General features: G+C 57.8%; 109 protein-coding genes and 15 pseudogenes (1 of these 124 cut by a window edge). 61 read left to right on the forward strand and 63 right to left on the reverse strand.

Going from position 1 to position 109,270, the window contains the following annotated elements; all coding sequences use genetic code 11:
* The 5 genes from MRBLRC7O_RS23445 to MRBLRC7O_RS23465 all read left to right on the forward strand — a co-directional run.
* Positions 1 to 810, forward strand: an 810-nt coding sequence (locus MRBLRC7O_RS23445) for a transketolase (RefSeq protein WP_087744380.1), incomplete at its 5' end; no start/stop codon positions are given.
* Positions 810 to 1,766: a transketolase family protein gene (locus tag MRBLRC7O_RS23450; RefSeq protein WP_060726649.1), complete on the forward strand. Its 957-nt coding sequence runs from the start codon at positions 810 to 812 to the stop codon at positions 1,764 to 1,766. The genes MRBLRC7O_RS23445 and MRBLRC7O_RS23450, both read left to right, overlap by 1 nt.
* A gap of 115 nt (positions 1,767 to 1,881) precedes the next feature.
* On the forward strand, positions 1,882 to 3,351 hold the full coding sequence (locus tag MRBLRC7O_RS23455) for an FGGY family carbohydrate kinase (protein ID WP_060726674.1): 1,470 nt from the start codon (positions 1,882 to 1,884) through the stop codon (positions 3,349 to 3,351).
* A 20-nt stretch (positions 3,352 to 3,371) separates the two neighbouring features.
* Positions 3,372 to 4,331: a sugar-binding transcriptional regulator gene (locus MRBLRC7O_RS23460; RefSeq protein WP_060726648.1), complete on the forward strand. Its 960-nt coding sequence runs from the start codon at positions 3,372 to 3,374 to the stop codon at positions 4,329 to 4,331.
* Positions 4,332 to 4,355: 24 nt separating this feature from the next.
* The gene (locus tag MRBLRC7O_RS23465) at positions 4,356 to 5,141 is read left to right on the forward strand and encodes an SDR family oxidoreductase (RefSeq protein WP_060726647.1); all 786 of its coding nucleotides are present in this window, start codon (positions 4,356 to 4,358) and stop codon (positions 5,139 to 5,141) included.
* A 444-nt stretch (positions 5,142 to 5,585) separates the two neighbouring features.
* Here MRBLRC7O_RS23465 and MRBLRC7O_RS23470 read toward each other — a convergent pair whose 3' ends face one another.
* Positions 5,586 to 6,689, reverse strand: coding sequence for a nucleotidyltransferase family protein (locus MRBLRC7O_RS23470; RefSeq protein ID WP_060726646.1), 1,104 nt, complete (start codon positions 6,687 to 6,689; stop codon positions 5,586 to 5,588).
* Positions 6,690 to 6,745: 56 nt separating this feature from the next.
* On the opposite strand from MRBLRC7O_RS23470, the pseudogene MRBLRC7O_RS23475 reads away from it, so the two are divergent.
* Positions 6,746 to 7,289, forward strand: a pseudogene (locus MRBLRC7O_RS23475) (gamma-glutamyltransferase); the annotation flags it as partial.
* 475 nt (positions 7,290 to 7,764) lie between these two features.
* Here MRBLRC7O_RS23475 and MRBLRC7O_RS23485 read toward each other — a convergent pair.
* Both MRBLRC7O_RS23485 and MRBLRC7O_RS23490 read right to left on the reverse strand, forming a co-directional pair.
* Positions 7,765 to 8,694 carry a prohibitin family protein gene (locus tag MRBLRC7O_RS23485; protein WP_077998846.1) on the reverse strand — a complete coding sequence of 310 codons (930 nt, stop codon included), beginning with the start codon at positions 8,692 to 8,694 and terminating at the stop codon, positions 7,765 to 7,767.
* 1,146 nt (positions 8,695 to 9,840) lie between these two features.
* Entirely contained in the window at positions 9,841 to 11,097 is a 1,257-nt protein-coding gene (locus tag MRBLRC7O_RS23490) for an amidohydrolase family protein (protein ID WP_060726643.1), read from the reverse strand.
* Positions 11,098 to 11,178: 81 nt separating this feature from the next.
* On the opposite strand from MRBLRC7O_RS23490, the gene MRBLRC7O_RS23495 reads away from it, so the two are divergent.
* Positions 11,179 to 11,577, forward strand: a complete 399-nt coding sequence (locus MRBLRC7O_RS23495) for a nuclear transport factor 2-like protein (protein WP_112540240.1) — start codon at positions 11,179 to 11,181, stop codon at positions 11,575 to 11,577.
* A gap of 29 nt (positions 11,578 to 11,606) precedes the next feature.
* Here MRBLRC7O_RS23495 and MRBLRC7O_RS23500 read toward each other — a convergent pair whose 3' ends face one another.
* A complete protein-coding gene (locus MRBLRC7O_RS23500; protein ID WP_111796990.1) occupies positions 11,607 to 12,311 on the reverse strand; it encodes a GntR family transcriptional regulator in 705 nt (234 codons plus the stop codon).
* 232 nt (positions 12,312 to 12,543) lie between these two features.
* Between MRBLRC7O_RS23500 and MRBLRC7O_RS23505 the strand changes: the two genes are divergently transcribed.
* The 5 genes and pseudogenes from MRBLRC7O_RS23505 to MRBLRC7O_RS23525 all read left to right on the forward strand — a co-directional run.
* The gene (locus MRBLRC7O_RS23505) at positions 12,544 to 13,383 is read left to right on the forward strand and encodes an ABC transporter ATP-binding protein (protein ID WP_111797047.1); all 840 of its coding nucleotides are present in this window, start codon (positions 12,544 to 12,546) and stop codon (positions 13,381 to 13,383) included.
* A 3-nt stretch (positions 13,384 to 13,386) separates the two neighbouring features.
* Entirely contained in the window at positions 13,387 to 14,160 is a 774-nt protein-coding gene (locus MRBLRC7O_RS23510; RefSeq protein WP_111796991.1) for an ABC transporter permease, read from the forward strand.
* Between the two features lie 29 nt (positions 14,161 to 14,189).
* Complete coding sequence (locus tag MRBLRC7O_RS23515) at positions 14,190 to 15,212, forward strand: ABC transporter substrate-binding protein (protein WP_112540251.1); 1,023 nt, start codon at positions 14,190 to 14,192, stop codon at positions 15,210 to 15,212.
* A gap of 98 nt (positions 15,213 to 15,310) precedes the next feature.
* Complete coding sequence (locus tag MRBLRC7O_RS23520) at positions 15,311 to 16,855, forward strand: gamma-glutamyltransferase family protein (protein ID WP_210303542.1); 1,545 nt, start codon at positions 15,311 to 15,313, stop codon at positions 16,853 to 16,855.
* A gap of 424 nt (positions 16,856 to 17,279) precedes the next feature.
* A pseudogene (locus MRBLRC7O_RS23525) lies at positions 17,280 to 17,450 on the forward strand (DapH/DapD/GlmU-related protein); the annotation flags it as partial.
* Between the two features lie 312 nt (positions 17,451 to 17,762).
* Here MRBLRC7O_RS23525 and MRBLRC7O_RS23530 read toward each other — a convergent pair.
* From MRBLRC7O_RS23530 to MRBLRC7O_RS23540, 3 genes are read right to left on the reverse strand one after another with little or no spacing between them, the layout of a single operon-like run.
* Positions 17,763 to 18,347, reverse strand: a complete 585-nt coding sequence (locus tag MRBLRC7O_RS23530) for a dioxygenase family protein (protein ID WP_111796993.1) — start codon at positions 18,345 to 18,347, stop codon at positions 17,763 to 17,765.
* A gap of 49 nt (positions 18,348 to 18,396) precedes the next feature.
* Positions 18,397 to 19,479, reverse strand: coding sequence for an aldo/keto reductase (locus MRBLRC7O_RS23535; RefSeq protein ID WP_060726638.1), 1,083 nt, complete (start codon positions 19,477 to 19,479; stop codon positions 18,397 to 18,399).
* A gap of 30 nt (positions 19,480 to 19,509) precedes the next feature.
* A complete protein-coding gene (locus tag MRBLRC7O_RS23540) occupies positions 19,510 to 20,502 on the reverse strand; it encodes an MBL fold metallo-hydrolase (RefSeq protein WP_060726669.1) in 993 nt (330 codons plus the stop codon).
* Between the two features lie 164 nt (positions 20,503 to 20,666).
* Here MRBLRC7O_RS23540 and MRBLRC7O_RS23545 point away from each other — a divergent pair, with 164 nt between their 5' ends.
* Positions 20,667 to 21,587: a LysR family transcriptional regulator gene (locus tag MRBLRC7O_RS23545; RefSeq protein WP_060726637.1), complete on the forward strand. Its 921-nt coding sequence runs from the start codon at positions 20,667 to 20,669 to the stop codon at positions 21,585 to 21,587.
* 694 nt (positions 21,588 to 22,281) lie between these two features.
* Here the strand turns inward: MRBLRC7O_RS23545 and MRBLRC7O_RS23550 are convergent.
* Together MRBLRC7O_RS23550 and MRBLRC7O_RS23555 are read right to left on the reverse strand one after the other, a co-directional pair.
* Complete coding sequence (locus MRBLRC7O_RS23550) at positions 22,282 to 22,773, reverse strand: lipocalin-like domain-containing protein (protein WP_060726636.1); 492 nt, start codon at positions 22,771 to 22,773, stop codon at positions 22,282 to 22,284.
* A 49-nt stretch (positions 22,774 to 22,822) separates the two neighbouring features.
* Positions 22,823 to 23,656, reverse strand: a complete 834-nt coding sequence (locus tag MRBLRC7O_RS23555) for an SDR family oxidoreductase (RefSeq protein WP_060726635.1) — start codon at positions 23,654 to 23,656, stop codon at positions 22,823 to 22,825.
* Positions 23,657 to 23,751: 95 nt separating this feature from the next.
* Between MRBLRC7O_RS23555 and MRBLRC7O_RS23560 the strand changes: the two genes are divergently transcribed.
* Positions 23,752 to 24,651 carry a LysR family transcriptional regulator gene (locus tag MRBLRC7O_RS23560; RefSeq protein ID WP_060726634.1) on the forward strand — a complete coding sequence of 300 codons (900 nt, stop codon included), beginning with the start codon at positions 23,752 to 23,754 and terminating at the stop codon, positions 24,649 to 24,651.
* 67 nt (positions 24,652 to 24,718) lie between these two features.
* Here the strand turns inward: MRBLRC7O_RS23560 and MRBLRC7O_RS23565 are convergent, their stop codons facing one another.
* Positions 24,719 to 25,009 (reverse strand): Atu4866 domain-containing protein, encoded by a 291-nt coding sequence (locus MRBLRC7O_RS23565; protein ID WP_236731821.1) that lies wholly within the window; start codon positions 25,007 to 25,009, stop codon positions 24,719 to 24,721.
* Positions 25,010 to 25,079: 70 nt separating this feature from the next.
* On the reverse strand, positions 25,080 to 25,868 hold the full coding sequence (locus MRBLRC7O_RS23570; protein ID WP_111796994.1) for an alpha/beta fold hydrolase: 789 nt from the start codon (positions 25,866 to 25,868) through the stop codon (positions 25,080 to 25,082).
* A 143-nt stretch (positions 25,869 to 26,011) separates the two neighbouring features.
* Between MRBLRC7O_RS23570 and MRBLRC7O_RS23575 the strand changes: the two genes are divergently transcribed.
* Positions 26,012 to 26,479: a MarR family winged helix-turn-helix transcriptional regulator gene (locus MRBLRC7O_RS23575; RefSeq protein WP_060726632.1), complete on the forward strand. Its 468-nt coding sequence runs from the start codon at positions 26,012 to 26,014 to the stop codon at positions 26,477 to 26,479.
* Between the two features lie 50 nt (positions 26,480 to 26,529).
* Here the strand turns inward: MRBLRC7O_RS23575 and MRBLRC7O_RS23580 are convergent, their stop codons facing one another.
* Together MRBLRC7O_RS23580 and MRBLRC7O_RS23585 are read right to left on the reverse strand one after the other, a co-directional pair.
* Positions 26,530 to 27,309, reverse strand: a complete 780-nt coding sequence (locus tag MRBLRC7O_RS23580) for an SDR family oxidoreductase (RefSeq protein WP_060726631.1) — start codon at positions 27,307 to 27,309, stop codon at positions 26,530 to 26,532.
* A complete protein-coding gene (locus tag MRBLRC7O_RS23585; RefSeq protein WP_060726630.1) occupies positions 27,306 to 27,635 on the reverse strand; it encodes a nuclear transport factor 2 family protein in 330 nt (109 codons plus the stop codon). Before MRBLRC7O_RS23585 ends, MRBLRC7O_RS23580 begins: the two co-directional genes overlap by 4 nt.
* A gap of 151 nt (positions 27,636 to 27,786) precedes the next feature.
* Between MRBLRC7O_RS23585 and MRBLRC7O_RS23590 the strand changes: the two genes are divergently transcribed.
* Positions 27,787 to 28,686: a LysR family transcriptional regulator gene (locus MRBLRC7O_RS23590; protein WP_111796995.1), complete on the forward strand. Its 900-nt coding sequence runs from the start codon at positions 27,787 to 27,789 to the stop codon at positions 28,684 to 28,686.
* A gap of 801 nt (positions 28,687 to 29,487) precedes the next feature.
* Here the strand turns inward: MRBLRC7O_RS23590 and MRBLRC7O_RS23595 are convergent.
* Together MRBLRC7O_RS23595 and MRBLRC7O_RS23600 are read right to left on the reverse strand one after the other, a co-directional pair.
* Entirely contained in the window at positions 29,488 to 30,873 is a 1,386-nt protein-coding gene (locus tag MRBLRC7O_RS23595; protein WP_367727720.1) for an MFS transporter, read from the reverse strand.
* A 180-nt stretch (positions 30,874 to 31,053) separates the two neighbouring features.
* Complete coding sequence (locus MRBLRC7O_RS23600; protein ID WP_162691073.1) at positions 31,054 to 32,001, reverse strand: dihydrodipicolinate synthase family protein; 948 nt, start codon at positions 31,999 to 32,001, stop codon at positions 31,054 to 31,056.
* 164 nt (positions 32,002 to 32,165) lie between these two features.
* On the opposite strand from MRBLRC7O_RS23600, the gene MRBLRC7O_RS23605 reads away from it, so the two are divergent.
* Positions 32,166 to 33,191 carry a LacI family DNA-binding transcriptional regulator gene (locus MRBLRC7O_RS23605; RefSeq protein WP_111796996.1) on the forward strand — a complete coding sequence of 342 codons (1,026 nt, stop codon included), beginning with the start codon at positions 32,166 to 32,168 and terminating at the stop codon, positions 33,189 to 33,191.
* A gap of 337 nt (positions 33,192 to 33,528) precedes the next feature.
* Here MRBLRC7O_RS23605 and MRBLRC7O_RS23610 read toward each other — a convergent pair whose 3' ends face one another.
* A complete protein-coding gene (locus tag MRBLRC7O_RS23610; RefSeq protein ID WP_077998842.1) occupies positions 33,529 to 34,233 on the reverse strand; it encodes an ABC transporter ATP-binding protein in 705 nt (234 codons plus the stop codon).
* 46 nt (positions 34,234 to 34,279) lie between these two features.
* Complete coding sequence (locus tag MRBLRC7O_RS23615; RefSeq protein ID WP_060726617.1) at positions 34,280 to 35,179, reverse strand: LysR family transcriptional regulator; 900 nt, start codon at positions 35,177 to 35,179, stop codon at positions 34,280 to 34,282.
* A gap of 191 nt (positions 35,180 to 35,370) precedes the next feature.
* Between MRBLRC7O_RS23615 and MRBLRC7O_RS23620 the strand changes: the two genes are divergently transcribed.
* The 3 genes from MRBLRC7O_RS23620 (at position 35,371) to MRBLRC7O_RS23630 (ending at position 38,474) form a co-directional block, all read left to right on the forward strand.
* Complete coding sequence (locus MRBLRC7O_RS23620) at positions 35,371 to 36,654, forward strand: serine hydrolase domain-containing protein (RefSeq protein ID WP_060726616.1); 1,284 nt, start codon at positions 35,371 to 35,373, stop codon at positions 36,652 to 36,654.
* A 33-nt stretch (positions 36,655 to 36,687) separates the two neighbouring features.
* Positions 36,688 to 37,569 (forward strand): NmrA family NAD(P)-binding protein, encoded by an 882-nt coding sequence (locus tag MRBLRC7O_RS23625; protein ID WP_080865179.1) that lies wholly within the window; start codon positions 36,688 to 36,690, stop codon positions 37,567 to 37,569.
* Between the two features lie 74 nt (positions 37,570 to 37,643).
* Positions 37,644 to 38,474 (forward strand): aldo/keto reductase, encoded by an 831-nt coding sequence (locus MRBLRC7O_RS23630; RefSeq protein ID WP_111797051.1) that lies wholly within the window; start codon positions 37,644 to 37,646, stop codon positions 38,472 to 38,474.
* Positions 38,475 to 38,739: 265 nt separating this feature from the next.
* On the opposite strand, the pseudogene MRBLRC7O_RS23635 reads toward MRBLRC7O_RS23630, so the two are convergent.
* Both MRBLRC7O_RS23635 and MRBLRC7O_RS23640 read right to left on the reverse strand, forming a co-directional pair.
* Positions 38,740 to 38,924: pseudogene (locus MRBLRC7O_RS23635) on the reverse strand (type II toxin-antitoxin system RelE/ParE family toxin); the annotation flags it as partial.
* Entirely contained in the window at positions 38,888 to 39,277 is a 390-nt protein-coding gene (locus MRBLRC7O_RS23640) for a hypothetical protein (RefSeq protein WP_162706260.1), read from the reverse strand. The gene MRBLRC7O_RS23640 and the pseudogene MRBLRC7O_RS23635, both read right to left, overlap by 37 nt.
* Before the next feature lie 145 nt (positions 39,278 to 39,422).
* Here MRBLRC7O_RS23640 and MRBLRC7O_RS23645 point away from each other — a divergent pair, with 145 nt between their 5' ends.
* Together MRBLRC7O_RS23645 and MRBLRC7O_RS23650 are read left to right on the forward strand one after the other, a co-directional pair.
* On the forward strand, positions 39,423 to 39,719 hold the full coding sequence (locus MRBLRC7O_RS23645; protein WP_060726613.1) for a type II toxin-antitoxin system HigB family toxin: 297 nt from the start codon (positions 39,423 to 39,425) through the stop codon (positions 39,717 to 39,719).
* Positions 39,719 to 40,114, forward strand: a complete 396-nt coding sequence (locus MRBLRC7O_RS23650) for a helix-turn-helix domain-containing protein (protein ID WP_060726612.1) — start codon at positions 39,719 to 39,721, stop codon at positions 40,112 to 40,114. The genes MRBLRC7O_RS23645 and MRBLRC7O_RS23650 overlap by 1 nt, the downstream gene beginning before the upstream one ends.
* A gap of 630 nt (positions 40,115 to 40,744) precedes the next feature.
* Here MRBLRC7O_RS23650 and MRBLRC7O_RS23655 read toward each other — a convergent pair.
* The 4 genes and pseudogenes from MRBLRC7O_RS23655 to MRBLRC7O_RS23670 all read right to left on the reverse strand — a co-directional run.
* Positions 40,745 to 41,011 (reverse strand): DUF982 domain-containing protein, encoded by a 267-nt coding sequence (locus MRBLRC7O_RS23655; RefSeq protein WP_060726611.1) that lies wholly within the window; start codon positions 41,009 to 41,011, stop codon positions 40,745 to 40,747.
* Between the two features lie 206 nt (positions 41,012 to 41,217).
* Positions 41,218 to 41,484: a DUF1488 family protein gene (locus MRBLRC7O_RS23660; protein ID WP_060726610.1), complete on the reverse strand. Its 267-nt coding sequence runs from the start codon at positions 41,482 to 41,484 to the stop codon at positions 41,218 to 41,220.
* A gap of 634 nt (positions 41,485 to 42,118) precedes the next feature.
* Positions 42,119 to 43,192 carry an AI-2E family transporter gene (locus MRBLRC7O_RS23665; protein WP_111796998.1) on the reverse strand — a complete coding sequence of 358 codons (1,074 nt, stop codon included), beginning with the start codon at positions 43,190 to 43,192 and terminating at the stop codon, positions 42,119 to 42,121.
* A 109-nt stretch (positions 43,193 to 43,301) separates the two neighbouring features.
* Positions 43,302 to 43,457: pseudogene (locus MRBLRC7O_RS23670) on the reverse strand (transglutaminase family protein); the annotation flags it as partial.
* Between the two features lie 182 nt (positions 43,458 to 43,639).
* Between MRBLRC7O_RS23670 and MRBLRC7O_RS25530 the strand changes: the two are divergent.
* The 3 genes and pseudogenes from MRBLRC7O_RS25530 to MRBLRC7O_RS23680 form a co-directional block, all read left to right on the forward strand.
* Positions 43,640 to 43,813, forward strand: a pseudogene (locus MRBLRC7O_RS25530) (autotransporter outer membrane beta-barrel domain-containing protein); the annotation flags it as partial.
* Positions 43,814 to 44,078: 265 nt separating this feature from the next.
* On the forward strand, positions 44,079 to 44,279 hold the full coding sequence (locus tag MRBLRC7O_RS23675) for a hypothetical protein (RefSeq protein WP_223569110.1): 201 nt from the start codon (positions 44,079 to 44,081) through the stop codon (positions 44,277 to 44,279).
* Between the two features lie 958 nt (positions 44,280 to 45,237).
* Complete coding sequence (locus MRBLRC7O_RS23680; protein WP_111797000.1) at positions 45,238 to 45,498, forward strand: hypothetical protein; 261 nt, start codon at positions 45,238 to 45,240, stop codon at positions 45,496 to 45,498.
* A gap of 370 nt (positions 45,499 to 45,868) precedes the next feature.
* Here the strand turns inward: MRBLRC7O_RS23680 and MRBLRC7O_RS23685 are convergent, their stop codons facing one another.
* Positions 45,869 to 46,114, reverse strand: coding sequence for a hypothetical protein (locus MRBLRC7O_RS23685; RefSeq protein ID WP_223569108.1), 246 nt, complete (start codon positions 46,112 to 46,114; stop codon positions 45,869 to 45,871).
* Positions 46,114 to 46,401: an MFS transporter gene (locus tag MRBLRC7O_RS23690; RefSeq protein WP_323131599.1), complete on the reverse strand. Its 288-nt coding sequence runs from the start codon at positions 46,399 to 46,401 to the stop codon at positions 46,114 to 46,116. Before MRBLRC7O_RS23690 ends, MRBLRC7O_RS23685 begins: the two co-directional genes overlap by 1 nt.
* Before the next feature lie 172 nt (positions 46,402 to 46,573).
* Here MRBLRC7O_RS23690 and MRBLRC7O_RS23695 point away from each other — a divergent pair, with 172 nt between their 5' ends.
* The 3 genes from MRBLRC7O_RS23695 to MRBLRC7O_RS23705 all read left to right on the forward strand — a co-directional run bounded on the left by MRBLRC7O_RS23695 (position 46,574) and on the right by MRBLRC7O_RS23705 (position 50,436).
* Positions 46,574 to 48,223, forward strand: coding sequence for a tannase/feruloyl esterase family alpha/beta hydrolase (locus MRBLRC7O_RS23695; RefSeq protein WP_111797053.1), 1,650 nt, complete (start codon positions 46,574 to 46,576; stop codon positions 48,221 to 48,223).
* 49 nt (positions 48,224 to 48,272) lie between these two features.
* Entirely contained in the window at positions 48,273 to 49,394 is a 1,122-nt protein-coding gene (locus tag MRBLRC7O_RS23700) for a serine hydrolase domain-containing protein (protein WP_111797001.1), read from the forward strand.
* A 91-nt stretch (positions 49,395 to 49,485) separates the two neighbouring features.
* On the forward strand, positions 49,486 to 50,436 hold the full coding sequence (locus MRBLRC7O_RS23705; RefSeq protein WP_111797002.1) for a LysR family transcriptional regulator: 951 nt from the start codon (positions 49,486 to 49,488) through the stop codon (positions 50,434 to 50,436).
* A gap of 13 nt (positions 50,437 to 50,449) precedes the next feature.
* Here the strand turns inward: MRBLRC7O_RS23705 and MRBLRC7O_RS23710 are convergent, their stop codons facing one another.
* From MRBLRC7O_RS23710 to MRBLRC7O_RS23745, 8 genes and pseudogenes are all read right to left on the reverse strand, one after another.
* The gene (locus MRBLRC7O_RS23710; RefSeq protein ID WP_323131598.1) at positions 50,450 to 51,466 is read right to left on the reverse strand and encodes a serine hydrolase domain-containing protein; all 1,017 of its coding nucleotides are present in this window, start codon (positions 51,464 to 51,466) and stop codon (positions 50,450 to 50,452) included.
* Between the two features lie 115 nt (positions 51,467 to 51,581).
* The gene (locus tag MRBLRC7O_RS23715) at positions 51,582 to 52,571 is read right to left on the reverse strand and encodes an ABC transporter ATP-binding protein (protein WP_111797004.1); all 990 of its coding nucleotides are present in this window, start codon (positions 52,569 to 52,571) and stop codon (positions 51,582 to 51,584) included.
* A complete protein-coding gene (locus MRBLRC7O_RS23720; RefSeq protein ID WP_111797005.1) occupies positions 52,568 to 53,542 on the reverse strand; it encodes an ABC transporter ATP-binding protein in 975 nt (324 codons plus the stop codon). Before MRBLRC7O_RS23720 ends, MRBLRC7O_RS23715 begins: the two co-directional genes overlap by 4 nt.
* Entirely contained in the window at positions 53,539 to 54,438 is a 900-nt protein-coding gene (locus MRBLRC7O_RS23725; protein WP_060726597.1) for an ABC transporter permease, read from the reverse strand. Before MRBLRC7O_RS23725 ends, MRBLRC7O_RS23720 begins: the two co-directional genes overlap by 4 nt.
* Position 54,439: 1 nt before the next feature.
* Positions 54,440 to 55,411: an ABC transporter permease gene (locus MRBLRC7O_RS23730; RefSeq protein WP_060726596.1), complete on the reverse strand. Its 972-nt coding sequence runs from the start codon at positions 55,409 to 55,411 to the stop codon at positions 54,440 to 54,442.
* A 166-nt stretch (positions 55,412 to 55,577) separates the two neighbouring features.
* Positions 55,578 to 57,053: an ABC transporter substrate-binding protein gene (locus MRBLRC7O_RS23735; RefSeq protein ID WP_236772960.1), complete on the reverse strand. Its 1,476-nt coding sequence runs from the start codon at positions 57,051 to 57,053 to the stop codon at positions 55,578 to 55,580.
* 247 nt (positions 57,054 to 57,300) lie between these two features.
* Positions 57,301 to 57,667 (reverse strand): annotated as a pseudogene (locus MRBLRC7O_RS23740) (helix-turn-helix domain-containing protein); the annotation flags it as partial.
* Between the two features lie 253 nt (positions 57,668 to 57,920).
* Positions 57,921 to 58,880 (reverse strand): quinone oxidoreductase family protein, encoded by a 960-nt coding sequence (locus MRBLRC7O_RS23745; protein ID WP_060726594.1) that lies wholly within the window; start codon positions 58,878 to 58,880, stop codon positions 57,921 to 57,923.
* A gap of 130 nt (positions 58,881 to 59,010) precedes the next feature.
* Between MRBLRC7O_RS23745 and MRBLRC7O_RS23750 the strand changes: the two genes are divergently transcribed.
* Positions 59,011 to 59,967 (forward strand): LysR family transcriptional regulator, encoded by a 957-nt coding sequence (locus MRBLRC7O_RS23750; RefSeq protein ID WP_111797007.1) that lies wholly within the window; start codon positions 59,011 to 59,013, stop codon positions 59,965 to 59,967.
* 917 nt (positions 59,968 to 60,884) lie between these two features.
* On the opposite strand, the gene MRBLRC7O_RS23755 is transcribed toward MRBLRC7O_RS23750, so the two are convergent.
* Positions 60,885 to 61,175 carry a hypothetical protein gene (locus MRBLRC7O_RS23755; RefSeq protein WP_111797008.1) on the reverse strand — a complete coding sequence of 97 codons (291 nt, stop codon included), beginning with the start codon at positions 61,173 to 61,175 and terminating at the stop codon, positions 60,885 to 60,887.
* A 93-nt stretch (positions 61,176 to 61,268) separates the two neighbouring features.
* Positions 61,269 to 61,541 carry an usg protein gene (locus tag MRBLRC7O_RS23760; protein WP_111797009.1) on the reverse strand — a complete coding sequence of 91 codons (273 nt, stop codon included), beginning with the start codon at positions 61,539 to 61,541 and terminating at the stop codon, positions 61,269 to 61,271.
* A 275-nt stretch (positions 61,542 to 61,816) separates the two neighbouring features.
* On the opposite strand from MRBLRC7O_RS23760, the gene groES reads away from it, so the two are divergent.
* The 3 genes from groES (at position 61,817) to MRBLRC7O_RS23775 (ending at position 64,672) form a co-directional block, all read left to right on the forward strand.
* Complete coding sequence (gene groES / locus MRBLRC7O_RS23765; RefSeq protein WP_060726590.1) at positions 61,817 to 62,131, forward strand: co-chaperone GroES; 315 nt, start codon at positions 61,817 to 61,819, stop codon at positions 62,129 to 62,131.
* 52 nt (positions 62,132 to 62,183) lie between these two features.
* A complete protein-coding gene (groL, locus tag MRBLRC7O_RS23770) occupies positions 62,184 to 63,812 on the forward strand; it encodes a chaperonin GroEL (protein ID WP_111797010.1) in 1,629 nt (542 codons plus the stop codon).
* Between the two features lie 269 nt (positions 63,813 to 64,081).
* On the forward strand, positions 64,082 to 64,672 hold the full coding sequence (locus MRBLRC7O_RS23775) for a hypothetical protein (protein WP_087744407.1): 591 nt from the start codon (positions 64,082 to 64,084) through the stop codon (positions 64,670 to 64,672).
* Between the two features lie 31 nt (positions 64,673 to 64,703).
* Here the strand turns inward: MRBLRC7O_RS23775 and MRBLRC7O_RS23780 are convergent, their stop codons facing one another.
* A complete protein-coding gene (locus MRBLRC7O_RS23780; RefSeq protein ID WP_060726587.1) occupies positions 64,704 to 65,588 on the reverse strand; it encodes a LysR family transcriptional regulator in 885 nt (294 codons plus the stop codon).
* Between the two features lie 117 nt (positions 65,589 to 65,705).
* Here MRBLRC7O_RS23780 and MRBLRC7O_RS23785 point away from each other — a divergent pair, with 117 nt between their 5' ends.
* The 4 genes from MRBLRC7O_RS23785 (at position 65,706) to MRBLRC7O_RS23800 (ending at position 68,082) form a co-directional block, all read left to right on the forward strand.
* Positions 65,706 to 66,167 carry a VOC family protein gene (locus tag MRBLRC7O_RS23785; RefSeq protein WP_060726586.1) on the forward strand — a complete coding sequence of 154 codons (462 nt, stop codon included), beginning with the start codon at positions 65,706 to 65,708 and terminating at the stop codon, positions 66,165 to 66,167.
* A gap of 61 nt (positions 66,168 to 66,228) precedes the next feature.
* Entirely contained in the window at positions 66,229 to 66,894 is a 666-nt protein-coding gene (locus MRBLRC7O_RS23790; RefSeq protein WP_060726585.1) for an SDR family NAD(P)-dependent oxidoreductase, read from the forward strand.
* 1 nt (position 66,895) lies between these two features.
* The gene (locus MRBLRC7O_RS23795) at positions 66,896 to 67,201 is read left to right on the forward strand and encodes a putative quinol monooxygenase (protein WP_087744410.1); all 306 of its coding nucleotides are present in this window, start codon (positions 66,896 to 66,898) and stop codon (positions 67,199 to 67,201) included.
* Positions 67,202 to 67,248: 47 nt separating this feature from the next.
* Positions 67,249 to 68,082, forward strand: a complete 834-nt coding sequence (locus tag MRBLRC7O_RS23800; protein ID WP_087744412.1) for an oxidoreductase — start codon at positions 67,249 to 67,251, stop codon at positions 68,080 to 68,082.
* Positions 68,083 to 68,235: 153 nt separating this feature from the next.
* Here the strand turns inward: MRBLRC7O_RS23800 and MRBLRC7O_RS23805 are convergent, their stop codons facing one another.
* Positions 68,236 to 69,150, reverse strand: coding sequence for a LysR family transcriptional regulator (locus MRBLRC7O_RS23805; protein WP_060726582.1), 915 nt, complete (start codon positions 69,148 to 69,150; stop codon positions 68,236 to 68,238).
* Between the two features lie 118 nt (positions 69,151 to 69,268).
* Between MRBLRC7O_RS23805 and MRBLRC7O_RS23810 the strand changes: the two genes are divergently transcribed.
* Complete coding sequence (locus MRBLRC7O_RS23810; RefSeq protein ID WP_087744414.1) at positions 69,269 to 69,805, forward strand: hypothetical protein; 537 nt, start codon at positions 69,269 to 69,271, stop codon at positions 69,803 to 69,805.
* Positions 69,806 to 69,819: 14 nt separating this feature from the next.
* Complete coding sequence (locus MRBLRC7O_RS23815) at positions 69,820 to 70,806, forward strand: NAD(P)H-quinone oxidoreductase (protein WP_060726580.1); 987 nt, start codon at positions 69,820 to 69,822, stop codon at positions 70,804 to 70,806.
* Between the two features lie 14 nt (positions 70,807 to 70,820).
* Here MRBLRC7O_RS23815 and MRBLRC7O_RS23820 read toward each other — a convergent pair.
* Positions 70,821 to 71,033, reverse strand: a pseudogene (locus MRBLRC7O_RS23820) (damage-inducible mutagenesis protein); the annotation flags it as partial.
* Positions 71,034 to 71,083: 50 nt separating this feature from the next.
* Here MRBLRC7O_RS23820 and MRBLRC7O_RS23825 point away from each other — a divergent pair.
* From MRBLRC7O_RS23825 to MRBLRC7O_RS23835, 3 genes and pseudogenes are all read left to right on the forward strand, one after another.
* Entirely contained in the window at positions 71,084 to 71,335 is a 252-nt protein-coding gene (locus MRBLRC7O_RS23825; RefSeq protein WP_113138249.1) for a hypothetical protein, read from the forward strand.
* A complete protein-coding gene (gene ligD / locus MRBLRC7O_RS23830; protein WP_111785321.1) occupies positions 71,298 to 72,347 on the forward strand; it encodes a non-homologous end-joining DNA ligase in 1,050 nt (349 codons plus the stop codon). The genes MRBLRC7O_RS23825 and ligD overlap by 38 nt, the downstream gene beginning before the upstream one ends.
* A gap of 59 nt (positions 72,348 to 72,406) precedes the next feature.
* Positions 72,407 to 73,179, forward strand: a pseudogene (locus tag MRBLRC7O_RS23835) (SOS response-associated peptidase family protein).
* A 284-nt stretch (positions 73,180 to 73,463) separates the two neighbouring features.
* Here the strand turns inward: MRBLRC7O_RS23835 and MRBLRC7O_RS23840 are convergent.
* Positions 73,464 to 73,805, reverse strand: a complete 342-nt coding sequence (locus tag MRBLRC7O_RS23840; protein WP_060726578.1) for a hypothetical protein — start codon at positions 73,803 to 73,805, stop codon at positions 73,464 to 73,466.
* A gap of 290 nt (positions 73,806 to 74,095) precedes the next feature.
* Here MRBLRC7O_RS23840 and MRBLRC7O_RS23845 point away from each other — a divergent pair.
* Positions 74,096 to 74,314, forward strand: a pseudogene (locus MRBLRC7O_RS23845) (IS1096 element passenger TnpR family protein); the annotation flags it as partial.
* Positions 74,315 to 74,326: 12 nt separating this feature from the next.
* On the opposite strand, the gene vapC reads toward MRBLRC7O_RS23845, so the two are convergent.
* The 3 genes from vapC to MRBLRC7O_RS23860 all read right to left on the reverse strand — a co-directional run bounded on the left by vapC (position 74,327) and on the right by MRBLRC7O_RS23860 (position 75,585).
* Positions 74,327 to 74,728: a type II toxin-antitoxin system tRNA(fMet)-specific endonuclease VapC gene (vapC, locus tag MRBLRC7O_RS23850; protein WP_077998840.1), complete on the reverse strand. Its 402-nt coding sequence runs from the start codon at positions 74,726 to 74,728 to the stop codon at positions 74,327 to 74,329.
* Positions 74,728 to 74,958, reverse strand: coding sequence for a type II toxin-antitoxin system VapB family antitoxin (gene vapB, locus MRBLRC7O_RS23855; RefSeq protein ID WP_087744463.1), 231 nt, complete (start codon positions 74,956 to 74,958; stop codon positions 74,728 to 74,730). Before vapB ends, vapC begins: the two co-directional genes overlap by 1 nt.
* Before the next feature lie 360 nt (positions 74,959 to 75,318).
* A complete protein-coding gene (locus MRBLRC7O_RS23860) occupies positions 75,319 to 75,585 on the reverse strand; it encodes a hypothetical protein (protein WP_111785318.1) in 267 nt (88 codons plus the stop codon).
* 147 nt (positions 75,586 to 75,732) lie between these two features.
* Between MRBLRC7O_RS23860 and MRBLRC7O_RS23865 the strand changes: the two genes are divergently transcribed.
* Together MRBLRC7O_RS23865 and MRBLRC7O_RS23870 are read left to right on the forward strand one after the other, a co-directional pair.
* On the forward strand, positions 75,733 to 76,344 hold the full coding sequence (locus MRBLRC7O_RS23865; RefSeq protein ID WP_060726575.1) for a TetR/AcrR family transcriptional regulator: 612 nt from the start codon (positions 75,733 to 75,735) through the stop codon (positions 76,342 to 76,344).
* A gap of 254 nt (positions 76,345 to 76,598) precedes the next feature.
* Positions 76,599 to 76,829, forward strand: a complete 231-nt coding sequence (locus tag MRBLRC7O_RS23870) for a BrnA antitoxin family protein (protein WP_087744421.1) — start codon at positions 76,599 to 76,601, stop codon at positions 76,827 to 76,829.
* A gap of 223 nt (positions 76,830 to 77,052) precedes the next feature.
* Here MRBLRC7O_RS23870 and MRBLRC7O_RS23875 read toward each other — a convergent pair whose 3' ends face one another.
* From MRBLRC7O_RS23875 to MRBLRC7O_RS23885, 3 genes are read right to left on the reverse strand one after another with little or no spacing between them, the layout of a single operon-like run.
* On the reverse strand, positions 77,053 to 77,895 hold the full coding sequence (locus tag MRBLRC7O_RS23875) for a type 1 glutamine amidotransferase domain-containing protein (RefSeq protein WP_060726553.1): 843 nt from the start codon (positions 77,893 to 77,895) through the stop codon (positions 77,053 to 77,055).
* 54 nt (positions 77,896 to 77,949) lie between these two features.
* Entirely contained in the window at positions 77,950 to 78,252 is a 303-nt protein-coding gene (locus MRBLRC7O_RS23880) for a putative quinol monooxygenase (RefSeq protein ID WP_060726552.1), read from the reverse strand.
* A gap of 14 nt (positions 78,253 to 78,266) precedes the next feature.
* Positions 78,267 to 79,058 carry an SDR family NAD(P)-dependent oxidoreductase gene (locus tag MRBLRC7O_RS23885; protein ID WP_087744440.1) on the reverse strand — a complete coding sequence of 264 codons (792 nt, stop codon included), beginning with the start codon at positions 79,056 to 79,058 and terminating at the stop codon, positions 78,267 to 78,269.
* 97 nt (positions 79,059 to 79,155) lie between these two features.
* On the opposite strand from MRBLRC7O_RS23885, the gene MRBLRC7O_RS23890 reads away from it, so the two are divergent.
* Entirely contained in the window at positions 79,156 to 80,076 is a 921-nt protein-coding gene (locus tag MRBLRC7O_RS23890) for a LysR family transcriptional regulator (RefSeq protein ID WP_060726550.1), read from the forward strand.
* 54 nt (positions 80,077 to 80,130) lie between these two features.
* Here the strand turns inward: MRBLRC7O_RS23890 and MRBLRC7O_RS23895 are convergent.
* Positions 80,131 to 80,409 (reverse strand): annotated as a pseudogene (locus MRBLRC7O_RS23895) (class II aldolase/adducin family protein); the annotation flags it as partial.
* A gap of 1 nt (position 80,410) precedes the next feature.
* On the opposite strand from MRBLRC7O_RS23895, the pseudogene MRBLRC7O_RS25535 reads away from it, so the two are divergent.
* The 3 genes and pseudogenes from MRBLRC7O_RS25535 to MRBLRC7O_RS23910 form a co-directional block, all read left to right on the forward strand.
* A pseudogene (locus MRBLRC7O_RS25535) lies at positions 80,411 to 80,650 on the forward strand (DDE-type integrase/transposase/recombinase); the annotation flags it as partial.
* A gap of 431 nt (positions 80,651 to 81,081) precedes the next feature.
* Entirely contained in the window at positions 81,082 to 82,182 is a 1,101-nt protein-coding gene (gene dinB / locus MRBLRC7O_RS23905) for a DNA polymerase IV (protein ID WP_060726549.1), read from the forward strand.
* 120 nt (positions 82,183 to 82,302) lie between these two features.
* A complete protein-coding gene (locus MRBLRC7O_RS23910; protein ID WP_236772959.1) occupies positions 82,303 to 82,848 on the forward strand; it encodes a hypothetical protein in 546 nt (181 codons plus the stop codon).
* Between the two features lie 89 nt (positions 82,849 to 82,937).
* Here MRBLRC7O_RS23910 and MRBLRC7O_RS23915 read toward each other — a convergent pair whose 3' ends face one another.
* From MRBLRC7O_RS23915 to MRBLRC7O_RS23940, 6 genes and pseudogenes are all read right to left on the reverse strand, one after another.
* Positions 82,938 to 83,990, reverse strand: coding sequence for a sensor histidine kinase (locus tag MRBLRC7O_RS23915; RefSeq protein WP_060726548.1), 1,053 nt, complete (start codon positions 83,988 to 83,990; stop codon positions 82,938 to 82,940).
* Positions 83,987 to 85,429, reverse strand: coding sequence for a DUF7125 family protein (locus MRBLRC7O_RS23920; RefSeq protein ID WP_111797011.1), 1,443 nt, complete (start codon positions 85,427 to 85,429; stop codon positions 83,987 to 83,989). Before MRBLRC7O_RS23920 ends, MRBLRC7O_RS23915 begins: the two co-directional genes overlap by 4 nt.
* A gap of 202 nt (positions 85,430 to 85,631) precedes the next feature.
* The gene (locus tag MRBLRC7O_RS23925; protein ID WP_060726546.1) at positions 85,632 to 85,880 is read right to left on the reverse strand and encodes a hypothetical protein; all 249 of its coding nucleotides are present in this window, start codon (positions 85,878 to 85,880) and stop codon (positions 85,632 to 85,634) included.
* A gap of 82 nt (positions 85,881 to 85,962) precedes the next feature.
* Positions 85,963 to 86,238, reverse strand: a complete 276-nt coding sequence (locus MRBLRC7O_RS23930) for a hypothetical protein (RefSeq protein WP_060726545.1) — start codon at positions 86,236 to 86,238, stop codon at positions 85,963 to 85,965.
* Positions 86,239 to 86,695: 457 nt separating this feature from the next.
* Positions 86,696 to 86,905 carry a cold-shock protein gene (locus MRBLRC7O_RS23935; protein WP_034806062.1) on the reverse strand — a complete coding sequence of 70 codons (210 nt, stop codon included), beginning with the start codon at positions 86,903 to 86,905 and terminating at the stop codon, positions 86,696 to 86,698.
* 594 nt (positions 86,906 to 87,499) lie between these two features.
* Positions 87,500 to 88,036, reverse strand: a pseudogene (locus tag MRBLRC7O_RS23940) (type II toxin-antitoxin system HipA family toxin); the annotation flags it as partial.
* Positions 88,037 to 88,199: 163 nt separating this feature from the next.
* Here MRBLRC7O_RS23940 and MRBLRC7O_RS23945 point away from each other — a divergent pair.
* Positions 88,200 to 88,574, forward strand: a complete 375-nt coding sequence (locus MRBLRC7O_RS23945) for a hypothetical protein (RefSeq protein WP_162266703.1) — start codon at positions 88,200 to 88,202, stop codon at positions 88,572 to 88,574.
* On the opposite strand, the gene MRBLRC7O_RS23950 is transcribed toward MRBLRC7O_RS23945, so the two are convergent.
* The 3 genes and pseudogenes from MRBLRC7O_RS23950 to MRBLRC7O_RS23960 all read right to left on the reverse strand — a co-directional run bounded on the left by MRBLRC7O_RS23950 (position 88,571) and on the right by MRBLRC7O_RS23960 (position 90,004).
* A complete protein-coding gene (locus MRBLRC7O_RS23950) occupies positions 88,571 to 88,867 on the reverse strand; it encodes a hypothetical protein (protein WP_060726543.1) in 297 nt (98 codons plus the stop codon). The genes MRBLRC7O_RS23945 and MRBLRC7O_RS23950 overlap by 4 nt on opposite strands.
* Positions 88,868 to 89,135: 268 nt before the next feature.
* A pseudogene (locus tag MRBLRC7O_RS23955) lies at positions 89,136 to 89,308 on the reverse strand (MFS transporter); the annotation flags it as partial.
* Positions 89,309 to 89,386: 78 nt separating this feature from the next.
* Complete coding sequence (locus tag MRBLRC7O_RS23960; protein ID WP_111797012.1) at positions 89,387 to 90,004, reverse strand: TetR/AcrR family transcriptional regulator; 618 nt, start codon at positions 90,002 to 90,004, stop codon at positions 89,387 to 89,389.
* A 54-nt stretch (positions 90,005 to 90,058) separates the two neighbouring features.
* Here MRBLRC7O_RS23960 and MRBLRC7O_RS23965 point away from each other — a divergent pair, with 54 nt between their 5' ends.
* From MRBLRC7O_RS23965 to MRBLRC7O_RS23975, 3 genes are read left to right on the forward strand one after another with little or no spacing between them, the layout of a single operon-like run.
* Positions 90,059 to 91,111 (forward strand): saccharopine dehydrogenase, encoded by a 1,053-nt coding sequence (locus MRBLRC7O_RS23965; RefSeq protein WP_080865235.1) that lies wholly within the window; start codon positions 90,059 to 90,061, stop codon positions 91,109 to 91,111.
* Between the two features lie 13 nt (positions 91,112 to 91,124).
* Complete coding sequence (locus tag MRBLRC7O_RS23970; protein ID WP_111797013.1) at positions 91,125 to 92,132, forward strand: alpha/beta fold hydrolase; 1,008 nt, start codon at positions 91,125 to 91,127, stop codon at positions 92,130 to 92,132.
* A 21-nt stretch (positions 92,133 to 92,153) separates the two neighbouring features.
* On the forward strand, positions 92,154 to 93,185 hold the full coding sequence (locus MRBLRC7O_RS23975; protein ID WP_111785315.1) for an ankyrin repeat domain-containing protein: 1,032 nt from the start codon (positions 92,154 to 92,156) through the stop codon (positions 93,183 to 93,185).
* 273 nt (positions 93,186 to 93,458) lie between these two features.
* On the opposite strand, the pseudogene MRBLRC7O_RS23980 reads toward MRBLRC7O_RS23975, so the two are convergent.
* Positions 93,459 to 94,638 (reverse strand): annotated as a pseudogene (locus tag MRBLRC7O_RS23980) (Fic family protein).
* Positions 94,639 to 94,781: 143 nt separating this feature from the next.
* On the opposite strand from MRBLRC7O_RS23980, the gene MRBLRC7O_RS23985 reads away from it, so the two are divergent.
* The 5 genes from MRBLRC7O_RS23985 (at position 94,782) to MRBLRC7O_RS24005 (ending at position 97,748) form a co-directional block, all read left to right on the forward strand.
* Positions 94,782 to 95,012 (forward strand): hypothetical protein, encoded by a 231-nt coding sequence (locus MRBLRC7O_RS23985; protein ID WP_162691074.1) that lies wholly within the window; start codon positions 94,782 to 94,784, stop codon positions 95,010 to 95,012.
* A gap of 139 nt (positions 95,013 to 95,151) precedes the next feature.
* Positions 95,152 to 95,613: a mobile mystery protein A gene (locus MRBLRC7O_RS23990; RefSeq protein ID WP_060726536.1), complete on the forward strand. Its 462-nt coding sequence runs from the start codon at positions 95,152 to 95,154 to the stop codon at positions 95,611 to 95,613.
* Complete coding sequence (locus MRBLRC7O_RS23995) at positions 95,610 to 96,206, forward strand: mobile mystery protein B (RefSeq protein ID WP_060726535.1); 597 nt, start codon at positions 95,610 to 95,612, stop codon at positions 96,204 to 96,206. The genes MRBLRC7O_RS23990 and MRBLRC7O_RS23995 overlap by 4 nt, the downstream gene beginning before the upstream one ends.
* A gap of 859 nt (positions 96,207 to 97,065) precedes the next feature.
* On the forward strand, positions 97,066 to 97,272 hold the full coding sequence (locus tag MRBLRC7O_RS24000; RefSeq protein WP_223569090.1) for a GntR family transcriptional regulator: 207 nt from the start codon (positions 97,066 to 97,068) through the stop codon (positions 97,270 to 97,272).
* Between the two features lie 35 nt (positions 97,273 to 97,307).
* Positions 97,308 to 97,748 carry a GntR family transcriptional regulator gene (locus MRBLRC7O_RS24005; RefSeq protein WP_236772958.1) on the forward strand — a complete coding sequence of 147 codons (441 nt, stop codon included), beginning with the start codon at positions 97,308 to 97,310 and terminating at the stop codon, positions 97,746 to 97,748.
* Between the two features lie 64 nt (positions 97,749 to 97,812).
* Here the strand turns inward: MRBLRC7O_RS24005 and MRBLRC7O_RS24010 are convergent.
* Positions 97,813 to 97,938, reverse strand: a pseudogene (locus tag MRBLRC7O_RS24010) (transposase domain-containing protein); the annotation flags it as partial.
* A 9-nt stretch (positions 97,939 to 97,947) separates the two neighbouring features.
* Positions 97,948 to 98,541 carry a nitroreductase family protein gene (locus tag MRBLRC7O_RS24015; RefSeq protein WP_060726661.1) on the reverse strand — a complete coding sequence of 198 codons (594 nt, stop codon included), beginning with the start codon at positions 98,539 to 98,541 and terminating at the stop codon, positions 97,948 to 97,950.
* Positions 98,542 to 98,904: 363 nt separating this feature from the next.
* On the opposite strand from MRBLRC7O_RS24015, the gene MRBLRC7O_RS24020 reads away from it, so the two are divergent.
* Entirely contained in the window at positions 98,905 to 99,804 is a 900-nt protein-coding gene (locus tag MRBLRC7O_RS24020) for a LysR family transcriptional regulator (protein WP_060726534.1), read from the forward strand.
* Positions 99,805 to 99,978: 174 nt separating this feature from the next.
* Here MRBLRC7O_RS24020 and MRBLRC7O_RS24025 read toward each other — a convergent pair whose 3' ends face one another.
* The 5 genes from MRBLRC7O_RS24025 to MRBLRC7O_RS24045 form a co-directional block, all read right to left on the reverse strand.
* Positions 99,979 to 100,539, reverse strand: coding sequence for a hypothetical protein (locus MRBLRC7O_RS24025; protein ID WP_236772957.1), 561 nt, complete (start codon positions 100,537 to 100,539; stop codon positions 99,979 to 99,981).
* 199 nt (positions 100,540 to 100,738) lie between these two features.
* Entirely contained in the window at positions 100,739 to 102,193 is a 1,455-nt protein-coding gene (locus MRBLRC7O_RS24030) for an aldehyde dehydrogenase family protein (RefSeq protein WP_111785313.1), read from the reverse strand.
* 125 nt (positions 102,194 to 102,318) lie between these two features.
* Entirely contained in the window at positions 102,319 to 103,398 is a 1,080-nt protein-coding gene (locus tag MRBLRC7O_RS24035; RefSeq protein ID WP_077998836.1) for an MBL fold metallo-hydrolase, read from the reverse strand.
* A 48-nt stretch (positions 103,399 to 103,446) separates the two neighbouring features.
* Positions 103,447 to 104,565, reverse strand: a complete 1,119-nt coding sequence (locus tag MRBLRC7O_RS24040) for an NAD(P)-dependent alcohol dehydrogenase (RefSeq protein WP_111785330.1) — start codon at positions 104,563 to 104,565, stop codon at positions 103,447 to 103,449.
* A gap of 264 nt (positions 104,566 to 104,829) precedes the next feature.
* Positions 104,830 to 105,684: a pirin family protein gene (locus MRBLRC7O_RS24045; protein ID WP_111785312.1), complete on the reverse strand. Its 855-nt coding sequence runs from the start codon at positions 105,682 to 105,684 to the stop codon at positions 104,830 to 104,832.
* A gap of 197 nt (positions 105,685 to 105,881) precedes the next feature.
* On the opposite strand from MRBLRC7O_RS24045, the gene MRBLRC7O_RS24050 reads away from it, so the two are divergent.
* The 3 genes from MRBLRC7O_RS24050 to MRBLRC7O_RS24060 form a co-directional block, all read left to right on the forward strand.
* The gene (locus MRBLRC7O_RS24050; protein WP_162691075.1) at positions 105,882 to 107,561 is read left to right on the forward strand and encodes an MFS transporter; all 1,680 of its coding nucleotides are present in this window, start codon (positions 105,882 to 105,884) and stop codon (positions 107,559 to 107,561) included.
* A gap of 123 nt (positions 107,562 to 107,684) precedes the next feature.
* The gene (locus tag MRBLRC7O_RS24055) at positions 107,685 to 108,785 is read left to right on the forward strand and encodes a Gfo/Idh/MocA family protein (RefSeq protein ID WP_060726529.1); all 1,101 of its coding nucleotides are present in this window, start codon (positions 107,685 to 107,687) and stop codon (positions 108,783 to 108,785) included.
* Between the two features lie 131 nt (positions 108,786 to 108,916).
* Positions 108,917 to 109,270: the beginning of an aldo/keto reductase gene (locus tag MRBLRC7O_RS24060; RefSeq protein WP_111797014.1), read on the forward strand. The gene runs 663 nt beyond the window's last position; the window shows 354 of its 1,017 coding nt (coding positions 1-354); its start codon is at positions 108,917 to 108,919; the stop codon falls past the right edge of the window.

The following is a 109,270-nucleotide window of genomic DNA, read 5'->3' on the forward strand; positions in this document are numbered from 1 at the left end:
ATGCAGTCCCAGGAGCTAGAGCGCATTGCGCGCCAGATTCGCCTTCGCGACGTACAGGCTGTTTTTGAAGCGGGTGCGGGCCACGTCGGCGGCGAAATGTCCGCCATCGACATCATGACGGCCCTTTATTTCCGCGTCCTGCGCATCTGGCCGGATGATCCGAAGAACCCTGCCCGCGACCGTTTCGTGCTGTCGAAAGGCCATACGGCCTGCGCGCTTTATGTGACGCTCGCCAAGCGCGGCTTCATCCCGGAAGAGGAAATCTCGACCTTTCTGCAGCCGAATTCGCGTCTCAACGGCCATCCGAACTGTAACAAGGTGCCGGGCGTCGAAACCAATACCGGCCCGCTCGGTCACGGGCTGCCGGTTGCCGTCGGCATGGCCAAGGCGGCCAAGCTTTCCGGTGCAGACTACCACACCTATGTGATGACCGGTGACGGCGAGATGCAGGAAGGCTCCAACTGGGAAGCCATCATGTCCGCCGCACAATTCGGCCTGAACAACCTGACGCTGGTCATCGACCACAACCGCTTCCAGCAGGGCGCAGCACTCTCGGATACCAATGATGTCGCGCCGCTTCGCCCGAAGCTCGAGGCTTTCGGCTGGGAAGTGAGTGAAATCAACGGCAACGCCATGGCGGAAGTCGTGCCGGCGCTGGAGCATCGCGGCAATCGCCCGCATTGCATCGTCGCCCACACCAACAAGGGTCACGGCATTTCCTTCATGCAGGACCGCGTCGACTGGCACCATAAGGTTCCGAGTAGGGAACAATATGAAATCGCCGTCAAAGAACTTTCGGAGGCATTGTGATGAACGCGCCCGTAACCGCCGCCAAGCTTTATGACTGCCGCGATGCCTTCGCCGAAACGCTGGAGGCGCTGGCCGCCGCAAACGACAAAGTCGTCGCCGTCTGCAACGATTCGGTCGGCTCTTCAAAGCTCGGCGGCTTCAAGTCCAAATTCCCCGAACGCCTCGTCAATGTCGGCATCGCCGAACAGAACATGGTCGGCGTCGGCGCCGGTCTCGCCAATGGCGGGCAATTGCCCTTCGTCTGCGGCGCATCATGCTTCCTCACTGGCCGCGCTCTGGAACAGATCAAGGCCGACCTTGCCTATTCCAACGCCAATGTGAAGCTCATCGGCATATCCTCCGGCATGGCCTATGGCGAACTGGGCCCGACGCACCACTCCATTGAGGATTTTGCCTGGACCCGCGTTCTGCCGAACCTGCCTGTCATCGCCCCCTGCGACCGCATCGAGACGGCCGCAGCCGTCAAATGGGCGGCGGACTATGCCGGTCCCTGCTTCCTGCGCCTGTCGCGTGTCGGCGTGCCGGATCTTCTGCCGGAAGGCCATGTCTTCGAACTCGGCCGCGCCAACCTGCTGCGCGAGGGTTCCGACCTGACGTTGATCGCCAATGGCACGCTGACCCACCGCATGGTAAAGGCCGCCGACATCCTGTTGACCCGTGGCATCAAGGCGCGGGTACTGAACATGGCGACCGTGCGCCCTATCGACGAGGCGGCTATCGTCACTGCCGCGAAGGAAACCGGCGCGATCCTGACGGCCGAGGAACATTCGATCTTCGGCGGCCTCGGCTCCGCCATCGCCGAAGTCGTGGTCGATCAGGCCCCCGTGCCCATGAAACGCCTCGGCGTTCCCGGCGTCTTTGCCCATACCGGTTCCGCCGAATGGCTGCTCGATGAATTCGGCATGGCACCCGTGGCAATAGCTGATGCGGCTGAAGCGTTGATCAAGAGAAAGTAAGTCTCCTCCCAGGGTCGTCGCGTGTCTTCGGATGCGCGGCGACACCCTTTTTGCAATATCGTCGTTTAATCACCGCAAGGCCGAAACGAAAAACTGCCGACGAAAGACTCCCATGATGCGCGCTATTCTTTCCATCGATCAGGGCACCACCAATTCCAAGGCCATTCTCGTCTCGGAAAGCGGAGAGTTGCTGGCGCGCGGCTCATCACCGGTCGGCATCGCCTATCCGCAGCCCGGCTGGGTGGAACAGGAGCCAAACCGCATCTGGGCCTCGGTCCGTGCGGCAATCTCGGCCTGCCTTGCCGCCTCGCCCTCTGACGTCAATGTCGCGGCCATCGCGATTTCCAACCAGCGCGAATCCGTGACCATCTGGGACGGCGAAACCGGCGAACCGCTCGGCCCGGTGCTCAGCTGGCAATGCCGCCGCACCGCACAGGATTGCGCCGAACTGATCGAAAATGGCCATTCCGGGCGCGTCATGGCGCTGACCGGCCTGCCGATCGATCCGATGTTCCCGGGCGCAAAAATGCGCTGGCTTCTGGAGCGCGCACCGAAGGGCCGCAGGCTTCGCCTCGGGACAATCGATAGCTGGCTCATCCATTGCTTCACCGGCGGCAAGGTGCATGCCTGCGACGCCTCCAATGCCGCCCGCAGCCAGCTGCTCGATCTCAACCGCCAGCTCTGGAGCGAGGAGCTTTGCGACCTCTTCCGCATCGATATCAACGCCCTGCCCGACCTGCGCGACAGCAGCGGCGAATTCGGCGTAACGCTCGGCGTTCCCGGCATCAAGGACGGCACGCCGATCCTCGCGGCAATAGGCGACAGCCACGCCGCCCTCTTCGGCCATGGCGCCTTCAACCCCGGCGACGGCAAGGTGACCTTCGGCACCGGCTCATCGGTCATGACGACCCTGCCGCATTTCATCGCGCCCGAACGTGGCATCACCACCACCGTTGCATGGCGACTAGGTGGCAAACCGACCTTCGCCTTTGAAGGCAATATTCTCGTTTCGGCCGCCTCCCTGCCCTGGATGACGGAGATTCTCGGCCTGCCCGATGTCGCCGCGCTGGTGGAACTTGCTGCCACCGCCGAGCCAAATGGCCCCGGTTTCGTACCGGCCTTCGTCGGCCTCGGCGCGCCCTATTGGGATACGAATGCGCGAGCGCTTTTCTCCCAGATCAATTTCAGCACCACCCGTGCCCAGATGGCCCGCGCCGTCACCGATTCCATCGCCTTTCAGGTCCATGACGTCTTCGCCGCCATGCGCGCGCAGTCGCCTTCCGGCTTCGGGCGGCTGTTCGTGGATGGCGGGCCGAGCCAGAACCGTTTCCTGATGCAATGCGTCGCAGACATGCTGGAACAACCGGTCATCCAGCGCGATGCGCCGGAAGCTTCCGCACTGGGTGCGGCCTATCTCGCCGGCCTCTCCCTCGGTTTTTGGAACGATCTCAAGACCGTCGCTGACCTTGCAAGCCAAGGCAACACCATCGCGCCTGCCAACAGCGAAAGCCGGCAGCAGCTCGGCATCTGGCGCGACGCGATTGCCCGCTCGACCTTGCCTGTAACCTCGCGTAATGGTGAATAAAAATTCACTCTGGAGGGCTTATGGGCAGGTTAAACGAACTTCGAATGATTTCCCGCGTAGCGCAGATGTATTTCAGCGAACAAAAGCGTCAGGCGGAAATCGCCCAGCATCTCAATCTTTCGCAGGCGACCGTCTCGCGTATGCTGAAGCGCGCCGAGGCAGAAGGCATCGTGCGCACCAGCATCATTCCACCGCCCGGCACCTATGGCGATCTGGAAGAACAGCTTCGCGACCGTTTCGACCTGCCGGAAGCCATCGTCGTCGATTGCAGCGAGGATCGTGACGGCGCCATCATGGCCCGTATTGGCGAGGCGGCGGCGCATTTCCTCGAGGTGACACTATCGCAGAACGAGATCATCGGCGTTTCCAGCTGGAGCCAGACGATCTTCAAGATGGTGGAAAACATCCACCCTCTTAAGGGCGCCAAGGCGCGTTATATCGTCCAGACGCTGGGCGGCATGGGCGACCCATCGGTACAGACGCACGCGACCCAGATCACCACGCGTCTGGCGCGGCTGACGGAGGCCGAACCGAAACTGCTGCCAGTGCCGGGGGTCGCAACCTCACGGGAAGCAAAGCTTCTGATGCTTGCCGATCCCTTCGTGCGCGAGACCATCGATCTCTTCGGGTCGATCACGCTCGCCGTCGTCGGTATTGGTGCAGTCGAGCCGTCTGAGCTTCTTGCGCGTTCCGGCAACATTTTTTCCGCCAAGGAACTTGCCGATCTCGCCCAGGCGGGTGCCGTGGGCGACATATCGCTCCGGTTCTTCGACAAGGAGGGAAAGCCGGTGAAGACGCCGCTCGACGACCGGGTCATCGGCCTGCCGCTCGAAAACCTCTCCAATGTCGACCGTGTCATTGCGCTGGCCGGCGGTTCGAAAAAGACCGAGGCAATTGCCGGAGCACTCAGAACCGGTGTGATTGACGTGCTCGTCACCGACAAATTCACCGCCGAACGACTGGTCGGCAAGGAAACATAGCCAAAATCCCATAAAGGAGGAGACATGAGGCGCTTTGAAGGTCAATCCGTATTCGTGACCGGAGGCAACAAGGGGATCGGTTACGGCATCGCCCGCCGTTTTGCTGAGGAAGGCGCAAAAGTCGCCATCGCCTCTGTCGACAAGGACACGCAGGATGCCGCCAAAAAACTTGCTGACGAGACCGGCGTCGCCACCCATGGCGTGATCCTCGATGTTCGGGACGCGGCAGCGGTACGCGAGGCCTATGGCGCCGCCGAAGAGGCGATCGGCCCGCTTTCCATCTCCGTCCAGAACGCCGGCGTCATCACCATTTCGAAGATCGAAGAGCTGACGCAGGAACAGTGGGATTTCAATCTCGACGTCAATACCAAGGGCGCGTTCCTCTGCTGCCAGGAGGCGATCCGCCGCTTCCGCGCAAGCGGCACCAGGGGCCGCCTCGTCAATACTGCGTCCGGTCAGGCGCGTCAGGGCTTCATTTACACCCCGCATTACGCCGCCTCGAAGTTCGGCGTCGTCGGCCTGACGCAAAGCCTTGCCAAGGAACTGGCACCGGAGGGCATCACCGTCAACGCCATTTGCCCCGGCATCATCCACACCGAAATGTGGGACTATAATGACCGTGTGTGGGGCCAGATGCTCGGCGATTACAAGCCCGGCGAACTGATGGCCGAATGGGTGCGCAACATTCCCATGCGCCGCGCCGGAACGCCTGCCGAAGTGGCGGCACTGGTCGCGTTTCTGACTTCCGAAGATGCGGCCTACATCACGGGCCAGACAATCAACGTCGATGGCGGGTTGATCATGTCGTAAGAGGCCTTGGTGAGTGCCAGTTTCGGAAACCTGGACATTCAACCGACTTCGCGCAATTCGAATTTCTTGCACGGACTTTCGGATGGCCGTGATCGCCGGCTGGTCGACATCTGGCCGCGCGATCGTCAGCGTTTCACGTGCGTGATACAACAGTCTCGACCCATCGTACTTCAAGGCGCGCTTTCCGAAGAAGCCCTGCCTGGCTTCAAGAGCGCGGCAGAATTCCATACTCTAATCGACACGCTCTACCGGGGGTATATCTAAAAGCTGTAGCAGGCAACGAGGTCTTAACGACGTTGGGGCCGCGAGGTGTCCGCTGTCACGTGATCGTACGAATGGGCAAATTTCAAGTCGTCCACCTTGACGAGATTCGAACCCAAGCACCCGGCAGAATAACCATATCCAATTGATTTCCTTTGTTAGACTGGATATCCACGCTTCTTATTAAGCGTTCTTTTCCCGCAAGAGGACTCGGGACTTTTCTATTTCATCAGCCGGTAGAATGCCGAACGTGCGATGGACGGAAGGTTGATATTGCCTCTGGACGGCATCAACGCCCGCTGTGATCGCACTTCTCCAGGATGCGCCTCTGCCCCATGCTTCGCGAAGAGCATCTGCCAGATCGCGGCCAGCTCCGGTTTCCTGCAACGCCTCAAACAGCATTCCGGCCTGACGCAAGTCCTTTTCTTTCTTTGCCCTTCCACCGGCGTCATCTTGACGCCGACCGGCCACGATCAGTTTGTGAACGGCGAACCGTGATGGATCGGGCACCACGACCGAGACACCGGCACCATGCAGCAAGATCGTTCGCACCGGATCACGGATGAGGAAGTCCATATATCGCAGAGGTTCGGCAGACGCGCCGCCGAGAGCCGGCATTTGCGCCGGTTGATCCGCGTAATCTTCCGATCCCCGGTTTGTCGTCAGGAACTCTACTCGGTAACCGGTCGAGTTGCGGAAAGCATTGGAGCGAGGGGAACCAGAAACATGAGGTACGGCCCGGAATGACGGATCGATGGACTGAAGGAGAGCGACAATCGGCGGAATTGAATCTTCGACCTCGCTCGAGATCGCGTAATCTTGAGCCAGATCCGCGTCACCTGTCAGGATCGCAGCCATAGGCAGGCGGATACCGAGATGGGCCGCATAACATTGGAACGCGACTGTGCCGACGAGGACACCACGGAGCCGGAATAACCCAGCCGATGCCAACGTCTCAACAACTGTGCCTGTGAAGCGATCCGGAGCAATCAGACCCGCTTCGCGCGTCAGTGCCGCCACCATCTTTCGACGGTTCTGGTAATCATCCTTTTCGCCCCTGAAGGCTTGAACCCGGGTTGTGATTTCGTCATCATCAGCAGGGCCGACATAGCGCCGCTTTTGACCACCTTTGCCATCCGGTTGGTCGAAGTACCAGTATGAGCGATTGTCGACCTTGACCGAAACAAAGCGACCAGTGGGTGGGAAATCGGCCGACCACTGCGCATCAAAAGTCCGTTGCTGCAACTCCGCGACCATCGTTCGGAACATGAGGTCGATTTGCTTCATTTGAGGCGCCTTATAACATTTCCTCAAATCTAGTATAGTCAATCGATTTACGCAACTCCACAAGCCATTTTATCATTGTCGACAAGGATGGCAACGTGGTCTCGATGACGACGACGATCGAAAACGGGTTCGGTTCGCGTCTGATGACGAACGGTTTCCTGCTCAATAACGAGTTGACGGACTTCTCTTTCAAGACCCATGACGGCGGCCTGCCGGTCGCCAACCGCGTTGAGCCCGGCAAACGCCCACCCTCCTCGATGGCTCCGACTATCGTGATGAAGGATGGAAAGCCGCTGCTTGCAATTGGTTCACCCGGTGGCAGTCAGATCATTGGTTACGTGGTGCAGGCACTGATCGCCTATATTGACTGGCGCGTGCCGGTTGAAGCGATTGTCGCCCAGCCGCATCTCGTCAACCGGTTCGGCATTTATGACATAGAGGCCGGCACCAGTGCGGACGAACTGGTCGCCCCCTGAAGGCGATGGGTTACGAGGTAAAGGCGGGTGAGATGAACTCCGGTTTGCATGCTATCGAGATGACCCCCAGGGTTTGGCTGGCAGCGCCGATCCACGACGGGAAGGCGTAGCTGTAGGGGACTGAGCCTTTACGAAAATTGAAACTTCGCCAGTCCACACCCCCGAAGCATGGGGCAGAGTTCACCAACCTGTTCGGGTCGATACCCGTCCGCATACGGTGGCACCCGGACGCGTTGGACCATCGTAGTTGTCATCAAGGCCGTGCAAATTATCCTGGGCGGCACGATGCCATTACTGCTTCTTCGCACAGACGTCTGCGGCGCGACGACGGCCTACATCACATACCTGCACCGGGCGCGGGTCCCTAACGATCTTTGCCGGTAGGCGCAGAAGCGGGATCGGTGGCCTTTCAACGGCTCGGACCGTCTCACCGGGGGAACGATGATCGCACGGGCGCAGGAATATGCCGCACCCCAGCTGTCGGCGGCTGCCGCACGCGCGCCCGACTTCTTTGCCGGGAATCTTGTCGCCATTGGTAGCTCGCAGACCAGCGGGTGGTCGGCGCCCTCGGTAGACAGCGCCTCATGCTTGCGGTGCGGTCATTGGCCCTCGCTCTGCTCAACGTCCGGCAAACCGGGATTGCGCAGGTCGATCATCGGAAGCGCGCCATTCGGCAGCATCGTGGTCGGGAGCCGACCGTCCCATCTCTCGGCCTGGGTCAGGGAAACGAGTCCCGGGTTGTTGCGCAGGGCGTCGCCGCGCGCTTTGATGGCCAAAGCTTCAGCATCACCACGTAACCTGATTGCTTCAGCATCCGCCTGGGCCTGCAAACGTACCGCATCGGCTTGTGCCTGAGCGTCTGCACGGCGTGCATCGGCACTGGCATTGGCCTGGGTAACGGTGATCTCGGCCTGCACCTTTTCCCGCTCCGCATTCTGCCGCAGTTTCTGGACTTCCACCTCAGCCAGCATGCGCTGCTCAATGCTGGCCTCGTAGGAATCGGAGAAGTCGATATTCTCGATCTGTACGCTCTCGATGGTGACGGGCCCCTGAACACCCTCTTGAATCGCCATAGCAATTTCCTGATTGAGCCTGCCACGCTCCTGGATGGCGGTAACTGCGTTGAACCGTCCGAACACCGTCTTCGTCTCTTCGAACACCCGACGCTCAATCAGCCGCCCCAGCAGACCTGCCTCCGACCCGTACTGCTCGTAAACTGCAGCGACCCGATCAACTGGAATGCGGTAGTTCACTGACAGCTTAACGGTCGCCGGCTGCTGATCGCGACTATACGCTTCCATCGCGTCGTATACCGCTGCTTTCGACTGGACCGATATCCGTACGACGGTATCGATGACCGGCAGCTTGAATCCGAGCCCTGGCTCCGCGGTTCCGGCAATGGCCCCGTATCTCAAGATGACGCCGCGCTCCCCCTGGTCGATCGTATACCACGAACCGAAGACAATGCTCAGAATTGCGATCGCCACAATCCCGAAGATGATCGATGGAATGACGGGAAGTACTCGCACGTGAAACCTCAAATATTGGTGTGCCCGTCTTGCAAGAAAGTCGCCGGATCGCTTAGTGACGACCAATGGTGAACCTTGCCTCGTGGGCGGCACTTGTTGTCATGACGGGCCATCTCTGGCCTTTTACCTCTTGTGCGCCTTGTGCTGAATGATTGTGGTGTATGGGCATCCCCGAGGACCACAAGGCGAGTGTTTTGGATCGAGTTGACCCGCAGTGACGGCGATACCCGTTGCCGTTGTCGCGGTTAGATGGAAGATAACCAGGCAAGACAGACATTAAGTGTTTTTGTCAAGTTTTTCAGACTATAAATTCACTATCGTCTCATGCGGTGGGATTATGCGTAAAAAGGCCTACCGAAAAGCCAACCTGACCCATGCTGTAAAAACCTATCTCCTGATCTCGTCTTGATCATGAGCCTCGCCCACGCATGAGCGCCAATCTCCACGACTGTGCAGCGTTCCGTGAGAACAAAAGCCGGGTGCGTTCGGGAATGGGTGATGGAGCATTGTCAACCAATCGAATTGCTCTCGCCAAAATGAGGGCAGAGGTAATGAGCCGTCCTCTTCGTTCAGCTCTCGAGCCGAGTCAAACCTTCGACCTAAATAAACGTCAAGTATTTCGGGGACAAAATCAGCGGTATAGATTGCGCCAGCATGATCCGCGCCCCGACCGGCATTCGCGTGGCCGTCGGTCCAGACTTCTGCTTGATGCTGGCATTCGTCGCGACACAGACATCCTCAAGGCGATCGGTGTGGGAGCGAGGGCGTAATGCTGGGCCGCGCGCTGCGGGAGAGTACGGCGTCGCAAGCGTGATCACCATTCTCGAAAAGGAAGTCTCCATCAGCTTGGCGCTCGTGGGGAAGCTCTGCGAGAATTGAATTCTCTCGGCGCACCACCGGACAGCGGGAAGGCGGTCTTGGAAGACAGGTCCCGGAACCGTTCTCCCTGGTCAACACGAGGACGGTAGTAGCGGTGGGCCAGCAACACATGTCTAGAGGGCCCCCGCCCCTCCGAGCCGGCATCGGCCTCCAGGTACTGCAGCCCTCTGGTTTGTTTGCGATCTGCGGTCGCAACGATGTTTGAGTGGAGGTTTCTAAGGCTACCATGAGCACCTGCACAGGTGCCCGCTACTCTATCTTCAATTGTTACCGACTATGGTTCTGTCGAGGCCGGAGCAACGTCGCGGCCGGCCTTATAAAACTCTTACGCCCGCGCTTGAAACCCATAGCAGGTTCGCGCAGCCCGCCGAAGACCTCGGTCTCGTCCTCACCTTCCATGACGACGATATCGGCTACCGCCCCGACAGCCAGCCCGTAACCTTCGATCCGCATCAACCGGGCTGCATCCTCCGAGACAAGATCCAGACAGGCTGCAAAATCCTCCGGCCCGAGATGCATGACATTGGCGTAGAGATTGGCCATGCGCAGCAGCGAACAGTCGCCGAAGGGCGTGAACGGGTTGAGAATATTGTTGCTGGCGATGGATGCGGTGACGCCCCGATCCCTCAGTATATGCACGGGTGCAATACCTCGAACGGCGCGAAAGCCGGCTTCCCGGCCGTTCAGATAGAGATCGGTCGACGGCAGCGCCGTCACCCCGACGCCCGCCTGGCGCAACCGCGAAACCCGACGTTCGAATGCTGCCTCGTCCATCGCCGCAAGCTTGGTAGCGTGGCCGACAGTCACCCTGCCCCGCCAATCGGCCCCCTCCGTCCGCTCGCAAATCTCCTCCAGATGCCCCCTGCTCGGATCAAGGTCGAAATCCAGATGAAAATCCAGATCCACGTCATGCCGCTTGGCCATGGCGAAAAGCCGTTCCATTTGGCCGGACGGATCACTGTCGGTATAGGGGCAGCCACCGAGAAGGTCCGCGCCCTCCCCAAGCGCCTGCTCCAGCAGGTCCTCCGTGCCAGGATCGTTGGTCAGCCCTTCTTGAGGGAAGACGCAGATGGAAAGATCGAGCGCGAAGGCATAATCCTGTCTCAACCGCTTTATCGCCTCGAAGCTGCGCAGACCCGCCCGCGGATCGACCTCAACATGGGTGCGCATATGCATCGTACCTTTGGCAATCGCCATCTCTATCGTCCGCGCCCCGCGGGCATAGACGTCCTCGACCGTATAGTACCGCTTCAGATGGGCAACCGCGGCAATCGCCCCCTTCAGCCCACCTCCGGCGTTGCCGCAACGGCAGAGCAGACAGGACTTGTCGAGATGCACATGAGTGTCGACGAAGCCCGGCAGCACCAGCCGCCCGCCAATCGGCTCATCCTCGCGGCCCGCCCCGGCGGCGATCCGGCCGATGGCGGCGATGCGGCCATCGATGATGCCTATATCCTGCAGCACGGCACACCCCCTCAGGCGCACGTCACGCAGCACGAGATCGAAGGATTCTTGAAATGACATATTGCGACCCGAGGGGAAATTTTTGTAACACTTACTGTATGCACTTTTGATACAGAATTCGCAACACCACTGGAGATATCGATGCACGAGACAACAGAACGCGACCTGCAGGCAGTAAAGGACTATCTTGCTGCCTCCATGGCGCCCGATCCGGTTCGCGCCGCGACCTATGTCGCTCCCGGCTTCACCTGCCGCTTCACCGGCAACCGGCTTTTTGACACGCCAAGCGGCCCGACCAGCTTCAATGCCGCCCGCTACAAACGGGTGAAAAAACGCATAGAGCGCTATGACGTCGTGCCGGGCGAAACCGAAACCATCATCTACAGCCTGGGCTATCTCCACGGCGAATGGCCGGACGGCACCCCTTTCAACAACAACCGCTATATCGACCGGTTCACGGTACGCGACGGCCTGATCATCGACACCGACGTCTGGAACGACAGCGCCGAATGGATACTCGACCCGTCCATCGCCCGCTGAATGACCGTTCAAGGGGCCATCAGGCCTTTTCAGTCTGCATAGGGCGCCAGGATATCCATCAAGTCGCGTGGCTTGGCGCCCGAGCTTTGCAGCAATGCCCGCGAGGCAACCGCCTCCAGATGCTCACCCATCATCGCCTCCGCCTTTTCCGCCGGCCCGGTGCGGATCGCCTCGATCAATTCGAGATGTTCGCTGACTGCGCAGTCGGAGGAATGCGGTCGTCCGAAGACGGCAAGCGACAGGCCTGCGCGATAGCAGATTTCCGTGACATAACGGATCAGGATCGGCTTGCCGGTCATCTCCGCCAGAAGCACATGAAACTCGGTGGCGAGCCGGATCGAAGCACCTTCAGGCCCGTGCCGCGCGCCGTGCTCGGCCTCGACGATTGCTTTCAGCTGCTTTGCCTGCGCATCCGTCAGCTTGCCCGCGAGACGCCTCACCACCTGCTTTTCCAGATCAAGACGGATGTCGAAAATATCCCGAGCATCCTCGAAGGACGGCGTGGCGACCACAGCGATGCGGTTGCGCCGCAGATCGACAAGACCTTCCGCCGCAAGCTGGCCGAGCGCATGGCGGGCAATAGTGCGGCTGACACCGAACCGCTCACCGAGCGAATCCTCCGGTAGCCGGTCACCCGGGTGCAGCGCCCGCTCGATGATGGCACGGCGCAAGCCCGTACAGATCGCCGCAACGCGATCCCCTTCACTTCTTGCCGAACCCTTGCTGCCCGTCATCACGAACCCTCTTCTTCTGTCAATCGATAAGCGAGGCGACGGCAAAGATCAACTCGGCACACTGCCGCATTTAAATGCAAATCAAATCGAAAATGCGCAAAATAAATGCATACAATTAGTGCATCCACTTTCACGGCCAATTAATCCATGCTGGAACGCAATGATTCCGAATTCATGGAATCTGGCACGCTCATTGCATGCACTTTTTCGAAACGCTTTCAATGGTGATCTGATGCTGACTGTTCCTCAACCGACGACATACGCCCCTCCCGCTGTGGAGCTCTCCCAGGCCGCGGTCTCCTTCGGCCGACAGGAAAAAGCCGTCGTTGCGCTGCAGGAGACCAGCCTGCGCATTGCCGATGGGGAATTCGTGGCACTCGTCGGCCCGTCCGGCTGTGGCAAGTCCACGATTATGCGGCTCGCCGCCGGCCTGCTGCAGCCGACCAGGGGCGCGGTCATCGTCGGTGGCCGCGAAGTCGGCGCCAAGGCGCTGCGCATCGGCATGGCCTTCCAGAACCCGACCATGCTCCCCTGGCTGACGATCGAGCGCAATGTCATGTTGCCGCTCAAGATCGTGAAGCCGTTCCGTTCCGAATACCGGGCGAAGAAGAACGACGAGTTCCGCGACCGGGTGCGTGCACTGCTTGCGGATGTCGGGCTCGACAAATTTGCCAACCACTATCCGTGGCAGCTTTCCGGCGGCATGCTCCAGCGCGCCAATCTGTGCCGCGCGCTCGTCCACGAACCGAGCCTGCTCCTGCTCGACGAACCTTTTGGCGCGCTTGATCAATTTACCCGCGAAGAATTATGGGGCACGATGCAGTCGCTCTGGATGAAACGCAAGCCGACCGTCCTGCTCATCACTCATGACCTGAAGGAAGCGGGCTTCCTCGCTTCACGTATCTGCGTCATGAGCGCAAGGCCGGGTCGCATCATTGATGACAGTACGGTCGATTTCCATCGCCCCCGCACCATTGAGATCACCTTCGAGCACGATTTCGTCGCGCTCAACCAGCGTCTGCGCGAACTCATCATCGATGCCCGCTCCGACACCGCAATCCAGGGAGCCTGATCCATGAGCTATGCATTACGCCGCCGCTTCTGGGCCGCCGCCCTCATCGTCGCCTTCTTTGGCCTGTGGGAGATCCTCTGCCTCGTACTGCAGGTGTCCGATCTCGTCCTGCCTCGTCCGAGTCAGGTCTTCGAGACGCTCATCGACCGCTTGCCCATCCTCATGCCGCATATCATCCAGACGCTCTGGACAACGATGGTCGGCTTTGTCCTCGGCGTAGTCGTCGGCGTCGTCATCGGTGCTGCGATCGGCGTGTCGCGCACGGCCTATGATACGGCCTATCCGCTGCTGATCGGTTTCTCGTCGATCCCCAAGGTCGCGGTCGTGCCGGTCTTCGTTCTGTGGTTCGGCTCCGGGTCGGTGCCTGCAATCCTGACCGCGCTCGCCATGTGTTTCTTCCCGATAGTCGTCAACATCGCCACCGGCCTTGCGACAACCGAGCCGGAACTGGAGGACGTCCTGAAATCGCTCGGCGCCAGCAAGCTCGACATCCTGTGGAATGTCGGCCTGCCACGCACCATGCCCTTCTTTTTCGCCTCGCTGAAGATTGCCGTCACCTTCGCTTTCGTCGGTTCCGTCCTGTCGGAAACCGTCGCCTCGAACCGCGGCATCGGCAATGTCATGATGTCGGCCTCGTCCAATTTCGATGTGCCGCTGGTCTTTGCCGGCCTTTTCATCCTCGCCCTTCTGGGTGTGCTTCTCTACGTCGCCTTCTCGCTCATCGAGGTACGCGTCACGGGCTGGGCCGTCCGCGGCCAGGATTTCACTGCCGCCTGAATATCTACTCAAAACAAATGGAGCCAGACATGCTGAAGAAACTGATCTCGACTCTTGCGCTTGGCCTTTGCCTCGGCGGTGTCGCCCGGGCTGACACGGATATCAAGTTCACTCTCGGCTGGAAGACGCAAGGCTCGGACGCCCCCTTCCTGCTCGCCATGCAGAAGGGCTACTTCAAGGAAGAAGGCCTCAATGTCACGATCGACCAGGGCGAGGGTTCGGCCGCCACGGTCACCCGCATCATGTCGGGCGTCTACGATGCCGGTTTCGGCGATATCAACGCCATCATCCAGAATGCCGCCACCCGGCCGAACGAAGTGCCGGTCATGGTCTACCAGCTCTGGAGCAAGCCGCCCTTCGCCATCGTCAGCAAGAAGGAAAGCAACATCACCAAGCCGGCCGATCTGGAAGGCAAGAAGCTCGGCGGCGCACAGGGCACGCCCACCACCCGCCTCGTCAACGTGCTCGGTTCGATCAACAAGGTCGACATGACCAAGGTCGCAATCGAGAACATGGGCCCCAACCTGCAGGAGCCGATGCTGATCAAGGGCGATATTGACGGCGCGCTCGTCTTCAATATCACCAGCTGGTTCAACCTCATCAACAACCGCCAGGACCCGGCAAAGGACTATAACTGGCTATCCTTCGGCGATTATGGCCTGGATCTCTATGCCAACGGCATGATGGTGTCGCAGAAACTCGTCAAGGAAAACCCGAAGGCCGTGGAAGGACTGGTGCGCGCGGTCAACAAGGCCACCAGGGAAATCGCCGGCAATTCCAGGGCGGGCATCGAGGCCATCATGACTTATGACAGTCTCGCCAAGGAAGAACTCGAATTGGCGCGCATGAAATTCTCCTACGAGAACCTGATCATCTCGCCTGAAGTCGACAAGCTCGGCCTTGGCGATGTCGATGACGCCCGCCTGGCCCGCTCGATCGATATCGTTGCCGAAGGCTACCAGCTACCGTCGAAGCCGAAGCCGGAGAATGTCTTCTCGCGTCAGTTCCTGCCGTCGTTGGCCGAGCGCAAGCTCGTCTACAAGATCGACTGATTGGCGGAAATAAGCCTCCCTGGCCGGAAATGTCCGGCCAGGCCATGAAGAGAGGAAATGTCATGTCGCTAAATGTGCCGCAAGCAGCCCGGCCGGGAATGGTCACCAGTCCGCATCCCCTGGCAAGCGAAGCCGGCGCAGCGGTGCTGAGGCGCGGCGGCAACGCTATCGAGGCTGCCGTTGCGATTGCCGCGACACTTGCGGTGGTGATGCCGCATTTTTGCGGTCTGGGCGGTGATGCTGTCTGGCTGGTTGCAGACAGACAAGGCCTCCGCCGGTCGTTTCTCGGGATAGGTCAGGCCGCGGCGGTCCTTCCTGATCATCATACGCCGATCCCGTTGCGTGGCTCCGCTTCCATGATCACGACCGCCTGCGCGGTGGATAGCTGGGGGCATGCCCTGACATTTGGGCAGCAGCATTGGCAAGGGTGCGAGCAGCTTTCAGATCTCCTGACGCCGGCTATCGCCTTGGCGGAAAACGGGTACCGGCCGAGTCACTCGCAAGATTTCTGGCTCGAATTCAGACGCGCCGAGATAGCCGGCTGGCCGGGTTTCGCAGCCGCTTTTGATCATCCCGGGAGCAGGGGTATCTTCACGCAAAGTTCACTCGCTCGGACGCTTCGCCATATCGCCGAGCATGGCCACCGTTCCTTCTATGAGGGAGAGTTGGCGGCACGCCTCGGAGAGGCGATGGCTTCGCTAGGGTCGCCGCTCACTGCCGCCGATTTGCAGCTTACCCGCACCCGCGATGCCGAACCCGTGTCGCAGGACTATCGCGGCGTAACACTGCTCGCGCCGCCCCCGCCGACGCAGGGGGTTTCCACGCTCGCAATCCTTGGCATTCTTTCACGGCTGGATCCGGCGGCACTGCCGCCGTCAAGCGCAGTGCGATACCATCTTTTAGTTGAAGCCGTGAAACAGGCGTTCCTCGATCGCGAACACATCGCCGACCCGGATTTCGTTGACGACAATACACCCGGCCTTCTTGACCCGATGCGACTTGAGAAGAAAGCCCGGGCCATCGACCGCACGCGGGCCCTCGAGTGGCCGCATCCTTACCAGCATGGAGACACGGTCTTCTTTGCGGCAACCGACGAGCAAGGACGCTGTGCAAGCGTGCTTCAGAGTACCTATTTCGACTGGGGCAGCGGCGTGGTCGTAGGCGATAGCGGAATCATCTGGCAGAACCGTGGTGCGGCGTTTTCAGTTGCGTCCGGCCATCCGAACGCCATCCGGCCAGGAAAGCGCCCGTTCTACACCCTGAACCCCGGCATCGCATTCAAGGATGGAGTGCCCCATATGCTTTACGGAACGCAAGGGGCTGATGGCCAGCCGCAGACATTGTCGCTGCTGCTCACCGGCCTGCTCGACTACGGCATGACACCCACACAAGCTCTGGCCCAGCCTCGTTTTCTGCTTGGGCGCACCTTTTCCGACGTCCACAACAGCCTGAAGGTTGAGCAGTCGCTTGGCGGAAACATCATTCAGGAACTCGCTGCGCTCGGGCATGACGTCTCGTCGCTGCCGGCACTTTCGCCGATTTTCGGCCAGGCCGGTGTCATCTGCATCCAGGATGAAGGGAGGATTATTGGATCCCACGATCCGCGTGGGGAAGGCGTCGCTATTTGTGTTTCCACAAATTGAAAATCGGCAACGCGGTTTCCATGATAGAGCAACAGTTCGCAACATGGAGTCCTCCCAGCCCTCAAAGAGTATCAAACGGTTTTCCGGCCATCGGCGCGATTTTCGTGAACAGCAAATCCTGATCTTGCCACTGCTCTTCGAAACTTGCGATGGAGGTTGCGCTCATCTCAGGGCCGAGTGCTCCCAACTCAGCCGAAGACGATGATCTACGGCACAGAGCTGTTGGGTGAGATGCATGAACATCAGTCCGAGGAATTCGTCCTGAGAGGCGAACATCTGCCGGCTGCGCCAACCGTCATTCCTGGATCTCATGTGGCTACGAAATCACCATCGGTGAAGAGGTTTTCATCGCTGACCAGGTAATCATCCGCGACTGGGACGGACATTCGGTCGTTGGCCGGCCGGAGAAGGCGCCATTAGGATCGGAAATCACGTCTGGATCGGAATGCGAGCCGTCATTCTCAAGGGCGTTACTATCGGCGATGGCGCCGTTGTCGCGGCCGGTGCCATCGTTACGAGAGACGTCCCTGCGGGCACTGTGGCCGCGGGCAACCCGGCCAGGGTCATAAAAGACAGCGTTCAGTGGATACCGTGATCTTCGAGATCATCGGGATTATTAAGTCATCCCCGCATCGCCTGGACATCAAGCTTCTCGTCAGAAACCTGACGGCCACGTGATCGAGACATATTCTTCCGACAATTGATTATCGCACTCGCAAGGCCGGCGACGTCGCTGCTCGCGAGGTTTAGTCCCATTTGTTGTCTGTTTGAGTGATCAAGCAGAGTATAGATTACCGCGAGCACGGGAACCTGGTACGCTAGCCAGCCAGCCATTGCAACGGTTGTCTTGATCGCGAATGGACGTCATGCCCGGCTAAACGCCGGCGCTTACGCTGCGTTTCGTGGCTCAGATCACGAAGTCGAACTGCGCAAACTGTCCGTCGTCCGTTTTCTTAAGGCCGAGGAGGAGCGCGTGGTGAAACAGCCGGTCTCCCGCATTTCTGTTTTCACCAGGGAAAAATAGTTGTGTCGTCAGAAGTCGCCCGCCCGGGCGCTGGACTTTGACATGGAAGTGACGTGTTCGGCCGGGATAAAGCGCAGGTATGATGGTGTTGAACCACCAGCGCCCTTGCGCGTCGGTGAACTGATGCCCGCGCAGGCGAAAACCAACGCTATCATAGTCACCTTTCTCATCCGCATGCCAAATCTCGACAAGGCTGCCGGCGAGCGGCCGGCAGCGATTGTCGAAGACGAACCCGGCAACGGTGATCCGCTCACCACGGGGTGCGCTGGAATAAAGATCGCGCTCGACCGGTGAATTCGGCTTGAAGAAGGGACCGGCCTCCCGTTCAAGCGTCGGTTCTTCTCCGGCAGGACAGTGCGGGGTCGGCGGCAGCTCGGAAGTAGTCTGTGCAAACACCGTCGAGTGCGCGGTATCAATGACAGGCAACGTTAGAAATGCGGTTAGAAGAGAACGTCTGGTGGAGGGCAAATCTATATCTCCCGGCGCCGTGAGTTCAAGGGCGAGCTGCCCACGTATTTTACCGCAGGCGCTGCGCCGCGTTGGCCTGTGCCTCGCGGATGAGGCCGGAATACATATTCTCCTTGCCCGGGTACCACGGCATCGTACCAATGGAGCCGAACCCGGGAATTGTTTCCATATGCGCGACCATCCGAGCACGCATGCGCTCGTCCGGAAGCGGGCCTGTCATCGCCTGGACATTGTCACTCATATGGTCAGGGTTTGACGTACCGCAGAGCACGCTCGTGACGGCAGGGTGTGCCATGACCCATTTCAGAAAGAACTGAGCCCAGCTGGTCGCTCCGAACTCGGAAGCGAACCGGGGAAGCGGTTGCCCCTCGACCACCTTCATCAGCCGCGCCTTTTCAAGCGGCAGATTGATCAGGACGCCAACACCCTTGTCGGCGGCGGCAGGCAGAAGGCGGCGCTCGGCGTCGCGGTTAAAGATCGAGTAATTGGTCTGGATGAAATCGACATCGTCGCGCTGGACAATCGCCAGCAACTGGTCCTGTGCCACCGACTCGTGATGGGTCACGCCGACATGGCGGACGAGACCTTCCTTTTTCCATGCCTTCATCAGCGGGATGATGACGGGGGCATTGGTGATGCTATGGCACTGCATGAGATTGATCGTGTCTCTCCATGTCCGCATGCGTGATTGTCGAAAGCTCTCAATGGCGTGGCTTTCGTCTCCAAGATACTCGCCTGTCGACCAGACCTTATTGGCGAGGAACATTTCGTCAGATCGTTCAAATTCGCCCATGAACTGGCCGACGCTGACTTCTGCCGAACCGTAGAGCGGCGATGTGTCGACCAGGCGCCCCCCTGCGGCGGCGTACCGCTCAAATACCTGTCGCAGGGCATCGCGGCGATCACCCGGCTTTAAATCAAATGTCAGAAAGGTTCCGAGACCGAGAGCTGTGACCCGTTCGCCGGTGCGAGGCAAGGTGCGGGTCAGCACCGCCGGGTTAGAAGCAGGTGCGGCCGACGACGCATTCGTTTCCTGGGCCTGCGCGGTCGTGCTGCTGGCGAGTGCAAGCCCGGTTGCCGCTGCACCCACCGTGCCGAGAAAGCCGCGACGATTGATCTTTGACTGATTCATAGGAGATTTCCTGCTCGATTGTTGTTGACTTCAAAATTGCCAGTTGGCGGGGACCCAGGCATAGCCGCCATCAGTCTTCAGCATTCGGCCGAGACCCGGGAAAGGATAATGAAAGCCAAGAACCGGCATACGCTCGGTAGCCGCCCTGTCAAAAATGCGGCGACGGGAGGAAAGGGCTGTTTCCTTGTCGCGGTCGGGGCCCGGCACCCAAGGTCTGTCGACGTTGACGACAGGGTGATAGGCAAGGTCTGCGGTCAGCAGCAACTGGTCATTTCCGGAATGAACGAGGAAGGTGGCCATGCCTGGAGTGTGCCCGGACGCGACGATCGTCGCCAGACCCGGCACAATCTCGGCGCCGGCCTCATATAGTTCGACATCGTTCCTGAACGGCTCAAGGCTGTTCTTGATGTTTGCCGCAAATCGCCTCCGGAAATCCTCTGGCACAGGCATATAGGAGAGATCCGGATCGGTGCGAACAAAGAAGTCCCAGTCCGCCTTCGGGACAAAAACAGTGGCGCGGGGGAAGGCCTTGCCGCCGTCTGCGGTTCTCAAGTTGCCGACGTGGTCGGGGTGGGTATGCGAGATGACGATCGCATCAATGTCAGAAGCGTCAAGGCCGAATGCCGAGAGGTTATCGAAGATGCGGCCGCCATTTGGGCCCATGGTCTTGCCGGCGCCGGCTTCGATCAGAATCCGCCGGCCACCAGTTTCGATCAGCAGCGTGTTGAGGTTAAGCGTCATGTGGTCGGTCGGCAGAAATGCCTGTCGCAGCACGTCCTGAAGCTCGGCTTCCGGGGCATCACTGGCGTAAATGCGTGGCGGACCACCAATCACGCCGTCACTCAAGACCATTGCGCTTATCTCTCCGACGCGGAAGCGATAATAACCGGCGTTGCCGGCTGCTGGTGAAGACGTCTGGGCGTGGGCACTGTCCGAACCGCCCAGGCTCGGGAGGATCATGCTTGACGCGCCTGCAACAGCGGACAGCATGATGGCGCGTCTGTTGAGAGTGAAGGCATTCATCTGTCTTTCCTTCTTCATTGGGCGTCCTGCCTCGTCTTGCTTCTCGATCAGACCGAAGCGAGGAGAGAGTTGCCGGAGCCTCTTCAGTTAGCGGGATCATGACACGGCGCCATTGATCTGATAACCTGCAATAAGTTTATCAACTTGATTAGAAAAACTTCGCAATGGATCCCATTCGGCTAGACAGTTTCGACGTGTTTGTTGCCATCGTGCGCTGTGGCGGCTTCCGCGCGGCAGCACTCGAGCGGGGCATCTCTTCATCGGCCTTAAGCCAAACAATGAATGCTCTGGAGGAGGCTCTGGGCATCCGGCTTCTTAATCGAACGACAAGGAGCGTGTCTCCGACGGAGGCAGGACAGCGTCTTCTGGAGCGTCTCGCGCCTGCTTTGAGCGACATCAGGCTCGCTATCGCAGAGGTCGATGAATTGCGCGATAGCCCGTCAGGGACCCTCAGGGTCAACGCGCCGGCGCCGGCAGTCGATCACTTCCTCTGCCCACTGGCTTTCGATTTTATGGAGGTATACCGCGAGGTGAAGATCGAAATCATCAGCGATGCAGCCGTCATCGACATCGTGGAACAGGGTTTCGATGCCGGCGTCAGGTTCGGCAAACAACTGGCGCAGGACATGATCGCTCTCCCGCTTGGCCCCGCGCTCCGTTATGCAATCGTCGCTTCGCCTGAATATATCAACAGGTGCGGAGAACCAGAGACGCCGCATGAACTTGTCCATCATGACTGTGTCAAGCGTCGCTTCCCCGGAGGCACGCTTGTCACCTGGCGATTTGCCGAAGGCGACGAGGAGATCGAAGTCACCCCAACGGGCCGCCTGACGGTCAGTTCAGCGCACAATGAACTACAGGCTGCCCTGGCCGGCAGAGGTATTGCACATGTCTTCGATGACTACGCCAGACCATACCTTCAGGATGGCCGACTGGTAGAGCTACTCTCCGACTGGAGCCCCACCCTGCCACACTGGTTCCTATATTACCCCAGCCGCCGCCTTCCGAGCGCGGCCATGCGTGCGTTCCTCGATTACATGAGAAGCTACGACTGGAGCGCGAAGGACGTCCTCGAACCGCGGTGACTTGGCCAGAAGCTTTCGTAGAAGCAGATCGAAGCTTCCTCCAAATTCGGCATTGTTCGGCCGCATCGAACTCTTTGCGCGAGGCTTCGATGTCTTGCCATTGTCGCGGATCCAGTCGGTGAATCCCGCACAGGCTACGGCCTGCCGATTCAAATAGAGATGCCATATCCGCGATGTGGGTCAGGCGGCGGTCATGCTTGTGATACTTGGCGCTATCGATGTATCCGCACCGATGAAGGCCAACTTTGCTCTGAGTGGAAGGATCGTTCTCCGAATGGCCGTCGCATACATGGTGGCTGGCGTTCCCGCAAAGTCAGTTGAAGCCCAGAAGTCCCATTCTGCTTGGCCGAGGACATATTGCGCCTCGCTGAACGCCGGACGATCGCCTTACATCGGTCCTTTGATGTGGTCGGCATGCCGTCAAGGATGACGTCACCCCGAACCCTCCAGGCACGAAGCGTTAAAATCCCGTGTTGGTTATATCCGATTGCGGCGGGACGGACCCGAAGGCGGCGCGTGTCATGATTTGAGGCGCTGAAACGCCAGCGCGGTTGCGGCTCCTGCCCTGAACATGTAACGGCGATTGAAAAGCATGGCTCTCTCCTCCGGACAACTCAACTTCGCTTTTGATCGTAGTCGATGGGCGAACGCTCGTAAGGTTGAGCCCTAATACAGAAGACCGCCCTTCTGTGCCTCATTTGACACGCTGCCATTCGATCCTGACTTCAGTGCCTTCCGGCCTGCGAAATTGTTCGGTCATACGGTCGCCCTCCACGACCATCCTTAGATCATCACGTGTTCGTACACTGCCGACCCAGTTCGGAAATGTCGCCCCTTCGACACGGTTTCCGCTGAATTCGCCCTTCTCATCAACGGTGTATGTTCCGAAAAATCCGATACTGCGTGACATAGCCATGCGGTTTTCATCATCCGTTCCCTCACCGCGAGCATTGGAGGCAAACCGCGGGACGTCGGCGTCGGTCAGAACCTCCACGAAGTGCATGTCGGAGGTGAAGACGAGAAGACCGTTGGGCTTTTCTCCATAGGCAGCGATGTTTTTGCCGCCAGGATCGATGGTTGCCGACATCATCCGCCAGGTGCCTGCGACCTGGTTAGCGGCTGTCTGCGCAAAAGCAGAAGACGAGACGCTGATGGCGAGAACCAATATAGCTGGTCGAATGGACATGTTATCTTCTTTCCTGTTCTCGAGGTCCGTGTTTCCGGACCGCTGCTGTTCACAGATCCTGCCTGTCGGCGGAATCTGCCACTTCACGCTGCGCCTCAAGAGCGGACAGACGCGTGGAAAGCGCCTGCGAGATAGACGAATAGGCAGTGCTGCCCAGCGCCAGTCGCAGCGGCGGCTTCTCGCTCTCGGCGGCTGATATGATTGCGGCCACCGTTCGTGCCGCATCGCCCTTGATCTCGAAGCTGCCGTCAGTGATCGCCCGGCGAACGGCGCCGGCGGGGGTGTCATCGTAAACATCCATGGTTTCCGCAAGGACGAGATTGGCTCCGAAATTCGTGCCCGTCGGCCCGGGCTCGGCGATGATGAAGTCGACGCCGAAAGGCGCCACCTCCTGTGCCACGGCCTCGACAAAGCCTTCGATGCCCCACTTGGTCGCGTGATAGAGGCTGAAGCCCGGATAGGCGATCTGCCCACCCTCGGACGAAACCTGGACGATCCGCCCGCCGCCTTGCCTTCGAAGATGAGGCAATGCTGCCCGGATCAAATGGATGGAGCCGACAAGGTTTGTGGCGATCTGCCGGTCTATCTCCTCATTCGTGAGCTCTTCCGCAGCACCGAACAGGCCGTAGCCGGCGTTGCTAACGATCACGTCTATCCGGTCTTGCCGTTGGAATGATCCTTTAACGGCGGAGTCAATGCTTCGCGGCTCGACCAGATCGAGCTCAACGATATCGAGACGGCCGCCGTATTCCTGCGCAAGTTTCGTCAGCGTACCCACACGACGGGCAGTGGCGACCACCCTGTGTCCCTTATCGAGCAGCTGTTGTGTCATCTCGAGACCGAGCCCCGAAGAGGCACCGGTAATCAACCATGTTTTTAGCATAGAAACTCCTGATCTGTTCATCTCTGAATGTAAATCAACAGCATTGGTGATATAAGATCTTCAATTTGAGATAAGGTGGTGAGGATAAATCACGAATGTCACGCCCTAGCCTGAACGATCTTGCCGCCTTTGCCGCGGTGGCCAATCACCAGAGCTTCCGCAAAGCTGCCGACATCATGGGCGTCTCGCGCTCCGCCCTTAGCCACGCGATCATCGGACTCGAGGGAAAGGTGGGAATACGGCTCTTCAACAGGACCACGCGTAGCGTATCGCTGACCCAGGCTGGCGCTCGCCTGCTCGCACGACTGGACCCGGTTCTGCAGGATCTCGATCAAGCACTCGATACCATATCAGAGGAACGCGGTACCCCAAGCGGCTCGCTGCGGATCAATGCGAACAAGAGCGGCGCGCGCATCCTGCTCACCCATGTCGTTCCGCGATTTCTTGATCTCTATCCCGACGTCGAGCTTGATCTGGTTTCGGAAGGTCGGCTCATCGATATCGTGGAGCAGGGCTTCGATGCCGGCATCCGCCTGCTGGAAGCTGTTCCGAAAGACATGGTCGCGGTGAAGTTCGGCGGCGACGTGCGTTTCATCGCCGTGGCAGCGCCATCCTACCTCGAGGGCAGAGCAAGACCGCATACGCCCGACGACCTTTTAGCGCACCGCTGCATCCGCCAGCGTCTGCCGAGCGGGAAGCGCTATCGCTGGGAGTTCTCAAAACGCGGCGCCGAAGTGGCGATAGACGTCCCAGGCAATCTCACCCTCGATGACAATGATCTTCTCGTGCAGGCGGCGGTAGATGGGCGCGGTATCGCCTATGTGCCCGACTATTTCGCACAGCCGTTTCTGGCGTCCGGTCAATTGGTGACCGTACTTGATGATTGGTGCCCGCCCACACCGGGGCTGGCGCTCTATTACCCGCGCAGCCGGCACGTTCCGTCACCACTACGAGCCTTCATCGACCTCCTGCGCGAGGTGGACAAGTCACGATAAGGAAGGGGCAGCGATGAATGGCATCTGCCCCTCTGCACTGTCGCGTTCGGGAGGCTTACCCGGTGGGTCACGATGCCGCTGGCTTGCGACGCAAGATCATGCCCCCATGATGCAAAGTGTTGGCATCAACGAAGTCGCCGTCGGCGGTAAAGCCGGTGTCGTCCCAGTACTCGATACGCGTGCCTTCGACTTCGTACCGGCCTTCATAGGCTCGCTCAACTGCGTTCGGGCAGTGTCTAGTTCTTGCTGCATTGTTGGCGCTCAGCTGTTCGTAGCGCTCGAACCTTGCCTTGGCGCTTGGAACGGCCGCTCTCGACCCGCTGCAAGGCAGCCTGGGCACTTCGGTAAGCAGCTTCAAAGGGCCTCGGGTCCAGCCCGTAAAACACCTTGGCAGGACCGAATGTTTCCTGCCAAGGCTCCTTATTGGCTCATTTCGTTTTGGCAGAGACGGCCTTTGCTGCCTGATCGATGGTATCGGCAATGACCGCCGGCTGCGTCATAAACAGGGCATGGCTTGCCGACACCTTGGTGATCCTGGCGTTGATCCGCTCAGCCATATGGATCAACATGGCCTGGTCGAAAGCCTTGTCTTCGGTTGCGATGACAGCCCAACTGGGCTTGGTGCGCCAGGCTGCATGTTCGAGCTTCGTACCGAACGCCGACATGTTGATCGGAACTTGGGCATCCCGCATGAATGCCACATCCGCATCACTGACGTCGTGCGCAAAGCCAGCCTTGAACTTTTCCGGGCTGACATAGCCGAAACCATCCTTCGTGATCTCGATAACGAACTCGGACGCGGGCGCAAATCCCTCGTATTGCTGAGCGGTCGTCTCGCCAGCATCGGGAGAAAGTGCCGAGACATAGACGAGGCCCGCAACCTTGGGATCGATGCCGGCTTCCGTGATTACGGTTCCGCCCCAGGAATGTCCGACGAGGATGACAGGACCAACGTGCCGCTCAAGCGCGCGTCTCGTGGTGGCAACATCGTCTGCAAGCGACGTCAGGGGGTTTTGCACGATGGTAACGCGATAGCCGCGCTGCGTCAGGTTGTCGTAAACACCCTTCCAGCCGGACCCGTCAGCAAATGCACCATGAACCAGAACGACGTTTCTGACGGTTTGGTCCTGTGGCAGCGCGTCAGCGGCGATTGCCTGCAAGGCGGCGGACAGGGAGGCTGCAGCTGCGAGTGCGGTAATGGCTATTTTGCTTGTCATGGCGTGCTCCTTTTATTTTCGCAATAACAATTATCGCGATAACATTAAGCTTTCATATTTGCCGGAGCTCGTCAACATTTTTCTTATCGCGATATTGGTTTTTGCGATAAGTTAATTTATAAAGGTCCTCATAGGAGTTCGAAATGTCCCAACGCCACAATGATCCCCCGCCCCTGCGCGACCAGCTGTGCTACGCTATTTACACAGCGGGCATTGCAATCCAGCGCGCCTACAAGCCGCTCCTGGACGAGCTTGGGTTGACATACCCGCAATATCTCGTCTTGAACGTCCTTTGGGCGCAAGACGATCAGACGGTCGTGTCGATCGCCGACCAGCTTGCTCTGGACTCCAGCACCTTGACGCCTCTTTTGAAGCGTCTCGAAGCCGCCGGGCTTGTGCGCCGGACCCGCAATCTGAGCAACGAACGTCAGGTTCTGGTGGCATTGACAGACCAGGGTCGCACCTTACAGCACAAGGCGGGATGCCTCAGCGACACTTTGCTTGCAGCCTCGACCCAAACGCCCCCGCAACTCGCTGCCTTGAACCAAGACGTTCGGTATCTGCGCGACGCGATCTATTCGCAGATCGGCGGGTGGAAACCACCCGCCTGATCCGCAATGGTCTACTTCAGCGAGACCACCGTCCAGAACACTGCGTCCCCTTACGCGGTCGGGACAGTGCCGCCGTCGATCACATGCTCGGTTCCCGTAATCGACGACGCCCGGTCCGAGGCCAGGAAGGCGATCAGGTCAGCGACCTCCCCAGGCCTGGCGGGTCGTCCGAGCGGTATGCCGCCCAGCGAGTTCATGATCATCTGCACAGCGTCGTCATAGCTGATGCCGGCTTCCTCCGCGATCCGTAGTGCGAGACCGTTGGAGCCCGAATCCGCGATCCAGCCGGGAGAAACCCTCACCACCCGCACGCCCTTGGGAGAAACCTCCTTGGAAAGGCTCTTGCTGTAGGTGTTGAGCGCGCCCTTGGCTGATGCATAGCCGGTAGTCGCCTGGTGCAGCGGAAGAACCCGCTGGATCGACGTCACATGAATGACGACCCCACTTCCCTGCGCGATCATGCCGGGGATGAGAGCACGATCTAGTCGGACAGCCGGGAAGAAGTTGAGGTTGAATTCCTTCTCCCATTCCTCTTCGGTCAATGCCGCAAAGCCGCCGGAAGGTGCCGAAGAGCCGCCTAGCACGTTCACGAGGATATCGAGCCCGCCAAACTCCCGGTGAACAGCGTCGACGACTGTCTGCACACCATCCACGGTGGTCAGGTCGGCTTCGACGAACGCCGCGCCGGAGAAGTCTGCCGGCTTCTTGCGAGCGGTCGCAAGCACGCGTGCGCCAAACTCCTTGAACAGTGTCACTGTTGCTGCGCCAGCACCCGAGGTGCCGCCAGTGACGAGAGTACGACGGCCCTCCAAATTAAGAAACGCGCTCATACGGTGATCTCCAGTTCAGCAACCTTGTCGCCCGCAAGGGCGAAGATAAAACGCAAGTCAATCGGGCTACCCGGGAAGTCGCCCGCAGTGTGCGCAGTGACCTGGGTCTTGCCGTTCTCGGCCGTGATCAGAAAAGGCTCAACCCTGTAGCTGTACTGCTGGGCCTCATCAGCCATCCATTCACGGATGGCGTCGCGTCCGCGGTGCGTCTTGCCCTTGTCCTTCACGATGCCGTTCTCGGTGAAGGTGGCAGCAATCGTATCCGGACTGCCTGTCCGGTCTGCCTCGAAATAGGCTTCGATGGCCTTCGGTAGTTTGATCGTCATTCGCTTCTCCATTCCTTCCCGCGGCCTCATTGGCGACCGTTCGACCTCCGTCTGAGATCGACTGAGTGAAAGGTAGATCATCATCATTGACAGGATAATCCGGACAAACAAGGATGTGGCATTGCGAAAAGAGGGACAATGACGTGACACCATGACCAGATCCGTTCTTGCTGACCTTGATGCCGTTCTTAGTATCGCCCGCCTCGGATCGTTCCGGGCGGCCGCGCTCGATCTCGGCATTTCCACAACGGCCTTGAGCAATGCCATCGCCAAGCTCGAACAGCGTCTCGGCATCCGCCTGTTCAACCGGACGACACGGAGCGTCTCGCTCACCGATGCGGGAAAGACCTTCGTCGAACGGGTCGGTCCGGCGGTAACGGACATCCACGATGCCATGCTGGCCGCTCAATCCCTTCAGGAGGTCCCGACCGGCACGCTACGCATCAACGCCTTTGCCACGGCAGCCCGCGAGGTGATGGAGCCGCTCATCCTTTCGTTCATGCAGCGCTATCCCCAGGTCCATATCGACCTGGTCACCGAGGGACGGATCGTCGATATCGTCGCGGCCGGCTTCGACCTCGGCCTCAGGCCAGCCGATCTCGTCCCGGCCGATATGATCGCCGTGCCTCTGGGCTTGACGCGCAGCAATGCGGTCGTGGCATCGCCGGAATTCCTGCAAACGCATGGAAGGCCTGCTGTTCCGGCCGACCTCTACCGGTTTCGATGCATCCGCGCCCGTCTTCCAAATAACGCGCTGTTCCGATGGAAATTCGAGAGGGATGGGAAAGCCGTCCAAATCGATGTGCAGGGCTCGATCACCCTTGATGAGTCGAGTTTGGTCAGGATCGCGGCGCAGAACGGCGTAGGTCTGGGATACGTTATGGAGGCGGACGTGCGTGAAGATATTGCAGCCGGGCGGCTGATCCGGGTTCTGGAGGACTGGACGCCCGCGTTGGCACCGCTGGCGCTGTATTATCCGGGCAGAAAAAACCCGCCGGCTGCCTTCACCTCGTTCATCCAAGCTGCTCGCGAATTCGCAAAGGGCTGCTAGCTCGGCAGATCGCGTCGTCGATCGGCTGTTCGAGCTCGTGAAAAGATATTTACCTAAGAACCGTTATTAGAGATTAGCGCTCGCTAAAATTCCCGGGCGTCATCATCAGCTTCTCGCTGGAGTTGCCGCAGTGCCAACTCAATGAGTTCATCATGATCGCTTCCCGGCGCGGCAGCTGACCCAAACCGTTCCATCTCGGTAGACACTATGCCGCTGGATGGCGTCGTTTGCTGCCACCCGGCCTGAATTCCTAAATAGCTCCTGATGGCCTGTACATTATCTGGAGGCAAATGAGCATTCCATGCGACATAAAAAAGCACCTCAGGTCGCGCGCAAGCGCGTAGTGAGCGGCTAACCCGCCCACTGCCAGACCGAGATTGCAACGTTCAGTAAGACTCTGTTTTTGAATCTCTTTCGTGACGCGGCCAGACTACTGCAGACTGGATAAACCCGCGTGTTTGCGTCAAGGCTTTGGCAACAGATGCTTGGCGTGCTTTTCTGTCCTTGGCCCCAGGACAGAGGACACCATTCGGAACACATGATGAAAAGAAGTGCAGCGGATGGCGAAACGCGCCACGCACGCCGACAGATCCTTCAATCCCGATGGGCGACCAGCTGATCTGGAATTGATTAAGGCGAGCGACCACATCCTGATGCACATCAAATGGTGCTGTCCAATCGGGTCCGGCAGCTTTTCAGGCCGCGCGAAGCATATGGTACAGCGCCACATTGCGGTGATAGGTTGTAACCGCCCTCCAGGCCAAAGGGCGGTCAACTACGTTCAATCAGATCTCCGAAGATTTACGGCGACAGCTCTTCGAGAACTTTACCCCTGGTTTCAACTGCAAACAGCATCGTGACGATCGCGCCGACAACCAAGATCACGGCGAAGATCGCAAACACATATTGTATCCCGAAGGATGACATTACGACGCCCACAAGCATCGGGCCGGCGGAGGAACCGAGACGCAACCAAGCGCTGCCGGCGCCCGTGCCAATTGCGCGCATACGGGTCGGGTAGATCTCTGCCGAATAGAGATACAGCGAGAACGTCACGGTCTGGACTATGGCATAGGCAAGACCTGCCAGAATCAGCACCTGCATGGGCGAAGTCGCACCAAGCCAAGCCAGAATTACGAGCGGTACAGGAGCCAGAAGCAGGGCACCCGCATACCAACGCTTGCGACCGACCTTATCGATCAGCAGTGCGCAAATGACGGCAGCGACCACGCCTGCCGCGGATGTCATGAAGCCATACAGAATGCTTGTCTCGAGCGGCAGATTGAAGGTCTGGCGATAGAGCGTCGGCAGCCAGGTAATCGTTCCGTTCGCCACCATGTAGGCGCAGAACCACATCGCCCAGATCGACAGGGTGCGTTTCAGATAGATTCCCTGGAACAGTTCCTTCCAGTCGGATGTACGCTTGACAGGCGTTGCGATGATCCGTGGCTCGGGAAGCTCCTTCCCGGAGGCTCGAGCGCTTTCTTCCATACGTGTTACTATAGCGTTGGCCTCATCATACCGGCCGGTTGCCGCCAGCCAGCGCGGGGATTCTTTCAGAAACCACCGCAGCGGAATCATCAGGATCGCGGGCACCAGACCCACGACGAACATTGCTTTCCAGCCGTAGACTGGAACCATGAAGTAGCCGATCAGACCGGCGCCAACGAGGCCGAGCAGGAACATGACTTCATAGAGCAGGAAAAAGCGACCGCGACCTTTCGAGCCGATCAACTCGTTAATGTATGCACTGGCGACAGGTACTTCCCCGCCGGTGCCTATCCCCTGTACGAAGGGGAACGCCATCATCATGCCGGCGCCCGCAGCGAAAAGGCAGGCAACATCCATGCTGACAAACAACAGAATGGTGAACAGCAGGACTTTCAGCCGACCGATCTTTTCCGCGAGCCAGCCGAACAGGATGGCGCCAATGAGTTGCCCAAGGTATCCCATCGACAGGATCATGCCCGTCTGGGATGGGCTGAGCCCCCATTCCCGGACGAGAACCGGCATCGCATAGGCAATGGCGATCACCGTGTAACCATCGAAGAAGGTTGCGGCCCCCACAATGTTGCGGGCCCAGAATACTTCTCTTGTGATAGGAAGGCGCTCCAGACGGGCGCTGATGTCGGCCTGCGGATCGGCAACAGCCGTCGCGTCAGCCCGTAATGGCTGCATGATATTCATGATTTCCTCCTCGACCCGCCGCCTATCTCTCTCCCGGCTACGGATGTGCTTCGTCGTCGTTGCTACGGTGTTTCTGTTTTCCTGTCAGAGATAAAATTGTATCGGCATCACCCGGCTTTTGCGTTCGACGCCCGGTCATGAGGCTTGCCGCCCAACGCGATCGCGCGGGGCGGCAAAAGGTTACTCTGCGGCCAGCAACTGCTCGACCCGGCCAATGCCCGCGGCATCGAAGGCCGCGAAGATTTCCTGTTCCGCCTTTTCGCCGAGGTTTTTCAACGGTTCGCGGATCGTCGCATGATCAAGGACCCCGCGGTGGACCAGGCCGAGTTTGAGAGCGACAGTGCCTTCCATATGTGAGCCGCGGTGGTAGACCGCACGGGTTACCGGCAGCAATTGTTCGAAGATCTTGCGCGCTTGCGGATAGTCCTGTGCCTTGCCAGCCTTGATCAGGCCGATCAGAAGCTCAGGCGCGATGTTACCATAGCCGACGAGCAGACCGTCGACGTCAAACATCGTCGGCAGCAGCCACTCGTCATGGCAACTGAGGACCTGCAGGTTCGGATTGGCCTTCTTCAGTTCCGGGATTTCCACATACCAGCGCTTCATGTTGCGTACGCCGTTCTTCGTCGCAACGACGCCGGGCTGGGTCGCGATTGCCAGCTGCGTGTCAAGGTCATAGGACGCCTTGGTCACGTCAGGATACTGGAACAGGATTTCCTGCAGGCCGGACTCTTCCCAGATCGCCTTGTAGCGGTCCTGCGGAGCACCTTTCTGGAAACCGAAACGAAGCCAGCCATGGTTTGGATAAACGAGCGCGCCGGTGGCACCGGCAGCCTTGCACTTCTTGGCCTCTGCAGCAGCCACCCGGGTGCCCTCGCCGGTAATGCCGGCAATGATGGGGAGAGAGCCGCCAACAGCATCAACGTAGACGCGGATGAGCTCCAGGCGCTCGTCTTCGGTCAGGAACGTGCCTTCGCCGGCATGGCCGAGAATGACAAGGCTCTTTACGCCTTCCATCGAGGCGAGCCACTTGGCGATTTTGGCATTGGCTGTGTAGTCGACCTCGCCATCCCGCGTGAAAGCAGTGACGGGTGCCGGGCTGAGGCCGCGAAGGTCCATGGGTTGCATCTGATTTCTCCTCCTTATCAGCTGCTGTCCTTAATCGATCAGCAGATGGGATCGTTAATGGGAACGTTCCCGTTATCGATCTTAATTACTCTGGAGTCAACGGCATTTTTCGTGCAATGTGGCGTTCGAACAGCCATCACCAGAGTTGGAATGGAAAAAAGATAATGGAATCAAGAGAGCGCCCGCGTCAGCCGCGCGTCACTGTTCACAGCGTTGCGGCTGCCGCGGGAGTTTCGAAGTCGACCGTATCCCGCATTCTGGACGAGCGGCTACCCAGGTCCGACAGCGAAACAGCGAGACGCGTGCGGAAAATCGCCGCGGAACTGGGCTATGTGAGGGATGTTTCGGCCGCCAGCCTGCGGCGCGGCAGCACGCTAACGATCGGTGTCATCGTTCCGCGTTTAACGGATACGGTCATGGCAATGCTGTATGAGGCGATCGTTAAAGCCTGTGCCCGCACCGGACGTTTTGCCATCGTGGCAACGACGGAGGATGATCCAGAGGCGGATCGTATGGCGGCAGAATCCCTGCTCAATCGAGGCGTTGACGGGCTTATTCTCTGCACGGCACGCAAAGACGACAGTTTCCCCGACGAACTGAAAGAGCGCGGTGTGCCCTATGTGCTTGCGCTTCGAACCGATCATCACAGTCTATCGGCTGTCGGGGATGATCGGCTGGGCGGTTATCTCGCGACGCGGCACCTGCTTGATCTGGGTCACGAGCGGATCGGCGTGATCGCGGGTCCGGACTATGCGTCAAGCGCAACCGGACGCGTCGAAGGCTATCGACAAGCGCTCGAAGAGGCATCCATTTCCCTCGATACCGGTCTGATCGTCCCGTCCACATTCGGCATCCAGTCGGGTGCTGAAGCGGTTGAGAAACTCATGGCGCTCGGCGTCCGGCCGACGGCAATCTTCGCCGTTAACGACAATACAGCCATCGGGGCGCTATCCGCTTTGAACAAGATGGGGCTTTCCGTGCCTGATGATGTTTCCCTCGTCGGCTACAATGACATTCCCATCGTCAGCCACCTCTCGACCCCGCTCACGACGCTCCGCGTTCCATTCGATCAGATTGCGTCTAATGCTCTCGATTTGCTGACCTACACGACCGCCCCGCGCGACAACCGGATTCTCGTTTCAGCCCCAACTTTGATCCCACGTAAATCGACGGCAAGGCTCCACATTTAGCTCGGACTGACGCATTTTGAGGCCAATACTTTAAGGCTGCTGGCTACAGTTTAAATTGCGCAGGATTTGTTCGCCTGCAAGAGTGAAAGGTTTGGCAGCCGGTCAAGGCGGACTAAGAAATAAAGCTCAAGACGGATACCGCTTGGCTTGGCTTGGCTTGCCTTGATTTCGACTGGCGCAGAGGCGACATGACGCTACTGCAGGCGCCATGCCTTCCGTGCGGCAGGCTGTATGATGGCAATCATACCTGACGTCTTTCTCGCCTTGAAACGATCTGAACCGTCGACCCCTAGAATCAGAATCAAAACTGAACGATTTCTGTTATTTACGTCCTTAACTACGTAGAGGAGCGCAAATTTATCCCGCTGCGGGTCGTATCAGTCAAACCGCTCGCAACAGGCGCGGTGACATTTTCTATCACGATCCGTCCGTCCCTGAGTTCGATCGTTCTATCGAAGAGATCCTGCACACGCGGATCATGGGTGACAATCGCGACGCCTGCTCTTCTCGTATCGGCGATTTGCCGAAAGAGAAAAATCACTTGTCGTCCACGTACGCTGTCGAGCGCTGCCGTCGGCTCGTCGGCAAGAAAAAGGGCAGGATCATTCGCCAGCGCCCGCGCGACGGCCACGCGTTGCTGTTCGCCTCCCGACAGCCGTGCCGGAAGATTGCCAACGCGGTGCGCAAGATCGACGCTGCCAAGCAAATGCGAAGCATACTCGCGCGCCGCTCGCGCTGGCACATCGTCGATCTCGAGCGCCACGGTTTCCACCACCTTCAGAAACGGAATGAGATTGGCCTTCTGAAAAACGAAATCGATATTGTTGAGCCTGAAGATATAGATCTCGCCGGTCGTGGGCGGCTCCAAAAGGCCGGCAATCAGCAGAAGTGTACTCTTGCCGGAACCGCTGGGTCCCAGGATGCCGCCGACATCACCCGGATGAATATCGAAAGAGACGCCGTCAAGGGCGCGCACCACCGTCTCCCCGCTGCGGTAGAGGCGGGCTGCGTTGCGGACACTGAGAATCGGACTGTCGCCCATGACAGGATTTCCAACCATACGAGGCGGCAAGAATACCCCCCCTGCGCTACGTCACCGCGATTCGTTGAACAAAGTCCAGAAAAGCCCGCACCTTGGCCGGCGGCATGTGGCGTGACGGATAATAGGCGTAGAGCGGAAACTGCTCGTCGGACCATTCCGCGAGGATCGTCGTCAGCGCGCCGCTCTCAAGCCACTCGTCGAGACCTATGGCAAAGCTCTGGAATAGGCCTTGCCCTGCGAGACAGGCCGCGACGGCAGCCGAGGGATCGTCCATGATCAACCGCCCTGCCACCTTGATATCGATGGCGCCGCTATCACCCTGGAATTCCCAGGTGAACGGTCGCCCGGTCTGCGGGTCGCGAAAGAGGATGCAATCGTGGTGCATCAGGTCGTGGGGCGTGGCTGGAACTCCGCGACGGTCGAGATAGCCCGGGGCGGCACAGGTCAGCACCGGTACGTCCAGCAGTTTGCGCGCGATTAGCGACGATTCATCCGGCGGACCAAACCGCACGGCGACATCCGCGCCGCTCATCATCTCTTCGCGATAGTTGCTGGTGGTCAGATCGAGCGTCAAAGCGGGATAGCGCGCCAGAAACTCACCGATCCTCGGTGCTAGCACCATGCGCGCGAACCAGGGATCGATCGAAACCCTGAGCCGCCCGCCGACGAAGGCCGCCGAACCGGCAGCTTCGGAGGCCGCCTCCTCCAGCCCGGCCAGCAACGGCATTATCCTGGCATGGAAGCGGGCGCCCTCTTCGGTCAGCCTAACTTCACGCGGATTGCGGTCGAACAATCTGACGCCGACGCGTTGTTCGAGCCGCGCTATCGCTCGACTGACCCCTGATGGCGTCAGGCCGAGAACATCCGCGGCTCGCACAAAATTGCCCGCTTCCATCACCGCCCCGAAAACACCGACCCCGGTGAGCAACCGCGTGTCGAAACTCATGCCCTCTCTCCGTCGCAGGGTCGGACTTCGCCGACTGTCTCGTTATGATGATTTGAGATCATCTTATCTTTGATATTAATGCGTGTGAATCATCTTTATTCATCCCGTAGATACTTCCTCAACGCCCGGACGGCGCCAGCGGCATGCCGGAACCGCGTAAGTCTCCGGCCTTGCAGAGAAGGACTTCATCCATGAATGCGATCTCACGCAGAAGCCTGTTGGCGCACGGCGGCCTTTTGCTGGCAGCCGGTACAGCCGCTGCGAATACGCCGGTTCATGCGCAGGCAGCCAAACCGCAAGCATGGTCCGGAAATTTCAAACCGATCGACAGGGCGATGGAGCAGGCCGTTCGCGACGGGACCGTGGCAGGAGTCGTTGCCACAGCCGTGGGACCGGACGGCATGATCTACGAAGGGACCTTCGGAAAGGCCAATACAGCGACCGGAGCAACGATGCGCGCCGACACGGTGTTCTGGCTGTTGTCTATGACGAAGGCCTTCACCGCCACGGCCTGCATGCAACTCATCGAGCAAGGCAGGATCGATCCCGAAGACGATGCGGCGAAATATCTGCCTGAACTCGCCAATCCGATGGTGTTGGAAGGTTTCGACAGCGACGGCCAGCCACGCCTGCGCCCGGCCAAGCGTGCCATCAAGGTGCGTCACCTGCTCACCCACACCTCCGGCTATACCTATTCGATCTGGAGCGATGCCCTGACCCGCTACGAGCAGGTCACAGGAATGCCTGATATCGCGACCTGCCAGAACGGTGCTTTCCAGGCACCGCTCGAATTCGATCCCGGCGAACGCTGGCAATACGGCATCAGCATGGACTGGGTCGGAAAGCTGGTGGAAGCGGTCAGCGACCAGTCGTTGGAGGTCTATTTCCGCGAGAACATCTTCGCCCCGCTCGGCATGACAGATTCAGGCTTCCTGATCGGCAGCAAGCAGAAGGCCAGGGTCGCTACCTTCCACAAAAGGAACGCGGACGGCGGACTGACATCCGCCCCCTTCGAAATGCCACAACGGCCGGAATTCTTCATGGGCGGCGGCGGCGCCTTCAGCACGCCACGCGACTACATGACCTTCCTGCGGATGCTGTTGAACGACGGCTCCCACAAGGGCGTGCGCGTGCTGAAGCCGGAAACGGTCGCGTCGATGATGCGAAACCAGATCGGCGACCTCGACGTGCGCGCCATGACGACGGCCCAACCCGCCTATTCGCAGAGCTTCGACCAGTTTCCCGGTGAGCACCACAAGTGGGGATATTCCTTCGACATCAATACGCTGCCCGGTCCGAACGGTCGGTCGGCGGGCAGCATTTCCTGGGCTGGCCTGCTGAACTGCTATTTCTGGCTCGACCCGGTGCAAAAAGTGACCGGCGCCATCTTCACCCAGCTTCTCCCATTCTACGACGAAAAGGTCGTGAAGCTCTACGGCACATTCGAACGCCGCCTCTACGACGGCCTCGCCTGATCCATTCCCGACCTTAACACCAGGAGACATATCATGTATGCGATTACAGGAATTACCGGCAAAGTCGGTGGCGCGCTGGCGAAAGCCCTGATCGAAGCCGGAGAGCCGGTCCGTGCGGTGCTACGCGATCCCGTCAAGGCGGAAATCTGGCGCAAGCGCGGTTGCGAGATCGCCTTTGCCGAGATGGACGCCGCGACGCAGCTCGCCGCCGCGTTCAAGGGTGCCAAAGGTGTCTTCATCCTGCCGCCGTCGGAATTTGATCCGGCGCCAGGCTATCCGGAAGCGGCGAAGCTGAATGAGGTGCTGACGACCGCTCTCCTTGCTGCCCGCCCGGAAAGGGTCGTCTGCCTCTCCACCATCGGCGCCGACGCGGAAGTGGACAATCTGTTGAGCCAGCGGACGATGCTGGAAGAAGCCCTCGGCGAGCTCGATCTTCCCGTCACCTTCCTGCGGCCCGGCTGGTTCATGGAAAATGCGACCTGGGACGTCGCCTCGGCCCGCGACGAAGGTGTGTTGCACAGCTTCCTCCAGCCTGCCGACAAGACCTTCGCCATGGTGGCGACACAGGATGTCGGCCGGCTTGCCGCAGATCTGATCCGCGAGCAATGGATCGGCAATCGGGTGGTGGAACTGGAAGGCCCGGCTCGGGTCTCGCCCAACGATCTCGCCAATGCCTTCGCGTCGGCACTAGGGCATCCGGTGCGGGTGGAGATCGTCCCGCGGGACAGCTGGGAGGACCTGTTCCGTGCCCGGGGTACGCGTAACCCGCAGCCGCGCATGCGTATGCTCGACGGTTTCAACGAAGGCTGGATCGACTTCAAGGCCGACGGCGGAACCCATGTCAGGGGCACGACGTCACTTGAGCAGGTGATCGAAGCGCTGGTCCTGCAAGCAGCGGCGAGCGAGACCACCTGAGCCCGCCGGGAAAGCGGGCGGCGGACGGCTTCGGCCTCTGCCGCCGCGTCCCTCGCAACTCGAAAGGAATGATCATGGAAACGATTGAGACTCACGGTATAACGATCCCCCGGTTAGGACTGGGGACTTTCCGAATGCCTGGCGATGCTGCCCGACCGGTTGTCGAAAGCGGACTTGCCCTCGGCTTTCGCCACATCGATACCGCCGCCATGTACGACAATGAAGCCGCCGTCGGCGGGGCGCTTGAGGCCTCCGGCATAAACCGCGCTGACCTCTTCGTCACCACCAAGGTCTGGCACGACAAGCTCTCCCCCGACGCCCTGCGACGGTCCTTCGACACGAGCCTCAGCAAGCTTCGCCTCGATCATATCGATCTCTTCCTCGTGCATTGGCCATCAGCGAACATCAACATGAGCGTAACGCTGGACGCGATCACCAAGCTGAAGGAGGAAGGGTTGGCGCGCGCCATCGGCGTCTGCAACTTCAACCTGCCCATGATCCGGCATGCGATCGAGGAAATCGGCGCCCCCATCGCCGTTCATCAAGTCGAATATCATCCGTTCCTGTCACAGACGCCGATGCTGGATTATCTTCGCCGCAAGGGAATTCCGATGACCGCCTATGCGCCGCTTGCGCAAGGCCTGGCCGCAAAGGATCCTGTCCTCGCCAGGATAGGTGAAAAGCACAGCTCCACCGCCGCGCAGATCGCCATAGCCTGGCTTCTGGACCAGGAAAACGTCATCGCTATCCCCAAAGCCGCTCGCCCATCGAACCAGCGAGCCAATCTCGATGCGCTCAATATTCACCTCGACGACGAGGACCGTGCGGTTATCGCGGCTCTGCCGAAGGACCTTCGCTATGTTGATCCGCCTTTTGCGCCAAGCTGGGAGGCTGCAACGCTCTGAATGCCTTTTTTTATTGTTGCGCTACGCTCGGGATACAACCCGATTTAGCCTCGCAACATCCGCTTGTTGAAGCCAAGGCTATTGGCGGGAACGACCGAAATGGGCGCGCGAAGTAGCTGTTGTGCTTCCACCGCAATTGGCAGCACTGTGCCGGACCGCTTCTTCGCTCTTGAAGGGAACAGAACTGGCGCCCCCGTTTTTTTGGCCCCGCGATAACAACTATTTGTCGGTCTTGCGCACAGGTAATCCCGCCTCCGTCCAGACATCATTCGTTCAGACGATCAACCAAACTCTTCATGAGATCCATTCGTTCATGAAGAATCGCCACGATGAGAGCGGGCCATCCTCTCGAGGCTGACAAAAGACGTAGTGGTGTTGGCATCGCACCATTCGTAACGCCGGATAAAGCGCACTTATATCCTTGAAAGAACCTTTGCCCTCGGCAAGGGTTGTGAACCGCAGTTCAAAGGCCTTTGGCTAGTCGGTGCCAAGATGGCCGAATTGAAGGGCGCACGTTGATGCGCCCTTTCAAACGTGCCAACCGAGAATTGCGCCTTCAGATCAGCCGAGCTGTTCAATTGCAGCACCGGACTGCGGAAGCCCGATTGCGGATTTTCGAAACTCTCGTACTCGGCGGCTGCATTGACAAAACCGGAGAAGGGTATGACGGAACCTGCATCGAGGGCAGCAAGTCCCGCGCAGAAGTGGAGTTTTTTACGATCTATAGAAAACTCATCGGCGGTGGCTTTGAAATCATCACCGGCCGTTCCGATTTTTACGAGGCGCAGCGCGTTGCCGCTCACCTTTGCGGGCGGATTGACCCTCAAGATCGAATGTTAGATGAATTTCATGGTTGTACTGGAGATTCGGCGTCACCACAGGCCCCGGCTGTTCCCGTTTTGGGAATTTTCTCTTGTTCCCGTTTTGGGAATGTGATAGGTAGTCCCCATGCAGATCATCGCCAAGTCTACGTTGAAACAGTTTTGGGAGCTTCACTTTCAGGCCGAAACACCTCTGAAAACGTGGCATGCGATCGTCAGCAAGGCCGAATGGACCAGTCCGGCCGACGTGAAGGCAATATTTGGCGCGACAGTCGATTTTGTTTCCGACAATCGCATTATTTTCGACATTTCGGGCAACAAGTACCGGCTTATCGTCCACGTTGCCTACCCATACAAGCGAGTGCTGATTAAATTCATCGGCACGCACAAGGAATACGACCAGATCAACCCGGAGACAGTGTAATGGACAACATTCGCGCCATCAGAAGCGATGACGACCTCGCATGGGCCATTGCGGAGGTCAGCCAGTATTTCGACAATCCGCCCGATCCTCTCAGCACCGACGGCATGCGCTTCGATGTTCTTTCCGATCTGATCGAAGCATACGAAGACAAGCATTACCCCGTCGAGGCACCCGAACCGGTCGAGCTTATCAAGGCTCACATGGAGCTGACAGGACGTAGCCAAGGCGACCTCGCGACGCTGTTCGGATCCCGCTCCCGCGCATCCGAAGTGCTGAACAAGAAGCGCGCCCTGACCGTTGATATGATCCATCGGCTACACAAGGAATGGGGCATTCCTTCCGATTGTCTCGTTGAGCCCTATCACCTTGCAGCTCCGGAGCTTAAATACGCTTGACGGGTGGCCTCGTCTTAACCGATCGCCGACGTCGTGAGTGCTCCAACGGCGACCGGTGGTTCCTCGAACGCGTCCAATCGGGGGGCGAGGATATCGTTGTCCACCGTGCCAATCCTGCCTCTGGCGGAAAGGAAACCAGGACGCCTGTCTCAGCTTTTCTTTACGTGAACGCCAATAGCCCGACCGCAGGGCGCTTTGCGAAGCTCTGCGAGAATTGAATCCTCTCGGCGCACCACCGGACAGCGGCAAAGCCGTCTGGGAAAACGGGTCCCGGAACCCCTCTCCGTCAACACGGGGACGGTAGTCCCGGAAGCAACACATGTCTAGAGGCCCCCCGCCCCTCCGAGCCGGCATCGGCCTCCAGGTACTGCAGCTCTCTGGTCTGTTTGCGATCTGCGGTCGCAACGATGTTTGAGGAGGTTTCTCTCCTGTTGATGCGACCTGACGTTTTTCCGGGTGGCGTGGTCATTGGGCGCCGTCGCAAACCGGTCGTCCGGGTGAAAGACAGGGCTTATCCAATTCGGAGAAGAAAACAGCTGGCGCGAACCGGATATGCAGGAGACGCGCCTCGGTTGGCGACTGTGTGAACCGGTCTTTCATCTGCAGCGTACGGTAAGTAAGCCGGCACAGCTATCTCGATCGCATGTCAGACTCGACGCAAGCGGCGAGGAAATCAGCGCGCATGTCCTCCGCCGTTATCTGGTTCCTGAGGGCAGCGTGGCATCGCCTTCTAGCCCGGCTATAGCAGGGACCATATTGATGGGTGATGTTCTCAGCGAGATAACGCAGCGCATCGCGAGGACCGCAAACCTGCACCTGCGGGCGACCCGCCAGCTCTATGGTCACTGGCAGATGCCAGAATGTGGAAAAGTCAACCGGGATTACCGTGGCCACCATTACCGGAGCCTGCCGGCGTTTCTGAGGAGGTCGATCTCCCTGGCGATCGGTCCCAGCAGTTTCCTCAGGCGATTTTCCTCCAACTTGTCGAGGCGAAATCGCAACGCAAACTCACTGACGTACCAGGTTTTTTCTTTTCCAGATCGACCGTTTTTACGGGTAGTAACAGGATTTTGCATGACGAGATCCTTTGGTAGGAACTGCATTCACCGGAAGTGTTTGAGATCAAGGGTGATCGTGCCGTTGCGTGTCACTGCATAGGCCGCCTTTGCGACCTTTAGAATTCGGGGGCGAAGCGCATCGAACGAAGCGAGATAATCGACCTCGCTGGCAGTTCGCTGGGATAACCCGCTGGCCAGCACTTCCGCGGATACATAAAACTGGACCGGAAACACACCATCATGTCCAAGGAAACGGACGCGCCTGTGTGCTTCATCGAAGCTACGTGCCGAGTTTGGAAAAGAAAGGGGCATTAGCGATCTCCCCCATTCTGCCATATGTCGGCGGCTTCATTTTTCGATCGAGTTTCAGGCGGATGAAGGAGTGCAGGCGCTACAACTCGATGTTCCAGAGCAAACAGCAATGCTTTTCTTGTTCTCTTCCCCTTCCGGAATTCCGAAATCAGGAAGACCATGGCTTGGCGTTTGGCGTCTGAGCTGACCTCAACCGCAACTCCTCTAAAGCCTGCGGCTCTCAAGATATCTCTGAACATCGCTATGTGGACGGGGTCGGAGTATTCCGGTGACGGACTGGGAGACACGCCGTCCTCCTTTGTTGGGGCAGGGGAAAACCCCTCGGCGGCAGCGCCCGTGAAACGAGCTGTCCCTGTCAGCATATGTCGTGCGTTATTTCTCAATTACAAGGCCGGAAAGCCTCTGTGGAAGCCTTGGGGCTGGGCCTGTGGTTAAGACGAGAGACTGGCGCCGGGCAATTCACCGTCGGGAAGCTTTCGATCACTGTCACACGCAGCGAAATTCGACTTTGTTCGCGGCACCACAACCTGATAGAAGACCAGATGTCCGTACCGGTCGACGAGCGCAGGATCACCATTCTGCGTGGGGGCATTCGGTCTGCGTGGGACTGCGGTGAGGAGACCTTTTCAAAGCGTCAGACAGCGTTTGAATCCGTAGGCTCGGGCTTCCTGGCGTTCTGCTGCTGTACGAAAAGCGACCAGGCTGCAATAAATAGCGCGGCAATCAGTGGGCCCACAACAAAACCGTTGATCCCGATCAGCGAGATACCACCGACCGTCGAGATCAAGATCAGATAATCCGGCAACCGCGTTTCCTTGCCGATCAGCTGCGGGCGCAAAAGATTGTCGATCAATCCAATGATAAGCACACCAACGAGAACAAGGATCAGCCCCTTCACCCAGGCGCCCGTGAGAAAAAGCCAAATCGCGGCAGGAACCCACACAAACGCAGTCCCGATGGCCGGGAGCATCGAGAGGAAAGTCATCATCACGCCCCACAACAGGGCGGCCTCTATGCCAAGAGCCCAGAATGCGATGCCACCGACGGTGCCTTGAATGAGCGCGATAATGACGTTGCCTTTGATAGTGGCACGCACAACGGCAGAGAAATTCTCAACAAATTGACGAGTGTAGTCGTCGCTTAGGGGTATAGCGCTGCGAACGGTCTCGCCGATTTGCGCGCCATCTCTGAATAGGAAGAAGAGAAGATAAAGCATAATGCCGAAGTTAATGAATAATTTCAGCGTATTCTGGCCGAAGTTGATAACGCTGCCCACAATGGATTGCCCGGCTTGCATGAAACCCGTAAATAACTTCTCACGCAGTTCAGCAAAACCGCCAAGCTTTACAGAGTTCAACCAGTTGTCGGCAAATTGCGGGAGCGCGTCCTGGATGCGAACGAGATATGCGCTGAGATCAATTTCGTTGCTGCTTATCCTTTGGTAAAGGCTTGTTCCTTCCCGAATGAGAGATCCCAGAATGAGCATTGCGGGCAGGATGACCAGGCAGATGCATAACAGCACTGTCAGGAGGGCGGCAATGCCGCCACGGCCGTTCAAAGTGCGCTCAAGGCGCCGATGGACGGGAAAGAAGATCGTTGCAAGAATCACCGCCCAAAGAACGGCACCATAATAGGGCAGGACAAGCCAAAGGAACGCGACTGTCACAAAGGCCAGCAGGACGTAGAAGCTCGTGCGTTGAATAGACATGTCTGCCTTTTTTGGGCTTGACCCCGCCTCTCGCTTCCACGCGACCGCCTGCAGGGTTGTCCGTCCGATGATAGCGCTGTCCAGTTACGAAGCCAACGCTAAACCGTCGTCATCCGGTGAGCTCCTCTGTAGCGACCTCGAACCGTTTCATGACTACCGGCCCGAAAGCAGTAGACAAGTCGACGTCTGTGGCATCACGTCCTGTCGCAATCAATATGCGTCCGATGCGGGGCGTGTTGTGACGGGCATCGACCGTATACCAGCGGACGCTGAGATAGACTTCGCTTGGCATTGCGAAATTCCTGATATCTCGGCACAGGGGCTTTGCCGCTAACGAATTTTCCAACTGCTGGTTCCCCGACATGGCCTATGCAGGATCCATCTTGTCTTCTCCCGCTTGGCACCGGGGCACCTTTTCAAGAACGCTGCAGGCAGTGCCGGCAATCTAGCATCGCCAGCCGCAATGATCGTGTCTGGGGCGGCGTGGGGCTCGGAGGAACTTATAGCTGGGATGACGATAAGTACTCGATCTATGGTGAAGGTCTTGTCCAGACCAGCCTGAATGACTTTGGCGACAGTTATTCCGTCAAGGTACAAGTGGGCTTACGCATGAAGTGGTAACAGGCTGACCTTATCGGTAAAACGCACTTCGTCATCCGGAAAAAATTACACGAGTGGGAACCACGTGTGTCCACAAGCGGTCGGTTGGCTAGTCAGTGGATATAGACATCACGCGCCGCAAGACCACTACCGTTTTTCAGTTATTGGGCAACAACTGCTCGCAGCCCGCAAAAAGCGTGACCTGAGCCAACCGACACTCGCCGAGCGACTTGGCCGAAATCGTGCCCGCGTATCGGAACCGGAACGTGACCTTGCCAACAATCGTTTGGGCAGGGACCGTCTGACTCTGTTTGCCGAACTCTGCGATACGCTTGATCTCGTCTCTGTGCTGATCCCGAAATCGCGCATGGAAAGCGTGCGCCTACTGGTCGATGACATACCCGCTCCAAGACATTCGACCGAGGTTCCGAGAGCTTTCGACGAGCTTTTCATCGATCTCGACGACGATGAGACAAAGGAAGGGTAATGGCGAAAGGATCGGACTATGATGGAGGTTGCGCAGGTCGTCGTCGCGATGAGGTCGGATGCGCGGCCTTCCAGTTGCGTGGCAAAGGCTGCAGCTTGACGAATGCGGAGCGCATGACATCAAATTCCGGACATAAATCCGGCTGTTTGGCTTTCCTGGCTCAACATCGCCGCGGCTGAAATCGCTGAGCCGGGATGACGCAGGCGGAGGTTGAGCGACGGCGTCGGCAGGAGGCCCGGTCTACGACGGGTTCATCCTGCCCGCTTTTCTTTTTCAATCCTCACTGTTCAATTCGAGCCGACGATCGAAGACGATAGATGCTGGCGGCCGCGATGCTTGGAGGACGGGGCTAGGTTCGGCGCCCCAGAAGGGCTAGCACGTCAACCATTATACGCTTCAAGATGAGTTTTCTGTTTCCCGGTGTGGCAAAGGCAGCTTCCGGGACAGCAACACCAGCACGCGAGGGATTGATGCGTTCAGAGGGTGGGATCGGAAGGGGCTCTTCGACGATGGCGGGGACAACGATGTGCGTGATCGTTGTTTCATCGGATTTAACCGAAACGGTGACCTGTGCTCCGGAGCGGAGACGGTCGACCCCCGTTTGAGCGGCCTCTCGCTCATCCTGAGCTTCGACCAGCGATGTCTGCGTTACGAGAAAAAAAGGCATGTTTTTCCACGGAGTGTTTTGATTGAGGTCTCGTCTGCAAAGCGGCTTCGGTCAAGGTGCAGGACCATGTTTACGGTCGCCTCCGAAATAAAAAAGGCGCTCGACCCGCGAGGGGAGCGCCTTCTTTTGGATCCCGGGACAACATCAAACGCCGATGCGATTGCAGCCAGCAGAACATCGTCTCATCGGGAAGTGACGCACAGATATTGTTGACGAAGAGCAATTTCAAGTCGCGATCTGGATTACCCCCTGTTAGATTTTCCCGTCATTCTAAATGTCAGGCGAGGCAGTATGAGCACAGACCCCGAAACCCGCAGAGCCAACGCGCAGCGTGCGATTGATCGCGCGGCGGCGCGTGGTATGCCGATCGACAAGGATCCCGCTTTCGTTGCCCTGCTGGAGGAATGGATCCGGGGAGATATCGACATGAAGGCCATGCGCGAACGGTACCTTGATATAATCACACTTCAAGCTGCCGAGCGGCGGGGCCTGCGCAAAAGCCGCCTCGGCATAAACCCCTCGGAATCGTCGGACGAGGCGAACGAAGAATAAAAAAATGGGCCTGCGGAGACCGCGGCCCATGAAGTGTGGAGATCTAAAACCTCCAGAGGGGAACAGCTGCTGCGACGGAACTGGGAGGTGACCGTCATGTGCATCAGCTGAAGGCGTTATGCCTGAATTTTGACCAACAGGAAAACATTTATTGTGCAACGCAGCTATGCAATCGCCCCGACGGTCTCGTCGTACAGATCTGCAGGCTGTTGGTGGCGTTGGTGAAGGAGAGTGTGGCAACGCCAGTAACGACAAGCGCTGCCGCGAAGAGCCAGTAGCCGGGGCGCGTGTGCTGCCAACGCGCAGCCGAGGCCAAATACCGTGGTGCTGACGACCAGATTGCGGAATTCGATGCAGTCGCAACCGGCATTCAGGAATGCGCCGGTGATTGTCCCGACCGCGTGATCGACGACAGCAGGCCGTAGCCGGCGGCATCTGCATGGAAGATGCGCACGCCCATCTTCGAGACGAAGATCGGAAAGTTCAGGTCGACGGTGCCGATGAAGAACAGCATGAACAGGATCGCGACAAGATCGGGGCGGCCGCGGACATAGTGCAGGCCTTCGACGAAGTTGCCCTTGCCGCGGGGCGCCCGCATGTTCGGCCGCAGCAGCATCAGAGAAACCAGGAAGGATGCGCCATTGGCGAGAAAGCCCATGTGGTGCCGACAGTGGCGATCGCGACGCGCGAAACGGCCGAGCCGATCAGCCGCGCGAGATTGAACGGCATGGAGTTCAGCGCCACCGCATTCGGCAGATCGTCCTCGCCGACCAGCTCCGCGACGAAGGTCTGGCGGACCAGCGCGTCGAGGGCGGCGGCGCTGCCGAACAGGAAGGCGAAGACATGCCAGAGCTGACTTCTCCGAGCGGACCAAAGCTGGGAAGTGGGATATTCTTTTTCCACGCAATGGCGGCAATCGCCAGCCCCGTCCCACTCAGCTTACAAAACCGCGGAACTCATGTGCACATCGCAATAATCCGTCCATTATTTGCATTTCACATTATGAAGTTCTTATAGCTAGTTTGAGCAAGGAAAAATGCTGCCGGACATAGGAGTGGCCGGCCGGGAGGAAATCATGTCATCTCTGCTTTGGGCTGCGTCACGCGGAGTGATGTCGATCCCGCTTGTCTATACTTTATTATCGCCCGCAATTGCGGCACCGCAGGAGGCGCAAGCGCTCTGCTCAGGCATGGCCAACAAGGAAATTGCCTTTTCCGCCATAACCCTCCCCACCACCGGCGCCAGGGTTTTGTCCGCGACATTAGTCGGCGCTGCCGATCCCGGAAATCAAAGCGGCGAATATTGCAAGGTGGTCGGGGAAACCAGACCGGTCGATCAGAATGCGCCCAGGATTATCTGGCAGGTCAACCTGCCAAGTGCGTGGAACGGCAAGATGCTCCAGTATGGCGGCGGCGGTTACAATGGTTCCCTGCCGCCAACATCCGAGAAGACGACATTGGGACTGGATACCGTGCCCACCCCCCTCGCCCAGGGTTATGTGACATTCGGAAGCGATTCAGGACATCAAGCCCCCAATGCAGATGATGCTTCCTTTGCCCGCAACGACGAAGCAATGCTCAATTACGGATATATGCATATCAAGAAAACGCTTGATGTGGCCAGGGTCCTCGTTGCTGAACGATATGACCAGCCGATAAAACGCGTTTATTTTCAGGGCGGCTCGACCGGCGGCCGCGAAGGATTGACAGCAGCGTCGCGCTGGCCGGAAGCCTATGATGGTATTCTCACAAATTACCCCACCGCCAACTTCGTCGGTCTGAGGCTCTGGGGAGCAGGACTTGCCCGTTCAGTCTATGACGACAATTCGGCCGGCTGGATACCGCCCGCACTTGTTGAAAAGATCGCCTGGGAAGCAATCAAATCCTGCGATGGGCTGGACGGGGCCGAAGACGGATTGATCAGCAACATGGATGGATGCCGCGCTCGATCCAAGGCGCTGGTGGAAAGCCTCTCCTGCAAGGCCGAAAGCGCAGGAAGTTCCCACGATTGCCTGACCAAGGCGCAAATTGAGCAAACGCTTGCGATCTATCACGACGGATACACGCTGCCATACAAGCTCGCAAACGGCATCGACACCTATCCCGGCTATAACAGCCTTGAGGGAATTATGATGCAGGTGGGATCGGAGCCAAACCTTCGCACTCCACCCGTCTCAGGGCCGAATGCACATCATTCCAGCCGATCCTTTGAATTTTTGCAGAATTTCGTTGCACGCGATCAGTCATTTGATCTTTTGTCTTTCGACATCCGTAATCCAGGTCGTTTCAAGGGCCGGATCGTCGAATTGTCAGAGGTGATCGGCGCGACCCGCACCGACTGGACCGCTTTCAGTGCTCGTGGCGGCAAGATCATATGGCTGCAGGGCAATGACGACCCAAGCGTGAGCCCGCTCGGCAATGCCCGGCTATATGAGAGCATCATAGCCACGATGGGGCGCGAAAAAGCCCAAAAGTTCCTTCGTTTTTACCTTGTTCCCGGCCTTGCGCATGGCGGCGGTCGCTTCTCTCCGACCTGGGACAATCTGACGGCGCTTGACAACTGGGTGGAAAATGCTGTGCCGCCTTCCGGCCCGGTCGTGGTGGATGCGACGAAATCCGCCACCAAGGGACGAACGAGACCGCTTTGCGAATATCCGAGTTGGCCGAAATATAAGGGCGAAGGCGATAGGGCGCTGGCTTCGAGCTTCACCTGCGCGACCGAATAGGGTCCGCCTTCGGCCTCAAAAACAATCAACATCTATCGGAAGGGCAATTATGGCCATCGATATCAACCTGTCGCGTCGCTCTGTTCTTGCGGGCTCGACCCTTGCACTGGCAGGACTTGCTACGGCAAGCGCCTCCGCAACAGACGCACCCTCGCACGCGCACCAGAAAACAACCGGCAAACCATGGAAGACGGTAATGGACATTCCGTCAGCCCGCTGGTCTCCGGCAAAGCTGGCGGATATGGAGGCGCAACTCTATCCAATGGCCACCACCTCGATGATGGTCGTGAGAAATGGCGAGATCGTCTACAAATACGGGAACCTGTCCGATGTGAACTACCTCGCCTCGGCCCGGAAAAGCGTGCTGTCGATGCTCTTCGGGAAATATGTGGCCGAAGGCAAGATCGACCTCGATATGTCTATCGGCGAGATTGGCATCGAAGAGGATGACGGACTGTTGCCGATCGAGAAGACCGCCAAAGTCAAGGACCTGCTGACCTCCAGCTCTGGGGTCTATCATGCTGCCGGTAGCCCTGGTGGCAATGACAACACGCCAGAGCGTGGAAAGACAGAACCCGGGTCGGTCTTCCTTTACAATAACTGGGATTTCAACGTTCTGGGTGCTATTTTCGAGAAGCGCACGGGCAAGAGCATTTTCCAAGCCCTGCAGGAGGACCTGGCCGAGCCACTCGGGTTTGAAGATTTCGACTTCAGCCGCCAGAGGATGATGGGATACGAAAATCAGTCGCGTTATCTCGCCTACCACCTTTTCCTGTCGGCACGTGACATGGCCCGGCTGGGACAACTCATGCTTCAGGGCGGAAAATGGGAAGGTAAGGTGATCGTTCCGGAGACCTGGATCGCCGAAAGCATAAAAGTACGCTTTACGCCTGAGCAGACAAAAAGCAAGGAAGGTCTGGGTTATGGTTATCTCTGGTGGATACCGACGTCCAGCGCCCCCGCCTTCAAAGGGGCCTACCTCATGAACGGCAACTTTGGGCAGTTCGTGTTATGCCTGCCGGCTATAGATACGGTCATCGTGCATCGGCGCGCCGTTACCGACGAATTTGCAATTGCCCGAAATCTCGGAAAGACCACCTATGAGCCGGCGAAAGTCACTGCCGGAGAATTCCTGAAAATTACAGACGCCGTGGTGGCAGCCAGTACCTGAGACCGCAAGCGAAGGGCTGCCGCCTGTTTTCGGTAGGGGCAGTCCATGCCATTGTGTTCATACACGTTTTGAAGGCTAAGGCAGGTTTCGCATGCAGCGATTTTCATTGGGATCCATCGACCTCAATCTACTCAAGGTCATCTACGCCCTCGTGGTCAAAGGCAACATGACTGCAGCCGGGGAGTATATCGGTCTGTCCCAACCCGCCATGAGCCATGCGCTAAAGCGCGTTCGGGCCATCACCGGTGATGAATTGTTCCGGAAGACGTCGGGCGGTTTCGTGATGACCCGGTTCTGCGCCGAGATTTTCCCGGCAGTACGGCGTATCATCGAAGATACCGAATCCGTGATGCTGTCACATCTCAAATTCGAACCGGAAACATCTCACCGTGCCTTCAGGATCGGAATGAACGACTATTTCTCCGTTGTTCTGATGCCGCGGCTCATTGAACGTGTGCAAGCACGGGCTAAGCATTGTGTGCTGGAGGTCATTCACATGCCGCGCACGGGCGTGGCCAATAATCGAAACTTTCTCCCCGTCGTACAGGAGCATCTCGAGGAGGGCACAATTGATGTCGCCGTGATGACGGCGGACAATTTTCCAGCCCGTTACCGCTGCACCTCACTTTTTACAGAAAGGCGCGTTTGCATCATGTCGGCCACCAATCCGGCGGCCCGCGACCCGCTGACGCTGGATGCGCTGCTGTCGCTTGGACACGTCAAGGTCACCTCCGCGCCGAGCCGTCGTGGCTGGATCGACGAGCGGCTGGACGCTATGGGGCTTGAGCGAAGAGTGGTTGCCGTCGTGCCGCATTTTTCTGCCGCAGTGGCGATCATCGCCCGCAGCGATCTTGTGGCGATCATGCCCGAAAGCGTTGCGAAACTCTTCGAACGTTCGCACGAACTGCTGCTCTTGGAATCTCCCTTTGCCGAAGAAAAACAGTCAACAAGCATGATCTGGCTTGCCGAAAAGGTACGCGATCCGGCAAGTCAGTGGCTGCGGGAACAGATTTTAGACTGTTTCACCCAAGATCCGGCCTGAACGGTGAGCCGCCTTACGCCATCGATCGCTCGACGGCCAGTTTCGCCCGGATGAAATGATCGGCGACGCCAAGGAAATTTTCCATGGTCACCGCCGGCAATTCTTCCTTGAAGCTGCCGTCGTTGCGGGCGATGGCCAGGTCATCCGGGATTGCTCTTCTGTTGACAAAAACCATGTCGAGCGCAGGCAGGCACAGGATGAACTGCCCAAAGTGGCCGGCAGCAACACAGGCGCCCTGCCATTCCGGCGTCTCATCCGTCACGATAGGAATCCACCAGAGATAGCTGTAACCGGCAATCCGGGACTTTTCACTCTCGTTCATGCTTTGCGCGGGAACGCGGATTTTCGTGCTTTCTGCAACCCATCCGGTCGGCATCACCTGCTTGTCGCCCCAACGACCCTGCCGGACCATCGCAAGCCCCAGCCGCGCCATGTCACGACCGGACAGAAAAAAGTGATAGGCAAGGTATCGTGACGCTCCTTCGTAACCCATCATCCGCTGACGGCCAGGATTGAAATCCTGCATTTCCATCGGCCCTGCGAAATCTTCCTCGAACGCCTTAAAGACACTGCGGCCGGTCAGTTGTTCGAAAGCGGCCCCGAGCACATTGAAATCCCAATTGTTATAATGAAAATAGGTGCCGGGTTTCTTGGAGCCGCGCTCGGGAATGTTCTTAGTATTGCTACCGGGGCTTCCCGGCCGATGGTAAACGCCGGAACTGCTGATCAGAAGGTCGCGCAGTCTCGCCGTCTTTTCAATAGGCAGCAGGCCGTGATCCTCATCTATGCCGAGGTCTGCCATGGTCAGATCGAGATCGATCTTTCCGTCGGCAACCGCCTTGCCCATCAGCATCGAAAGGATGCTCTTGCGGGTCGAGGCGAGATAGCTCACCTCAGAAATATCACCGTAGCTATAGAGGATCTGGCCGCCGACGACGGCCATGAAGGACGTGGTGGGCAGGGCCTCCAGAGCCGCATCGACGGTCGAGCGCACATCGGCCGAAAGGCCGTGATCGACAGGTTTGGACACCTGCTTCCATACTTGTGCTGGAAATTCCCGGCCTTGCTCTACAGACAAATGTTCCAGAGGTGCTGAAACAGACATAATTTTTCCTTTTGCGGTTTTGGATTTGGTTTTGCCGATATCAGTCGTTTAGATGGCACGCGCTCTTGTGGCGCGAACCGACCGAGCGCAGCTCCGGCCGCTCGACCCGGCACCGTTCCATCGCCAGCGGACAGCGAGGGTGAAAGTGACATCCCGAGGGTGGTGAAAGCGGACTTGGTATTTCGCCTTCGATGGCGGTGAAACTGCGCTGCACGGGATCGAGGCTCGGTCTCTCCTGAAGAAGTGCGCGGGTATAGGGGTGATTGGGATGCGCGAACAACTCCTCGACGGTCGCCTCTTCCACCACACGTCCGAGATACATCACGACGACGCGATCGGAGATATGCTCAACAACCGAGAGGTCATGGCTGATGAAGATATATGTGAGGTCCAGCTGCTTCCTGAGGTCCAGAAACAGATTCAGTATCTGCGCCTGGATCGACACATCGAGAGCCGCGACCGACTCGTCGCAGATCAGCATGTCCGGTTGAACGGCAAGCGCGCGTGCGATGCCGATACGCTGGCGCTGCCCACCGCTAAACTGGTGAGGAAAGCGGGATGCCATTGTGGGGTCGAGACCAGCGCGCACCATCTGCTGGGTGACATAATCATCCAACTGCCGCGCCGTGGTCAGCCCATGATGCAGGGGCGCTGCGCCAATTATCTCATGCACCCGCTGACGGGGATTGAGAGAGGAGGACGGATCCTGAAAGATCATCTGGACCTTCAGCCGCGCCGTCTCCGCCTCGTCGCCCTGCATATCCTGAAGACGCTTGTCCCGGAAGAGTACCGTTCCGTCTGACGCCTGCAGCAGACCGGCCACTACACGTCCAAGCGTCGACTTCCCGCAGCCGGACTCGCCGACGATTCCGACGACTTCGCCTTCTGCGACGGTAAGACTAACATCATCCAGAGCGCGGACGACGGGATTGGGGGATTTCAGGCCGATGAACTCGGCGCCACGTTCGATCAGGCCGGATTTGCGGCTGAAGCGCTTGCTGACGTTGCGGACCTCCAGTCGATTGCTCATGCTGGCGCTCCTTCCATGACGGGGTGAAAACATCGAAGAAGTCGCCCTTCGACAGGTTCAAGCTGCGGTGGACTGAGACAGAGCTCGGTCGCTGACGAACAGCGGGGATGAAAGGCGCAACCTTTCGGCATATTGGCGACGGAGGGTGTCGTGCCCGATATCTGTTTGAGCCTGGAACCGCGCTTGTTGTGCGCGGGAAGGCTCGCCATCAAGCCGTTCGTATAGGGATGCATGGGGCGGCGAAGCAGGTCGGCCGTGTTGCCCTGCTCGGCGATACGGCCGGCATACATGACCGAAACGCGATCCGCGAGGCCAGCGACGACCGAGAGGTCATGGGTGACCCATATGAGGGCAGTTCCCTTTTCGCGGGCGAGCTTTTGCACGATCGAAAGGATCTGCGCCTGAATGGTGACATCAAGGGCGGTGGTCGGTTCATCGGCGATGATGAGATCCGGAGACATCAAGAGCGCGATGGCAATGGCGACTCTCTGCCGCATGCCGCCGGAGAATTGATGCGGGTAGGCGCTCAGCCTCTCCTCAGGGCTTGGAATGCCGACCATGCCCAAGGCATCGCGCGCCCTCTCGCGGGCCGCCTGCCTGCTGATGGCTTCATGGGCATGCACCACCTCCATCATCTGCGTGTCGATCCGCAGGACGGGGTTGAGCGTTGACATTGGATCCTGGAAAATCATGGCGATCCGGTTGCCACGGATGGAGCGCAGCTCTCTTTCGGAGAGGTTTCGCAAATCCCTGCCCTTGAAGAGTATCTGCCCACCCGTCACCCGGGCCGGCTTATCGATCAATCCCATGATCGACAGGCCGGTTACCGATTTCCCGGATCCGGATTCACCGACCAGCCCCAGCACTTCACCGGCTGCGAGCTCGAGATTGATGTCGTCGATAAGGGTGACAAGGCCTTCGGCGGTCACGACTTCAGTCTTCAAACCTTTGATTTCAAGCATGGCGGTCATTTCTGTGCAGCCTTCGGATCGAGCATTTGACGTAGGCGATCGCCGACAAGGTTGATCGCAAAGATGGTCACAAGTAGCGCTATTCCTGGAAACAGCGCGATCCAGTAGGTGCCCGACAGCATGAATTCATAACCGCTGGAAATGAGAAGCCCGAGCGACGGTTCGGTAACGGGCACGCCGAGGCCAAGAAAGCTGAGCGTCGCCTCAAGCGTGATTGCGCGGGCAACCTGCATGGTGAGCAGGACGACCAGCGGTGACAGGCAGTTTGGCAGAAGCTGGCGAAAAAGAATATTCCGGTGGGGAAGGCGCAACGACCTTGCCGCTTCGACATATTCGCGGCGAAGTTCCGTCAGTGCCGCGCCGCGTGCGGTGCGGGCGTATGTCGCCCATTCTACAAGAACGATTGCGAAGACAACGTTGCCGACGCTTTTCCCGAGCAGCGCAAGAATGAGGAGCGCCGAAAGGATGGTGGGAAAGGAAAGTTGAAGATCGACCACGCGCATCATTGCCGTCTCCACCTTCCCGCCGACATAGGCGGCTGTCAGGCCGAAAGCGGTGCCGATGATGAAGGCGATGGCCGCCGATCCAAGACCGACGATCAGGCTGATCCGCAGACCGTGGAGAATGGCGGAAAGCATGTCGCGCCCCTGATCGTCCGAGCCGAACAGGAAAGTGAAGCCGGCGGACGCCTCCGATCCCGGCGGCATGCGGCCATCCATGATGTCAAGTTGCATCAGGTCGTAGGGGTTCTGAGGCGACAGCATCGGCGCGAAGATCGCCAGCAGGACGATAAGGATCATCAGGATGAGGCCAATAAGCGCGAGCGGCGAGCGTGCAAACTGCCGCAGGAATTGCAGCCCGGGTCGAAGTTTTGCGGAGACGGGGATAGCTTGCACGTCACTCTCCCTGAAGTCGGATACGTGGATCGAGCAGCCTGTAGGTGACATCGACGACGAGATTGATGATGACGAACATGATGACCACAAGCATGAGATAGGCCACGATCACGGGGCGATCGAGCGCGGAGATGCTGTCGATGATGATCTTTCCGACGCCGGGCCAGGCAAAGATTGTTTCGGTGACGACAGAAAAGGCGATTGTCTGGCCGATATCGAGCCCGACAACGGTCACGACCGGTATCATCACGTTCTTGAGAACATGGATGCCGAGTATGCGCCGTGGTGAAAGGCCCTTGGCTTTGGCAAATCGCACATATTCGCTGGACATTGCTTCGCGGACACCGGCTTCGGTCAGGCGCGTCACCATGGAAATGTTAAACAGCGAAAGGCTGACTGCCGGCAGCACCATGTGCCTGAGCCCGTCCAGCGTGACGAAGGACCAGGGAATGCCAAACAGGGTTTCGGTTGCACCGCGACCTGAACTCGGCAGCCAGCCCAGCTGCACGCTGAATATCATGATAAGCAGAATGGCTATCCAGAAGATCGGCAGACTGAAACCGAAGATCGAACCGACCATGATCATCCGGGAAAATGGGCTCTCGGGTTTCCAACCCGCCATGAGGCCGAGAGGCACGCCGAAGACGAGTGACAGCAGGACGGCCGCAAAGGCAAGCTCCAACGTCGCCGGCAGGCGGGACAGGATCAACTCGACAGCCGGCTCCTTGTAGACATAGCTGACGCCAAGATTTCCCTGGAGGACACCTTTCAGAAACAGAAAGAACTGTTCGTAAAGCGGGCGATCAAGGCCGAGATCGGCGATCAGCCGCAGGCGATCTTCATGGGTGGCTTCCGCCGGAAGCAGGGTTTCGATCGGGCTGCCTATCAGGTGAAGGCCAATAAACACGATCACGGCCATTGCCAGAGCGACCAGGATCGCTTGCAACAGGCGCTGGATAATCCATAGGGTCATGATACCCTCAAAAAATTGATGATGTGGCGACGGCCCGCCGATTTCGACATGCGGGCGCTGTCAGATATACCGCATTTCAGGTTTTGCATTCCTGTGCAAAAGCCGCTCATCTGCGCGCAGGACGTGGCGGCGGCGGATCGAAAACATTCCGATCCGCCAGTACGACTTATTCGGATATATCCTTCACGAGCGTACGCTCATCGATGCGCGGTGCATAGGACAGGCCTTTGCGCGTAACCCAGGCATTGCTCTGCTGGTAAAGAGGTATGATGGCGCCGTCATTCACCGCAACCTTGACCGCCTCGGCAAGAGCCGTCTCGCGAGCCTTGTCGTCGTAAATCGTCATCGCCTTCGCGACGAGATCATCGAGTGCCGGATTGGAGTATCCGCTGTCATTTGAAGCACCCAGTCCGCGCTTGGGATCAACGGTTCCGAGCACGTTCACCAACATGGAGCTTGCATCATAGGTGGCGTTGCCGAGCCCCAGCAGCTTCATGGAGAATTCCGATTTACGCGACGAGAAGGTTGTCCACGGCAGGGCTTCCACATTCGTCTTTACGCCAATGCGCGTCCACATCTGTGCAACGGCTTGAACGACTGCAGGCGCGTTGGGATAGCGGTCGTTTGGCACGTGAACAGTCAGCTGGAAACCGTTCGGGAAGCCGGCATCAGCAAGCATCTTCTTGGCGGTCGCCGCGTCAGGCTTCGGAGGCTGAATGTCGTCGGTGTAGGAAAAGGCGCCTTTGGGCAACCATTGGCCGGATGCCGTCGCTGTACCTTCCATAATCTTGTCCACGATACCCTGACGGTTTATCGCCACGGACAAAGCGTTGCGGACGCGCGCATCGGCAAGCGGGTTTGTCTCCAGCGCTTCGCCATTCGGCCCCTTCACATTGGCTTTCCAGGTTTCGCCCGATGTCGTCGGCGCCAGATAGATCACGCGCAGACCGGGCGTGGAGACGAAGGACAGATTGGCTGTCGACTTGAAGCGGGCAATATCGGTGGCGGCGGGAGCATCGATAATGTCGACATCACCCGCCAGAATGGCCGTGGTACGCGCGCTGGCACTGGAGATCATGCGGTAGGTCGCATGGTCCCAGTCCACTTTCTTACCCCACCATTCGGGATTGCGCTCCAGCCCGACTTCGATGCCCTGCTTGAAAGTAGAGAAGCGAAAGGCGCCGGTGCCGATTGCCGCCTTTCCGGAATTATAGTCTGCGGTGTCCGCGCTCTCCCCGACGTGCCGGGAAATGATCGCGATGTTGGCAAGGTCGCCCGGAAGGGTAGGCGCCGGTGCCTTCGTGTTGATGATGACCGCAAGATTTCCATCAGCTTCGACACTTGCGACATTTCTGATGAAGCCGCCGAAGCCGCCGGGGCTGTTGGGAACATTTCCCGCGCGACCGAGCGTGAACACCACGTCATCGGCAGTGAAGGGTTTTCCGTCATGCCATTTCACGCCCTCGCGAAGGGTAAACCGCCATTTGGTTTCGGAAGCGGCCTCCCATTTCGTTGCAAGGCCCTCGACAAGCTGCCCTTCGGCAGTTCGCTCGGTCAGCCTGTCGAATATCTGCATGGCGATGCTGTTGTTTGGAGAGGCATTATAAAAATGCGGATCGACCGAGGTTACGGTACCGCTCAATCCTACCGTAATATCCCTTGCAATAGCCGGAGAAACCGCAAAGCTGGCGCAAGCCGCCAAGTATAGCAAAACAGCATTTTTTCTCATCTTGTTCCCTTTTTTATTGATTGCTTTTAGCGAATAGCGGCCTTCGCCCCAGTGGCTCGGTAACCACTATTTCGGCGTAGGCGGGATTTATCAAATGAATGTTTTTTCTCTCCATCATTCGCCAAACGAATATTTAGTTGTGCTAAATTTCGCGCCACGTCACCGAGGGCCGGTCTTGCTCCAGTGCATGTGCGGACTTTTTTAAACGTCCAGCCGCGGCCGCGCAGCCATGCACCAACGGCACTTCGACTGATCCTGACCTGCCGTTCGGCAGACAAGAGCGCAACCATTTCATCGAGCGTCACGTCCTTGCGCTCTTCGATCAGTTCGATGACGAATGCCTCGTGCGCATCCAGTGCCGATGGGCGCTTCCAACTTTGCGGTCGGGAGGTTGGCTGACCTTCTTTCGCTCTTGCAATCCAGCGGTTCGCCGTCGAAACGCCAACCTCGAAGCGAGCCGCAACCTGCCGTGCCGACAAGCCCGCAGCAGACGCTTTCAATAAACGCAATCGAAGGTCATCATCCAGTGCCTGCCATCATCCACCTTTTCGCTGTGGATGTTGAATCAGCCTCGCATTGCACCGTCACATCACAATTGATTCATTGATCGCTGGATTTGCTCTAGTAAGCCGCCAGCCGCCAAACGTGGCGGCGTGGAGTGGCTGAATGAGATCCTCCCGCTCCGATGAAGATTCAAGTTTTTTGGGGCCGGATTTTATATCTGCACGTCCACCAGCCCCACCACTCCCGCACGGTCCGAAATGCCTGCCGCGGGAACCATTACGGCTCCATGATGACGCGTCCTAGTGGCTTCGCCCTCTCCGCAAAATCATGGGCGTCCCTGGCTTGGGAAAGGGGAAAGGCTCGTTCGACCCTGACCTCGATCTCGCGGTTCTCTAGCGCGACTAATAACTCGTCGATCGTCGAACGCATCCGGGGCCTTTCTAAAACTGGCCCCATGAAGACCCCGAGCAAAGTCTGATTTGACTGCATGGCTGGCCAAAGATCCACCAACAGGTTGCCACCGCCCGCATTCCCAACAAACACCAGACGGCTCTCCGGCGCCAGGATAGCAAGCGAAGAAGGCAAGGTGGCGCCAACAGGATCAATCACCAGATCGACACCGTTACCTTCAGTGATCTTCTGCACAGCTTGAATAAGGTCTTCAGAGGATCGGTCGATAACGTGATCAGCGCCAAGCGACGATATTGTTTCCAGACGCTTTCCCCCACTTGAGACGGCAATCACGGTTGCCCCGGCTCGAGCTGCAAGTTGTACTGCTGCGAGGCCAACTCCACCAGCGGCTCCCTGCACGAGAACCGTCTCATTGCGAAGGAGGCCGCCCCTGGCAAAAAGGCAATGATGAGCCGTTCCGAACGATATCGGCAATGCTGCCGCCGACGCTGCATCGACCCCAGAGGGTAGAAGCCACGTTCGGGTCGCAGGTACGGCCCAGAGTTCGGCGTGTGAACCCTGCATGTCAAAGGCAGTAACTCTGTCTCCAACTTTGCGAGTCTTCACGTTTGCACCGGCTTCCACGATATGTCCGGAAGACGCATATCCGACAATCCACGAGCCGCTGGGAGGTTGTGTGAATCGACGATTCATTAAGTCTCCGCCCTCGATAGAAATCGCATCTATAGCGATGAGGACATCGTCCGGTCCCACTGTCGGGTCGGGAACGTCTCTATAGCTCAAAACATCAGGAGGTCCTGCTTGATCGTATACGGCCGCCTTCATCTCTCTTCTCCTGCCAAGTCTATCGCCCAATGCAGCTACGAATCTGGAACTTCGTCACCAAAGGATAGACGACCGGGCACATATTGATAAACTACTGCACTTCGAGCAGGCTTATAGAGGAGATCAATAAATGGATAGACTGATCCTTCGCGATCTGGCGGTTTTCGAAACCGTTGCACGCCGCGGAAGCTTCACGGACGCGGCATCCGAACTTGGAGTTAAGCAATCCACCCTCAGCTACACGATTAGCCAGCTCGAAAGAAAAGTTGGAGTTTCTCTTCTCGCAAGAACTACCCGAAGTGTGGCACCCACCAGTTCGGGGCGGCGCCTGCTGGAAATCCTGAGCCCGGCCATACGCGACCTCAGGGAGGAGTTGGTGAGATTGCAGGAAGCAAGAGAGACGGTGGCGGGCGTCATCCGATTGACGATGATTCCGGCCGCGTTTGAAAGCTTCGTCCGCCCCGCGCTACCAAGTTTTTGTCAGCGCTACCCTGATGTCGAGATCGAAATTTCTACAAATGAAGGCTTGAATGATATTGTGGCGGAAGGCTTCGATGGCGGGATCCGCTTTGGAACGCTTATCGATAAAGATATGGTCGCACTTCCATTGACCAAGTCGACCCCTGTCGTGATTGCAGGGTCTACATCTTACTTTGAGAGGTATCCAATCCCTCTAGTTCCAGAAGATCTAGCTGCCCATCGGATCGTGTCATATCGCTACAAGAGTTCATCGCGGCTGCTCCGGTGGCCATTGCAAAAGGGCCGGCAGAAGTTCGAGTTCAAAGCTGACCCTGCGTTGATCTTTGACGACGGAGCGGCGATTCGGTCAGCCGTGATAGACGGGATGGGTTTGGGCTTTCTGCTCCGCTCTCAAGTTCTCGGCGATCTCAAAGGCGGCAACCTTGTCGACGTTCTCACAGAATGGCTGACCGACCTGCCAGGCTTCAGTCTGTACTACCCGAGCCGACGAAGAACCTCGCCAGCTTTCCGCGCATTGATCGAGCATTTCAAGGAGGTCGGCAAAGTGAAGAGTTCTGAATTTCTTGCGCCCACCGCTAGGTCGTTCAGGGATGGTGAAGCCCTTTGAGCCGGGTGAGTGCTACCCATCGGTTTTCTAACCCGCAGATCAAAGCATTCGTGACGTTTCTGGCAACCCAGTTTCATGGGTTCTATCGTTTCCCCTACCGCGAGGAGGATTTCGATATGGGCGGAATCAAGCTGTCATGAGGCTATGGAAAGAATTGCTTGCGGTTCGTGAGATGCATGGCTTGCTCTTGACGGGACTTGAACCGCCGACCGAGCGAACGCGTAAGACTAAAGCTCTAGATTCAAAAAAGTAAATTTGGCTCGCGGCGCAGCATAACCGTCCTGCGTTTACCCCATTGTGCATACACCAGGACTAGATCACGCTAACCTCATGCCACGTGCCTCGCGTGCTGCACGTATCTGCTGGGTAATGTGCTCAGTCTTTTATGCGATAATCATTATCCTGCACCATAAGATACCATCAATACAGGATAATATATAGAATCTTCTGCATGGCTTGGCAACGACGATATATAATAGCATATCATGCGGGCTAACCATGCAGGATACTATATCAGCCTTACTGGTGCAGACTACCATATCGACGGGTACGAGTGAGATGTCGACCACGCACGGCTGTACGAGCTGCGAGGACGCAGTTGAAAAGCCAGCGACTGAATGTCAGCTTCTGCCTAACCCGGCTCTGCTGCAAAATTTTTGGAGCCGTAAAATCAGAGAAAAATATTCCTTCTCCTGATTGCGAGCGGCTTTGAACAACCGCCCGATAATGGTGAAGCGCGATTGCGGGGGCATTGCCAGGTTGTTTGAGCCGGTCATTTGGATTATCGGTCCGGCATGAAGATGCCTTGCTCACTACCCCGCTGAAGGGGTTTCGCTTTCCCCGTGAGATCTCGGCTATGCGGTGTGGGCGATTCAAGATCTGCTGCAAAATTTTACCGACTCCAATTTGCTCTATCGTCAATGCACTGATCGACTGAGAACGCGATGCGGGTACGCCGCCTTGAACGGCGAGATCATCGCGCAAGCTTGCTGCAATACCCGTTCAGTCGTTTCGGGATTGTCGCGTGCAAGTTCGTCGGCGTTTGTGCGGATCGCTTGTGCCATATTGGCCGACATCACAGCAAAACGGCCCTCACCGTAGACCAGCGCATCTTGCGAGGTGGTCTCAAGCCAACGAGCAAAATCGGTGATGATCTCCTCCCTCTCCGGGATACTGGCACTCTTGATGATCCTGATATTTTCTTCCATGTGGTCTCACTCCGTACAGACGTGGAAAGCGATCGGGCTCATCAAGCCCCGATCGCCGGGTGAGCTGGGAAGTGGAAAAGTCAGATTCAAGCCTTAATGCAGCTTGAATTCGCCATCGACGCGCCGCCATTGGTTGGGCCCGATCAGGCGCTGATGGCTGTAGCGAACCGAATGCAGCGGCCCATCGAGGGACGCCCGCCAAAAATCCAGGAACTTGTGCATCTCGGGGAAAACGGGCGCGAGATCGTAATCCTGCCAGACATAGGTTTGTAGAACGGATTCAAAGTCTGGGATGCGATAGAGGATGTGGGCAGTCGTCAGTCCGTAGCCATTGAGCTGTCGCTCCAGGTCAGATGAGAATTGCATGCTTCATCTCCATTTCGTAACAAGGCGAAGGTGACGCAATTTTTGATCGGCATCAAGACAATTCCGCATTACCAGTTAAAATTACTTAGCGATTATAGCATGTTAGCAGCGGCGATGGCCGGGTGCTAATTTTTCCAAAACACCCTCTTGAAATCGAAAAATCCCGAAAATAAATCTTGCCCCCGAACGCTCGATTGAGGTTCGCACCCGTCCGGATTGGTCACCCGGTCCGGTAGGGGATTTTGCGTCATCTTTTTTGTCCAATGGAGGAAAACATGTCGTTCCAACCACTTCATGATCGTATTCTCGTCCGCCGGGTCGAATCCCAGGAAAAGACCAAGGGCGGCATCATCATTCCGGATACCGCCAAGGAAAAGCCTTCCGAGGGCGAGGTCGTCGCCGTCGGCACTGGCGCGCGCAACGAAGCCGGTCAGATCCAGGCGCTCGACGTCAAGGCGGGCGATCGCATCCTGTTCGGCAAATGGTCAGGCACCGAAATCAAGATCAACGGCGAAGACCTGTTGATCATGAAGGAAAGCGACGTCTTGGGCATTATCGAAGCCCAGGCCGAGGAAAAGCAGGCTGCGTAATCACGCACTGCCGCCCATCAGTCAAAAAGCTGCCTATTGAAGGAGTGAACAAATGGCTGCGAAAGAAGTCAAATTCAACACCGATGCGCGCGAGCGCATGCTGCGTGGGGTCGACGTGCTCGCCAATGCGGTAAAAGTAACGCTCGGTCCGAAGGGCCGCAATGTCGTCATCGACAAGTCGTTCGGCGCGCCGCGCATCACCAAAGACGGCGTTTCGGTCGCCAAGGAAATCGAACTGGAAGACAAGTTCGAAAACATGGGCGCGCAGATGCTGCGCGAAGTGGCATCAAAGACCAATGATCTCGCCGGCGACGGTACCACCACTGCAACTGTCCTCGCCCAGGCAATCGTCAAGGAAGGCGCCAAGGCGGTTGCGTCGGGCATGAACCCGATGGACCTGAAGCGCGGCATCGATATGGCCGTGGAAGCCGTCGTTAAAGAACTGAAAGCCAACGCTCGCAAGATTACCAGCAATTCGGAGATCGCCCAGGTCGGCACCATCTCGGCCAACGGCGACGAAGAGATCGGCAAGTATCTGGCCGAAGCGATGGAAAAGGTCGGCAACGAAGGCGTGATCACCGTCGAAGAAGCAAAGACCGCCGAGACCGAACTGGAAGTCGTCGAAGGCATGCAGTTCGACCGTGGCTATCTCAGCCCGTACTTCGTCACCAATCAAGATAAAATGCGGGTCGAACTCGAAGAGCCGTATATCCTCGTCCATGAGAAAAAGCTCTCCAATCTCCAGGCAATGCTGCCGGTGCTGGAAGCGGTGGTGAAGTCCGGCAAGCCTCTGCTGATAATTGCTGAAGACGTCGAAGGGGAAGCGCTCGCGGCCCTCGTCGTCAACAAGCTGCGTGGTGGCCTCAAGATTGCGGCGGTAAAGGCGCCAGGCTTCGGCGATCGCCGCAAGGCCATGCTCGAAGACATCGCTATCCTCACTGGTGGCACTGTGATCTCCGAAGACGTCGGCATAAAGCTGGAGAACGTCACGCTGAATATGCTCGGCCGCGCCAAGAAGGTGGCGATCGAAAAAGAAAACACGACGATCATTGACGGCGTCGGCTCCAAGGCCGAGATCGACGGACGTGTCGCGCAAATCCGCGCCCAGATTGACGAGACTACCTCCGACTACGACCGCGAGAAGCTGCAGGAACGCCTTGCCAAGCTCGCTGGCGGTGTTGCCGTCATTCGAGTGGGTGGCTCCACCGAAGTCGAGGTGAAGGAGAAGAAGGACCGCGTTGATGACGCCCTTCATGCAACCCGCGCAGCCGTCGAAGAAGGTATTCTGCCTGGCGGTGGCGTAGCCTTGCTACGTGCGGTTAAGTCGTTGGACGGCCTCCCGACTGCCAACGACGATCAGCGGGTCGGTATCGATATCGTCCGCCGCGCAATCGAGGCACCTGTGCGTCAAATCGCTGAAAATGCCGGCGCCGAAGGTTCGATTATCGTTGGCAAGCTCCGGGAAAAGAGCGAGCTGTCGTTCGGATGGAACGCGCAGACCGGCGAGTATGGTGATCTTTATGCTCAGGGGGTCATCGATCCGGCCAAGGTGGTTCGCACCGCCCTGCAGGATGCGGCCTCTGTTGCCGGCCTCCTGGTCACGACGGAAGCAATGATTGCCGAAAAGCCAAAGAAGGACGCCGCTCCCGCCCTGCCCGCTGGTCCAGGTATGGACTTCTAGGGTGAGCTGTGGCCTGCCCCATTCGTGGGGTGGGCCATTTTTGGGAGATAGGGAGTGCGAGTACCGATTTCGAAAGAAGATGTACGCTTGTGTGCGAGTGTCGTCATGGAGGTCGCGCGCGCTCAAGCACCCATCTCTATCAGCCGGAATCAGATTTCATTCTGAACAGCTACCTGTGCATTTCGTCAGATACTGCCTGGATAGAATGGTATCGGCGATCGTGGCGTGAGGAAAACCCGCCGGAACGACACTCGACAAGCAAGATCAAATTGCGTGACGTCATGCCGATCGACTTTCTGGATGGAGAAGAGGACAGGGTACTGCCGCCTGCCATTTCCGAAGCAAAAGTCAAACCCTATCTGTCGCGTTTGCAGGCGCTCGATGAGGCCGAGCGCATCTTCGAGATGTTCACCAACGCGGCTTGTGCCCTGGACAGGTCGGTTCCAAACGAGAACTTGGCCATGGCTGATCGGATCCGGTTTGGGCCCGAGCGTCCGTTTCAGGCCGCCCGCGAAGCATTTGCCCATATTGAAACTGATCTGGAGCGCTGGGAACAACAAATCGAAGCTGAGCGATCACAGCTGGCGCAAGCCGTTCTCGGTGTCAGACCTGGCGATATCGTTGCGTCACAGCAGAACGGAGCGCTCACGCGTATTTCAGCAGAGTCAATTTCGCTCTACTCTATCGAAAAACGCGTCACGTTTGTGGTTTCTGGCAGGCGATTCCGGAAAGACGGAACCCTCGGCAAGATAAGCGAGACCATGAGTTTTACCCTGGATCGTGCTGTCGGAGATGGCAAGCAGTCACCGGATAAGACTGCGAAACATCGTGGCGCTGTCGTGCGTCTCTTAGTCTCTTGACAGGAATCGAACCGTTGGTGCGCCAGTCCCTTCACACACGCAGCGCATCGATGACGGCGCGCAGGCCAGCCGACAGGTATTTTCGCGTCGGGTAATAGAGATAGAGCCAGTCCTCGGGCGCACTCCAGGATGCCAGGCATTCGATCATGCTGCCGTTCTGGACATAGGGACGCGCCCGTTCCTCCCAGACATAAGCCAGCCCCACGCCCGAAAGTGCTGCCTCGACCATCAGTTCATGGTCATCGAGCGAGAGAGACCCAGTCGGCTCGAATTCGATGATCTTGCCGGCGCGACTGAACTCCCAGGCGTATGGCTTGCCGCTTGGATAGATATTGCGGATGCAGACATGACGACGCAAATCTTCCGGGGTTTTAGGGAGCGGATGACGCTCGAAATAGCTTGTTGAGCCCACGACGGCAAACCGAAGCCGCGGTTTGATCTTCACAGCCGTCATGCCATCGCGCAGGCTTTCGCCGAGACGGATGCCGGCATCGAACCCCTCCTCCACAATGTCGACAAGCCGGTCGGTGGCGACGATTTCCAGCTGGAGTCCAGGATTTTTTGCGATGAGCGGACCAATGACCGATCGGAAAACGAACGGTGCGACCGAATTGGGCGCGTTGATGCGAACCTTGCCAAATGGCGTATCGCGAAACTGGTTCAACGCATCGAGCGCCGAGCCGATCTCGCCGAAGGCCGGCGACAGTTGCGCAAGCAACATCGCGCCGGCATCGGTCAGTGACACGCTTCGCGTCGTTCTATTGAGCAGGCGAATGCCGACGCGCGCCTCGAGATTGCCCACCGCATGGCTGATCGCTGAAGCCGTCACCCCGCGCTCTTCGCCGGCCCGGCGAAAGTTGCGGTGACGGGCGACCGCATCGAAGGCCGCGAGTTCCGAGAGATCCGTACTGCGCATTGTCAAACCTCACTCATCATTGAGAGGAAGATTATCTCTCTAATTCTCATTGCTGAAAAGGTCCAGATTTCTCCTCGCAAACCGGCGCTGGTGCCGGACCACACAGGAGACAAGACAATGGCCGACTTCATTCCTCCCGCCCACAACACTGCATCGCCCTTCGCCGACATGCGTGGCCATCACGTTGCGGTGCGCACGCCGGACCTTGAAACCGCCAAGCGCTGGTATGTCGAGAAGCTCGATTTCCGCGTCGTTGCAGAATGGGACTATGCCGACGAGCAGCTTGCCTATCTTGCACCTGCTACGGACGACCATTTCTATGTGGAAATCCTGGGCGGCGGCGATCCGTCGCCGAAAGATGTCCGCCCCTATACCGATCTCGGCGATAGCCTCAAATATGCCGGCTACCATCATTTTTGCCTGAATGTCGAAAGCGTCGATGCCACCGTCGAGGAGCTGCGGGCACGCGGCGTGACCATCGTCACCGAGCCGTTCGAGCTTCTGGCAATCAGCCGCCGCCTCGCCTTCTTCTGCGATCCCTACGGCAATCTGATCGAACTGGCCGAAGTCCTGCCGTAACCCTTTCCCACCCGTTTGGCCACCCCGCCATCGGGTGGCCAGCACATCAGGAGAACATTCCATGACGAACTCCATCATGATTATTGGCGCTGGCCCTGGCATCGGCCAGGCCGTTGCGGAAAAATTCAGTCGGGAAGGCTGGCATGTCGTGCTGACCGCGCGCAATGCCGACCGCCTGGCCGACCTGTCCGCCGCCCTTTCCGGGCAAGGTCTCCAGGTCTCCGCTCTGCAAGCCAATGCGACCGACCCGGCCGCACTGCGCAAGGCGATCGCCGAGGGTGACCGCATCACCGGCGGCCTGACGGCGATCCTTTTCAATGCGGCAGTCGTGCGCGAACAGGATCTGTTCAGCATGCGCGACGATGAGGTCACGGACGACCTTGCCATCAATGTCGCTGCCGGCCTTCACACGATCCGGGCATCCGTCGAGCTGTTCGGTGCGCGCGGCGGCACGATCCTGGTCACAGGTGGCGGCCTCGCCGTGTCCCCCCATGCCGGCTATGCCAGCCTCGGGCTTGGCAAGGCTGCGCTGCGAAATGTCGTCGAGGGCCTGGCTGGTCCTCTGGCCGAACGCGGCATCCACATCGCGGTGGCGACAATCGCCACGCTCGTCGGCCCCGGATCAACAGAAGCAAGAGAGGCCGCCGACACGATCTGGACGCTGGCAACGAACCCGACCGCAGGCTGGGAAGCCGTTTACCCCGCAGACGCCTTCAAAGGAGACTGACATGACCGAAACATTGACCTTGATTGCCAGACTGACGGCCAAACCGGACTGTGCCGCGATGCTTGGCGAAGCGTTGCAGGCTCTCGTCTCCCCGACCCGCGCCGAGGCGGGGTCGATCGACTATCACCTGCACCGCGACAGCGACGATCCCAGCATCTGGATTCTCTATGAGAACTGGCGATCACGCGCCGATCTCGATGCGCATTTTGAGCAGCCCTACACCAAAGCCGTCATGGCGCGCTTTCCGGACCTGCTGGCCCGCGAGATGGAACTTACATTCTGCACCATGACATCGCCGCGTCCCTGAGGCCCGGTCCAACACTTCCCCATCAATCCGACATCAAGGACACCCTCATGAAAATCTGGTTCATCACCGGCGCCTCGCGTGGCTTTGGCGCCCTCATCACCACACGCGCTCTTGCACAGGGCGACGCCGTCATCGCCACTGCCCGCAATCCAAGGGCGATCGCCCAGCGGTTCGGCGAGCACCCCAACCTGCTTCCGGTCGCCCTCGACGTGGCAGACGACAAACAGGCGACCGCAGCTGTGAAAGCCGCGATCGATCGCTTCAGCCGCATCGATATCCTGCTTAACAATGCCGGGTTTGGATTGATGGGCGCTGTCGAGGAGGCGACAATATCCGAAATAGAGGCTGTCTATCGCACCAATGTCTTCGGCCTCCTCAACGTGACGCGCGCCGTGCTGCCCTTCATGCGCCGGGCCCGCTCCGGCCGCATCCTGAATATTTCGTCGATCGGCGGTTATCGTGGTGCAGCAGGCTTCGGTGTCTATTCCTCGACCAAATTTGCCGTCGAGGGCTTAAGCGAAGCACTGCATGACGAACTCGCGCCACTTGGCATCCATGTCACCGTCGTCGAGCCGGGATATTTCCGCACGGATTTTCTCGACAGCTCTTCGTTGTCGGTCAGCGGCAACATCATCAGCGACTATGCAGAGACTGTCGGCAAGGTACGCACGATAGCGGCCGGTCTCAGCCATAACCAACCCGGTGATCCTCAAAAACTGGCAGAGGCACTGATCGCCTTCGCTGACGCTCCCAATCCGCCGGTGCGCCTGCCACTCGGTAGCGATACCGTCGCAGCGATCGAAAAGAAGCATGCACAGGACCGCGCCATCCTCTCCGAATGGCGCACCGTCTCGGTCTCGACCGACTTCGCCGTTGACTAATGACGATGCTCGTCTGGTTAAACTTCGTCCGATGGGAGGCCGCTTTCGGGCCTCCCATCGCCTTGAGCAGATTTGCACGCAAGGACCTGCCGTTATTGGTCGCGGCGTCGGCCAAAAACCTCTGCGAATTAGCGTTTCTCGCCTGTACGCCTCTCAGCTCCAGCGCGGTGGCGTCCCAATGTGATCTTTCAACGCTAGTGTGAATGCCTTGACCTTGGCAGATGGCACCTGAAGCGCGCGTAGAAGATAAATTCCGGTGGCCGCTTCATTCCATCTTTCGCCCGATAGCGGTAGGCGTACAAGATCACCCACCTTCACCGAAGGTCCCGATACCCAGCTCGGCAGGAACGCCACACCCATCCCCGCTAGTGCAGCCCCGTTCAGCGCTTCAAAATCATCGGACCGGAATACAACGCGCTCACACGCTTCCCCTGTCGGCGCGCCAAGAATGCTAGACCACTCAAGAAGATCGTTGCCATGGAGCTTGTCGAGAAGGCGATGATTGCGAAGCTCGTCTTCGCTTTCCGGCACGCCGTGATGCTCAACATAGGCGGGGCTTGCCACGAGTATCCGGTCGAGGGGTGCCAGTTTGGTTGCGATCAACGTGCTGTCGGGCAATTCCCCCATTCTCACCACCAGATCAAGTCGCTCCGCAACCGGGTCGGCCAGTCGTTCGGTCAAGTCCAGCTCAACATGCAAGCCTGGATATTGCCGTGCAAGCGATGCCAAGACAGGAATGACATACCGCTTTCCGAAGGTCGGGAAGCAGGCGATACGCAAAGTGCCACTGACCTCACTATCGAATGCCGTCACCTCGGCATGCGTATCGGCCAGATCGTCGAGCAGGCGCTGCGCACGCTCGAAGAGGTGACGGCCCGCGTCCGTTAATGACAGTGCCCGTGTCGAGCGGACAAGGAGAGGCACCCCCAGATCCTGCTCGAGCGCATCGATCTGTCGCACAACAGCCGAGGGAGTGACAGCCCGACGCCTGGACGCAGCTGAAAAGCTGCCGGCGCGGACGACGTCGACGTATACCGCCAGATGTTCAGCGAAGCGTGGATCCCTCATCTTTGCCTACGACGCAAAACCGTTCCGACCATTCAGTTGGTTATCATCCAAGGTCATCAGGAGCACATTCCTTCTCGTCAACGGGCAATTTTGCTCACCAAACAGAAGGAACACACCTATGGTCAAGATCCTTGATACAATTCTCTCACAATCCGCCTATTCCGCAGAGATGGACATTCCGCTCGAAAAGATCGACATTGCCGATTGGCTCTTCAACCTACCCGAAGCGGAATATCTTCGCTGCTGCCCGCCTGACCATATTGCCGCAGGCGTCACCTGGACTGATGACGGCCGTCGGATGTCGATCAATGTCGAGCAGATCGGCTCAGGCCTGGTGGTACAGCACTATGTGGCCGAAGCCGCCGAACCAACCTATTGCCGGATGAACTCGATCTCGGATGTCTTCACCGCCAGTGGCAGAACTCAGGTCAATGTCGTCTGGGAACTGATCGCTGAGAAAATCGATGACGGCAGGACCCGCTACACCAACAAGGTCACAGCGCATCCAACCGATGCGTTCATGAAGTTCATTGAAGACCATGGGGTCGCTTACGAAGATGCTGCAGCCGCCCGTCAGGCCGCAGGTGGTGACCACAACAGCCGCGAAACGCCACTGTTCGCTGCCAGCATCGCCCGGCGCGCGCTTTCGAAGTAAGGGAGGAACATGCGATGAAAGCGATCGTCTTTGATGAATTCGGAAGCTCGGATGTTCTACGGCTTGCCGAAGCACCCATGCCTGAAGTGCGTCCCGACGACCTTCTGGTGAAGGTTATGGCGGCAGGTGTCAATCGCGCCGACCTTCTTCAACGTGAAGGCGTCTATGGCTCGCAGAGTTACGGCGACAGTGACGTCCTCGGCCTCGAGGTCGCAGGAGAAGTGATAGATGCAGGAAACGCAGTAACCGGCTTTGCCGTTGGCGACCGTGTCATGGGGATCGTCGGTGGCGGCGCCTATGCCCAGTATGCGCGCCTCGACAGCGGAATGGCAACAGCCATCCCGGCCGGCATGTCGTTCACGGACGCAGCCGCAGTCATGGAGAGCTTTGTGACAGCTTGGGAGGCGCTGGCACATCTCGGGCGGGTCGCGGAGGGAGAGATTGTTCTCATCCATGCTGCTGCAGGCGGTATCGGATCGGCTGCTGTCCAACTTGCAAAAGCCGTCGGAGCCACAGTGCTGGCCACTGCATCCGGAAACAACGTCGAAAACGTACTCGCCCTCGGCGCGGATGCCGTCTTCGACTACAAGCGCGTTGACTTCGAGGCAGAGATCATCGACGTGACCGCCTCGCATGGTGCCGATCTGATCATCGACTTTGTCGGCGGGTCCTACCTCGCCCGCAACATCCGTAGTCTTGCGCCTGGTGGCCGGCTTGTCCAAGTCGGCCTGTTGGGCCGCGATGGCGATGCCATCATTCCTCTCGGGACTGTTCTTCACAATCATCTGCAACTGCTGGGCACAGTCATGAAATCCAGATCGCGCTCAGAAAAGAGAGCTATGATCTGCCGGTTCAGGGACGATGTGCTGCCAATGATGGGCAAAGAACTTCAGCCCGTTGTCGGGGCACTGTATCCGCTTTCAGCTACATCGGATGCCCATCGCCGGATGGAAGCCGGCGGAGTGTTCGGCAAAATCGTTCTTGGCGATTTTCATGAGTGATGCCGGAATGGTTCAACACAAAGGGCAGCAGCCGCGCCGTCGACGGTGCCCGAACCGCCGCCCGCAAACTCATGCAGCGCTCCATAGGCAAGACCCCCGCCAGGCAGGGTTGCATCGATCTCGGGAACGCCGAAGGAAAGCGCACCAGTTCGCTTCGCGGATCCGCCCTCCATTGACGCGATGCGGTCGCGCAAGTCGCAGATCACCCTCTGGCGGGCAGCAGTCATCGTTTACGGCTCCCTTCAAGGTCGTGTTCAAAGGATCGACATCATGTCGCATGGGCTATTTGTTCATTGTTTGTTCTTATGGCGCACAAGAGTCAAGCGAGGAATATTATACCAGCATTAGCGATTTTGAAGATTCGAAGCGGAATCAGGCGCGTACGGGAAAAAGAAATTTTGCGGGCCTCTTGGGTGATTGGGTTCACCCGGTGGCGGGGATGGAAGCAGGGCGTCACAATGTTCTTAAGATTTTTGTGCTGAACTCTCCTGATGACGAAGCCACCAAGATCAAAGCCGCTCCTTCGTGATATCGAAACTCCGATCCGCTCAAAGCCGCGTCGGAAGCGCAATCCCGCGCAGCCACAGCTTCTGTTCGATCCGATGCCTGATCGCGTCGAGCCGGTGCTCGCGCAACTGAAGGCGCATCCGCCACGCGGCGACCAGTGGAGCTGGGAGCTGAAATGGGACGGGTATCGCCTGGCGGTTCATATCGAGCCGACAGGGGTCCGCATCCTCACGCGTGGCGGCCATGACTGGACGCACCGGTTTCCGGCGATCGAGCAGGCCGCACGGGCGCTCGGGCCGGCTACGATGATCATCGATGGTGAGGCGGTTGTGCTCGATGAAGAAGGACGACCGGATTTCGGGCTGCTGCAAAAATCGTTGGGTGCCTCAGGAAAGACTGCTGGCAACCGAGCTTCGGACGCCATCCTCTACGCCTTCGATCTTATCTATCTCGACGGCCATGACCTGCGCAACGTGGAGTATCGCTCGCGCCGGCATCTTCTCGAGGACACGCTGAAGGGGCACGACAGCGCGATACGCCTTTCGGAAACCATCGACGCCGATCCCGCGATCCTGCTGGAACACGTTGGCAGCCTTGGTCTCGAGGGCATCGTCGGCAAGCAACTGGATCAACCCTATCGTTCCGGCCGGACCGGCGACTGGGTGAAGGTCAAATGCGTTCAGAGCGAAGCCTTTATGATCGTGGGATACGAGTCGACGGCATCGTCTGCTGGCTTCGCCTCGCTGGTTCTTGCTGCCTATCGTGGCGACGAACTCGTTCACGTCGGGAGCGTCGGCACGGGCTTCAAGCAAGCCGAGATGACCAGACTGCGCAAGATGCTGGACAAGCTGCGCTGGAAGCGGAAGCAGCCGCCTGTTCCCTATGCCGAAAAGGCAGACATCGTTTGGGTCGAGCCGACTTTGATTGCCGAGATCGAGTTTCGGGCCTGGACCGGAGACGGCAAACTGCGTCATCCATCCTACAAGGGCTTGCGGGAACGGCAGGACAACGCCGACGTTTACAAGCTCGACTAGCGAAGCAGGCGCGATGCCGTGAACACACCGCATCCGGTTCAAGCGGAGGGCTTTCCAGCATGTGCAACCTTTATCGGATGGAAGACAAGGACTGGCCTCGAAACGGGCTCAGGACGCCGAAAGCCTGATCAACCTGATGCCGGCCTATCAGATGAACCCCGATCAGATGGGGCCGATCGTGCGAAACACGGCTGACGGGAAGAAGCAGCTCGTGCATGCGCGATGGGATCTGCCCTCCCCTCGTTTCGTCTTGGAGAAAGCAGCCAAAGGCAAAGCCGAGAAGCTCGCGGCCAAGGGCAAGCCATTTGATCTCGAGGAGCTGATCCGCATGGAGGCCGACCGCGGCACGACAAATGTGCGCAAGCTCAATTTCCCGCACTGGACGCGATGGTTCGGCGTGGAGCATCGTTGCCTCGTCCCTGTCACCAGCTTTGCCGAGCCGGATCCGGCGAGCAAACAGGATGGTGGCATTGTGCCCAATGCCTGGTTTGCCCGCGATGAGGCAAAATCGCTGATGTTCTTTGCCGGCATCCATGTGCCGCAATGGCAAAGCGTCCGGAAGGTTCGAGACGGGCTCACGACCGACGATCTCTATGGTTTTCTGACCACGGATCCCAACGATCTCGTGAAGCCAATCCACGACAAGGCCATGCCTGTCCTTCTGCTGACGAAGAAAGAGACGGAAACCTGGATGCGGGCGTCATGGGAAAAGCCCAAGGGACTGGCCCGTCGGTTACCGAATGATGCGCTGATCATCTCGTCCCGCGAACCGTACGGATCCACCATCGTGTCCAAATCCGGAAAGCCGGTGGAACAGGGCAGTCTGCTTTGACGCCTGAAAACAAAGCTTGAAACAATCAAAAAACGAAAAAGCCTGCCGCGGGAGGAGGTGCGACAGGCTTTCCGAAATGATGAACAACGGCTGGGAGGAGGAGTGCCGCTGTTCCGTCAGGCGCCCCTTGGGAGGAGGAGGAGTGGGTCGCCCGATAATACGAAGCTTTGCGGGAGGAGGTGCATCGCTTCGACGATCTGAAAATAGCAGAAGCTGCCTCGATCGCCAGCGTTCAGATCGCAGCGCAGCCATGCGTATATTGCAATGCAACATGAAGCGCGTGCTTATTCTCTTGCCACCGTCAGGCAAGCGACGCGTCCTCGGCAAAGTGGTTCGAAACCGAGAACGAATTGAATAACCTTGGTGGAGGACATTTCGCATGGCTTCAGGACCGCACCCGGCCCAGCCAGTCGATAGAGGTTGAAGCTGACGATCTCCGTTCCGCCGTGCTCCTCGCCATAAAGCCAGGCCCGTTTGCCATCCTGCGACCGCTTGACTGTCACGCCCCATGGTCGACCGCTAAAACTTCCGTCGACATAGCCGTCCGGCAATCTGCCAAGCGCGTCTTCGAACATCGCCAGAGCAGGGGACGGCGTTTCGCCGACGTCGTTCATGGTTCCAGACATTCGTCACAGATCCCGCAGCCATCGTCATCCATGCTCGAGGCTGGCCGCAGCTTTAGGCAACAAGGGCAGGTCCTTGCATCCGAAGCGCTTGTCTCTTCGCGGTCGGGCGGAAAAATTTCTATATAGAACTCCGACAGCATGTCGGCCCCGTGTTGATCCATGGTAATGTTCCAGTTCTGGCTTACGCCAGAGATAGTGTGCACGGACGGCTGCACAAGCGGCAGATGGTTGTCAGGGACAAGCCAATCGTACACATTGACGGTCTTCCCGCTACCGTGTTCATTCGTGGAATGTTTAAAGCCGCAAACGCTGTGCAGATCAGGGTTTCCATCGACGAGCTTGACCCGGAGGTCTGGCGTCAGTTAGTCCTGCCGGTGCACTGGAACCTGGAGCATCTGCATCTTAGTATTCAGGCTGCCTTCAAATGGTGGAATTATCATCTTTATGAATTCCGCATCGGCGGCCTGCGCGACCCGGCAGTTGAATGCTTACGAAAATCCGGCGGTGATCAATATTTGAAGCTAAACAGTCCAGTCTTCCACTCGTAATCCGGGTACGCGATCAAATTCACGGCGATTATTGGTAACCACAATCAGTCCGCGCGAGCGCGCGTGCCCAGCAATCAGCTGATCATATGGACCGATCGGAGCTCCACTGCGCGCCAGTTCGGCTCGCAATTGACCGGTATGGCTTGCTGCCAATTCATCGTATGAGAGCACCTCGAGACGCGCTGCGAAGCCTTCCACAACGGAAAGGTTCTTTTCTGGACTGGCTGACTTTTCCGCTCCGTAAATTAATTCCATTAGGCTGACCGAGCTGATGCAAAGCTGATCATGTGAGCGATTGAATGCATCGCGCACTTGCTGAGGTCGATTCTTGATCGTAAAAATACAGATGTTGGTGTCCAGCATATACTTCAGCATTAGAATGCATCGCGCTCCTGCGAAGCAGCCTGCTCACGCTCAATCATAAAGTCGGATGTCGCCTCCGCTCCTTCAAACCAACTGTCCCAGATCTCACCGACTGGTGCAATGATGCGAGTGCGTCCCACCGCAACGATATCGACACGCTTTACGTCATCGGGCAAAGCGACCGCCTTTGGCAAACGTATTGCCTGGCTCCGATTGCTCTGGAATACTGCACCCCGCTCCATATGCATGCCTCCGAATTGCATCGATAACGACGTAGCCCATATAGTTCTTCGCTTGGGATATGTCAATGGGATATACAGCATAGGTCTTAGGCACATGCGATCAGCATTGCAACCAGCCGTCTTCGTCTTGAACTGATACGAACCTTCAGCCCGTCTTCTATGCGACAGCGATTCATGTTGGGCTAATTGTATTTGCGAATTCAGCAAGTCTAGTGCAATTCGACCTCTGCAAACCGGGCGGAGCGATGAGCCCTTCACGTATGCTTCTACATACCCTGGAGAGAACGGATGTCTGGAAATGGGGCCATGTTATATCACCGCGGTTAAACCCGACTTGCGGGATGGTGATGCAGGCCACATTCACATATGGGCAGCGCAAGGCTTAAAGAAACCTGCGAACAAGGGCTGTATGGCGGTTACGAGTGCACGCTTCGATGAAGCTGCAGGCCCGGTCGTTTCAAACTGTCCAGAAAATGCTGCGCCATTGCGTGTCGTCAAGGACGTCGCCGCCGAATGCATCAACTCTTTAAATTCGTCCAGACCCACGTCGTCGGCGCGCATGACTGAACGAATCAGTGGATCTGCAAAAATCTCGGCGAGCGTCATCTCGTCTATCGTGTGTCTCATCTCAGTCTCCTTTTGATAATTCCCAGGCTCTGAAAGCGGGCGATTGCTTGACGGGCTCGCGCCAAGGTGTTACCGGTAAGTAACATTTGAATAGTTACCGATCGGTAACACGCATGTCAACACCGCTTCAGGGTAAAAATTAAACTCATGAAATCCGAAACATCTGATCGTGCTTCTGAGCAGAAAATCCCACCTCGTGACCGGATTGTGTCAACGGCCTGTCAACTGTTTCGTGAACATGGGATACGCGGCATCGGTGTTGATGCCATTGCCGAAGCCGCCTCGACCAACAAGATGACGTTATACCGACATTTTGGTTCCAAGGACGATCTTGTGTGTGAAGCACTCAAGCACAGTTCTCGAACGCTCAATAAGGCCTGGGAAGATCTCGAAAAAGAGAACCCGGGCGACCCGAGGGCTCAGCTCACGGCATGGGTTAAAGCGCGCGCACAATGTCTTTCCAGCGAGCCCTATGGATGCGATTTGGCCAATGCTGCGGTAGAGTTGAAGGAGCAAGGACACCCTGCACATGCGATAATAGAAACGTTGAAGATGGAACAGCATTCCCGGCTCGCCGATCTTTGTCGTGCGACAGGTGTAAGCGATCCTGAACTTTTGGCTGATACGCTATCCATGCTGTTGGAGGGAGCACGCGTCAGCAAACTTGCCGCCGGCAAAGAAGGTCCGTCGATGCGGTTTACGCGTGCTTGTGAAGCGGCGATGGTCTCGTTTGGTCTAGGTGCACAGGCTTCTGCCTGATCCTGGTGGTGCAAGGAGGAAGTGCTACTGAAAGAGCGAAGGTAGCATGTTGATTGGCTAACTTGGAGTAACCTTCGCGATATGCGTTCTCTTCGGGATTGAGGGGCGGCTGACCAGTTTATCAGCAGCAATTGCGTTCTTTCGGCTGTCCACTAAATGTGGGGTGCGACCACCGCTGTTTTGAACATACGGCCTGAAAGTAGAAATTGACCGTCTGCGCTGTTCAAGCGCACGACACAAGAGGATATATGACCATGGCAACACCCCGACGACCATCCAATCCAAAAGACGCAGCCGAGGCGCTGTTCAAACCGGCGAAGAAGGTCGCAGCGCCAGCCGTTGAACGGCCTGCAATCCCCAACACCAAGGAGCTTGTATCCTTGAAGATCGACAGCGATGTCCTTGCGCATTTTCAGGCGGACGGTCCGGGATGGCAAGAGCGCATCAACGATACCTTGCGAGCCGCACTGAATGTGTCCGATTAAGCACTTGATGGGAGCGGAACCGACGACCACGTTATTTCGAAGCCAAAAGTCTGGATAGGATTTGAAGCTGAGCGCCAGGTGGAAAAGATGTTACGGCGTACTCTCTCTTTGATTTCACACACACGAAAACATGATGCATGGCAGCGCGCGGCAAACATGGCCCCGATCCACATTCGCCGCTTAGCTGCGGCCGATGTCGCCCCGTGCGCGACATCGGCAGACGCTATTTCAATCGGGCCAGTAGCTCTCTGGCGACGGCCGGGGCGGAAGCGGGGTTCTGGCCCGTAATCAGTTCCCGATCGGTCACCACATGTGCCGAGAAAGCGGCTTCGGCTTGGCTGAACTGGCCGCCTGCTTGGGTGAGCGCATCCTGCGGATAGAATTTCATCTCGCCGCCACCCAGCAGTCCCTTGGCCATTTCCTCTTCCTGGTTGCTGAAGACGGTGAACCTGTAGCCTGCATAGACCCAACCCGCCTGTGCCTTTGCCGTTCCCGCCGTTTCGAACTGGGTCACGAAACCTTCTGCGTCCGGCAGCGTGGAAAGCAGCGCGATCGGGCCATGGCATGCTAATGCGGTCGTCTTGCCATTCTCATGGAACCAGGTGAGCAGCTTACCGAGTTCTGAACTGACCAGAAGATCCTGCATGGGTGCGTGACCGCCCGGCACATAGACCGCATCGAAATGGTCGTAGCCGATCTGCTCGACCCGTGCGAGGCTGACGACCGGCGACCTGTCGCTCGATATCAGGCCCAGTTCCGACAACTGCGCCTCGCTGGCTTTCATCGCCGCTTCATCACCACCGAAATACATCTTATCGATGGATGTGGTGTCGACGGACGGTGCCATACCTTTCGGCGTGGCGAAAGTGATCTCATGGCCGGCATCGAGCAGCGCCTGCACCGGCTGCATCAGCTCATTGAGGTAGAAACCGGTCTTGAACACCTTGCCGTCCTTGAGGTCGAGGCGTTCGGAATCGGAAAGCACGATCAGGACGTTTCCGGCATGGGCGCTTAGGGTGCTGGCGCCGAGCGCAAGAGCGACGGCGAGGCTGCGCAGAAGTTTCATGGGTCTAGCTCCAAAAGTTAGAAATATGGTGGGGAAGGGAAAGGCGGTTGCTTCTCAGCCAGCGACCTTGGTGAGCCGGTGCAGCGCAAAGTCGGCGAAATAGTCGCCAACGCCGCTCGCCTGAAAGCGCTGCAGGGCGGCGCCCTGCATATGGGCGCGCCATTGGGCTTCACTTTGCCAGGTTTCGACAAAGATGCGCACGCGTCCATCATCGAGCGACTGGTGCAACTCGTACCGGAGGCAGCCGTCTTCGGCCAAAGTCTCGGCGACCAGCTTTTCCTGGGCAGCGCCAAGCGCCGCCTCCTTGCCGGGCTTGGCGGTGGTGATGGCGATGATGGTCAGAGGCGTGTTTGACATGGGTAGTGCCTTTCTCAGGCGATGGTGTTGACGAGACCGCCTTCGGCACGAAGGGCTGCACCGTTCGTGGCCGATGAACGGGGGCTGGCGAGATAGGCAACGAGGTTTGCCACCTCTTCCGCCTCCACCATGCGCTGCAGGATCGAAGCCGCGCGGGCGGTGGCGAAGAATTCGGCCTCGATCTCTTTGATCGGTGCGGACGGATCGCTTGCCTGGCTGCGCAGGAAGGATTCGATGCCTTCCGAGCGGGTCGGTCCCGGAAGCACGGAATTGACCGTGACATTGGTGCCGCGGGTCAGTTGCGCCAATCCGCGCGAGATCGACAGTTGTGCCGTCTTGGTCGTTGCGTAGTGGATCATGTCTTCAGGGATGGCCACACCTGACTCGCTGGAAATGAAGATGATCCGGCCCCAGTTGCGCTCCAGCATGCCGGGAAGATAGGTGCGCGACAGACGCACGCCGCTCATGACATTGACGTCGAACAGATGGCTCCAATCGGCGTCGGTGATGTCGCCGAAGGCCTTGCTCTCGTAGATGCCGAGATTGTTGACGAGGATATCGACAGACGGTTCGGCCTTCGCGATAATCGCGGCACCCTCGGCGCTGGCGGCGTCTGCCAGAACGCCAGTGATGTCCAATCCGCCGGATGACTTGATAACAGCAATCGCGCTGTCGAGCTTGGCGCGGTCGCGTCCGGTGATCACGACGCGCGCCCCTTCTAGTGCGAGAGATCGGGCGATTTCGAGGCCGATGCCGGCGGTGGCGCCGGTTACAAGGGCGGTCTTTCCGTTCAGTTGAAGATCCATGACGTGTCTCCAGATTGTTGCCGGAAACAATTTATGATCTAAGCCTCAGAGATACTATTGCCTGCAGGAGACATGCACCTGTGAATGAGGATCATCAATGCCACGCATCCTGATGGAACGTTCCGGCGAAATGGAGGTGTTTGCCCGCGTCGTTCAGGATGGGGGTTTCTCTGCCGCCGCCCGTAATCTCGACATCACGCCATCAGCGGTCAGCAAGTTGATCGCGCGTCTGGAAACAAGGCTTGGCACACGCCTTCTGGTACGAACGACCCGCGCCCTGACGCTGACAGAAGAAGGCGAAGCCTATCATCATGCAGCGCTCAGGATTCTGCAGGAACTGAATGAGGCGGACGAAGAAGCCGCAGGAGGCGCCGTCCGTGGGCGGCTGCGGATCAACACGACGATACCGTTCGGCACGATGTTCGTCGCACCGGCAATCCCCGACTTCATTGCGCGCAACCCCGATCTGATCGTCGATCTCTCCTTCACCGACGGCATTGTCGATCTGGTGGCGGAAAAGACCGACGTCGCCATCCGGATGGGCAACCTGCCGGACAGCGGGCTGATTGCCCGAAAGCTCGGGCAGAGCCGGCGCGTAGTCTGCGCTTCACCCGACTACCTCAAGCGCAGGGGTTCGCCGCAATCTCCAGCGGATCTCGGAGAACACGACTGCCTGACGTTCAATTTCCGGCGCGCACGGCCGTCATGGCCGTTTCGTGACCATGACCGTGACATCGCGCAACCAGTCAAAGGCAGCATCGTCGTCAACAACGGCGAGACGATGAAGCAGATGGTGCTGGCGGGCGCCGGCATTGCCCGGGTGGGCCTCTTTCATGTGGCGGACGAGATTGCAACAGGGCGGTTGATAGTCCTCCTCGACGACTACAACCCAGGCGACCTCGAACTGGTTCATGCCATCTATGTTGGCGGTGGTCCCCTGCCCCATCGTGTCCGCGCCTTCATCGAACATATGGTTGTCACATTGGGTGATCAGCCGTTGCTGAATGGGACGACCTGACCTGAGGATTATTGGGAAAGTGGAGTTTAGAAACGCCTCACCTTTCCTATCCGATCAGTCTCGATAGTCGGGCGCCTGCCGGTCGAGCACCCGGCGGATACTTTCCAGATGCATCCTGGCACTTTTCGGGTCCCCCTCCCGCATCTGCCGCGCCGCATCAGCCGCGACAGCAGGCAGGACCGGCAGGAGTTTGCAGCCCGAGCCCATCGTCTTCAACTGAACTTCGGCGGCCCGCTCGAGGTAGTGGAGATCGTGCCAGGCTTCGGCGATGTTGGGTGCACGGACCATGACGCCGTGGTTTTTAATAAACAGGATATCCTTGTCGCCGAGGAGGGGGCGAGCGCCGCGGGTGATGATCACCGATAAGCTTCGATCCTACGCCGCGGCGAAGCGTGGGATCATGCCCGGTGTCGAGCATCGTTCCCACAATGGGTTGAACAATCGGGCAGAGAATTCCCACCAGCCAATCCGGCGGCGAGAGCGGATCATGAAGCAATTCAAGTCACCGCGACATCTACAACGTTTCGTCTCTATCCATGACCCGATTGCCAACCTGTTTCACAACCCCGCGCCACGACATCTTAAGCCATCATCGCGAACTGCGTTCGGCGGCGATGAACCTGTGGGCGAAAATTGCCAGAGCATGGCGACGACTCAAAACGCTGGAGATCAGCGTCGGGAGACCCGGATCGCGCCAACGTCACCAGACGTCCGCTGAACCGTGGGGATCATGCTGGAATTGATATCCGCGGAAACTTCGTCTCCTTCGAGCGGAGCATCGCTGCGCGCCCTCCGCAAGGTCGGCAGTCTCACGCGTTTCGAAAACTGCTTATGGTCAAGGTGCTGTCGTCGGCCATGGGTCAATCTCCACTTCGCCAGGGTTATTAATCAAACGCTTGAACAAGCGAGGAGTTTCCCTCGGCAGATGCAGCATGCGGGTTAGGACTTGGATGCGTCGCCGGCAGCTGCTATGTTCCTGCTTTGTTTCCGCCAGTGACACCTGCCATGGATCGAACCACCGTCTCAACCGTCAGAAAAATCATCCATGTCGACATGGATGCCTTCTACGCGTCGGTCGAGCAGCGCGACAATCCGGAACTGCGTGGCAAACCCTTGGCTGTTGGCGGAGCGGCTGCACGGGGCGTTGTTGCAGCAGCAAGTTATGAGGCGCGGGAATTTGGCGTTCGCTCGGCAATGCCGTCAGTCACGGCGGCACGGAAGTGCCCCGCACTAATCTTTGTGAAGCCGAGGTTCGAAGTCTACCGTGCTGTCTCCCAGCAGATCCGCGAGATTTTTGCGGAGTACACGCCCATCATCGAACCCCTGTCGCTCGACGAAGCCTATCTCGACGTCACCGAAAACCTCAAGGGCATGTCGGTCGCCACCGACATCGCGCTGGAAATCCGTGCCAGAATAATGGCGGTCACCGGACTGAATGCTTCCGCCGGTATCTCCTACAACAAGTTCCTCGCCAAGATGGCGTCCGACCTCAACAAGCCCAACGGCCAAGCAGTCATCACGCCGAAGAACGGGCCAGCTTTCGTCGAGCAACTTGCCGTAAAGAAGTTCCATGGCGTCGGCCCGGCCACGGCGGACAAAATGCTCCGCCTGGGTATCGAGACCGGTGCGGATCTAAGGGCAAAGTCCCTACAGTTTCTCATCGAGCATTTCGGGAAGTCTGGGCCGTACTTCTATGGCATTGCCCGAGGCATCGATGAGCGGCAGGTCCAGCCGGACCGTGTGCGGAAGTCAGTCGGCGCCGAGGACACATTTGCCGTCGATATCAGCGACCTCGACCTTGCGACAAACGAACTCCGCCCACTTGCGGAAAAAGTCTGGTCCTATTGTCAGGCAAAGGGCTTCAGCGGCAAGACGGTGACTGTGAAGATAAAGTACTCCGATTTCACCCAAGCGACGCGGAGCAGGACAACTGCCCTCCCTTATGCAGGTGTCGGCGATATTCTCGGTGCGGCCAATGCCCTGCTGGCGGGTGTCTATCCGTTCAAGCTCCCGGTCCGGCTTCTTGGTGTAACACTGTCGTCACTCACCAATGACAAGGAGGCGGCCAAAAACGAGGAACAACCGCAGCTCGGGTTGGGTTTCTGATCAGAGGAAGCTGGAGCAGATCAAGGGTCAAAGCCGCAATGTTCCCACACTGTATTCGAGTTATCGACCTGGAAACCGCTGGCAACGGGCCGAGCGATGTCTGCGAGATCGGGTGGCAGGATGTCGTTCAAGGCGAGGATGGCAGGTGGGAAGTTGCTGGGGAGCGCCGCGCGGTTCTGGTCAACTTGGAAGCCGATTTCGCCCGACACGATGGCAATACATCATATCCAGGATTGGGAGGTCACTGGCGCGCCGCTCTGGAAAGAAGTAGCGCCAGGCATCTTGCGGCCACCGCACCCGATCATCGCCCTTGCCGCCCACCGCGCCGCGTTCGAGCAACGCTATTGCACGCCGAGACTGGCCGCTGGTGCTCCATGGATCTGCACCTGGAAATGTGCATTGCGTGTCTGGCCGGAGCTGTCAAGGTTTTCGAACCAGATGCTGCGTTATCGGCGAAGGCCGGAAGGTTTGATACACGAGATCGGCCTTCCCGCCCATCGGGCTATGCCTGATGCCTATGTCACCGCCCGCCATCTGCGCTATGAGCTGAATGCCGCTTACTGGATGAGCTTCTGCTCTGGAGTTCGCAGCCCGGCCTGCTACCACGGGTGCCGGCCGGTCCAGACCGGGGCAAAAGCTGGGATCGTCTCAGCACCGAGGCGCTAACTGCTTTCCTGAGCGACCGCGACGCGGATAGCTCACTCCTTACGGTTACCATTTGGACGTCGTGGTTCGGACATCGGTAAAAACAATCACTAGCCGGGCTCCTTTTCGGGCCGCAACTGCGAAACTGGTCCGGCAATGCGACAGCGAAATCCCTGGGTGTCAAACTGCAGTTCAGGCGCTGTGCCAAATAACGACCCCAAAGCCGAACGAATATAGCGTGTACCGTACCCTTGGCGGCTGGGCGCGACCGCAGGCGGGCCGCCTCGTTCAACCCAATTCATGCTGAACAGGGGATCGTTACCATCGGATATCTCCCAAACCACCTCTACGTAACCCTCAGGAACAGAAAGCGCGCCATATTTGATAGCATTCGTCGTCAGCTCATGAACACAAAGAGCGATGGTCGTGCCGGCATCCCGACTCACAACAATGTCCGGACCGGAAACGGCAATTCGACTACAGCCATCACCGTTGTAGGGAGCTACGGTCGTCGCCACGATCAAAGAGAGGCCAACCTCTTCCCCGCCCGCCTCGAAGACGGCGGAATGAACGCCGGAAAGGGCCTGAAGCCGCGCGCCAAAATCACCCGCCAGTTCGTCCATGGATGCAGCGCCTCTTCGCGTCATCTGGAAAATGGAGGCGACGGTGGCAAGGATGTTCTTGACGCGATGGTTGAGTTCCAAACGCAGTTCTCTCTCCCGTTCGATTGAATCCCGGACTTGTCGCTGCCGCAATCTCACCAGAAGATTCAACTGAACGGCGTTGACCAACTCCAACGGCGCGATCGGACGCAAATGGAACAGAAGTCGGGATTTTGGCCATGCCGCCTGTAATCGGTCGCGAATGCCTTGCACGGGTGCGGCCTTCTCAAGAAGGACGATGATCGGTATCTCTGACCAATCCGGTTGAGCTTTCAAGTGATCGGAGAGCTTCGTCAAGACAGAGGGAGTGAGCGCTTCGTGCGTAACGATGATGATGTCCGGTGACGAACAAAGAAGACCTTCAAGATCATCATCGACCTTGGCCGAGACCACCCTCACCTTTTGGTCTTGCAAAAGAGCGGCAATGTAATCAGCATCTTTTCGAAACGGAGCAAGGACCAGCACCCAGTCCAGCTCATTTTCCCTTGACAGCCCGTTCATTTTGGATCGGGAAGGGGGTTGTAGGCCACCACGCTGACGTTACCGCTTTCGATAATCAGTTCCCGCACGTCCAGATCATGTGGGCCGTGGCGCTTCTTTACTACAGTAATATTCCGACGGAGGCGCCCTTCATGCTCCATGATCCGCAACAGTAGGACTGTATCGCCGAGGAAGCTCACATCCACGTCGATCCCGACATTCTGCCCGAGGAGCCCATGCTGAGCCACAATAAGCATGGTCAACACCCCGGAGAGCGCCAGGTACTTTAACAGGGACTGGATGTCGCGCACCGCTTTGTCCCGGTGTGGTAAAGAGTTGAGGTAACCGGTCAGACTGTCGATGACGACGACTTTCGACTTGTTCTGCGTCACGGCATCCTGAACGATCTGGCCGAATTCACCCGGTGAGATCTCGTTGGGATTGAAGTCGCGAAGTATCAGTCTGCCGTCCTTATGAAACTGCCTGAGTTGCATGCCGAGACCTTCAGATCGGCGAAAGAAGGTTTCCAGTCGCTCCTCGAACAGAAAGAGTGCTACGTTTTCTCCACGTTCAAGCGCCGCCGTTGCATAGAGTGATGACATCGTCGATTTTCCGGTCCCGGCCTGACCGATGACGAGGGTTGTGGTTCCGGCTTCCTGGCCTCCGCCGAACATCTCGTCGAGTTCGGCTACACCGGATTTGATCAGTTGTGGCTTTCCGGTGTCCGATGCGGCGCTTGGCATAATTCGGGGGAATATCACCACGCCTTCGCCTTCCCTAATCGCCATGTCATGATAGCCGTCAGCGATCGGCACGCTGCGCATTTTGGATATCTCGACTCGGCGGCGAACGCCGCCGTACTCCTCCAGCGACTTGTCGAAGCGAATTACCCCGTGGGCCAGTCCCTCCACCTCCTCGCCGCTCCGATCAAAGTCTGACGACTGAGTGTCAAGCAGTAGCGCCACGACGTCCTGTTTAGCCAGGAAAGCCTTGAACGCGATCAACTCCCGGCGGAACCGGGGAGAATCTCCAGTTATCAATCGGATTTCAAGAAGCGAATCATAGACGAGGCGGCGCGGTTTATGTTTCTCAATCGCGGCCTCGATCGCCTTGCGTGTCTCGTCAAGCCGCAGGTCGGATGTCATGAATATGCTTTGATCATCGGCCTCGTTTACAGAGCCGGATGTTGCCAGCTCCTCAATACGAATACCGTCGAGTGTCCAGCCGTGCGAGACAGCAATCGCCTTCAGCTCGGCAGCCGTCTGCGAGAGCGTCACGTAAATGCAGCTTTCGCCGGCGGCAACACCGGCTCGCAGGAACTGAAGGGCGGCGGTGGTTTTGCCCGATCCTGGAGCGCCCTGCAAAATGTAGAGATTGGATGCTGGAAGACCACCGCGAAGAATTTCGTCAAGCCCCGCGATACCGGTGCTGACGACAGAGGGCATTTTCGGTTTTGGCATATTCACCTTCCGCTGGCCACGCGCGCTGAAATCGGAGGAAATGTCACTGCAGTCAGATCACACTTGCATCAATATTTGTCTTTCTCAAAACATCAACTCGTTCGACATTATATGCAGCTGTGAAAAATGGAGTTATTGTCAATAAAGGCACGTCAGCCTGCGCCGCCGGAAGGCCTAGAAGGGAATCCCAGCCTCCGGAGATTTATAAAGAAGAGCTGTCGAGACTTGATTGGTCCTGTTGATCAACGCCTGCATCAAGGAATTCAATCAGCGCCGCCTGCTCGGGACTGAACGGCCTTAGAAGCAGAAACTCCTCGATACGCATCTCTGTCTCGTGTCCGCCCGACGCTGGATTGCCCTTGTGACGGACGACCGATGTCGCATCGTCTCGCGTCCCAAGATACCAATTGTCACCGTTCGAACTCGCAGCAAATTGTTTGAAGTCCGCCATGACGATGCCCTCTCGTGTTACTCTGAAAGCCGCATGCGCGCGACCGCAGTCTATTGATCGCAACCGTACTAGTGCAGCGTAATCATGCTCGGTCGAAGGTAAATGACGTCAGCAAGGTCGTGACGAAATTGCTGGCCTTTTCCTTGACGAGTAGCTCCGTCCACTCGTCTGTTCCCCGAAACCTCAGGTCCGTCTGGATACTGTCAACAGCTGCGGCCTCAATGCGTTCAATATGCTCCTTGAACTGCGCTTCGCCTTCACCTCGGTAAAGATCGCGAATAACCATCCTCAGGATTTCCTGGATGGCAATCTGCCAAGCGGTGTTAATCGTGTTCAACTCATTTGTTGTCGATGACATTTGTCGTCCTTCGGTGTTCAAATGCCCACGTCATCGTTGACCTAGAGCTCTTACGGCTGGATTGGAAACTGGCGCCAGTGCGATCCGGGTCCACTCAATCGGTCGAGCGAGTGGTCGAAAACGTCGCGGATCGCTTTGCGATGAGTGCTGCTGTCGCAGATGTTCGGTCCGCAAGTTCTTTTGCGAGGCGCGCAACTCTAAGCCGTGCTGTTTTTTCATCTCGCGCCTCAACCGCAGCTTTCCGCTCGTGCTCTGCAAGATCCTTTGCGATGACAGGAGCCTGAAGCTTGCTGAACGAGATCTCTGCCTGTTGGCGGGATCTGGTGTGTTGTTGTGTCATGAAGTACCTAGCTGTCGGCCCACGGCCGAAAAAAAAGGCCAGGCGAAACGCCTGGCCTCGATGAAATTGCTCCCGGCAGTGCCAGTACATCCGTGGTCAAAGGGAAGCGGATCTCACTTATGCGGATTGCAGATTGGTCGCAGACATTTTGCCCGACTTGTTGTCGCGCTCAAGTTCGAAACCAATCTTCTGGCCTTCTACGAGTTCGCGCATTCCTGCACGCTCGACAGCGGAGATATGAACAAACGCATCTGCGCCGCCATTGTCAGGCTGAATGAAGCCAAAGCCCTTTGTGGAATTAAACCATTTTACTGTGCCAGTGGTCACGATGAACCCTTTCCAAGCATAGAGTGACATATCGCGCAACGAATGCGACGCGGAAAAAACCGACTATTTTTGAAAGAGAAGTTCGCTTAGAGCGCGGTGCCAATCGCACGATAGACAAGCTTGGCAAGCAAAAGATCGATGACAGATAAATAAAGCACCAGCGAGTTGAAGTCAACGATTAGTTTTTTTTATTCCGAATTTCATCTATTAGTTGCAGGTCGGGGTGGCACGGGAACCGATAGTCGGCAGTCCCTTCGAGGTGCTCAACAATCGCGCGAGGTTTCCGGTTTCTCAAGCTGCGAATGCGGACGAAAAAGGGACTTCTTCGCGATGTTACGTGATGTGGATATAGCCTGTTCAACGAACGGCATCGAGCTAAAAAAGGTCATCGATCAAGAGGTCCCGGATATATCCGAATGGTGGTAGCGTCCGGACACTATTGAAAGTTCCAAAGGACATAACTGTTGCAAAGGCTCCCTTTCCGCGAAGTCGGATTTACCCGAGATAAATGCTCTTGAAGGGATTCGAACCAGCGACCCGATCGGCACTTGTGGGCCACGAAACTGCTACCGAGTTACGCAAAAACACCAATTGCTAATCCGCGCACGTGCCGAGGATCGGCGACATCAGCTTTATGTGAGCATCAACCCGTTCCGATACTTTATCGGGGAGAACAGCTCGTTCAGGCAGAGACCACCAAGACTGGTTGACGCGCTCGACCGTCTCCGTAACAGCCTTCAGCACAGCAGCTTCCGGCAGTCGCGTACGATGAGCGAAGACTTTCCATCGCTGGGCGTTCATTGCCTTGAACGGCCTTTCACCGGCCAGCGACAATGCCATGGCGTCCGACGGAATGTAAGGGACAGTCGAGAGCACATCATAGACTGGGGCGAGTGCCGGCTTGTCGCCCTTCCCATGATAAATCAGCGACCAATTCTTGAGGTGCATGTCGCCATTTCCTGTAAGCACAGCCAGAGCCAGTCGTCGGACGAACTCGAGGGCTGCCGCTGAAGAAACGGCGCCCCCATGAGCCGCAGCGATATCATGATAGGCGGCACCATCATATTTTCGAGACGGACAGACGCGGAATACCTGAGCGAAATCTTCGATATGTACGCGCTCAATCCCGGAAGATGGGGTCCTCGTGCGCCCGTGCACGGGTTTCGGCACTGTCCGATATTTCGATATAAAATTTGGTCAGCTTACTACTGACCAAATTTTGTATATATTCTTCGGTCAGAAAGGTCATAGAGCAAATGCCAGACCCTTGATCGGACACCCAAGATCGCATTCTTTGCCGGATCGCCGGGCCGCGCCATCAGGCGTGTGGTCGCGCGCGGATTTTCTGGATATCGCGACGCCGAACGCTGTCGAGAAGGCACTGCAGCGCTTGTCAAATCGAAGCGAGATCCGCCGCCGAGAGAAGGGAATCGGCCGGGAGTTGAAGATTCCTTTGGGGATTATTTTTCGTGGCGATACGAACTTCACCAATGCCACGGAAAAGGCCGTGATTGTCTTTCAGGAAACGGGGCGGGACACTGCCGCTGCGGAGATCCGCGAGGCGCTCAAGGACATATCGAGGCGACCAGTAGACGCTCACGCCCGGCGCGACCGGATCGACGGAAACGGGAGAATTGGGCACTCCTGCGAAGCCTCTGAAATTTACTAGAGGTTCTCTCGGTAGAAAAGCAAGACCGTGGCGAGAGTGATGATCCCAATCACAGTCATGACAAGCGCCTGCCTTGACGATGTCCGGTCCCGATACAACAAGGCGGCCGCGATGGCGCAGACCGACCAGACAACCGTGACAATCACCAGCAGCCAGGAATACACAAACGGACCAAGATCGTAGCCTCCACCGCCGATTGAGGGTCTGGATGTCGTGTCGATCTGGGCACCAATCAGTATAACCACCGGTATGGCGAGCGCTGACAACCATACCGCTTTCGTCTTGTTTTTCATTATCAGTCACCGGATTCCGCTGCGCGCCGTTGGTGGGAGATTAGAAGTTCGTCAGTTCGAGCGGCAGATAGCCGGTTAACTCGATCACCTCGGCGAGCCTGCGCGACGAAGTACGTAAAAAAGGGCCGGAGACAATGTCTCACGACCCAGGTTTTTTCTTGACAGCGGAGGGAGGAGAACCGCTTCGAGAAGAAAAGAGTGGCAGATCATGGTTAACAAACCGTAACCGTTCACCGCGCCACGGTCAGGCGGCAAATCCACGGGAGACGATAGCGCCAGCATAGGCACCATCACGACAGCGTCGTGAGAGAGGTGGTCGAGAGCACGCAGGAAGGCTGAACGATGCTCTTTCTCGACCTCGATAAGGATCAGGACAGGACCACGGTCACGGGCAACAGGCTCGGCTACCAGCGGTTCGGGCCAGTGGGTGGCCATGGGCATATGTGGCGGATACGCTAAGCCTCTTCTTCACACAACTTGGATTATCCATGAGCAGTTCATCGCCGGGGCAGGTCCTTCTTAGATTTTACCCTGAGCCACAGCGCCAATGAGAACCGAAAACACCTCCTCTGCCTCAGAAGCAGAGCAATTCCCGCGTGTAACGGCGCTTGTCAAAGCGTCTCCTGCTGCAACTAAAGCCGCAGAAGCCAATGCCAACGATTCCAGCCGCAAACTTGAGTGAGGCCGTAGAACTTCCACGAACATCTCGATCACTGCGTCGACCAACTCTTGGTACACGCTAGCTTTCTCCTCGCTTCCTGCAAGCGCCGCGCCGACAGCATGAAATTCGTCACCTTGGTCGGTTCCGCAGGCCAGATAGGTTTTGGCCAAAGCCGCAATAGTCTCTCTCGCCGGTCGATTTTCCTGAGCCATAAGCGTGCGAAACGCGGTAATGCGTTCGGTGTCTATCCAGCGATAGAGCTCAATCAACAGACCTGTTCTGGTCTCGAAATGCTCGTAGGTCACTGGTTTGGAAACGCCCGCCCGCACTGCCAGGTGGCCTAGTGTCAGCCGATCAGCACCCTCCTCCCGAACGATCAGGCGCGCCGTCTCGAGGAGCTGCTGACGCCGCTCGGGCTTCGAAAGTCGGCCTGTAGTCCTGTTGTCGATGGCAACTTTTGACTTTTCCACTTGCATACCTACTTTTAGTAACCTACTATATGTAGGTATTAGTAAAACACAGGTATCGTGATGTTACAAGCTTCCGGAAGTCTCTACGACCCAATACTGATTATCGGCGGCGCCGGCGAGGTTGGGCGCTGGGCCACGCGCTTCTTGCGTGACCAACATCCTGATGTACCAATCCTCATTGGCGGTCGCGACGAACAACGCGCGATACGAGCAGCGGCAGCTGTCGACGGCGCGGCTGCGGTGGTAGTGGACCTCACTGCCTCTGACCTGGGGCTAGGCGAGCAACGTGTCTCGGCGGTCGCAACGCTCTTTACCGATGAAACCGGGGCAGCTCTCCGCTGGGCCCAGCAACTGGGCGTTGGGCACGTCAACATCTCACCAGGCATAAGCGAGCTGGGCCTGGAAACTGCGACATTCATGCAGAAACCTACCGCCGCGCCCGTCGTCCTTGGTACAGAATGGCTCGTTGGTGCGACAAGCGTACCGTCACTCTTGTTCGCCCAGGAATTTGGTCGTCTGGAAAACATTCATATCGAGGCAGTGCTCGATGAACAGGATGCGTTCGGACCTGCTGCAAATGCAGACCTTGAGCGCCAGGTGCATGCGGGTGCTTCCACTCTTATAAGAAGGGCTGGCGCATGGCGATGGTGCCGAGGCGACGAAACCGGGTCAAAGGTGCGTGCGGTCGACGGCACCGAGCTCGACGCGAACGTGTTTTCGCCTAACGACGTCTTGTTGTTGGCGAATGCAACCGGTGCGCCAGACGTCCGGTTTGACTTAGCGATTGGGGCAAGCTCGACGCGCCGTAAAGGCGGACCGGTATCGACTGAAATCATGATCAATCTTTCAGGCCTGGATCACGCCGGGCAGCCGCTTCGGAAACGTCACGCGATCGTTCACCCCGGTGGGCAGATGCCGCTAACGGGGCTGGGTGTCGCGCTCGTTCTTGAACGCATGGCTGGTCTCGCGGGCGACACGCCCCGACCGGGCCTCTACTTCCCAGCCCAGCTCATCGACCACTCCACATACTTTGAGCGCCTTCGCGCCTCAGGTGGTGAAGTCATGGAATTGGCGCCGGTCCAACGCGCGCCGCAAGGCTCGGATCAAGCATAGACTGGAGCATAAAATGAGTGACCCCAAAGCATCAGCCACCACGGATCATCCCGTACACCATTCGCAAATTGAGGCCAACGGTGCCTCATTCCATGTCGTTGAACAAGGCCGTGGTCCAGTCGTGCTTTTCTTGCACGGTTTTCCCGACACTGTGGAAACATGGCGTAGCCAGATGCAAGTTGTCGCAGATAACGGGTACCGCGCGATTGCGCTCGACATGAGGGGTTTTGGCGACAGCTATTCCCCGGAAGATCCAGCACTTTACAGCGGAGCCCTAATTGTTGGCGACCTGATTGGCATCCTTGATGCATTGCAGGTGCCTACCGCAACGATCGTATCGCATGATTGGGGCGCGGACCACGGACAACGGGCAATGGTCATGCGACCAGATCGGTTCAACGGGATTATTTCACTCAGTATCCCGTTCCTGCCACGTGGTGAGTTGAGTACTTGGGACATGCTACGCAGTCGGGGTCTCGGCGATCTCTATTATGCTTTCGACATGATGAAGCCGGAGACGGATAACCGGATCCGTGATGCGAGCAAAACTATCCCCAGTGCACTCTACTGGCTGTCGGGCGAGCCCGCCGAAGGAACCGGCTGGGACCCCATCGACGCAAAGCGGAATATGTTTCGACCTGCCCCTGAAATACTGCCGAACTGGGTCGATCCAGCCTATATGAAGCACAACATCGAAACGTTCCAGCGAACGGGATTTAGAGGCGGTCTGAACCAGTACCGTGGGGTGCAGGCGACGTTTGAGCATCTCGCTGCCTACAAAGATGTGCTTATCAAGCAGCCATCGCTTTATATTTGGGGCGATGCAGACGGGTTGTGCCGACTGTTCCACCCGGTCCCACCGACCGTGGAAGAGATGCGCGAGACAGCGCCCGGGCTCGTCGATGTCGTGCGCCTGGAAGGTGTAGGTCACTGGCCTCATCATGAGGCCCGCGAACGCGTGAATGCCGAAGTCATCAAATTCCTGAACGGCCTGAACGCCGCCGTTTCAGCAACTGTCTAATCGATCAAGGAACATAGGTCCATGATACTTTCTCACGCTATTCGTACAGGCGATCTTGCTTCGGTCAAAGAAGCTATCGACGCCGGGGCGGACGTTAATGCTAGAGGCCCCGATGGTCTCACGCCGTTGATGATCGCGTCTGCGCTTGGACAGGCACAAGCTGTTGCTTTGCTCCTTACTGCCGGGGCGGACGTGCTGGCGGCGGAACCTCGAATGGGAGCAACGGCAATCCACAAGGCAGCGCAGTCCGGCAGCGCCGACGTGATCGGGATTCTGCTTGACCACGGAGCCTTCATCGATCAGCAATCGCCAGTTCTTGGCAATACCGCATTGATGGATGCCGTGCTTCACAAGCACGAAGCTGTTGTGCGGGTTTTGCTGTCGCGCCGTGCGCGGACCACGATACGGAATTACTGGCAACAGACCGCGCTCGACATCGCCAGGCATGACGACCTGAAAGCAATCGCAGCGCTGATTGAGGAACGAGATGAGGCGGATGAAAAGCACATCGCCAGCTTGTCGATCATCTCATCAGTCAAGGCCGGAAATATTGAGGAGGTGAAGCGGCTGATCGCAGATGGCGTGGATTTTGAGGTTCGGGTGCCGATAACCGGGACGTTCGATGACGACTACACGCCTCTCGGTCTTGCAGTTCGCGAAGGTCATGCCGAAATCGTGCGCCTATTGCTGGATTCTGGTGCAGATCCTCGCCGTACGATCGGTCTCATGCGTGGTTCGCCACTTCACGATGCTGCCTACTTCGGAAAGGCGGATCACATCGATATTTTGACCTCATCAACAAAGCAGGGGGATACTCAGGTTGAGCTTGATGCGCAGGGTCCTTACAATGGTCTGACCGCTTTGCACGATGCTGTGTGGCATGGATACGTGGATGCCGTAGCGTCTCTGGTGCGCGCCGGTGCTCGCCGTGATTTGAAAACTCATTCAGGCATGACACCACTGAGCCTCGCTACTCTCTACGGCTATAATCGGATCGTTGAAATCCTGAACAACGACAGCGATCAACCACGTAACTTCGGCCCAATCAGCTAGTGCTCAATCTGGGTGACCGCATCTGTAGCGATATCGACGGTCTTCTCTCGGCACCGCACCCTCCGATGTCGAGACGTAGCGGCTGAGATGAGCAGATGAAAAACGTAAAGCTAAGCAAAAATAAACTTGCTTGGTTGGGTGCATCTTTAACACGGCTCGGCTGTGAGATCGAGTGATGATGAACCCCACGAATGAAGCCGCCGACGTGAACATGCCGACGGTCGGCTCATCTTACGCCTTGATGAAAGTCGAACCTTTGGCCCCATCTATTTGTCATGAATTGAGGGGCAAGGGATCGGTGCCTTCGCCTAGAATTGCAAGGTATCGTCGATAGCTAAACACGCGGCCACGCTTGCGGCCGGTAACCTCATCAACGATGCCCAATCGCTCTAGGTCGGCGAGTGCGGCGTTGACCGTTGGCGCGGACAAACCCGTCACCTGAACAATCTGGTTCGCTGTGTGAAAAGGATTCTGCTGGAAAAGCTCGTGAATGCGAAGGGCCGACCCTGCTCTGTCACTCTCCATCGTTATCCGCTCCCGATCTTCCTTGAAAAGATCGACGATCTGAGTAGCAGCCTCAAACGCTTGATTGGCAGTGTCGGCGACGCCCGTCAGGAAAAACTCCAGCCAGGCTTCCCAGTTGCCATGTTCGCGAACCTCTTGCAGTAGCCGATAGTATTCTCTCCGATGGGACTTCAGATAGAGGCTGAGGTAGAGCAGCGGCTTTCGCAAAACGCCTTTCATGCAAAGATACAGGGTTACAAGCAGACGGCCGATACGACCGTTACCATCGAGAAACGGATGGATCGTTTCGAACTGCACGTGCAGCAGGCCAGCTTTGATTAACGCGGGTAACCGTGATTGGTCGTCATGCATGAAGCGCTCGAACGCATCCAGGCAACCGGCCATTTCGGTGACGGGTGGCGGTACAAAGAGTGCGTTACCGGGGCGTGTGCCACCGATCCAATTTTGCGAGCGGCGGAACTCTCCAGGATCCTTGGTGCCTCCCCTCCCACTGTCCAGGAGCTTGCCGTGCATCTCACGGATCAGACGCAACGACATGGGCAACGTTTCCAGCCGCTCTAAACCATACATCATGGCGTCAACATAGTTGGATACTTCACGGATATCATCAACCGGCTGCCCGGCTTGAGCTTCGGTCTCAAACCGCAAGAGATCAGAAAGGGTCGACTGCGTGCCTTCAATCTGCGAGGAAAGAACGGCTTCCTTTCTTACATACATATAAAGAAACAGCTCCTGTCTCGGCAGCAGCATTGTGATACCATCCAGGCGTCCTGGCGCGCTCAGCCAAGCTGAGGCGCTCTAGCAATGAAAGCACATCAATTGCCGGCTCGGGCGGCAATGGCGGGGGTACAAACGCCCGCACTGTTTCACTGGCAGCGACCGTCTCGACGAAACGACCCAGGCGGTTTTTGGATTGGGAATCAGACATAACCAAATATCAGCCGCGCCCCTTATTTAAGCAAGGCGCATTTCATTTAATTAATCGATAGACTTAGATAAGCGCGCTTAATTAACGAGCCGACATTGACCTTCTGGCCCCGGCTAGGTTCTGATCGAAGGGTAGGTCTTGCCATGCCAGCGCCGCAGCTTCTCGGCGAACTCTCTCTGAAAGGCCAAGGGGCCGAGTTTTTGCCGGTAGGGTTCGTCGTAGATCCCGATGAAGAGGGTGAGGTTAAGAAAGAAGTGGGCACCCATCTCAAACAGGGTGACGAAGTCATGCTCAACCAGCGCCTGGCGTTCTTCTTCCGTGAGGACGTGCGCCGTCGACGCCTCGGCGTTTCTCCAGATCACGTATCAGACTAAGGGCTGATACCATTAGACAGAAATCAGACTACAGTCTGCTGTCACGAAAATCTTATGCAGCCTACAGGCTGATAAAACGTACTTGAGGGTCAGCCTTTAAGCTGATAAAACAAATCCAATATCAGTTTATGGGCTGAAAATGAAAAGTGATACACGCAAAAGAGCACGGGGACGGCTTGACGAAAGACTTCAGCCGCTCCAACCAGTTGATCGGTTTAGGGCGCCGCCGAAGGGATGGATCCGAGCGCTGCGCGATGCCCTCGGCATGACGGGTGCGCAGCTGGGCACGCGCATCGGAGTCCGGCCACAAACAGTTGAATCAATCGAAAAGTCGGAGGCAGCCGGGACAATCCAACTCAATACCCTGCGCCGCGCCGCCGAGGCACTGGATTGCACGCTCGTCTATGCCCTCGTTCCAAACAGCTCTCTTGAAGCCGTTATCGAGGCACGGGCACGCAAGATCGCCAAGCGCGAACTCCAGCGCGTCGCGCACACGATGCGTTTGGAAGCACAGGGCACGGACAATGCGGATTCCGAATCTCGCATCCAGGCATACATCCGCGACAGGCTCTCTGAGCGCGATCTCTGGAACGAGGTATGACAGATCTTTTCCAGGAACCCGAAGACGCGACGCCGCTTGAGCCGCAGGAACGGGAGGGTTTGCTTCAGACTTGGATCACTCACCGCCGCGACCTCAACGAAGCGGAAGAGGAAAACATTGTCGAGGGTGCGGCTTGGGCGCGTGGCCGGCGGCGCTTGCCACTCGAACGGATGCTCAGCGAAGACTTCATGCGGACACTACATAAGCGGATGTTCGGTGACGTCTGGCAATGGGCCGGCACGTTCCGGGCGACGGAGCGCAACATCGGCGTTCAGGCTTATCGTATTGGAATGGAGCTCGCGAGCTTATTGAGCGACATCCGTTACTGGATTGAACACAAGACCTTTCCACCGGATGAGATAGCAATCAGATTCCATCATCGTCTCGTCGCCATCCACCCGTTCCCGAATGGAAATGGACGGCAGGCACGTCTCGCAGCCGACCTACTGATCGAGCGGCTTGGCGGTGATCCTTTTACCTGGGGCGGCGGCAGTCTGGCCAATGTTGGCGAAATGCGTGGACGCTACGTCGCAGCACTACGCGCGGCGGACAATCATGACATCGCTCCGCTTCTGGAATTCGCACGCAGCTGACAGGGCCCATCGCATTTGTGACAAAGACGGTCGGTAGCCATATGGCACCCAATCGGCGGCACTCCAGGTTTCTTGGCCCATTCCGGGTTCGCGACCTGGCAAGGATCGACAGACGGATCCCAATGCTCTTGAAGGGATGTGAACCGCCGACCCCGCGCTTGGGATTGGCTAAACATTTGCAACACAATTCATTCACAGCCGCAGACGCCGCCGCAATTTGGTTTTGCTGGCTAATAAGAATGACGCCCATCGAAAGAATAATCGGCCGAACGGCGGCATAGCCAAGGCCACCAAGTTGCCGAGAAATCAGCGCGGAGACGGACAGGAAGGTGCTGCGGATTACGCTGGCTTATGGTCGCACACTGCTTTCAAAAGCGAGATTGTCGTCGCTTGAGCAGTTTTCGAAACATCCGCATATCCTTCTCTACACTGAAGCTTCCCCATGACTGTGCTAGCGAGGCCTGCATCCATTCTCTCGGCCACTGCCAATGCAGCGGCGGCTCTGGTCTTGAATGGCAAGAGAGCTTCGAGAACGTATCCATCGCCGAGTGCCTTGGCGATGCACGCGATATCGAACATGTCACGTGGCTGAAGAGAGGATCCTCGATAGTGAACCTTCTTCGCGATGATTTCGCCCCGGGGTCTCAAGGTCAACTTCGGTTCCACGTACTGCGATACGGGATGTCGGAGCGTTGGTAAGTCTTGGAGCGCAAATAAAGTCAATTTCACCGATGCCCGCAAACACGATTTTCAAAGCATGCGTCCCGTCCGAAACATATTCATCGGGTTCACCTGCAGGGTATAGCCCTGTGTTGTCGGGTTCAGATATGGGAGGACCTGCGGATCATAAAGGTCGGGCATGGACGATTTCGCCGCAGTAAATGTTGAAGCCATCCGGCCAGAGACTGTGGCGGATCGCATCGCGAGGATCCTGCGGGAAGCGATTTCCGGTGGTGAGCTTCGCGGTGGCGTCGCGCTACGGCAAGACGAGCTGGCCTCACGATTTGGTTTCAGCCGCATGCCTGTGCGTGATGCGTTGAGACTTCTGGAAAGCGAGGCCGCGTAACCATCCACCCGACGAAGGGCGCTTTCGTGGCAAGAATGGATGCCAAGGAGATTGCGGAGATTTATTCCATTCGCTCACTATTGGAGACGGAGGCCCTGCGCCTGTCATATGCTGGGTTAACGACGGCCGATCTGGACAGGGCTGCAACACTTCTCGCACAGATCGACGCTGAGACGGATGTGGGGCGTTGGGGGACGCTGAATAAGCAGTTCCACATGACACTTTACGGTGCCTGCCAAAATGAGCGGCTTATCGGCCTCATTGCTACCCACCATGATGCGGCCGACCGCTATGTGAGGTTGTTGCTTTCAAACCTGGACTATGAGCAGCAATCGCAGGAGGAGCATCGTGCTTTGCTTGAGGCTTGCAGAGATCGGAACGTCGACGCTGCGAGTGCAGTTTTGCAGCATCATTTGCTTGAGGGAAGCCGCAGGCTCAGCGCGGCCGTCCAGTCAAGCTCAGTAAGCCTCCGGTGAAGGCCGCAGGTCGGGCCGCTTGAGCGTTGACGGTCGGCGGAGTCCAATTCCTCGGAAGCAACTGCTACAGCCTGGTAATCGGCGTGTCAGCGATGCGGGCAAGAACGTCGGCCAGCCACACCTGCGGATCGATGTCGTTGAGCTTTGCCGTCATAATCAGTGTGGCCATGAAGGCCGCACGATCTGCACCGCCGCAGGCCTAGCGAAAGAAGCTTCGAAAGCGGTCACCATCGGAGATAGTCGTCTTTGCGGGAAAAGGTGCCTCGTTGGAGCCGAACGGCATTTGCGCGCGTAACCTCCATGTCTCCGGTATGTCCCAATGCCTTTTGATCTTTGCGTCAACCAGCGGGTTATAATGCTGGAGACTGGCACCAATTCCCACGCCGGCAAGCGCAATCCAGACCGAAAGTTGCGCCATCCCAGACGCTTGCTCGGACCAATCTGGAAAATGATCAGCGTACAAAGGCCACTGATCTTGTAAGAGCCTGACCACATTTCGATCTTCGAAGAAAAGAACAGCACCTGCTCCAGCAGCGAAGCTATCGATTTTTCTGAAGGAGTGCATCTTCGCCTCTCCTTCAACGATATGACTCAACTCCGATTTCACGATGTTCCAGAGTTTCTGATTTTCATCGCGGTGCAGGATCACAACGCGCGAACTTTGCGAATTAAAGGCTGAGGGTGACAGGCGAACCGCCTCGCGAATAAGTGCATCAATCTCTTCGTCAGAGAACGCGATGTTTTTGCCGAGAAAATACTGTGTCCGACGTTTTGCAAGAAGTTGCACCGTCACACCGCGGCTATCCGGATTTTCGGTTGGAAAGTCCAATTTAATCTCCTGGCTTTTCTATCGATTCAATCATGCGACCTGGATCGTTGGAGTAATAGGCTGCCAAGGCGAAACCCATTGTTGCGGAAAAGAGAACGATGCCAGCACCCTATGCAGCGTTATGCGATCCGGCGAGGTGAGGTCGATGCGGGGCGACGGCGGACAGCGATTTTTACCAAGCATTGGAACTTGCTTGGTTCGTTTATTCAGCTCGACCTGTAGGGGTCGCTGCAGGACGTCAGTGTGAGCGCCGAACGAATTGGGAGACTTGACAATCCGCACACTCAGTGTTGCAGTAACCGCATTCACTGGAGTGCGGAGTTGCTAATGGCGGAACCTGAGACTGTCGAGATCTTGGACTTGATCTCCTTCATTCGGGTGGCCGAAACTGGTAGCATCGCTGGTGCGGCTAGTCGTTTGGGGATCGCTAAATCGATCGTCAGTCGCCGCGTCAGTCGCTTGGAGAATTTTCTAGGCGCAACGCTCCTCACACGTTCCCAAAAGGGAACAACCCTTACAGACGTCGGCCGTGAGTATCATGTACGAGCAGCATCTGGGTTGGCCGAACTGGAATCAGCGCAGGAGATGGTTGTAAGGTCGACGACCGAAGCGTCTGGTCAGGTTAGAGTTTCGGTTCCCGTAGCTTTCGGAGAGTTCTGTCTCGCTCCGCTGCTGGCAGAGTTCGCCCTCCTCCACCCAAGGATCCATTTCGACGTCCGCTTTGAAGACCGTCAGCCGGATCTTGTCGCCGAAGCGTATGACTTGGCGGTAAGGATCGGAAGCATCCCGGATTCCGTGCTGATTACGAGAAAACTTGCAAAGGTACGTTGGGCTGTCGCAGCCAGTCCATCCTATCTGGAAGCCAGAGGGCGCCCCTCAAAGCCCGCTGAACTGGCTGCGCACAACGCCATACTCTACTCCTTCGATACGGTCAGCTGGCGTTTTCAAGGTCCGGATGGATGGGAACAAGTCCGCGTGAACTCACAATTTCGCACAGACAATGGTCAAATGATGCTTGCCGCCGCGCGCGGCGGACTTGGTATCGTGGTACTGCCCCTCTTCATGGTTCAAGAGTCGCTTGCCAAAGGTGAGCTCGAAGTCGTAGTCCCAGGCTATAGTCACGCGGGGGCAGATTTGCACATATTGATGCCACCAGCGCGCGCAGGCATCGCTCGAGTGCGCGCGCTGGTGAACTTCCTGTATGAGAAATTCGAACGTGAGGTGTAATGACTGCCGCTCGTCGAGTTCGATAACCGCCCCGGGATTTCAAGACACGGCACCTTTAGGACCAACCACTCCAAGTCTCAGAAACCAAGTCGCCGTAATCCTAACGTCCTTTGAAGGTCACGACCTGCGATGAGAACCGGATAACGGGCGACGGCTCCGTATTGCCGATGGCTTTCAAGTGACCGTGCCAATAAGGTGGGCGATCGAGACTTTCGCCGAATCGGCGAAATCCTGCTCGACTTGCGAAAGTGGATCGGTGACGCTGGCACGGGCTTCAACCGTCGCCAACAGGCGATCACGCAGGTCTGGGTCGGAAATGCTCGCATGGTCGATCAGCGCGCGGATGGCGACGTCAGTTGCGAGCTTCTGAGCACTTTGCGTAAGAGCAGATTTCTCGCGTCTTTCCCTTTCGAGTTCCGCATGGCTCTCTGCCTTGCGGCGCCTAGACCTAATTCCGTGTTCTTTTTCCCAATACCGGGCTGTACCGCGCCCCACATAGAGTATGTCCCACGCGTGCTCTGGATCACCACCCTTGGCGGTATCCTCGTCCGCACCGCACAGGTGCAAAAACAGTCGACGCATGGCGACGTCCGAGAAATAATTTTGGGCGGTGGTCTGCGGTCCAACTGACTGGAATGCAGCTTCCGTTTCCACCGCCGCTCGGCTGATAGCTGCATGTATCGCATCCATCATTACTCTTTCCGCCTGCTTCAAGGTGTCAACTTTGTCCTGCAAATTTTTATCCTTTCGAAAGTCCCGTACGCAATTTGAGGAGATGTCGACCAGGTTGGTGAGACGTCTCCATCGATCTGCAAAATTGGATCGGCAACATTGAGTGGAAATTACGCAACACAACCGAGTACGAATTTCCATTGAAGTTCCAGCACTCAAAGGCCGAGTCGAGGAGGCACACTTCCTGCGCAACTGGCGCAGCTTATCGAAGCAAGCCAGGTTTAAGGGCGATGTGCTTGTATTCGATAAAGTCCTCGATGGCGGCAACTCCGTTTAGCCTCCCGAGACCGGATTGCTTAAATCCACCCTCCTCCGTCCCGTCATACACCTTGGCCCAATCGTTGATGAACACACTGCCCGCTTCAAGCGCTTGCGCGACCCTTAACGATCGATCCAGGTCTCGCGTCCAGATAGAGGCAGACAGGCCATAATCGTTATCGTTTGCCAGCACGACTGCTTCCCGTTCATCGGAGAACCGCTGGATTGTTATCACAGGACCGAATGTTTCCTGCTGCACGACCGGCAGGCTGTTGTCGGAGACCTCCAGCATCGAAGGACGGAAAAAAGCACCTTTCGCCAAAGGGCCTTCTGTCACGGGCCCTCCTCGAACGACCGCAGTTGCACCCGTTGACAGCGCATTTTTCACCACGTTGTCGACACGGGCGACGTTCTCCTTGTCGATCAGTGGCCCCATATCGCTCGCCGGGTCGGATGCCGGTCCGACTTTGACAGCACGCAGCCTTTCGGCGAGGCCGTGGCGGACCCGTTCGTAGATTGAACTCTGTACGAGCAGCCGCGAGCCCGTCATACAGAACTGGCCGGCAAAGATGGTCAGGGCCTTTTCCAGCACGGGCAGCATGGCGTCGATATCAGCGTCGTCAAATACGATCATCGGAGCCTTGCCACCGAGTTCCAGCCCGAACCGCTTCATCCTCTTCGCACCGACGGCACCGATGGTACGGCCGGTTTGCGTGCTTCCCGTGAAGCTGATCGTCGGCACATCGGGGCTTTCAACCAGAAGCGCTGCGCCCTCCGAACCGCTCTCGATGAACATGTTCAAGATACCGCCCGGCAGGTCTTTAGCTTCCGCGAGGATCTTGGCCAGGACGCTGGCGATTTGCGCCGCCTGGCCGGGCATCTTAACGACGACCGCGCAGCCGGCAGCAAGTGCTGGAGCGAAGGAGCGGACCGCAAGAATGACAGGAGAATTCCAGGGAACGATAATCCCCGCCACTCCCATCGGCTGGCGCAGAATCACGGAGAGGCTGCCGGGCTTCGGCAATGTCGCTCGCCCCGCCTCCGTACGAGCCATCGCAGCCCAATATCGAAGCTTGCTCGGACTGCCGTCGATCTCCAGCGCCGCCTCGCCGAGCAGTTTACCGTTTTCAAGCGAGAGGATGTCGATCAGGCGCTTGCGATTTCGCTCGATTGCCGATGCCACCTGATCGAGCACCCTTGCACGAAGCTCGGCATCGTCGCGCCAGCCGGTTTCGCGGAATGCGCGTTTTGCGGCTTCGATGGCAGAATGTGCGGCCGCTCCGCCATCGTCCGGATAATCTCCGATCGTCTCATATGTCGCTGGATCGATGGAGCGGCCGCGTTTGGAAGACGAGACAAAGGTGCCGTCGATCCAGTTATTTGCGGAAAACGTCGTCATTGACTTGCCTTTCTGATGTTGCAAGGGCGCGCGAGATCCGGCCCGCCCTTATGAGTGGCGACCTCCGCACATACCGGGGTCGGCTTGCCCGCCCGATTCCGGGTTGAGGTGGAGGACGATCCCGGTCAGGTCAGGAACGGTGGCGGATTTTCGCCCCGCAAGCGATAATTCGGCCGCGGCCTTTCCAGGCGGATCGACTCCAGCACGGTATAGGCGTGGTACTTCGTCTGGGTCGTCACGCCGGCGAGCCGCTCGGACCAGAGCTGGCCATTGCTGCTCTTCTTTTCCAGGACGTATTTCGTGGCAAAATTGGCCATCGAATTGATCCAGTTCTCGGTGCCGGAAAACACTCTGTCCCAGCCGGCGCCCTCCAGGATGCTGACGAGCGCATCCGACCGGCTGAATCGATCCACGGCCGCCTGTGCTCCGTCGAGGACGTCCTGGAAATATTCGATTGAAGCTGCGACAGTATCTGGCGTCCCGTACTTCATATGATGGCCAGCCACGAGGAAATCGAAGTCATATTCCATCAGTTGCTTCTGTGCTTCGTACCAGCCGGTAATATTCTGCGATGCGTCGCAATGCATGAACGTGGCGCTGCCTGGACTGACGATGTCGATGACGGTCAGCACCTTTTGCGCTGGCGCATAGATAAAGATGTTGCCGGGGCAGTGGTTCTCGCCCTTGTAGGACAGTTCGAGCGTCACCCCGCCGACGACAAGCAGATGATCCTTGTCGAATGTCAGGGTTGGCACCGGTCGGTTCGGATCGGGGAACCGCTCTAGCAATTCCCTGGTTATGTCGTGCGCGACGATCTTAACATCCGGCCCGAAAACCGAAGCGGCACCGATATGATCCGTGTGCCAATGGCTATAGATCAAATGCGTTACCGGCTTGTCGGTGACGTCTTCGATGGCAGCCAGCATGTTTTCACCGATCGTCGGCGGTGCGTCGATGGCGACGACGCCGTCGCTGGTCACGACGAAGGCCGCGTCATAGCCTCCACTGGTGACCCAGTAGAAGCCGCCGCGAAGCTCCTCGACATGGTAGCCGAGCCGCTGGAAGCGTTCGGAGGAGAAGTACTCAGGATAGTATCCCGGCGGATCAGCCGGGTGCTCCCCGGCTTCCGGAAAACCGTAATGGTCGATCCCGAAAAAGTTTGGCTCGTCGGACGCTCTGATCAGCTTCTGGTGTCGGTCGCACATGTGATCAATTCTCCATGATGTTTGCGATATCGAAAGAAAAGTGGGTAGTTACGCGGCTTGCGGGGGAAAGCGCAGGACGGCCTTGATCACGCGCCCCGCCGCGACATCGTCAAATGCCTCGTTAATGTCGGCGAAGTCGTAGAAGGTGAGCAGCCTGTCGAAGGGGAAACGACCGTTTCGATAGAGACCGACCAGTTCCGGGATCATCAGGCCGGAAATGGCATCGCCCTGGATAATCCCGATGAGGCTTTGCCCTACCGTGAGCCGGGATGCGTCGACAACCGCGCCCGAATGGCCGTTGAAGGCGACGAAACCAAACTGCCCCATCGGTGCCAGAGCGCCTATGCCGGCGTCGAGGTTCTCCTTCCGGCCGCTCGTGTCGAGGACGTATTCGACGCCGCGAGAAGCGATATCCCTGATCGCCGACGCAACATCGGTTTGCTCACGCGGGTTGACGCAATGCGTCGCGCCGAGGTCCAAAGCGAGTTTCAGCCGTTCGGTATTGACATCGATGGCGATAACGACGGCCGCATCGGCAACCTTTGCAGCCATGATGGCCGCCAGCCCGACTGCCCCTACACCAAAGATGGCGATAGATGCGCCTACCGGCACTTTGAGCGCCTTCAAGACGGAGCCGGCACCGGTCTGAAAGCCGCAACCGAGCGGCCCAAGCAGTTCAAGCGGCACGTCGTCCGGGACCTTGACGGTATTGCGCGGGTGAGCGAGCGCATATGTGGAGAATGAGGATTGACCGAAGAAATGCGCATGGAGCCTCTTCCCGTCGGGCGTTGTAACGCCAATCGTTCCATCGAGCCTAGAGCCGGCGAAATTCGTTTCCCAGACGTGGTCGCAGTAGGCGGCATGGGAAGACATGCAGGGTTTGCAGTGGCCGCAGGAGTGATAGGAAAGGACGACATGATCGCCGGGTTTGAGATGCGATACGGTCGATCCGACACGTTCGACGATGCCGGCGCCTTCATGGCCCAAGATCGCCGGCAGTGGAGTTGGCATGAGCTGTTGCCTGACATGCGCATCGGTCGCGCAAATACCCGTAGCAACCATGCGGATAAGCACTTCGTCGGGGCGTGGTGCCTCAAACTTCACTTCACGAAGGATGAAGGGCCCATTTTTTTCTTCCAGTACGGCTGCGGTGGCGGATTGGGTCATCTTTTCCTCCATGGGCTGATTTCGGATACTAGGACGAGTGGATTCGGCTCACGGACCGGCGGCGATCCATGTTCCGAAAGGCTCGATCCGATCCGCGTGAGTTTTGGACGAGCGGTGGTGAAGCGGCTGGTTTTCTCAGCCCGTTTGCGGGCCCGCTGTTCGCGAACATATCCATGCTGTCGAACGGCTAAAGACAGCAATGGCGGAACGTCGGGTTGCTGATAATGAAACCCTTTGTGGCTTCATGGCAGGTGGACAGTTAGATCAGACAGGTCGCATCTCTCCGGCATTCGGGAATTTGCCTTGGCGGTAGGCGGCATAGTAGCCGGCAAGTTCCTCTTTGGAGCCTGCGATAAATGGGCCTTGTGCCACGACATGGATATTTTGCGGTTGGCCTGCATACAAAAGCACCCGAGCACCGTCCTTCCCCGCCTTGAGCCTAATAAAACTGTCACCGTGAATCGCCAACGGACTGGTCCAGCCGACTTTGTCCTCGGCGAGAACTGTCCTTCCTGCACCCGCCTCGATCTCGCCAGCGATGACCACGACGAAACCGTTGTAGGACGACGGCAACACCTGCTCGAACTCAGCTTCCGTCTCAAGGCGGATATCGACTAAGGTCACCGGCACGGCGTTCTTCGCTGGCGCGATGATCCCTGCCGAACGACCGCTGTAGACGGTCGCCGCGAAGCCGTTACCGCGATGTATCGGCATTTCATCACGTCTCAGGATCTGCACCCTCGGCGCCATGTTGCGCTCCCGCTCGGGAAGAACGAGCCATAGCTGAAACAGACGCATACCAGCAGAAACTTGGGTATCTTCCGAATGAACGATGCCGCTTCCGGCTGTCATCCATTCCACGTCGCCTTCGACCATGCGTCCGCCGGCATCCTCCATGGTGCCATGAAGCATGAATGTAACGGTCTCCAGGCCGGCATGAGGGTGGGCCCCGCCGAATTGCCCCTCGCCGGTCACATGATCGTCCGCCATCAGGAAGAACGGGTCGGTCGCGGAAAAATTTCCCGGTGCGACGACGAGCGCTGCTTTGTGCCTCTCGCCCGCAAAGCCGGGGCCGAGAGGCGGTGTGGTTGTAATGCTGTCGATGGACCTTTGAAACATCTTTGCTGCCCTCGTGAAGTTGAGAGGTGAAACCTGTCCGCCCTGTCAACGAATGTGCGGTGATTTTGAACGAGGCACCGCTCGCAACAAGTCACGATCCCCCGAACCCTATGTTGCCAAACCAGCAACGCCTCAGGTCACCGGAGTTGCGTTACGCTGCTGCGGATTGATGCCCACAAGCCAGCAACGAGAGCACGATGATGAAACTGACGCAGCGTATTCGCAGCTTTTTCCATGAGGGAGCATGGGACTTTCCCGAGCATGAAAGACCAGTGGTCGCCGGGTCGCCGGCGACACCAGAGCATGCCCTGACGCTGCGGATCGCCTATGCCCTCGTCGCAATTCTGGTCGGTCTGACAGGCGGACTGGGCAACGTACTGGTCATGGTCAACATCACGGAACTACAAGCAGGCTTGGCGTTGAGCTCCGTTCAAGCGGCCTGGCTGCCAACGGCCTATGCCATGACCAATATTTCTGCCAACCTGCTGCTGATCAAGTTCCGGCAGCAATATGGCCTGCGTGTATTCACGCAGGTTGCCCTCGGCCTGTATGCCCTCCTCTCCCTTACCTATCTGTTGACCGCAGATCACTGGCTCACACTCGCCATCCGGGCTGCAAGCGGCTTTGTTGCGGCGGCGTTAACGCCGTTGTCTCTGTTCTACATGATGCAGGCCCTTCCGGGCCGTTGTCGCGTCCGGGGGCTCATACTTGGCCTTGGTATCTCGCAATGCGCGTTCCCGCTCGCAAGCGTCATCTCGCCATGGCTGTCTGTCAGCTCGCATTGGCAGTCGATATTTTTGCTCGAAGCCGGGCTTGCATTTCTCTCCTTCGCCGCCGTCGGGGCATTCCGGCTGCCACCCGCCGAGCGAGAGCGAGCGTTCGAACCTTTGGATTTCCTCACCTTTCTGCTTTTGGGTGGTAGCCTCGCTATGATTGCGGCAGTGTTGGGGCTCGGACGACTGGAAGGATGGTTCGAGGCATCTTGGATAATCTGGTTTCTGTCCCTCGCGCTTCCAATGATCACCACCGCGCTGATACTCGAGAACGGCCGGACCACACCTCTCCTCAACCTGCGCTGGCTCGGGAGCGGTGATATCGTCCGCTTTGCTTTTGCAATTCTCATGGCCAGGATCGTCCTTGCCGAACAGAATGTTGCAACCGGATTTTTGACGGCGCTAGGAGGCAGCGACGAACACCTCAGAGCACTTTCGATCGTCACCTTTGTCAGCGCTGTTGCCGGTGTGATCGTGAGCGCAATCACGGTGAATCTCGAAAAACTGGCGATGCCCATGACGCTGGCGGTCACCGCAATCGCTGCCGCGACACTTGCCGACAGCTCCGCCGCGAGCCTTGGCCATCTGCCCTGGTTTTACTTGTCCCAACCGGTGATCTCATTCGCGGCCATGTTTTTTCTTGGGCCGGCGCTGGTATTAGGCATCACGAGCGCACTGCGGAAAGGCAGCCGAGAACTCTTGAGTTTTACCGTCCTGTTTGCGGCAATCAATTCGATGGGCGCTCTCACCGGCCAGACATTGTTCGGCGCCTATATCGACGGCATCGCGACTGCTTCGCAAGATTGGGTCGTTGCCCAACAGAACGCCTTGCGCTTGGCGGCGGTGTTGGCTTTCTTAACCGCGGCCTATCTGGCTGTGCTCCTCGCAATTCGTATTCGCCATAAGCTGGCGGAAATTCGCCGTGATAAGCAGGTGTCCACTAACGGTGCTGCCCCTTTCGATCCGGTTGGTCCGACCAAGCGGCAGTCAGGAATGCCTTGGCACCCGCCGACCCTTTCGTTTCAGGCGCGGGTGGTCTTGAGCGCTATCGCGACAACCGGGGCAATACTTTTTTTGGTGGCAGTGTGGCCGCAGGAGCGGTAGGCGATATCCATGGCGTGGATGTTTGCTCATACCATTTATCGATTTCGTCGCAGTGCCGGGGGTCGATTACATCTTGCTCAGGACGCCGGGTAGCGTTCGGTAACGTGATTTGGAGCATTGCAGATGTCGGATAAGAAATTTCGTGTGGGTATTGTTGGAGCAGACACTCACGCAAGTTGGGCGGGCGCATCGCATGTGCCAGCCCTGGCGTCACAACCTCACCTGACGCTGGCGGCAGTCGCGACCCGACGCGAGGAAAGCGCCAAGGCGGCGGCCAAAGCATTCGGCGCAGAACTCTGGTTTGCCGATCCCTACGCGATGATAAGAGATGAGAGCATTGACGTCATCACGGTCGCTGTAAAAGTGCCGGCGCACAAGGATCTCGTGATGGCCGCCCTGCAAGCGGGCAAATCCGTCTACTGCGAAGCGCCTCTGGGCGCAACGCTGTCGGAAACAAACGAGATGGCTGGGGCAGTGGGGTCTTTGCATACCGCGATCGGCCTGCAAGGCCGGCATAATCCTGCCGTCAGACGTGCGGCGGAACTGGTCGCGTCAGGTAAACTCGGTCGCGTGATGTCCGCGCGTGTCGGCGCAACCACATTCGGCTACGGGCCGCAATCTCCGAGCATGTACGACTATTTCAACAAGGCCGCTTCCGGCGCCAGCTTCATGACGATTACGGCAGGCCACGTGCTCGACGTCATCGAGGCAGTGCTCGGCAACATTGTCGAGGTCGATGCACGCACGGAGTTGCTCTGGCCGGAGATCGAGATCGTCGATACAGGTGAGACTTCGAAGCGAGAGATTCCGGATCATCTCGATCTGATCGCAAAGACGGCAAGTGGTGCGCCTGTATCCGTGCAGATTCTGGCCGGCGTACCTGCAGATGACGCGAGTTTCGTTTTCGATATCCGTGGTTCGCAGGGCTGGTTGAAGCTGACCGGCAATCATCTGGCAGGCGTACAGGTCGGAGACATTTCAATTTCATCGAGCCTCGAATTTGCTGCGCCCGATAGGCCGGTCGCCAACGGCGTCGGCCCGACCGCAGCCGAATTCTGGTCCGGCGCCGCCATCAATGTCGGGGAGGTCTATGCGTCCCTGGGGAGCGATCTTACGAATGGTACCTACATCACTCCCGGTTTCGACCATGCCCGCCATAACAGCCGCTTGATCGCGGCCGTCGAGCTTGCGGCAAGAACTGGCGAACGGCAACACATCGTGTGAGACGTCGCAGGAAGGCTCGGCATTCGCAACGAATGTCGAGCCGGCCGTGAGCGCAATCAGTGCGGAAATACGCTCAACAAAAGCTACTGCCGCCGGCCAATCTCGGAAATTTTAAAAACAAGGACGACATCATGCAAATGCGCAAGCTGGGTGAGAGCGGGTTGTTCGTGTCGGAGTTGTGCTTCGGCGCCATGACATTCGGGGGAACGGACGGGCTATGGGGAAAAGTGGGGAGACTTGACCAGGAGGATGCCGATGCACTGGTCAAGGCCGCTCTCGACGCCGGCATAAACCTGTTCGATACAGCAAATGTCTATGCGCACGGACGCAGCGAAGAAATACTGGGACGCTCGCTGAAGAACCTTGGTGTATCGCGCAGGGATGTCATGATCGCCACCAAAGTCGCCTCCGCCATGGGTGACGGACCGAACCATCGCGGCGCTTCGCGTGGTCATATAATCTCCGAATGCCGGGCAAGCCTCGGC

This window comes from Agrobacterium radiobacter (genome assembly GCF_040801995.1).
GTDB lineage: Bacteria > Pseudomonadota > Alphaproteobacteria > Rhizobiales > Rhizobiaceae > Agrobacterium > Agrobacterium radiobacter.

Excerpts from the sequence above, each read along its gene's own strand:
- MRBLRC7O_RS23450 (WP_060726649.1), top strand. The coding sequence starts at position 810 with ATGAACGCGCCCGTAACCGCCGCCAAGCTTTATGACTGCCGCGATGCC.
- MRBLRC7O_RS23455 (WP_060726674.1), top strand. The coding sequence starts at position 1,882 with ATGCGCGCTATTCTTTCCATCGATCAGGGCACCACCAATTCCAAGGCC.
- MRBLRC7O_RS23460 (WP_060726648.1), top strand. The coding sequence starts at position 3,372 with ATGGGCAGGTTAAACGAACTTCGAATGATTTCCCGCGTAGCGCAGATG.
- MRBLRC7O_RS23465 (WP_060726647.1), top strand. The coding sequence starts at position 4,356 with ATGAGGCGCTTTGAAGGTCAATCCGTATTCGTGACCGGAGGCAACAAG.
- MRBLRC7O_RS23470 (WP_060726646.1), bottom strand. The coding sequence starts at position 6,689 with ATGAAGCAAATCGACCTCATGTTCCGAACGATGGTCGCGGAGTTGCAG.
- MRBLRC7O_RS23490 (WP_060726643.1), bottom strand. The coding sequence starts at position 11,097 with ATGTCATTTCAAGAATCCTTCGATCTCGTGCTGCGTGACGTGCGCCTG.
- MRBLRC7O_RS23495 (WP_112540240.1), top strand. The coding sequence starts at position 11,179 with ATGCACGAGACAACAGAACGCGACCTGCAGGCAGTAAAGGACTATCTT.
- MRBLRC7O_RS23500 (WP_111796990.1), bottom strand. The coding sequence starts at position 12,311 with ATGACGGGCAGCAAGGGTTCGGCAAGAAGTGAAGGGGATCGCGTTGCG.
- MRBLRC7O_RS23505 (WP_111797047.1), top strand. The coding sequence starts at position 12,544 with ATGCTGACTGTTCCTCAACCGACGACATACGCCCCTCCCGCTGTGGAG.
- MRBLRC7O_RS23510 (WP_111796991.1), top strand. The coding sequence starts at position 13,387 with ATGAGCTATGCATTACGCCGCCGCTTCTGGGCCGCCGCCCTCATCGTC.
- MRBLRC7O_RS23515 (WP_112540251.1), top strand. The coding sequence starts at position 14,190 with ATGCTGAAGAAACTGATCTCGACTCTTGCGCTTGGCCTTTGCCTCGGC.
- MRBLRC7O_RS23520 (WP_210303542.1), top strand. The coding sequence starts at position 15,311 with ATGGTCACCAGTCCGCATCCCCTGGCAAGCGAAGCCGGCGCAGCGGTG.
- MRBLRC7O_RS23535 (WP_060726638.1), bottom strand. The coding sequence starts at position 19,479 with ATGAATCAGTCAAAGATCAATCGTCGCGGCTTTCTCGGCACGGTGGGT.
- MRBLRC7O_RS23540 (WP_060726669.1), bottom strand. The coding sequence starts at position 20,502 with ATGAATGCCTTCACTCTCAACAGACGCGCCATCATGCTGTCCGCTGTT.
- MRBLRC7O_RS23545 (WP_060726637.1), top strand. The coding sequence starts at position 20,667 with ATGGATCCCATTCGGCTAGACAGTTTCGACGTGTTTGTTGCCATCGTG.
- MRBLRC7O_RS23550 (WP_060726636.1), bottom strand. The coding sequence starts at position 22,773 with ATGTCCATTCGACCAGCTATATTGGTTCTCGCCATCAGCGTCTCGTCT.
- MRBLRC7O_RS23555 (WP_060726635.1), bottom strand. The coding sequence starts at position 23,656 with ATGCTAAAAACATGGTTGATTACCGGTGCCTCTTCGGGGCTCGGTCTC.
- MRBLRC7O_RS23560 (WP_060726634.1), top strand. The coding sequence starts at position 23,752 with ATGTCACGCCCTAGCCTGAACGATCTTGCCGCCTTTGCCGCGGTGGCC.
- MRBLRC7O_RS23570 (WP_111796994.1), bottom strand. The coding sequence starts at position 25,868 with ATGACAAGCAAAATAGCCATTACCGCACTCGCAGCTGCAGCCTCCCTG.
- MRBLRC7O_RS23575 (WP_060726632.1), top strand. The coding sequence starts at position 26,012 with ATGTCCCAACGCCACAATGATCCCCCGCCCCTGCGCGACCAGCTGTGC.
- MRBLRC7O_RS23580 (WP_060726631.1), bottom strand. The coding sequence starts at position 27,309 with ATGAGCGCGTTTCTTAATTTGGAGGGCCGTCGTACTCTCGTCACTGGC.
- MRBLRC7O_RS23585 (WP_060726630.1), bottom strand. The coding sequence starts at position 27,635 with ATGACGATCAAACTACCGAAGGCCATCGAAGCCTATTTCGAGGCAGAC.
- MRBLRC7O_RS23590 (WP_111796995.1), top strand. The coding sequence starts at position 27,787 with ATGACCAGATCCGTTCTTGCTGACCTTGATGCCGTTCTTAGTATCGCC.
- MRBLRC7O_RS23595 (WP_367727720.1), bottom strand. The coding sequence starts at position 30,873 with ATGAATATCATGCAGCCATTACGGGCTGACGCGACGGCTGTTGCCGAT.
- MRBLRC7O_RS23600 (WP_162691073.1), bottom strand. The coding sequence starts at position 32,001 with ATGCAACCCATGGACCTTCGCGGCCTCAGCCCGGCACCCGTCACTGCT.
- MRBLRC7O_RS23605 (WP_111796996.1), top strand. The coding sequence starts at position 32,166 with ATGGAATCAAGAGAGCGCCCGCGTCAGCCGCGCGTCACTGTTCACAGC.
- MRBLRC7O_RS23610 (WP_077998842.1), bottom strand. The coding sequence starts at position 34,233 with ATGGGCGACAGTCCGATTCTCAGTGTCCGCAACGCAGCCCGCCTCTAC.
- MRBLRC7O_RS23615 (WP_060726617.1), bottom strand. The coding sequence starts at position 35,179 with ATGAGTTTCGACACGCGGTTGCTCACCGGGGTCGGTGTTTTCGGGGCG.
- MRBLRC7O_RS23620 (WP_060726616.1), top strand. The coding sequence starts at position 35,371 with ATGAATGCGATCTCACGCAGAAGCCTGTTGGCGCACGGCGGCCTTTTG.
- MRBLRC7O_RS23625 (WP_080865179.1), top strand. The coding sequence starts at position 36,688 with ATGTATGCGATTACAGGAATTACCGGCAAAGTCGGTGGCGCGCTGGCG.
- MRBLRC7O_RS23630 (WP_111797051.1), top strand. The coding sequence starts at position 37,644 with ATGGAAACGATTGAGACTCACGGTATAACGATCCCCCGGTTAGGACTG.
- MRBLRC7O_RS23645 (WP_060726613.1), top strand. The coding sequence starts at position 39,423 with ATGCAGATCATCGCCAAGTCTACGTTGAAACAGTTTTGGGAGCTTCAC.
- MRBLRC7O_RS23650 (WP_060726612.1), top strand. The coding sequence starts at position 39,719 with ATGGACAACATTCGCGCCATCAGAAGCGATGACGACCTCGCATGGGCC.
- MRBLRC7O_RS23655 (WP_060726611.1), bottom strand. The coding sequence starts at position 41,011 with ATGGTGGCCACGGTAATCCCGGTTGACTTTTCCACATTCTGGCATCTG.
- MRBLRC7O_RS23660 (WP_060726610.1), bottom strand. The coding sequence starts at position 41,484 with ATGCCCCTTTCTTTTCCAAACTCGGCACGTAGCTTCGATGAAGCACAC.
- MRBLRC7O_RS23665 (WP_111796998.1), bottom strand. The coding sequence starts at position 43,192 with ATGTCTATTCAACGCACGAGCTTCTACGTCCTGCTGGCCTTTGTGACA.
- MRBLRC7O_RS23680 (WP_111797000.1), top strand. The coding sequence starts at position 45,238 with ATGAGCACAGACCCCGAAACCCGCAGAGCCAACGCGCAGCGTGCGATT.
- MRBLRC7O_RS23685 (WP_223569108.1), bottom strand. The coding sequence starts at position 46,114 with ATGCTGCTGCGGCCGAACATGCGGGCGCCCCGCGGCAAGGGCAACTTC.
- MRBLRC7O_RS23695 (WP_111797053.1), top strand. The coding sequence starts at position 46,574 with ATGTCATCTCTGCTTTGGGCTGCGTCACGCGGAGTGATGTCGATCCCG.
- MRBLRC7O_RS23700 (WP_111797001.1), top strand. The coding sequence starts at position 48,273 with ATGGCCATCGATATCAACCTGTCGCGTCGCTCTGTTCTTGCGGGCTCG.
- MRBLRC7O_RS23705 (WP_111797002.1), top strand. The coding sequence starts at position 49,486 with ATGCAGCGATTTTCATTGGGATCCATCGACCTCAATCTACTCAAGGTC.
- MRBLRC7O_RS23715 (WP_111797004.1), bottom strand. The coding sequence starts at position 52,571 with ATGAGCAATCGACTGGAGGTCCGCAACGTCAGCAAGCGCTTCAGCCGC.
- MRBLRC7O_RS23720 (WP_111797005.1), bottom strand. The coding sequence starts at position 53,542 with ATGACCGCCATGCTTGAAATCAAAGGTTTGAAGACTGAAGTCGTGACC.
- MRBLRC7O_RS23730 (WP_060726596.1), bottom strand. The coding sequence starts at position 55,411 with ATGACCCTATGGATTATCCAGCGCCTGTTGCAAGCGATCCTGGTCGCT.
- MRBLRC7O_RS23745 (WP_060726594.1), bottom strand. The coding sequence starts at position 58,880 with ATGAAGGCGGCCGTATACGATCAAGCAGGACCTCCTGATGTTTTGAGC.
- MRBLRC7O_RS23750 (WP_111797007.1), top strand. The coding sequence starts at position 59,011 with ATGGATAGACTGATCCTTCGCGATCTGGCGGTTTTCGAAACCGTTGCA.
- MRBLRC7O_RS23755 (WP_111797008.1), bottom strand. The coding sequence starts at position 61,175 with ATGGAAGAAAATATCAGGATCATCAAGAGTGCCAGTATCCCGGAGAGG.
- MRBLRC7O_RS23760 (WP_111797009.1), bottom strand. The coding sequence starts at position 61,541 with ATGCAATTCTCATCTGACCTGGAGCGACAGCTCAATGGCTACGGACTG.
- groES (WP_060726590.1), top strand. The coding sequence starts at position 61,817 with ATGTCGTTCCAACCACTTCATGATCGTATTCTCGTCCGCCGGGTCGAA.
- groL (WP_111797010.1), top strand. The coding sequence starts at position 62,184 with ATGGCTGCGAAAGAAGTCAAATTCAACACCGATGCGCGCGAGCGCATG.
- MRBLRC7O_RS23780 (WP_060726587.1), bottom strand. The coding sequence starts at position 65,588 with ATGCGCAGTACGGATCTCTCGGAACTCGCGGCCTTCGATGCGGTCGCC.
- MRBLRC7O_RS23785 (WP_060726586.1), top strand. The coding sequence starts at position 65,706 with ATGGCCGACTTCATTCCTCCCGCCCACAACACTGCATCGCCCTTCGCC.
- MRBLRC7O_RS23790 (WP_060726585.1), top strand. The coding sequence starts at position 66,229 with ATGACGAACTCCATCATGATTATTGGCGCTGGCCCTGGCATCGGCCAG.
- MRBLRC7O_RS23795 (WP_087744410.1), top strand. The coding sequence starts at position 66,896 with ATGACCGAAACATTGACCTTGATTGCCAGACTGACGGCCAAACCGGAC.
- MRBLRC7O_RS23800 (WP_087744412.1), top strand. The coding sequence starts at position 67,249 with ATGAAAATCTGGTTCATCACCGGCGCCTCGCGTGGCTTTGGCGCCCTC.
- MRBLRC7O_RS23805 (WP_060726582.1), bottom strand. The coding sequence starts at position 69,150 with ATGAGGGATCCACGCTTCGCTGAACATCTGGCGGTATACGTCGACGTC.
- MRBLRC7O_RS23810 (WP_087744414.1), top strand. The coding sequence starts at position 69,269 with ATGGTCAAGATCCTTGATACAATTCTCTCACAATCCGCCTATTCCGCA.
- MRBLRC7O_RS23815 (WP_060726580.1), top strand. The coding sequence starts at position 69,820 with ATGAAAGCGATCGTCTTTGATGAATTCGGAAGCTCGGATGTTCTACGG.
- MRBLRC7O_RS23825 (WP_113138249.1), top strand. The coding sequence starts at position 71,084 with ATGGGCTATTTGTTCATTGTTTGTTCTTATGGCGCACAAGAGTCAAGC.
- ligD (WP_111785321.1), top strand. The coding sequence starts at position 71,298 with ATGACGAAGCCACCAAGATCAAAGCCGCTCCTTCGTGATATCGAAACT.
- MRBLRC7O_RS23840 (WP_060726578.1), bottom strand. The coding sequence starts at position 73,805 with ATGTCTGGAACCATGAACGACGTCGGCGAAACGCCGTCCCCTGCTCTG.
- vapC (WP_077998840.1), bottom strand. The coding sequence starts at position 74,728 with ATGCTGAAGTATATGCTGGACACCAACATCTGTATTTTTACGATCAAG.
- vapB (WP_087744463.1), bottom strand. The coding sequence starts at position 74,958 with ATGGAGCGGGGTGCAGTATTCCAGAGCAATCGGAGCCAGGCAATACGT.
- MRBLRC7O_RS23860 (WP_111785318.1), bottom strand. The coding sequence starts at position 75,585 with ATGAGACACACGATAGACGAGATGACGCTCGCCGAGATTTTTGCAGAT.
- MRBLRC7O_RS23865 (WP_060726575.1), top strand. The coding sequence starts at position 75,733 with ATGAAATCCGAAACATCTGATCGTGCTTCTGAGCAGAAAATCCCACCT.
- MRBLRC7O_RS23870 (WP_087744421.1), top strand. The coding sequence starts at position 76,599 with ATGGCAACACCCCGACGACCATCCAATCCAAAAGACGCAGCCGAGGCG.
- MRBLRC7O_RS23875 (WP_060726553.1), bottom strand. The coding sequence starts at position 77,895 with ATGAAACTTCTGCGCAGCCTCGCCGTCGCTCTTGCGCTCGGCGCCAGC.
- MRBLRC7O_RS23880 (WP_060726552.1), bottom strand. The coding sequence starts at position 78,252 with ATGTCAAACACGCCTCTGACCATCATCGCCATCACCACCGCCAAGCCC.
- MRBLRC7O_RS23885 (WP_087744440.1), bottom strand. The coding sequence starts at position 79,058 with ATGGATCTTCAACTGAACGGAAAGACCGCCCTTGTAACCGGCGCCACC.
- MRBLRC7O_RS23890 (WP_060726550.1), top strand. The coding sequence starts at position 79,156 with ATGCCACGCATCCTGATGGAACGTTCCGGCGAAATGGAGGTGTTTGCC.
- dinB (WP_060726549.1), top strand. The coding sequence starts at position 81,082 with ATGGATCGAACCACCGTCTCAACCGTCAGAAAAATCATCCATGTCGAC.
- MRBLRC7O_RS23910 (WP_236772959.1), top strand. The coding sequence starts at position 82,303 with ATGTCGTTCAAGGCGAGGATGGCAGGTGGGAAGTTGCTGGGGAGCGCC.
- MRBLRC7O_RS23915 (WP_060726548.1), bottom strand. The coding sequence starts at position 83,990 with ATGAACGGGCTGTCAAGGGAAAATGAGCTGGACTGGGTGCTGGTCCTT.
- MRBLRC7O_RS23920 (WP_111797011.1), bottom strand. The coding sequence starts at position 85,429 with ATGCCAAAACCGAAAATGCCCTCTGTCGTCAGCACCGGTATCGCGGGG.
- MRBLRC7O_RS23925 (WP_060726546.1), bottom strand. The coding sequence starts at position 85,880 with ATGGCGGACTTCAAACAATTTGCTGCGAGTTCGAACGGTGACAATTGG.
- MRBLRC7O_RS23930 (WP_060726545.1), bottom strand. The coding sequence starts at position 86,238 with ATGTCATCGACAACAAATGAGTTGAACACGATTAACACCGCTTGGCAG.
- MRBLRC7O_RS23950 (WP_060726543.1), bottom strand. The coding sequence starts at position 88,867 with ATGAAAAACAAGACGAAAGCGGTATGGTTGTCAGCGCTCGCCATACCG.
- MRBLRC7O_RS23960 (WP_111797012.1), bottom strand. The coding sequence starts at position 90,004 with ATGCAAGTGGAAAAGTCAAAAGTTGCCATCGACAACAGGACTACAGGC.
- MRBLRC7O_RS23965 (WP_080865235.1), top strand. The coding sequence starts at position 90,059 with ATGTTACAAGCTTCCGGAAGTCTCTACGACCCAATACTGATTATCGGC.
- MRBLRC7O_RS23970 (WP_111797013.1), top strand. The coding sequence starts at position 91,125 with ATGAGTGACCCCAAAGCATCAGCCACCACGGATCATCCCGTACACCAT.
- MRBLRC7O_RS23975 (WP_111785315.1), top strand. The coding sequence starts at position 92,154 with ATGATACTTTCTCACGCTATTCGTACAGGCGATCTTGCTTCGGTCAAA.
- MRBLRC7O_RS23985 (WP_162691074.1), top strand. The coding sequence starts at position 94,782 with ATGCCAGCGCCGCAGCTTCTCGGCGAACTCTCTCTGAAAGGCCAAGGG.
- MRBLRC7O_RS23990 (WP_060726536.1), top strand. The coding sequence starts at position 95,152 with ATGAAAAGTGATACACGCAAAAGAGCACGGGGACGGCTTGACGAAAGA.
- MRBLRC7O_RS23995 (WP_060726535.1), top strand. The coding sequence starts at position 95,610 with ATGACAGATCTTTTCCAGGAACCCGAAGACGCGACGCCGCTTGAGCCG.
- MRBLRC7O_RS24000 (WP_223569090.1), top strand. The coding sequence starts at position 97,066 with ATGGACGATTTCGCCGCAGTAAATGTTGAAGCCATCCGGCCAGAGACT.
- MRBLRC7O_RS24005 (WP_236772958.1), top strand. The coding sequence starts at position 97,308 with ATGGATGCCAAGGAGATTGCGGAGATTTATTCCATTCGCTCACTATTG.
- MRBLRC7O_RS24020 (WP_060726534.1), top strand. The coding sequence starts at position 98,905 with ATGGCGGAACCTGAGACTGTCGAGATCTTGGACTTGATCTCCTTCATT.
- MRBLRC7O_RS24030 (WP_111785313.1), bottom strand. The coding sequence starts at position 102,193 with ATGACGACGTTTTCCGCAAATAACTGGATCGACGGCACCTTTGTCTCG.
- MRBLRC7O_RS24035 (WP_077998836.1), bottom strand. The coding sequence starts at position 103,398 with ATGTGCGACCGACACCAGAAGCTGATCAGAGCGTCCGACGAGCCAAAC.
- MRBLRC7O_RS24040 (WP_111785330.1), bottom strand. The coding sequence starts at position 104,565 with ATGACCCAATCCGCCACCGCAGCCGTACTGGAAGAAAAAAATGGGCCC.
- MRBLRC7O_RS24045 (WP_111785312.1), bottom strand. The coding sequence starts at position 105,684 with ATGTTTCAAAGGTCCATCGACAGCATTACAACCACACCGCCTCTCGGC.
- MRBLRC7O_RS24050 (WP_162691075.1), top strand. The coding sequence starts at position 105,882 with ATGATGAAACTGACGCAGCGTATTCGCAGCTTTTTCCATGAGGGAGCA.
- MRBLRC7O_RS24055 (WP_060726529.1), top strand. The coding sequence starts at position 107,685 with ATGTCGGATAAGAAATTTCGTGTGGGTATTGTTGGAGCAGACACTCAC.